Here is a 107,207-nt window from a genome sequence, read left to right on the forward strand (position 1 = left end):
AGCGTCGTTCCTTCCTGGATGAGGATCAGAGCTCCGGCATGTTCATTGTAGGTGTCATATTCGCCCGACCGAGCCGGGACGGCTCCCACGACATAGATGCCGTTCTCAGCTGGTGCCGTCTGATTCTTGACCAGGACCAGGTCGCCGGTTGCGAGCGCTACGCCATCCAGCACGTCAGCATTGTTGAGCGCTGTGGCGATCGCAATGTTTGCCGTTGTCGCCGCCCGAACCGTGCCGCGCTTTCTCACAGCATCAAGGTCCGTGGCGATGCCTAGCGTCGTGCGCATATCAGCGAAAGTGGCATCGCCGAGGAGCGCACGGCCTGCCGCTGTCAGGGAGAACAGCGCCAGCACACCAGGAGCGGTGAAATACATGCCATTGTCGGCGAGGCCAGCGAGCTCCGCAAGCGCGGCTATGCTGCCTGATCCCAGCAAGTTGAAGGCGTTCCTTGCGCCCTCCATTAGGTATTGGGCGTCGAAGGTGCGCCAGATCTTGTAAGGAGCCGCTGTCTGCGTTGTGCCGACGAAGTTCTTGTCGAGGGTGAGCGTTGTCGGGCCGTCAATGGACGCGATCGTCGCCCTTAGGCCGCTGTCGGTCTCGATCTGGTCGCCTGGCGCAAGGTTGTTCGTCGTCCAGGCTGTGCCTATGCCGACGACTGCCGTCGACCCGTTGGTGAGCGTCGCAGTGCCGGCGCTGTAATAGGCGGTCAGGGTCATCTCAGTCGTCCTCGCCCATAGCGTGGCGTCTTATCGCTTGGAGCTGCTCCGCTTCCGTTTTCTGGGGTGGGGAGGTGGTGGAAGTCTCCTCGGCCGACGAGGCCGTAGGGTCTTCCGGTGGCTGACCAAGCGCTTCGCTCAGCGCCTTTCTGAGCCGAGCGATCTCCTCCGCCTGCCGCATGTTCAGAACGGCGAGTTCGTATTCCCGCTGCGCCAGCAGCATGATGTGATTGCGCCATGCCTCGCGGTCGATGTCCGCCAAGCGCGCCGTCTGGTTCAAGACAACCAGCGGGTCCAGTTGCACTTGCTTGGGTTCGCTCATTGCATGATCTCCAGTTTTGCGAGGACAGCCTTGATCTCGGCCGCCGTGTTCGCGGCCCGAACAGCGGCCTTCATCCGACGACGCTCGACATCGAGGGCGGCAACGGCCGCGTCTTGTTTGGTGGCGGCAGCGATGATGGCCAGCCGATCGGCCTCGTCGACAATGAGCGGCCCGGCCAGATCGCGCCCGAGGATCGCCCGTTCTGCCTTGCGCTGATGCAGCCTTCCGAGCGGCCCGATGAGATCGTTGATCTTCTTGGCGTAGACCCGGTCGATACGGTCCTCGGCCTCGGGTCGAAGCGTGTCGGCCCTACTCAATTTCAAGGTCATAGACTGCCTCCATGATCGGCCAGGGCGGGGAAATGCGGATGGTGACGGGGCCGGCCTCGTCCATCTCGATCGAGGCGTCCTCGATCTGAACTATGGTGCCGTCGATCGAGGCCGTGACGGTCGAGCCGGCCGGCACGTCGGCCAGCGAAATGACGCGGCCAGCGACGCTCACCTCGGCTTCGCATGCCGGCCGAGGCACCAGTTGGCCGTCGACCACACGCCAGGCCGAATAGGCATCCGGCGGGATAGCCAGGACGACGACGAAACCGACACCGGTTTCTTGCAGGTGCTTGCCGTGGCCCTTTGGATACATGCTCAAGGTCTGCTGCACCCGCCCGGCTTCGTCATGGATGATGATCATTGATCCGGCTCCTCAGTCCGTTGAGTTTTCAAAGACGCAATATGCGAAGGTCGAAAGCGTCGCTGTCAGCGCATAGCGCGTGTAAAGCTCCAGCCTGTCCGTGAAGGTGATCGCGCAAATCACTGGCTCGTAGAATTCCCAGAAAGTGCTGGAAACCGTCTGGCCGCCGACAATGGCTTGGGTGGGGATCAGGTGAAGATTGAGGTTGTTATCCTTGACGGCGACCAGCGCCTGGGGCGCCTTCGCGAAGGGTGTTGGGAAGGTCACCGTGCTCTTTTGATAGTGGTTGTTGAACGGGCCGATGCTGACCGCGCCGCCGAAAGCGATCGTCCCCTGCAGATAGATCCTGCGCGTCGAAGAGTTCGAATTGAAGAGGATGTTGGACTGGGACGCAGTATCGATGTCAAAGCCCTCGCGGGCGATGGCAATGCCTGTTTTGTCCCACCGCGCGCGAGGCATCTACGGCGTCTCCTGCCTGATGATCGCGTAACTGGCGGATGGTGTGATCGACGAAAAGACTATGGACAAAACACCGGCCGAGACGCTCCAGAAGACGTTCGTGTGGATCGTCGTCATGATGCCGCTGAGATAGGCCATCGGTGCCGGGAAGGCGACATTTCCCCCGTAGATCGGGTAGACGATCGGTATCGGGTTCACCAGCGACGGGTCGATGGCGATGGTCGCCGTGTACGAGGGGCCGCCCGGATTTGCGACGGTGCCGGACTGGATGATCTGCGACAGGAAGATGCTCTCGTGGATCAACAGATCCGCCTGCGCGGCGGTGTCCACATCGAAGGTGGGCTTCGAGATCCGGAAGACCAAAGGTGAGCCGAGGCTGATCTTTCCGCGCTTCATGTCGGGAAGATCCTGTAGATGACGTAGGCAACCACGACGGGATAGTTCAGGTTCTTGCAGTCGCCGGTGATGCCAGTCGGTCCCACGATGAGCGTGACGCTGGTGGTGGTGCCGAAATCCCCATCGGCAATGTTCGTGTAGAAGCCGGATTTCAGGAATGCGATCTCGGCAAGCGGCTTGGCGCCAAGGGTCGCCCAGGTGACGAAGCTGGTGTTCGGCGAGGCGTTGGCCGATATCGTGAACGTCCCTGTGAGAGCGATGCCGGCGGCGCCGAGCCAGTCGCTGTCGAAGGCGACGTGATTGGTCGGCAACGACATGTCGCGCGCATTCTTGCCCGCGATGGCCATCCGCAGGCGCTTCGATCCAGCGATGTCGTCCAGGAAGCCGCGCGACATCAGTCAAACCACTCATGTTGGCCGAGGGCGACGGTGAAGACGTAACGGTTGTCTGGGCTCTTGATCAGGCCGGCTATGATCGTGCCGATGTTGGCGAAGTTCGCCCGGAGCTGGCCGGCCGTGAAGGCGAACGGGTATTCCGCGTTGCCGGCGGCGTCTCGGAAATAGACCAGGTCGGCGAGGAACCCGATCGTGCTTTGGCCGCCGGCCGTCGCCGACATCAGCATGGCGGCGGTTGCGGTCGCGCCGCCGTCAGTCGCCGAGGTGCTCAATGCAATGGTCGAAACAGCGCCGCTTTCCGTGGCGGTCGTGTTGACGCGGAAACGCCCCGACGCAGAGAAGTTGCCGACCGTGGCGTCAAGAATATCCAGCAGGTCATTGGTGGCGGTGACCCGTCCGTCAACCAGGCTGATGGCCGATGCTTGCGCGCTGAAGGCGGTGGCGATCGCGTTGATGCCGGTATAGCCCGTCAGCGCCGCCTCGGTGGTTTCAACCCGCTGCGAAACCGCGTCCACATCGCTGGCCAGCACCGTGGTGATGTTCTCGTACTTCGCGTCGAACCCGGCCACATGCGCCACCAGCAGGGTGCGCAGCTCCTGCTTGTCGAGCACGTTGCGGCCATCTTGCTCGACCGTCGCAAGGGTGTTGCGAATGAGCTGGTTTTGCAGATCGCGCGCGGCCTGGCCGACCCCGTAGAGGCCTTCGTCGATAGTCTGGTTGATCTGGTCGATGAGGCCGGGTGGGTAGATCTGGACAGGTCCGGTCGCGTGTTCCGTAGTCAGCCACGGCGTGAACGTCTTGAAGCGATCGGGAACCGTCGTGATGGTGGCGCGCCCGGTGTAGAACACGCCCGGCTGCACGTCCTTTGACGTTTCATAGATGCCATCCTCAGCGGTCGAGCACTTATCCTGGTAGATGACCTGGCCGGTCGGATCGAGGCCGATAAAGTAGAAGAACCGCACCTCGGTGATGGTGGGATCGGCCGGCGGCGTCCAGGCAAACCGCAGCGACGGTACTTCCTGTCCATCAGACCCGGCAATGGTGCCGACCTCGATGGCGAAATCCTGCACCGTGCTCAGGATGGCCGGGTTGATCGGAGGGCTTGGGGCAACGATGATCGGGCCGGGCTCGATCGCGCCGTCGTCGTAGATGTCGGCACCGGTTTCAGTCAGCGCCAGCGTGTAGCGGAACTGCTCGTCGACCTGAGACTTGGTGATGAGCCAGTCAACGCCCTCAAAGGTGACCCACTCGCCCTCCATCGCCGCCAGGCCGACGCGCCGACTGACCGGCAGGGTTTGCGACCCGCCCTTGCGGTTCTGGCGATAGCGGATCGTAAGAAGGTATTGAGCGATGTCGGGGTCGGTCACCTGCAGGAAGTCGTTCGACGTGCCGCGTGGCGCGCCATCGGCGGCGATGTCATCATTGACGATGATCGGCTTGAGGCTCGCGGCCTCCCACTGGCTCTCGATCGAGGTGAACTGACCGGAAAGCTGGTTGTAAAGGTCGGAAGCGGACTTGTCGTATTGGGTGTCCGGTCGCGGCCGATCGAGCGGGATATCGTCGGCGGTGATCTCCATCACCGGGATCTGCGGTGCTCCCGCGATGACGCCGGACAGACCACGCCGGTTGACGGCATAGCCGGCCAGAGCGTCCTCGAATTCGGCGAGGATCTGGGTGTGGTCATCGTCGGAGTTGACGAACAGGCTGCACTGATAGGTCGGCTTGCCGCCCCGAAGAGCGTCAGCGACGTTCATCGATGCGAAATAGCTGGCGAGATCCAGCTGGCCGAGGGTCTTGCCCATGCCGACCAGTGTGCGGCCCGATATCATGCCCTTCAGGCCCAGCTCGTAATTGAGCCGGTGAACGGCCGGGTTTAGTGTGTGCAGCCATGTCGTCGGATCGTCGAGGCGCTGTGTGCCCGAGCCGCCAACCACGGTGCTGTCCTTGCGCGGGTCGTACTCGCGCAGGCCACGGAGCACCCACTCGATCGACGGCCGACCGGATGGGAACTTGTCCTGGTCGTATTTCATTTCGCACACGACATAGGTCATGCCGGCGCACACGCTGGTCGATTTCCATGTCTGGCCGAGATCCGCGGTCTTGGCGACCAGCCTCACATCGGGGCCTTGGCCGGGGCGACCGTCATAAAAGCGGATCGAGATCAGGTCTCCATAATTCTCGACGTGGTAGTGCTTGACCTCATTGCCGCCGACGATCGGGTCGGCCTCGACCAAATTGTGCTTCGCGCCGCCGAAGAAAACGTAGGGCTCAAGCCCGTCGCACCGGCCGTGGGCCAGGCGCCAGACCTCGGCGTTGAACTTATTGCCCTCGCCATATTTCGCGTAGAAGAGCCGGTGCGCCTGGCTGATCTTGCCGATGCCGTAGAGGGTGGACACCGGCGCCGAGCCACCAATCTGGCTTTCGCCCTGGACCGCCGAATATTTCCGAGCCTTCGGCCGCAGCAGGTAGCTGATGCCCAACCGCGTCGCAAAGGCCAGCGCGCCGGAGATCAGGGTCGACGCGAGGGTGAACGCGACCGTTCCAGCTGTGAATAGGGCACCGGCAATCAGGCCGCCGATAAGTGTAAAGATCATGCGGCGTCACCCGTTCGAAACGCGGCGACACAGTCGGCGACGAAGTGATAGGAGCGCCCGGCGCTGGTCTTGGTGACGAAGCGTATGCCCAGGCAAATGCCGACATGCTGGCCATCGACGAGCTGCAGGATAACGATGTCGCCAAGCTGGGCTTCAGCGGGCGCACAGGCCGTCAGGTGCGTGCTGAACAGATCGGCCAGGGTCTTGTGGCCACGCTTGCGCAAGGCCTTCTGTGCGCCCAGGATCGTCGTGTAGGCGCGCCAGTACTTCTTCACCAGGCCAAGCGCCGGATCGAGCGCATCGGCCATCCGACAGCCGAGAAAAAAGCAGTCGCTCTCGCCTTCGACATAGGGCTTGGCCAGTTCGGCCCGAAGGGTCGCATCGACGGTCTGGAAACGGTTAGCCACTGCGCTGCCCCCATTCTTCCTGGATCTTGGCGTTGGTGGCGACGTACTCCAGCGACGTGTCGGCGGGGTCGTTGTCGAAGTTCTGATCAGCCGGGCTGATCTTGACCAGCGTCGAGCCCCGCACCGAACGGCCGGGCGGCACCAGGTCGATCTCGACGGTCAGCGACCGCTGTCCGTTCTTGTCGGCGGCTCCTCGGGGAAACCGCACCGCGTCTATGCGGTAGATGATCGAGGTGAGAACACCGGCCACCTGGTCGGTCGCAGGATCTCCGGCCAGCACTGTGATGATGACCGGCGCATTCAGATAGTTGTAGCTACGGATCGTGGCGATCGCGTCGTCCGGGTTGACCGTCGGCGCGTAGGAAAACACGATCGTGCGCTTGGTCGGCGACGGTCCTACGGCCGAGGTGAACGCGCCAGGCGCCAACCAGCGGTTAGGAAGGTAGGTCAGGCCATTGAACGTGAACGGCCGGCCGCCACGGTGATAGCCGACCGTCTTAGGCGGCACGGCTCCTTTGCCCGCAAGATCGAAGCGGACGAGATCCAGGCGGACGAACTGGCCATCGTCGACCAGGGCCTGGACGGCCGGATCGAGGCTCGTGCTCACGGAAACATCTCCGTGGCCGTGAAGGTCGGACGTCGGTTCGTCTTCGATTTGGTTCCCTTGTAGGAGCCGGGATCGATCTGCATCAGGCAGGACGGCTTCTCGAAACGCGCTATCGCCGCCGTCGTGAAGTTCTCAGTATCAAGACCGTATTTGATCGAGAGCGTGACATGGCCAGCGCCGTCAGCTGTGGCCGGCAGCCTGATACGATGCAACGAGGACGACTGGCTGCTTTGGCGAAATTCCACATAGTCGCCCTCGGACAACTGGAAGCCTGCTGGCAGGCCGTAGATGACGACGGTGCGGCTATCGGTAATCGTGTGAAGCTCGGCCGTACCGTCGAACGCGCCGCCGCCGGCCTTGACGCCGGAAAGCGGCACGCCTGCATCCATCAGGATCGGGCGCGGCCGGAACACGTCATAGCCTCGGAAGAACTCGCCGTCGTCTCCGGCGCACATCATGAAGGCGTCCATCTTGCCCATGTCGCGCGGGAACAGGTAGCCGGGTGTGTAAGAGGCCGTCCAATAGCCGGTCGGCATCCTCACGCCCTCGGTTCGCCGGCCTTCCATGCGGTCGGTGGTGCGAACGACGACGGGATCGAAGTCGCATTTCTCCCAGCCGACGATATCGGGAAGGTCAATGATTGTGGCCATCAGCGCGGGTTTCCTCCGGCGTCGTAGTAGTCGGCGCGCGCCTGGTCGTTGCCCCGGACGACCTGGACAGCCACGTCCTGGCTTTCCTGCCGGATGGTTGTCCGGAACATCGGCCCTTCTTCGTTGACTATGTGAAGCACGACCCGCTGCGGTTGAGGGCTGCCGCCAGACCAGGTGGCGCCGCCGCCATAGGTCCCCGTCGCCGGCATCGCCATGCCGCCCTCGACGACCCCGCCACTGGCGTAGCCGCGCCGGCCGAGCCGCATGGCCTCGACCACGCCGACGCCGCCGGCCCGTGCAATATCGTCCTGGCTGAAGACGACTTCGCCGGCATGGACGACGCCGGCCGGCCTGTTCTTCGGACCGGGGCCGGTGTAGCCGCCACTGTCGAAACTCCATGAACTGGAGAGGAGGTCGGAGACCGAACCAGGGTTCGATCCGGCCGACCCGCCGCCGCCAAGCCCGAAAAGAGACCCGAGCGCACCCAGGATGCCGCCGCCGCCGCCACCGGCACTGTTGATCTGAAAGAGGGCGTCCAGCACTTCGTTCAGCAGTTTGTCGGTGATCTTGTCGAGCACCGACAGCGCGGCGTCGCCCATCGCCTGCCAGCCGTTCTCGCCATTGCGAAGGCCGCCGATCAGGGTGCTGGCGAAGTCGCCGGCCAGGTCGCGGCTCTCCTTCAGCAGATCATTGTACCGGATCTGCTGAGCGATGGCCTCGCCGGTGGCCGAGGCCGGATCAATGTTCGCTGACCGCAACGTCGAATACACGTCCTGCTCAGTCGGCGACCGAAACATCTGCTGGCGATCGAACAGCAGATCTTGCTGCACTTTCGCGCCTGCCGTGGCCGCCGCCAGCTTCGCCATTTCCTCGGCGCGATCGTGCAGTTCCGCCTTCTGTGCTTCGCCGATCGAGCGTCCCTTGTCGGTGGCCTTGGAGAGGAGCTCTTGGTAGTTGCGGAGCGTGTCGGCCGCGACGCCGACCTGACCGGTCAGCTGCAGCTCGACCTTCATCTGATCGATGCGATCCTGCGCGCTCTTCAGAATGTCGCGGTAGGGATCTGCGGTGGAAGCTTTTGGGACCTTCTTCGGCTTGTTCGTGTCGATTTTGGAGTCATTGTCGTATCCGAACCGGCGCCACATCTCCAAGGCGTCGCCATACTGCGACTGAGCGTCGTCCATCCGGTTATAGCCGACACGGTCCTGGCGTGGCGTGGTGTTGGCCAAGCCAGCTGCGGCAGCGTGAGCACGCTCCAACTGATCAGCCAGACCGGAAACCTGATCAATCGCGCCAGAAAAGTCCGGCGTCACCCCAGACAGAGACTGGAGAGAGGCCTTGAATTGGTCGGCGGTGATCTGCCCCCTGTTCAGCTGGTCGATTAGCGTCTGGACGTACTTGCGCTGCTCGGTCGACAGCTGAGATAGAGCGGACAAGGCGTCGGCGCCGAGGGCACGCGACATGTCAGCAATGGCCTTTGCCACGGCGTCGACGTTACCGCTGATGCCCGAAAGAGACCGCTGTGCCTCATACGCGGCGTTAGAGGCAGTGATCAGATCCTGCGCGACCTTTTCAGTGATTTGGCCGGAGTCGCGGAGACTGGCGATCGTCTCCTGGAATTTCACCGCGTCGGGATTACCGGCCTTGATCGAAGCCATGAAATCATCGATCGCGCCCTTGGCGCCAGAGAACCTCGACGAGAATATTCCCTCTGATTTGACGATGTTCTCAATGGCCTTTGTGGCCTCGTCGGCCTGCGTTTTCAGGGCGTCGGCAGCGTCGGTCCTAAGGCGGAGATTTGCCAATCTCTCGCTTTCGTCGGCATATTTTGTAATGCCCTTGAGGGCCTCCTCATATGCAGGTCCGAGCCGGTGGATGTTGGCTTCGTGCTGCTTCAGGATTTCGTTGACCGACTTGATCTTGGCTTCAGCAAACATTTCATAAGTGATGAACGCCACGCCGGCAGCCGCAATTGCCGCTGTGGCAATTGGAAAGCGGGTGATGAGCCCAAGCAGGCTTTCGCCTATCCCCTTGAGCGACCCTTTGATGCCGCCGGGTCCTTGCTCCAGAGCATCGTAGATCTGCCCGGCCTGCGATGCGAAAATCTGCATCGGCGGCGCGCCCAGGGCAAACATCGTGATGACGTCGTTGCCCTGGCGGGACAGATTGAGCAGCTGATTGGCGGTCAGCTTGGAAGCGTTGCCTATGCTGACGACATTGGAGGCGGACTGCGTTGCAACGGCCCGCTGGGCAGCAGTCTGAGTGGTCAACGCGTCCGTGACGCGCCGCGCCGCAGCCTCGGCCTGACCTTCAGCCGAGACCATGGCTGCGGAAGCTTCCGTGGCCGCGACGCCTACGGTGCGGACAGCCGTCGCGGTTTGATCCGCCGCAGCTTTCGCGCCCGAAGCTTCGCCGGAAATGACCAGGGCAAGGTTGAGTGTCACCGGCCGGCTCCATTCAAGATCGGCAGTGCGGCGTGCTCCATTTCACGGAGATCCTCGAACATCCGCCAGGCGAGATGCTTCCGCTGCTCGCCGCGCGGACGCGCCTCGAGGAGCGCGGATGCGGCGGCATAGTCGATGCCGACATAGTGAAGGATGCCGTCCATGCCACGCGCAACGATGCGCCATTGCGTCTCGCAGCCGAGAAACAAACGAACCACCGGCATGTTGATGTCCCAAACCTTGAACACTTCGGTCTCTTCGCTCTCAGCCGTTTCGGGCAGGCTCTCGGCTGGAACGCCCAGCGCCTCCGCGTCCATGCGCGCCTGGTGATCAGGCCGCGTTGGGGTTGTCGGATCGGTCTGACCGGTTCTCGACAATGCCCAGGCGCGCGCGGCCTCCGTCAGTTTCCCGTTCGCGCCCCGTCGCTGACCAGCGATGCGCTGTACGACTGATAGATGCCCTGGCGGTACCATGGGCCGGCCTTCAGCATCGCACGCAGCATCTCACGGTCGAAGGCAATCGCCTTCTTGTCGCCATCGACGACGCCGCGCCAATCACGGCTCGCATTGAGCAGAAGATCGTGCGCGTGTTCGGTCTGGTCCTCGGGCTTCATGGCCTTGATCTCTTCCAAGATCCTGTCGACCTCGTCCGAGTTAACCGCTGCGAATTCCATTTCGAACGTTTCGGTGATCCACAAGCCCGACTTGTCCGAGCTCGGCATCTTGATCTTGATCGGCCACCAGTAGGTGTATTCAGCGGTCGGGGCGAACTTCATGGATTTTCCCAAGCTTTGAAGGGCGTTTGAAAGGCGGCACAAACCGCCTTCAGGTGATGGTGAGGTTCAGCTCGTTGGCGCCGAGGCTGGTGAGCATCAGCGGCAGCGAATAGTTGCGGATGTTGTCGGTCTGGCCCGAAGCAGGCCGGCCGATCTGGACGGCGTCGGCTGAGAGCGACACGACGTTGCCTTCAACGGTCCCATGCGTCAGCGCCAGGGCGCCCTTCGTGTGAGCCCCGGCGATCGAGAACCAGTCGATGGTGGCCAGCGACTTCGCTTCCACGACTGCAGTGCCGGTTGCCTGGCGGTCGGTGATCTCAATGCTTTCAGAGCCGATCAGATGGCGCGGTACAACCTGGTTGGCGAGATCGAGGTTCAAGCTCTCGGCGATCGCCGACCAGCCGTGCAGAGACATTGTCGTGTTGGCCTTCGAGACCGGCACCGCATCGATCCACTTGGACTTGTCGACTACCGGCAATGCCGTGTCGGCAATGGTCCCTTGTAGGAATTTCATCGTGAACTGCATGCGCGGAATGCGCTTCGGCGTGAAGCCGAAGGTCACGGTGCCGCGACCACCAAGCCCGATGTGTCTGACGCCGTCTTCGTTCCAATACAGGTCGCTGCTCTCGAAACTGTCGTGGACCAGGTCGTATTGCACGTCGGTGGCCGCAGTGATCGTCTCGGCGAAACCGACCGAGCGAAGCAAAGGACCGTAGGCAGGCGCAGTGCCAAGCACTCCGGAGCCCGCCAGCTCGACCGAGAACTGAGCCTGGATATAGTTGCCCGTCAGATAGATGCCCTGGTGACCAAGCTTCGGCTGCAAGAGATTGCGGGCCTCCTCATCGCCGGCCATTGGCGTGAAGGTCACGTCGCTGAGCTGGATGAAGTTGGCCGCGCCCGTCGGGACAGCATCGGTGCCGTAGACAGTTTCCATCTTGAGCAGGGCGGCGAGTTTCTTGAAGCGGCGGATGGCCATCAGCTATTTTCCCTTCCTGGGCGTGGTGGCCGGCACTGCCGTGCCGGTTTCGGACGTCTGCACCGGAGCAGCGGTCTTGTCAGGGTCCGCTAGCGGGACGGCAATGATCGCCTCGGTCCCGGCGACCTTTTTCAGGCTGCCGTCCTTGCCCCGGATGTAGCTGCCGCCCGCGAGCGGCTTCGTGATCTGCGCCATGTCAGGTTTTCTCCACGAGGTAGTAGCCGGCGCCGAACAGCTCGCGCTGCCAGACGTATCCGTTCTTGGCTTTGAGAAGGTTGGACGAGATGTGCTCGACCACATCGGCATTGTTGACCGTGGCTGGCTCGAAACCGATCAGCGCTTCGCGCACCTTGGCCTTCACTGCTTCGTTGTCTTCGGCGGCGGCGCCACCGGTTCCGTCCGAAACGTTCCGGGTGACGATGATGATGGCGACATCCGCTTCGCATCTTTGGGCCAGCCGGCCGGTCATGCGTTCGTTCGGACTGCTCTGCTCTTCCTCGACCAGCACGAAGGCCGCCGGCGTCGCCTTCGGTTCGCCGTTCAGCGCCGCAAAAGCCGCCGCACCTTCGACCATCCGGAAGATCGGCGGATTGATGTCGCGGAGGCGCTGCTGAAATTCGGACGAGAGTGTCATGGCCGGGCTCCGGAATGGGCATCGGCCTCCGCGCGGAAAGCATCCTCGGCGATCTGCAGGATCTCGGCCTGGTCGGCTTGATCGACATAGAGGTATGGCCGCGCCGGAATGCTGATGCTGTGCGCGCCGATCGAGACGCGGACGGTTTCCTTGCGCTTGCGGGATGCCTTGACGAAGCGCCGGCCGCGATTGGTCTTACCGAAATGGAGATCCTGCTCGCGCGCCGGGATATTTGCTTCGCCGCCGAGCTGCTGAATGGCAGCATAAAGCAGATTGGTGCCGACAGCGGCTTCTGTGTCGGTCGCTTCGCCTGTGATCGAGCTATAGAGCCGGTTGGTCACGCGCAGCATGTGTCCATAGCCGCGCGTGCCCCGGCCGCTGCGCTTGGCGGCCGTACGCGGGCTTAGCTTCTGCCATTTGCCATTCGGGCCGGTCTCACGTTCGAAATGTCGCTGGGTAGCCGTGACCAGGTAGGCGGCGATCGCCGACATGATCGCGCCGGGCTTGGCGGCCAGGTGCTCGATCCGGTCGAGTGTAGCGAGCACGGCCTGGTCGACGAGGCGTAGCTGGATGCCTTTGGTCGCCATCACAGTCCCTTGAGAGTGTCGCGGCGGAATACGCGGGTCGAGGGATTGGCGCGGATCGCACCGCCGCCGGCCTGCTCTGGCATCTGGCCTCCATCGTCGATCGAGACCAGGCCTTTGGCGACATCCTTCAGCCAGGCGAGCGCAAGGGAGTAGTTGCGGGTGACCAGGCTGTCCTTGTCGGCCGCCTCGCCATGCAGGAAGTAGCGCGCGAGATCGGCGGCAACCTTCACCAACACCGGAGGGGCAACCAACAACGGCAGCGAGTACTGCTTGCCGATGTAGCCGTCGATCACGCCGTCCGCGTCCGCAAGTGCCCGGCCAACAACCACATCATCCACCGTGCTCGGCGGAATGTTCGTGCGGTCGGTGAGCTGGGTCAGCTCGCTTGATCCGAACCGGTCGATCAGATCCTGTTTGACCGCATAGCTCATCGGGCGCCCGCCACGAAAAACCAGATGAAATATGCGACCCAGCAGAGGATCGTGCCGGCGGCGGCTACGACAAACCGCAGGAGCGCCGAAACGATCAGCCCAAACGGCGGATACGCGTTGGTGCCGTTTCCGGCAGTCGGCCAGAAGATCGCACCGGCCCAGATCAGGACCGTGAGCGAAAGCGGCACCAGCCAGATGGGCAGGAAGACGTGCACGGTCAGATCAGCTCCACGACCAGGTTCGGTTCGGCAAAGAGGGCCTCCAGCTGCTCGGGGCCTTTGAATGCCTCCATCCGGTGCTCGACCGGCGCCTTTGAGTGGGCGATGCCCGCGCGGCGGAACCCGTCGATCTTCGAACGGACACGAATGCCGCTCGGCACATCCCCATCGGCGCTAGCTGCCTGCCAGGCGTCGATCGCAGCGGCCATGCGCGGAAACTTGGAGCGAAACTCGCCCTCGGCCGTTCCCAGACGCTTCTCCAGATCATCCAACGTCAGCAAGCCTGCGGAGCCGGCCCCATCGCCAGCTCCGCCCTGGTCATCGCTCTGCGGGGGTTCATGGGTGGAGTTCGTCCCCGTCGCCGCCCCCGACGACGGGGCATCCTGGCCTTGTGCAGCTCCTGCCGCTTCCGGGCCGGATGTTTCCTTGGCGGCGTCAGCCACCATTTTGGGGGCTTTCGCCTTCGCTTCACGCAACGCTTTTGCCATCGTTCAATCCTCGTTTTCGGGTCTTTGAAAAACAGCCTCCCAGGGCTGCTTATCGAAGACCCGCCGGCCGGAGCCGGCGGGGGTACGAATTCGGAGTGGAGCCGATCAGGCCAGCCAGGGAACCACGAGCAGCTCGGCCGTGCCGGCCCACGGATTGCTCTCGCCACCGTTGACCAGCTGCGACTGCAGGATCTTGCGGCCGGCGCCTTCGAGGCTGGAGGGCACCACCAAGAGGTCCGGAACCAGGCCGAGCGGCTGACCGTAGTCGGCCTTGAAGCTACCGATGGCGGCGCGCGCCGCCTCATAGTGGGCCGCGTCAAGCGTCTGCTTGGAACCCCAACCGAGCTGCCAGAGGCCGAAGCCGACATTCGCGCGACCGTCGACCCCGTACAGGAATTTCTTCTGGTTGAAGACGTTGTCGTCGGTAGGTTTGTCCTTCGAGACGAAATCGAATGACCTCCGCTCCTGGTAGATGATCGGCTTGATCGGCTTTTTCGTGCAGAGCAGGAACCAGGGTGTGCCGGCGCCACCGTCAGTGTTGGCGACAGAGGCCGTCGAACCATCCGCCTGGATGACCGGGTGGTCGGTGTCGAAGAAATACTGCCCGTCGAAGCAGCTGGTCGTGAACCCGGCCTTCAGCAGCGGCCATACCAGCGTGTCGGGGAACAAGGCGACGTTGTCGCCCATCATCTGGAACAGTGGCCCATAGGTGCCGAGGCTGTCGTCCTCGATGTCGTCGCGATCGACGCCGATGGTCTGTTCGAACGGCCGGTTCTTGATCTCGTAGTCGTACTCGCCAAGGTTCTGGACCAGGCGGTCGCCGATCCATTCCCTGATGCCGGGAATGTTCTGCAGCCAGCCGTATCGTTCCGATTTGTTGGTGGAGTTTACCTTCATAGCGACCCGAGCCTGCTGAGAAGCAGCAGCACCCAGGCCGGCCTGGAAGGTGGTCTTAAAGCCGACGCGCAGGGCGTCGAGGGCAGCGGACGTGATCTTCATGGTGACCCCTAGTTGAATTTGACCCACACGCCATCAGCATCCACGTCGTGGATCTTGCCGGCAGGTGAGCGCGTGTTGGTTCCGTTGGTCTTGGCGACAGTCTGGTCATCGACGCCGTAGCACGTGGCGCCAATGTCGCTGCGGGTGATCAGGTCACCAGCGGAAGAGTTGGCGAACTTGTAAATGCCGCGTCCGACCCGGACATTCTTGTCACCATCGGCGCCGGCCGAGTTGTCAACGGTCTGTTCTGCGCGACCGAGACCGACGAGCGTGGTTACGGTCGCCATCGGGACCGCGAGGCCGGACGCGTTGATGGCCACCAGGCCGCCGGCAAAGATCTTGGTGGCACCCTTCACCGGCGGCTCGGTGATATCGCCCGAGCGTTCCAGCGTGTTGCGGCCCTTTGTGAGCGCGGCCATCAGCGTACCTCCTGTTCAGCGGCTATGGTTTTGCGATACTCGGCCGGAGCAATGCCCAAGGCCGAGCAGATGGCGAGCTGCGCCTCGTCGAGCGCCTCTACGGTCTCGCCCTTCCTCGGCGTCCTCAGCTGCGGGTCGGTCAGCACCGGCGCCGAGCCGACAAACGTCTCGAATTTGGCCGGATCGGACTTGAAGAGGGCCAGGCCCCAATCCTTCAGCGCCGGGATCAGCTTGCCAGCTTTCATCGCCGTGTTGACGGCTTCCTCGGCCTTGTCGTCGCCGACCGTGCTTTCCAGCTTGTTCAGCCTGGTCTGCAGCTCGGTCACGGCAGCGACCGGAACGAACTTGGAGGGGTCGACCTTGCCGGCGATCGCCGACTGGACTGCCGTCACGATCTCCTCGGACTTGGCGGTTGCCGCGAGGCCGGCGGCCTCGGCGAACTTGGTCCGATCGGCGACGATCGAGTTCACCGCCGCCACAATCTCGTCCGGCTTGGCGGTATCGGTGAGCCCGGCAGCCTTGGCGATCGCCGTGCTACTGGTCAGGTAGGAATTGATGGCGGCAACGACGTCGTCTTCGTTCGTGCCCTTGGCGAGGTTCAGGGCCGCAAGGATCTTGTCCATGCTATCTCCGGTCTGGTTGTTGAGGGGGAAGAGTGCACTCGCTGCAACCGCGATCAGGTCGAGATTGGGCGTGTTGGTGAGACCGGCCATGCGGATGGCGAGCACCCGGCCGGAGGTCTTTTCGTGGAAGAAGACGGGCGAGAGATAGCGGTACTCTTTCGCCTTGATCGCTGTCGCCGCCGCTGCGGTCCATTCGACGCGGCCATAGATGCCGTCGTCCTGGGCCTTCAACTCCTTGATCCAACCGGCGGCCGGAGCTTTGCCGCCGACGCCGGGCACGGCGCCGAATACCGCCTGGTGGTCATAGTCGATGGCGAGATCGGTCGAGCCGGCATACTGACGGGTGTTGGCGACGATCCGTTCCATCGACGCCTTGTCGCCCGTGGTCCAGGGACCTTGCCCGTTGCGTCCGGAGAATGTGCCTGCTGGCGTCAGCTGCACCCATTTGTCATCTTCCGCATCGGCTGCGGTCAGCGCAGTCGAGTGGGAGGCGACCAGGGAGGCCGAAAGGAGTGCGGCAAGTGCGTTGTGCATCGCCGGACATTGGCCCGGCTGTTGCCCTCAAATCATGCCCGCGAAGGCGGGCGGTGGTTGGCCGTTGGAGGTTCGAACCGGCGGGACGTGAGCGGACAGGTCGGCCGCCGAATTCGCAGGCGAACGGTAGCCGACAGCTGGGCAACCGGCAAGGCTGTCTGAAAATTCGTCTTCGTTACTGCCTCGCTCGCGGCCGGATAGGCCCTGAAATCGGTTTTGAACGGGTCTACAGCGCGAAACACTCCTTCGCGCGGCAAGTGGGGCGCCCCTAGGGTCAAAACTCAACCAGCTGGCTCCCGCCAATGGCCGAGATACGCTGAATATCGCGAGTCGCTACTTCAACAGGCTGTTGAGGTGCTTGAAGGCCGCTTCAAAGCGATCCTTTGTTACATTCGACACGCTCGGCCATAGCGCGGTCACGTTCTCAGAGAAATAGCGAGCGGGCCTGTAATGTCCGAATGCACCTGACTTGAGCGGATTTTCGGCAAGCCACGCTTCGATTGCCTTAAGGATCCGAGGCTCCTTCGCGTTGAGCTTCGAAGAAGCGATCTTCGCCTTAAGCTGTTTGGCGAATTCCGCGTTGACGAGTTGCACATAGAAATCGCGATCGAACATGTCTTCCACGTCTCCCTCGTCCGTTCCGCTGAAATCTGCATAGGTAGAGACCTGCTTCTTGTTGAGCAGCTTCTTCTTGTACAGGTCCTCGATCAATGGGCGGTCGCTCCTCTGTATGTCGAGCAACGTGGCGACATTCATGCCCTTCTGCGGTGCGAGCAGCGCCACGAACGTCGGGACTTTTCCGCTTCCGCCCACCGGGGTGAGGACCCACCTCTCAGACAAACCGATGCGCCCCTCGCGCTCAAGCTCGGCTGACACAGCCCGCAAGAAGAGCATGTCGGCGGGACCTTCAACGATGAGAGAGTTAGGGCCGATAAAGAGAGTTTGCTGAATTTCGTACCCGAGCGCTCCTTGCAGCGGGAATAGACTGTCTTCGGTCGCATCGAAAACGTTGCTCAGAACCTTCGTGCCGTCCTCCCCTCTCGGAAGCGCCTGGCTGGCATCGATACCAAGGTCCTGAACAATTCGGACCCGCTCGAATTTCGTCGAATCGATCATAAATGGTGAGTGCGTCGTGTAGAGAAGCTGGTGACCGGATAGTTCAGCTTCGAAATAGCGGAGCAAGTCACCCTGAGCGCGCCCATGCAGCGATAGCCCCGGCTCATCGAGTAAGAGGATCACATTCTGCTTCTGGCGTTTGATGTCCTCGTACCAGGCTAAGAAGGAGAAGAACCAGACAAAGCCACGCGAGCGGTTCCGCATGGGTGTGGTGGCCCAATGAACGGTGTCGTAAACCTCACCCCACACGTTGACGCCAGCGCGCATACCTTCTGGGTCCTCAGGTCTCGCATCGCGAACGTCGAACCTCATCTGAATGTGCCGGTTCTGAGACCAATATTTGACGATACGCGTTGTCAAATGATTGCCAGCGCCTTCCAATTTATTTTTCAGTTCGGTGGTATTAGTCGTGGCGACGAGTTTACGAAGGTCGAGGCGAGCAAGATTGATAAGGCCGATCAGCGGGTAATCCGAATCCGCAAGAGTCTGCGCGTCCTCACGGGCGATCAGCGCATTCAGATTCGCCTGCCCCTCCATCTGATAATATTCGTCAAAATACAGATACTTCGGCGCGCGCGGCCAAACCAACGAATTGAAGACGTAATGGCTAAGGCCCTTTTCTTGGACCTTCTTTACAAGCGCCTTAAGCGAAGCGACTGCTTCCGTGGCTTCCGCTGTGTCGAGGGTAGTCGCGAATATGGCCCAATCTGGAGCGTGTGTCAGCTTCGCTTTGAGGTCTTCCGGCAAGGCTGGGTTATCGGCAAGGTGCTTTCGCGCTGCGGCATCATCGGCTATCAGCAAGAACTTGCTCTGGTCATTGCCGTAATATGTCTTTCGAGTAACTGCTTTGTCCTTGAGTACCTTGAGCCCGAAAATGGACGAGACCGCCCGGGCGTCATCGTCATCCAGTTCGTACCGGCATTCAACGACTACTGCCTCGTCTCGCTCACCATTTTCTACGGCGAACCGATAATCCTCAACCTCGCGCTTTGGATAATCGTATGTCACATCGAAGACCGCATCCGCCTTTCGGATGGGATTGGTACGATAGAGTGCGTCTAAGATTGTCGTTTTGCCTGCTTCGTTTTTTCCAACGAAGCAGGTCGTCTGGTTATCGACTTTGATTGGCCCCGAATCCCAGATACTCCGAAATTCGCGAACTCTAAACTCCGTAAGTTTCATGCCTTCGTCCCCGCCCTTATGCCGATCAATTTGACCAATGAAGAGATCGAACTCTAATGGCCTCACTATGACTGGGCGGCCTGTCTCTCGCAATGCGTGTGCCGATCAAAGAAGCGAACGTGGTAAGTGGCCGCCGCAAAACCTTCACTCCGGACGCGGTTCATAGTCATTGGATTTGACCCAGGGCAGGCGCGGTTGTTGGGCGACTTTTGGATGGGCGGTATTACGTGGTGGATCGCACCCACTCTGAGGCACCCGTCTTCCGTGCCAGATCGTGTTCGATCACGCCGATGTAGCCAGCCTTGCCAGGATTGTATGCCCACCCCGGATCGATGCCGTCGGGCACGGTGGTGATCTCCCCGTTGCGCTTGTTCTGATAGGAGCGCATGACACCGGCCACCGGCTCGAACTTTAGCTTCTCGCCCTCACGCAGCAGCCGGTCGATATCGCGCTGGGAGAGGCTCTGCAGGGTACAATGGCAGTTCCAGCCATTCGGGCAGGCATGGGTGTTCCACCAGGGATGATCGATCGGCAGCACCGTATTGTGCCAGATGTGGTGCAGCGGCCGGGGATGTTCCTGGCCTTCTAGATGGACATAGCGAAGGAACGGCCGCTCCGCCTTGCTCTGCTCGAAAGAGGTCCAGTGGCCGGCGGCGTAGCTCACCCGCATGTTCACGTCGAATATGGTGGTCAGGCGCCTGACGCTGCCGAGCTGCGACCAGCGCGTCTCTCCAGTCAGCGGGTCGAAGGCTGGTTGCTGGCCCCACCAGCCCTTCTCCTGGAGCAGCGGCGTCAGCTCGGCGGCGAACTGGCGGAAGGTCTTACCCTCGGAAAGCGCCTTCAATAGGCCCTTGTAGATGTCGTCCAGGATGTCGAAGCCGGCCGACTTCGCGACGGTGAAGCTGCGGGCATGCGCGGCCTGCCATGTGTCCAGCCAGGAGAACTCCGGATCGAGCCGCTGGCCTCTTGCAAACAGCGCGGCGATCGCGTCGCGCGGCGGTACCGGCGTCAGGTTGGCTTCCATTCGCCGGATCTCCGTCAGAGCTGATCGTCGACCACGCCGGCAAGCCGAGCCGCGAAGGCCGAGTTGGCGAGCAGCTCGGTCATCGCCGCCGCGTCGAGGCCGGCGAAGCGCTTCGCCAGCAACCCCTTCACATCATCGACGGAGGAGGCCGCGGCGATCTCCGTTTCGAGGCCGGCGACAATCGGCGAGACTAGCGGCATCCAATCGGCAAGCATGGCGTCGGCAGCGCGCTCGATCGCGTCACGCTTGACCCCGCCAACTGAGTTGACGGCCTGGCCGGGCTTGAGCGGCGGTTCGGGATTGGCGTTCGGGTGGATAGGCACGGCAGCCTTTGGAGCGACCAGCAGTTCCTCTCCAGCCTTTGGCTCGGGCAGGCCGATCTTGTCGAGCATGCTTTTCTTGCTGACCGGCAGGCCGAGCGGCACCAACATGGTGACGTTCTTGACCAGGGCTTCGACGTCCACTTCGTCCGGCCTGCCGATGCAGACCTTGGGGTACTTCTCCTGCGGACCATAGTTCAGGTCGACGAGGGGCCGCACCAGGTCGCGGTTGAGGGTTCCGCGCAACGACTTCGCATCCGCCTTCTCAATGTCGTCACGTACGCCGTCGTGCACCTTGCCGACCGCGTAGCTGCCTTTCTGGGCGTCGGTGGTCGATGTCTGGCCGAGGACGACCTTGGACGTCTGGCGGTCGAGCCAGTCGGCCCGCTTCTCGTAGAGATCGTGGCTGCCGGCGAGATCCGCCTTGATGAACTCGATCGCCATCGAGACCGGCACAATCGCCGAATAGTCGGTGCCGATGTTGGTCACTGCTTCCAGCAGCTTTTCCTTGTCGGCCTCGCTGGCGCCGGCATCATACTTGCCCAATCGCAAAGGCTGCCCATAGGCCTCGCAGAAGATCGCCCAGTCCTTGACCGTGAAGCTCTTGAAGAGGAACGTCCATGCGACGGCGCGCGCCAGGCCACCGCGAATGGGCAGGCCAGACTTGGCCTTGAAGGAGTGGAAGATCCAGCCGAACGGCTTCAGCGGGTCGTTGCTGCCGCCATTGCGCAACAGCGGCGTCTCGCCGCTGACCTGGTCGAAGACAAACCAGCGTGGATCCCGCCACGCAAGGCGCTTCGGCCGCCACTGGCCTTCGGAGGTGTCCCAGAGGATCTCGGTGCAAGAGAAACCCTTGCCGGTGGCGTCGAGGATGTCGCGCAGCTCGACTTCGAATTCGTCGCGGCCGACAAACTGGCGCACCATGTCGGCGATCTCGACGCTTTTGGCGTCGTCGCCTGCCGCCTCAACCGTGATGTCCAGCCCGGCCACCTGGGCCTTGCGGGTGAAGAGCACGGAACCATAGTGCGGATCTCGCTCTTCCATGTCCTCCGCTAGGGCGAGGTAGTCCTCGGGATCGCTGTCGATCGAAGAGCGCAGGATCTGGGCAAGGCGGCCGGGCGTGAGGCCAGCCGCCGGGTGGTGGGCGTTGTGGAGGCGAACGCTGCCGATGGTTGGTGCCGCCTGCTCCTCTTTCAGGGCGGCGGTGTCGACCTTGCGGCCGAAAGCATCATACCAGGTGAAGGCCATCAGTAGATCCCCGAGCTGCGACGAAGCGAGGCCAAACGGAACCCGCCGGATTTCTGGTCAGCCCGATCGCGCCAGCCGTCCCCGTCCTGGGCGCGTTCTTCGAACCGGCTCTTCGGTTGCATCGCCGGCACATAGTCGTATTCGTGCCATTGCATGCGGCTGGCGAAATAGGCGAGCACCAGCGCGACCGCGAAGTCTCCATGCCGCTTCGCCCCGGCCGCACCGACCCGCTCCGGCGGGATCGACGGTATGCCCCGGATGATCTTGACCAGGCGAAGATCCACGGCGTGTTCGGCGTCCCTGGTCAGCGCGATGTTGGCGTCTTCAAAGGCCGTTTTAAGCGGCGGGAAATTCTCGTTGTACCAGTTCTGACTAAGCGTGATCTGCCAGACGAGGCCACCCGGTGTCTTCTCGGTATGCAGGCCGAACGCGCGGCCGAGATCCTCAGCCAGGTTCATGCCGAGGCCGGTGGCATCAATCGCGGCACCGCACAACCTCGGCGACGTCTTCAGCATCAGGGTGGCAATTTCCTTCTGCTCCTGGAACGGCACGTTGCGCAGCTCGACGGTGAGCGCTGACGTGCGGCGCAGCACCTTGTCGATCGACAGCAGCGACATGATTGCCGGGTCAGCCTTGCGCGCCGGGTCATAGCCGAAGGCGTGCTGGCGGTTTTCGTCCAGGCCGTCGAGCGCCTTCTTGATGGCGTCGAGATGCTGCGCCATCAGGTGACGGCGCTCCAGCTCGGGCCGGTGCAGGAAGTCCAGCGGCAGGTCGATGCGGATGACCGGAGCCTCTTCCGGCGTCAGCGTCATGCGCGCTTCGATAAGCGGGCTCGTCAGCCATGCGCCGGAGCCCATGGATGGAACGCAGAACAGCTCTTCGTCGGCGCCGTCGCCATAGAAGTCGATGATGTCCTGTCGCCATTGCGCCTCGGCCTCGGGCGACCACTCGCGGCTGGTCACCAGGCAGATGCGCTCATAAAGCCCTTCCAGCAACGCCTGGTCGAAATCAATCTTCAGGTGGCTGTATTTCGATCGGCCGCCGAGGATGTCTTGGACCTGGACGTTGAATTCGTTGTCGGCGCCGTTGTGGGTCGAGCAGACCACGACCTGGCCGCCCCACATCAAGTTGGCCAGCGCCGCCTTCATTAGCTCTTTCAGGCTGTCGACAAATGCCGCCTCGTCTATGATGACCAGGCCCTGCTTACCGCGAAGGGTGCGCGGTGCCGACGACAGAGCTAGGATCTCGAAGCCGGATGCGAACTGGATGCGAAACGCCTTGATCTGCCGGGTCTCTTCGGGGTGAGCCGGATCGGTGTCATCGAACAGGAACTCTTCCTGGGTAATGGCCGCTTGGGCAAACGCCCGAGCCCACATGGCGCAGGCGTCGATAAATTCCCGTGTCATCTCCTGCGAGTATGAGATGTACATGGCGTCCATGCCGCCGGCATCCTTGGCACGTCCGGCGCGCAAAACGGCATAGGAGGCGAGCGCCCAGGTTTCCCCGATACGCCGGCTCTTCTCGATGAACAGCACGCGGACGGCGCTGGTTTCGAGAAGTGAGACGGTGCGGCTCTGATATCGCAACAGAGCGCTGGGCAAACCCACTTCTGCGATAACGGAATCGATTGCAGAATGATTTCCGTATCGGATTTCGCTCCATTGTCGTTCAGAAAGATATGGACTTTTCTCGCTCATGATCCCACCTCTGGCTCCGGTGAAACATCAGGGTGGCAAACGTGACAAAAGCATTGGATGAACAGGTTTTGAACGACATTCGCGACGCAGCTTTGAAGAGCTTTGCTATTGCAGGGATGGCACATATTCGCGATGTCGAATTTGCTGTTGCGCAGGACTGGTCGCCCGAGGAACAAGCGCGTCATGTGATACAGGCAATTTCTGCCGAGCAGCCAGATTTCGATTTTGCGGATACGATAGACAAGGCGGTGGATAGCAACAAAATTCACGTGGGCGCCGAGTACTTCATGCGAGCTGAATTGGCTGGCATTGTCCTTAAAGCGAGGCCGAAACGCGCGCCTACACCTCAGGATTATGATCCGGCATCGGTTTTCGAAACACCGTTCGTCAAATCGCCAGGCATCGACACCAAAGGCTGACGTCATCGGTCGCTCCTGACGCCGAGAATTTGGGATTTGATCGCCTCGGCCGTGTCGGCCGACATGCCCTTGGCCTTGGCGACGGTGTCGACGGCCTTCTCGACATCGGCCTTGAATTCCTTCGCCACCTTGACGCGCCGATCGTTGGAAACGCTCTGCGCTTGGGTCGCCATCTTCAGCGCCGTGGCCAGCTGCATGGCGCCCACCGGCGCCAGGCCGCTTTCGCCGGCATCGGTCAGCAGCTCGAACACCAGTGTCTTGATCGCCTCGGCGGCGATCAACGTGAGATCGTCGGAACTCTGGGCGTCGAACCGCTTGGAGATGGTGGCCGCGATCTCGCGGGTTTCTTCGAGCCGGCGCGTCATCATTGCCAGCTTGATCGAATACCGGTTGAACGCCGAAAAGGACGGGATGACGAATTCCAGCTCGCCCTTATGCTCGGCCTGCAGGGCCTGCATCTTCAGGAAAAATTCTTCGTAGATATCGGTTTGCGTTCGGTCGCGATCCTGCAGCGCGGTCGCGGCCCAGGTGATGATGGGGCCGCACTCCTCTGGCAGGCGCTCGATCGCCGAAAGCTGACCACGACCTTTGCGCGCCATCTCAGGCCTCCGGCGAGGGACGCGCCACGCCTTCGATGATTGCCCGCCGTTCAACATGGTCGACGCCGCTACGCGTGATGGCGGCAACCATGACGGTGCCGATCTCTGTGACCTTGACCGCGCCCAGCTCGACGAGCTTGCGCAGCTGGGTGCGGACCCATTCACGCGAGCGATTGTGGCCGAAGGCATCGAGCGCCTTCGTCAGCAGCACCTCGTTGAGGCGGCCGTCCGTCTGCTTGTGCAACTCGCGAAGGATGATCAGCCGGGCATCGTAAGTGAGGTAGGCGTCAAAGTCGGTCATTCGCTCTTCGATCCTGATAGCAAGAAGTTCTCCATGCGGTGGACCGTGCGGGCGATGCCGTTGACCACCTCGGCCTGTGCGCCGGCGTTGCCCTTGATGTCGGAGACGGCGAGACGAAGATCCATGAAGGCTGCCGCATCGGGCAGATGCTTCATTTCGCTTTCGATCGACTGGATGCGCGTGCCGTGGTTATCGAGCGTCTTCTCCACCTCGGCCTGCCGTTCGTCCGCCTTCTTCTTGTGGGCGTCGAGGTCGGTGGCTGTCTTCTTGGCGCCGGAAGTCAGCAAGGTGTAGACCACCGTTCCGATCGACAGGATCGTCGAGATGGCGACCAGCCAGGGCATCATCGGGGTAATGTCCATCAGGCACGTCTCCGGCTTTGTCGTTCGATGAAGGTTTCGCAGTCGATGCACCTGGTGGTGGTCGGCACGGCCTGGCGGCGGGCGTCGGGGATGCGCTCACCGCAGTCGCAGAATGATGACGCGGTGACATCGATGGCGGCCCGGATCGCCTGCTGGACACGCCGGATGCCGGCCGCGCGCTCTTCCTCGGCGCGGCGGTCAGCCAGTTCGAAGGCGCGATTGGAGACGCTCATTTGGGCTCCCTCGCGGCCTTCGTCCCGTCGTACCAGGCGGCGCAGGCGTCGGTCTGCTTGTTGGCGTCACCAAGGGCGAGGTCGGCCTTCTTGTTGGCGACGCCGAGCTTGTCGCCAAGCTTCACGCCGCTGAAGTGATGGCGTCTGCAATCGCCCGGAAAGTCCGGCATGCGGCGCGCCTCGGCGACCGCGCGATCGGCTTCGGTCAAGGCTTCGCCGACGACGCCGGCCTTGGCCTTGTCGGCATATGCCTTGTCCAACGCGGCCTTATCGGTTGTGCAGGCTGTCAAGCAGCTGCTGATCAACCAGGCCGTCATCGCGAGCTTGAAGCGCTGCGAGATCATCCTCGGCTTTCCTTTTTTCGGCGTCTGTCAGTGTGAGTGTGGTTTCGAGGGTGACGCGGGCAGAGCGCTCGTCGGCGGCGATCTTGCCGGCCTCGTCGGCCTTGCCATCGCTCCAGGCACGCAGCCGGCGCTGTTCGGTCACCTCGGCCTGGAGTGCGTCGAGCTGGGCGCCAGCGACAAGCTCGGTCACCGCCTTGTCGACGGCCTGGCGCACGGCCGAGACCTTGTCGATCCAGAGCCATGCGCCACCGGCCAGAAAAGCCCACACCGGAAGCGTGACGCCGAATGTCAGGACAGGCAGCACCCACGTCTTGAAGAGCAACCAGGCCGTCGCGCCCATCTAGGCAGCGCCCAGCATGCAAAGCGCCTTCTCACGCTTGCGCCGCTCGAACAGACCGCGCAGCACTCTGCCACCGCCTTTGTCGAACCAGGTCAGTGCCTGGCACCCGCCGACGATGTCGCCCTCGTTGAGGCGGCGGGTCGCGGTGCTCTTGCCGATCCCGGCAAAGCCGACGTTGAAAGCTGTCGAGGTGTAGGCAGCGTCACGCGTCGGCGGCAGGCGGGTGGCGATCGTCGTCGGTGTGAAATAGCGGTGCAATCCGGTCCGGTGCTCGGCCACCTCTAACCAGAGCAGGGCAAGGCATTCTTGATGGCTCTTGACCATGCCGAGATGCACGCCACGCGTCGAGCCGAAGCAGATCGTTGGCACCCCCACGGCGTCAAGGTAGGCGCGGTTTCGCTCACCTTCTTCCTTGGCGATGAATGGCACCGCGATCTGCAGCGTCTGGGCCTCGGTCGCGACGGCTGCGTTGCCTCGGCCGAGGTCAAGGCTTTCGGCCTTGGACGGCGTCGCCAGGATCAGCGCCAGCGCCACGATGACGGCGCCTATGGCGATGATGCGCAGCCATTCCACCAGGGGCGAAACGCCTTGCTGCCATACGCGACCGATGATGCCGGCCAGCAAAAGCAGCACACCTATCCACCAGAAGAAATAGGGGTCGTAGTCATTGCCGGTCAGGCGGTAGTACAGTTCGGGCAGAATGAGAGCTGCGACGCCCAACACCTGCATCCAGAAACTGAGCGAAAGAAGCACCACCCGGCGCCAGTTGTCTACGAGTTTGGCCTCGATACGGGCGCCGAACGCTTTGATCGCATCCATCATGATCCGCCTTGTGAAAATCGGCCGGAGCAAATCTCCGGCCGTTTCACAGCACCATGCCTCCGGCAGCGGGCGGCAATCATGCCCGCCGTGGCGGGCGGTCGGTCAACGGTTGGAAAAGAGATCGATCTGGCGCGGGTCGCGGCTGCCCTTGGCGGGCTTTCCCGGCATGCGGCGGAACAGCTTGTCCACACCGGTTTCCGTCATTCCGAGGCGACGGGCGATATCGGCGTTCGAATGTCCGATGCCGCGATAGTGCCGCGCGCGCTGCTCTCGTGCAAGAGGGACGCGCAGATAGGTTCCGGAGTAGCGATTGCCGAGCTTGGTGGCAACAGCCGTGCCGAGATGCTTGGCGATCTCCGTCGTGTCGCCCGATCGCGGCACGTAAAGGCGCGTTCCGCCGAACGCTTCGACCAGGCGCAGGAAATCATCCGCGCCAAGGAGGCCGAGCAGTTCAGCGGATCGCAGTTCTTCGCTCACGCCACCTCCAGCCGAAGATTGCGCATCGTGGTGGTCAGCGTCTCGCGGTTCGGCCCGTGCCAGATCAGGCAGAGCGTGTAGAGGCCGCTCCGGCAGCGGTAGAGGGCAGAATGCTTGGTGAGCGTCCAGTCGCATCCCATGGCCGCCGCAAGGGCATTGCTGGCCAGCTCCGAGGCGGCGTAGGCCTCGATCTTGGCGAAGTCGATCTTGACCCGGCCTGTGTGACGACGACGCGCGCTCATGCTGGCTCCCATTCAATAAGGACGCCCTGGAAGCGCCCGATGCCGTGATGTTGCAGCCAGAACTGGCCCATGTTTTCGCGGGCGGCGTCGCCGCGAAGCCCGAGGTCGAAGACGAACCAGGGCGCAAAGCCGTCAGCGCGGCAGAACAGTTCGATCTCCTCGCGATGGAGCGGAATGCCTTCAATGGCGATGCTGACGATCGCCACCGCCATCAGGTCGCTGACGGCGATCTCGATCGAGCGGACGCGGGTGCAGATCGGGTCGTGATCGACCAGCTTGCGGCAGTGGATCGTCCGCATGCCCTGGTAGAGCTGGACCGGTTCGCCTGGCCGGGCATGCCTCTTGCGATCGGCGCGCACGGTCTGCCGTTTGGTCAGCCCCGATACCTGCGGAGCGAACATCGCCTTGAAGCTATAGGCGACCATCAGCGCGTTCCTTCGAATGCGATCTGGGTCGCCAGATAGCGCTCCCGAAGTGTGGTCGGTGCGGGAGGCCCTTCCGGGCCGAGATCCGGCCACCAGTCGTCCGCGCCGAGTATCCAGAGATGCCGCATCGGAAGATTGTTCACGACGCGATCGGCCGGCGGATAGACTTCGATCGCTGTCGCCGTCTCGCCGGCCACGCGGTCCTTGATGGCCTGCAGCTCTTCCCAGCCGATCGCGCCGTCATGCTCGACCGAGATCAAGCCCAACTCTCGATCGAGATAGACGCGGAACGCGGCGCGCCATTCCGTCGGCCACGTGGCGGCGCCGCGCGCCAGAACAGGCCTTGCGTTCCTCATGCTTGCTTCGCCTTCCTGACCATGTCGCCGAGGGTGTTCATCACGGCCGGCCAGTCGCGGTCCGTCATCTGGTCGAGCGGCTTGGCGTTGTCCCAGGTGAACTGCCGGAAGCCCTTCGGGTCGACGGCCTTGAAAACCGACAGAACCTGCCACTGTGCGAGTGCAATTTTTGCACCGTTCGGATGCTGCCAGCCGGGCAGATGCACGCCTTGCGTCCAGTCGACGCCAGCCTCCCGCGTCATCCATGCCTTGAGCGCGTCGATCGCCTTGGCGGCGTCTTCCGCGTCGAGCAGGAAACGGGTGTGTTCGATGCCGGTCTGCCGCTTGACGAAGGACAGCATGGCGGCATCCGTCCGGTCGCGGACGATGGCGAGGTTCCAGGCGGCGATCCACAGCGCCTGGAGCTTCTTGGCGAATGGCCCTTGAAGGCCCTTTTCAGCAGCCTTGAAACCCCGTTGGCGCTGCTCGTTGATGATCAGCCGCAGCTCGCGCCCGTTCATCTCGCGAAGGCTGCGCTTGCCGGTGACACGCTCGTAGAGATCCCGCGCGGTATCATCGTCTAGTCCGAGCTGCTTATTGGCGACGTGGATCGACGAGAAAGCGCTCACAGAACACCCCCACATGTGTATGTTTGCTGCCGAACAAAGGGGGGCGATCTATGGCTACAGACAGACTTGACCGAATTGCTCTTGTGCTCAGCGCCGGGGCCATTGGATTCTGCTTCGGCGAATGGCTCGCACCGGCCATGAAGGATCAGCGTATACAATGGGAGACGTTGATCACCGGGATGTTGGCCATAGCTGCTGCCGCTTGGTCGGTTCGCGCAGCCATGCGCGTCGACAATGAGCAAGAGCGACGTCACAGGGAGATTTACCGTCTGACCTTGCGCGCCGACAGGCTGCGAGTTCAGCGGGCGCAGCATCCGGCCAGCGTCTGGCTTAGAAAAGTCCACGCCGAGGGAAATCACTGGCTCGAACGATATGAGAGCGAGCGCGTTAAAGGCGTCGCGCCTTCCGAAGAGGTCATGGATGGCTTGCTGATCGAGGCCGATAAATTCGTAAATTCGGTACGCGATGTTTCGCTTGCAGATGCTGCGGACCTTTTTGACCCCTTGATGACGCAGCGCTACAGACTGTTGATGGCAAGGGCCGGAAAGATCGAGCAAGCCGCATCGTACTTGCGGGCCCATCGCTTGGTGGTCACTCTTCCCGGCAACCAGAACGAACTGCCAAAGTTTACGGCGGGCTTGGTCGTAGTATTTAATGCGATCCTCGGCGAGGCGGATGTCTTCGCTGATGACCTCACCAAATTGGCATTTGAATATACTACGGACTCGCCACGAGCCCGGGTACGCCACTGATGCTGATATCGCTGGTCCCATGGCCTTACGCCTTCGCCAGATCGATGGTTACCGCCCGCCACTCCGCGTCCTGGCTGTCGCGCTCGTAGCAGCGGACATAGGTCTTGGAGCCGATGACGCGCATGGCGGCACGGATGGCCTCCATGGCGCGCTGCCAGCGCCCGTCCTCGATGTCGAGCCGCAGCAGCATGAAGATCTCGGTACGGTTGATCTGGCCCTGTTTTTCGACGTTGAAGGCGCGCGAGATGATCGAGCGGATTTCTGTGCGGCTGTCCGCCGACCACTCCGTCAGGCATTCGTCGATCAGGCCCTTGGCGATCTGCAGCTGCGAGCCGAAGTCGATCAGGTCGGCCACCTGGACGGAAACCTTCTTCAGCCCGTCGAACGTCATGAAGGTCTTGTTGCCCTTCGCGCCGCCCTTGGTCGCGCCGTACTCCTGGGCGAGCAGCGCCTCGAAGGCGGAGAGATCGTCGAAGGTGTGTTCCTTGAACCGGCCGATCTGCGCCGATAGCTCGACGGCATGGCCGATGATCTTGCGCACGGTCTCGTCTTCAAGCTTATCGGCGGCCTTGATTGCCTCGACCGGCACGAGGTTGCCCTTGGCATCGGGCATGTAGGACTTGCCGCCGACGACGATGGCGCCGGTGGCGGCGATGGAGGCTTCAGTTGCTGCTTGCATGGTCATTTTCCTGTCGGGTGGGGATTGGGCTGAGTGGGGTGAGAAGGGCGCGCAGGGTGGCCATCTGTTGGGCCACCTCGTCGGCGCGGACGCTGATGACCGTCGATCGTTCTAGCGCGCTGACCAGCAGCCTCGCCTCAAGGGCGATGGCCCAGAGGCCTTCCGTGGCCTTGGCCAAAGCGAACACCTCGGCAACTGTCGCCCTCGGAGCATTGCGTTCCGGGTTCATGATGATGCGGCTGCAAAGCTCGATCATGTCGAGCCGGGAGACCGCGGCTAAAAGAGCCTCACTTGCGGGCATCGCGGTACCTCTCCATAGCCCGAGCGAGAGCCCGCGCTTTACGTTCGAGGGACTTCCGTGCCGGCAGTTCGCCGGGCCCGAACTTCATCTGGTCAAGCCGGTCGACGGCAGCACCAACATCGCGGCAGGCGCGCATGACGGCTTCTTCACCGGCCCTCTGCCGCTTCATCGCTTCAATGTCGGCGGCTACGATCGGGAGGATCTTGTCAACTAGTCGCGACGCTAGCGCTTGGGCGTTGTGGCTTCGAAAAGGTGCCGTCATGCTCGGCCTCCCGGTCGACCGTCAGAGAACGGGCGCGGGATCACCGGAAACAGACACACGTTCGATCCCGGCCGGACCACGGCCTCGGCGATGCGGTCGGCTTCCGCCTGGCGCTCGGCCCGCGCCTGGTCATTCCAGACCTTCTGGCTCAGACGGGTTTCGATGACGCGCGCCTTGTCGCGAAGCTCTTTGATGCATTCGCACAGGACGCGGGCGTCTTGCGGATCGAGGATGCGGGGTTCGTGCTGATAGTCGGAAATCAGGCCGCGCAGTTCGGACAGGCCGTCCGAAAGCGCCAGAGACATTCTTTCGCCCATGGCTATTTTCTCCTTTGGGGGCAGGTTTTGCAGGCGTGGAAAAGCTGGGCGCGATGCCGCGACGTGGCGCGGAACGGCTCCTTCTGTTCGGTGAGGCACTGGTCCCGGCCGATCTCGCCCAGGACGGGACATTCGACGGTCAGCGCCATCAGCGCGCCGCGCACCATCTGCTCGACGCGGCCGAGGTCGCCTGGATATTTCCCGCTGATGATCTGTGAGACGGCAGACCGGCTGTAGCCGATACGCGCTCCGGCAACCCCAAGGTCGTTGGAGTCGGCGAGCTGGGCCAGCTCGCCCAGCCAGTCCGGCAGCGGCGAGCCGTGCGCGTCGATCGCCTTTTCGACGAATGACTTGCCGTCAGGGCGGCTGTGCTTGACAGGCCCCCGGTTCACGAGCTGGCCTCGCGCGCGGTGACGACGGAGCTGCCGAGCACCACATTCTTGTTCGGGTCGAAAACAACCTTGGCGGTCAGTATCTTGGGAGCTGCGCTGCCGATATTGCGGACAAGGCGATAGTTCGGCCATTTCCCGACGATGACCCCGACAGCTACGAGGGCGTAGATGTAGCTGCTGACGGTGGCCGGCTTCACGTCGCTGACGCACAGCTGCGGCAGGTCGAGGGCGTTGAACTGCTTGGCCATCCTGATGGCGCGCCAGAGCTGCTCTTTGGCGGTCTCGGGTATGGCCGAACCGTCACGATGCAAGCGCGGAGCGCGCTGCGGCCACTTCGCCAGGACATAGACGATCTCGGGGCGCACGTTTCTCCCCATGCGACCCTTCAATTGCTGCTCAACGATTGAGGTAAAGCCGCCGAGGTTGAGCCGCCGGAGGTAGTCATTCACGATGTTTCTGGACACGTTCGTCCGGTCGGCAACCTGCTTGCCGGTCCAAGGACCTTTCTTGTCCAGGTCGAGAATGATCTGCCAGAAGCCGGCTTCGCCGCGCGGCACCGCCAAGCTCAACTTAACCATGTCGACCAGCGGCCTCATGCGAACTTCCTCGGGGTGAATTTTGGCGCCCCCTTGATCGCGCCCAGCCCGCCGAAGGTGGCCAGGTCGAAGCGTTTCAGGCCGTGCACATGACTGGCCTCGGATATGGCAATCAGGTTGATGACGATGCGGCGTGTGTTGCCTTTTGTCTTCTCCAGGATCGCGCTCGCCAGGTCTGGCGCGATCTCAATGCCGGGGCAGCGGAAGGCGGTGAGCAGCTGGAAGTCCTCAGCATCGCAGGGAACCGCCTGGAGCCATTCGAGAACGCGGTTGTGCACCCGCTCGAACTCTTCGAGATGCGCCGGCAGAAGCTCTTCGCCGATCAACACAACAGGGGCGCCGGATTTGTCGGAGAGTTCGCGCAAAAGATCGACGAAGCGCTTCCTGGAGATGAAGTGTGCTTCGTCGATGATGAGGGGGCGCCGTGGATCGCCGGCCATCGTCATAATGGCCTGGGATTTCATGTCCTCGATCGACCCGCGCGGGCGCTGCTCACCCAACTCGATCAGGATCTCGGTCAGCATCGACCTTGCCGTCGTGAATTGACCGCACTCGATATAGGAGGCGCGATACTTGTTCGCGCCATAGACGGCGGACTTGCTTTTGCCCCAACCGGAGGGGCCAGAGAAAACCGCTAGACCCGGAGCGTCGGGGTCGCGGTCGACCATCTTGGCAAGCAGGGTCGAGAACGCCGCCACGTTCTTCAACGGCGCCGGTCTGTTGACTTTGCTGAGTTCTGTCATCATTTTCCTCGTTGTGCTGTGCCGCTTCGGCGGCTGTTCATTCGGAGAGCCCGGTTTGCAGACTGGGCTTTTCCGTTACTCAGGACAGGTACGCGTCCCCGAAATCCTCATGCATGGCCTGGTGAGACCGAAACTCGGCTGACTGCTCGTAGCCGCCGAGCCAGACCGCGTCGGCCGCTGGCAGCGTGTTGGTGTCGAGCAGCTTGCGGAAGGCGACGGCGCGCCGGTAGCGCTCCTTTGGCGTCTCGGGCAGCGCAACGACGTTGAAGTCCTTTGGCAGATGCGCGGTGCGCGCCGCCTCGATCTCGGCCTGCCGACGCCGCATCATGGCGTCGGTACCGGCAAACAACCGCTGTTCGTCCTCGGCGCGCATATCGTCGATCAGCCGGCGATGTGCGGCAGCAGCGGCAGGATCGAGCGGCTGGCTCGGGTTGAGCCGCTCGCCGAGCGCTTCGATCGCGGCGCTGATCTGTGGGGTGCTGTGGGCCTGTTCGCGCTTCGGCAGCGCTATAATGTTGGGCGCGTCGCGGCGAGCGACTTCCAGGGCGCGTTCTATCAACGGCGCGCCCTTGGCGATCTTCTTCACGTCGGCCTTCAGCTCGCGGGTGCGCTCATCGATCAGCTCGCCTCGCATTTCCTTGGCGGCGCGCACGATCGTCTCGGGATGGATGCCCGACAACTCTGGGCAGATGGCGTCTCCGAGGAACTCCGCGCCGTCCTGGGCGAAGGCGTAGGCCCGGCCGGCATCGTTCGGGTCTTGCCGCACGAACACGGCAGTGCCCGGCAGGATGGTCGGCGTCATGTAGTGGTAGCCGTCGATGCGGATGCCGAGCTTGCCGACGATGCGCTGGCCGTCATTGCCGCCGGCTATTGGCATCAGCAGCAGATCGAGGGCGCGTTCTTCGACCGTGCGCACCGGCTTGGCCGAAGCGAGCGCTGCGGCGAAGGGCGTGACGTTCTTCAGCCCCGCATGCGGCTTGTGCTGGTAGACCAGGTTCGCCCAATCGTCGACGTGCTTCTGGAGCTGCGGGCCGGTCAGCGAGACGCCGAAAACCGAGGCGTCATCCTCGCCCAGGCGCTGGGCAAAGCTCTTGCGGCTTTCGATCGCTTTCCGATCGGCGACCGAGTGACCGACGAAGCCTGGCAGCAGCGATGCCATATCATGCTGGAACGTCTTGATGACGCGCTCGACGTGTCCCTTCTGCTCCGGCGAATAGGCGTCGGACGTTTCGGCCTCGATGCCGAGCGAAGCGAACAGCCGCTGGGTGTCCCTGGCAACGAAGTCAGAGCCGTTGTCGGTCTTGACGACATCGGGCACGCCCCATTCGAGGATGGCTTTGCGGATCAGCAGCGCGACGGCCGAGGCGCGAGGTGTGCGCGACAACAACCAGACGGCACGGCGCGTGGCGATGTCAATGCAGGCATAGACGGCATGCCGGCCATCGGTGCAGAGCGCATCGACCGGTGAGGCGTCGATCTGCCAGAGCTGGTTGGGCTCAGTGATGTGGCGGAGCATGCCGACGCCGGCCGGCGCCATATGCGACCGATATCGGTCCGGATTGGTGAGCTTCAGCAGCTCGACCTTGTGCTTTTCCTTCAGGCCCTTCAGCGCATGCTGGAAGGTGCGCACCGGCGGCATCGGAATGGTCGCTTCAACGCCCTTTGAAACGACCTTCAAGGTGTCGCCGAACTCGGAGCGGCACATGGTGCGGACGTGATGGCCCGACAGGTGCGGTTGATGCGTGATCAAGGCCAGCATGAAGGCGCTGACGGCGCCGCCATTGGCTGTGTCGAGGATGCCGGTTCCCTTGCGCGCCTGGGCGGGATCGTGCCCAAGCGAATTGGCCCTGCCGTCGCGCTTTTGCGACTGCCAGCGGGCCAATGTGCGCTTGGAGAGGCTCGGAATGATTTCGAGCACCCATGGATCGATGTTGAGCGAGCCGGCATTGAACTTGTCGGTGAAGACCTGGACCCGGGTGGCATAGCCAAGCTGCATGCCGCGACTGAATTTCTCGAAGGCGGCGACGATCGCGAGGCGCGCGTCGCGTTCCTTTTGTGCCCGTGCCGTCAGGCTGGTGTCGGGGGCAGGCTTGGCCGGCTTCACCGGCAACTGGATGACGATGTGCTTCTGCTGGTAGGCGACCTGGGCGAGCGTCGGAAGCAGCGACAGGTGATATTCGGTGGCGCCGCCTCGGCCGGCGCGGGCGCGCGCCTGGCTGGTCCGCTCGTCCCACCCTTCGCGCTGGGCCATGCGCCAAATGCCGCTCACGTCGCGCGGCATATCGGGCAACTGCTCGGCGGCGATCTCGCGGGCGGTCAGCCAGTCCTTCATGCTGACACCGCGCAAGTCTCTATTTTCCCTGGCACTTCTGTCGTGATAGGAGAACTGCCATTACGCCCGCTGAAGGCGTACAAAGTATTTGCGGGTGACAGAATTAAACAGAGGAGGAAACTAATGTCGGACGTCAAAAAAGGAACCGGCCCGAGGCAGCCGGCCCCGGCACGAGGTGGTGGACAAGGCTCAAACGGCCCAAGACAGCCGTCACCACCGCCGCCGCCACCTACAAGAAAATGAGGGAGGATTAGATCAATGGCAAAGGAAGTCGCAGCGCCTGGGGTCCGGCAGCCGCAGCCAGTCCCTCGTATAAACGAGGTGAAGCCTAAGACGCCACCGGCGCCTATGACACCCCCGAAGCCTCCTAGGGTGGGATGATGGCGTCTGTCGAACTCGTTCGGTTCAATGCTTTGCGGAATGCGATGTACCACACAGGCCGGCGAATGACGTTCGAGCGCTGGAACCGGATATTCAATTTCGCGGTCGTGGTTTTGGGAACCGCTGCAAGCGGTGGCCTGATTACCTACCTTGGCTTCAACCCTATTTGGCCGGCAGCAGCTGTCGCGGTAGTAGGAGCTGCCCAGTTGGTTTTCGACTTTGGTCGGTCTGCTCGCGACCACCAGGCCCTTCAGAAGGAATATTACAATCTGCTTGCGGACGTCGAAGCAGAGGTTGCCCCTACCGAAGTCCAGATTGCGAGCTGGAATAGCCGGATGATCCGAATCAACGGCGACGAACCTCCTACATTGCGCGCGCTGGATGCCAAGGCTTTCAACGATGCCTTGGACTCTCTGGAGTTCGATCGAGGAGATCGCCTGAAAGTCCCGTTCCTTCACTGGTTGTTTGGAGGTGTGTTCGCTTTCAACGGGTACACCTATCCAAAGGCATCCGAGCTCCCTGGTTACAGTCCGAAAGGTCAAATGGCCGCCCCTGACAGCCAAGCTTAGCCAGCTGACATCGCAACATTTTGAGGCTGTTGGGAGACGCCATTTTTTCATAATGCAGCCTGGGGTTGGTTGGCTCCCGCCGTCAGGCAACGGGCGCTGGCCGTGGCGGCTTGGGAGATCGCTTCGGACGATTGGATGGCGCGAACGGCTTCCTGAGTGTAACCGTGGAGCTGCTCGCGCATGTGTTGCTTGGTGTCGGCGTCCACGCAGCGCATCATCTTGATCTGCCAGCGCACCAACCACTTCGCCTGCGATGGCTGAAGCTTGACGTAGTGGTCGGGGCAGAAGATGCCGGTGGCCTCGTTCGGGCATTCGGGCATAGCGCAGCGGTGCGGTGTCATGACCAGATGCCTCCGCGCATGACATGCTTGTTGACACGACGGCGGAAGGCCGCGCCGGCAGCAGCGCGGCGCTGGAAATGAGCTGAGTAGAGACGGTGAACGCCGTAGAGCACGATGGCCCAGGCGATCGTGCCTCCGATGCCGAGGACGAGGAACGGGCTCATTGGCCGATCCTCGCAGCGATCGTCGCCGCCGACAGGGCGGCGGTGCCGCAATATGCGAAGGCCAGAAAGGCGGCCATTGCAAAGAAGCTTGCGACATCCTTCGCCAGGTCGAGAAATGCACGTCTCATGTGAAAGCCTTTCGTCGTTTTGCTTTCCACTGCGTCTGGCACTGCCCTGTTCTCGGCGAGGTTCATCGCTTGGCCTTCCAGCGCACCTGGAGTGCTGCCTTGCGCGCGGCGATGTCCCGCTCGTGTTCTTCAATCAGGTGGATTTCGATGAGATCGGCATACTTCTCAGGCACGACCGAGAAGCCGAATTTCGACGGTACGAAGCCAAGCAGATCGTTTGCCTTGGTGGCCTCGATCAGCGCGATGAAGGCGTCGAGCGGGATGCGATGTTCGTCGCTGCTTTCCGACGACCACTTGTTGAGGATGCCCTCGGAGACAGGTCGATTGAGATAGGCCGACATGCGCCTGGCGATGTCCGCTCGCGAGCCATTGCCTTCATCCCTGCAGTCGCGCAATGCCCTGCTGACTAGCCGCGAGATCTGGTTGTCCAGTTCGCCGCGACCGACGACATCGGGCGTATAGCCGACAGCGACCTGCGGCGGCTCCCACTCGAAGAGATCGTTTGTCAGGTGGTCGTTGCGCGAACGGGCCATCAGCGTTGCCGGTCTTTCAGCCACCGCTGGATGGCGGCTTCGTGCAGCTCGAAAAAGCGGTCCTGTTCGCCTTCCTTCATCTTGGAAAAGTCGCCGGCAAGCTTTTGCCAGCGAGGCTCGGCAGCCGGCTTCACCGTTCGGTCGATTACAGCGATCGCCTCGCTGACTGTCTTCGGCGCGTCGTCGGCAGCCATGGTCAACAGACGAGCGATAGCGGCCTGGCGCTGGGGCGGGTCGGATGCGAGCTGCAGAAGGTCTGTCTGGCTGTCGGCTATCGCGTGAAGCGAGATGTCCTGGCGGATCAGCTCCGGAATGGTGGCGATCTTCAACGCATGGAAAACGCTGCGGCGCGATATGCCGAGGACCGCCTGGGCGGCCTCCGAGAAATTGAGTGCAAACTTTGCACTCAATTCGTCATCCTCGACGACTTCTCGCCCCTTCTTGCGGCCGGTTTTGCCCGTGCCGTGTTCCGCGTCATAGATGTCGCGCCAGTCGGCGATATCCTTTGCACGGTCCAGAACTGATAGCTGACGCCGTATCAGGTTCTCGGCGATCTCGCGCTTGCGGATCTGTGTTTCGGTGGCGACTTCCTTGGGGTCTTTGACGAACGCGTCGATCTCGGCGTCTCCAAGGCCCGAGATCGCGGCGAGCCGATGCCCGCCAAAAATCAACCGATACTCAAACCCCTCTGTCTGATCGGGTACGACCTCGATCGGGATCATGTGCCCGTTGCCACCCTGAATGTCGGCCATGATGGTCGCCACCCACGCGGGGTCGAGCCGGCGCCGGTTCGCGGGAACGCGGATTTCGGCAATCTTGATTTTGGTCGGTGTCGTCACGTTGGCGGTCCCCTGAATGGCGTTTGGCTGTCTGCGAATGGCTTCGCGCTAGACAGCGGCCTCAGGGCGCGCCGGGCGTGGCGTCTAAAATGAGTGCAACTTTTGCACTTCCGCTGCGACTGGCGGTGCTGGTAGTGTCGACCTCGTCATGACGGCCTCTCGTGTAGAGAGTCGGGAACAGGGTCCGGAACGGGATGCCTAGGGCAGCGGCGATGGCCTCGGCACCTGGGCGGCTCAAACCGATGATCCCTTGCCTGCAGGCGCTTGGGTAGAAACCAGCGTCCAGGGCAATCCCGGTGAGCGTCATGCCACGGCGCCGAATTTCGGCATTGATGGCATGGCGGTCCCAAACCTGAGGGGTGTTCATGGCGGCTCCACCGATCGTCCGGCCCTTTGCAGAGGACCGGATGGTTAAAGATTTAAACAACACTAGTCGCCGCTAATGTCGCATAATTACGTGAACACATCAACGGAAAAGCGTGAATTTGCACACGCAAAAGTTCGTGCGCTCACGTCTTTCCGTGAATGATCGCTAAAGCATTGTTTTATTTGGACAATTTACGAATTTCTCTCACAAGGGCGAAGTTTTGCCGCGAGCAAGAGTTCACGCAATGACGCAAACCACCTTCCATGAGAGGCTAAGCCTGGCGATGGCCGGCGAATCAGCTCACGCTTTTGCGAAAAGAGCCGGTTTGAGCGATTCATCGTTCCGCCAATACCTGCAGGGGTCGATGCCTGGGTTGGACAACCTGGTCCTGATCGCCAATGCGGCCGAGGTTTCGCTGGATTGGCTGGCGCTGGGTCGGGGCGAGATGAGGCCGGTGAACGGCAAGGCTCCGGCCCCTATGATGACAGCGGGCGAGGCGCCCCACGGTTTTGTCAATGTGCCGAAGATCGAGATCCGGCCAAGTGCCGGCGCCGGGAGCCTCGATCTCTACGAGGAGAGCGAGCCGGATATCTTCGCATTTCGGGAGGAATGGTTACGCCGGATCGGTGTCAGCCCGAAATTTGCTCGCCTTATGGTGGCCAAGGGCGATTCGATGCGCGAGACCATCAACGACGGCGACCTGATGATTGTCGACGTCTCAATCCGCGAGTTCATCGACGAAGCCATCTACGTGCTGGTCTATGGCGGCCTGGTGAGGCTCAAACGCCTGCAAATGCTGCGTTCCGGCCTCTTGCTGCTGAAAAGCGACAATCCGCACTATCAGACCGAGGAAGTCCCGTTGGCCGAGCAGCCGGAGCTGATCATTGGGGGCAGGGTTCGTTGGGCCGGCGGGGCGATATAAGGAGCATTGACTCCTCGTCTTCCGTGAACAGAATGAGAACATCCACAAAGGAGGGTTCTCATGCATTCCGCTATCGACCTGTCAGAGCGGCCCGGAGCCACGGAAGTCACCAGCTTCGTCATCTTGCCGCCATCGGGCGCGTTTCGAGCAGGCGAGGCGCTACGCGGGATCGAAGTGTTCCTGACCAGACGCTTTCCCGGCCTCAATTTTTATGCGAACGGCGACATTCCCCCGTTCGAGGGTGACTACAAGCTAGTCCCGATCGTCGGCGTGGCCGGCGACGAGCCCGATACCATACGGATGCTCAATTCCCCGGCGCCCGCGCTTCTGCTGGCAATAGATGCCGCGCTGAAGCTCTTTCGGCCTGCCGGCCTGGCGGTTAACTGACCGTGGCTGATCGCCCCTGGAAGGGCGTAGTCGACACAATCGCCGATCTACGCGATCACGGCATGGGTCTACGTGGTCATTGCCGCGCTCCCAATTGCTCGGGCAGCCGAGAGCTGAACCTGGATAAGTTGATCAAGCTGTTTGGTGAGGAATACGTCTTCATCAATGACAAGGAGATTGGCCGCCAGTTCATTTGCACCGAGTGCGGTCGTACCGGCGGCACGATCACCGTCATCGCCAACACTATGCCGGCCGGCTGGTCGTCCCCACATTAAATTGTGTGTTTGCGGCGATGCCAAATGATCTTGCGCGGTCGCTGCCGCCGGCCGTTTTGGTGCCAAGTGAAGTTGCGCGGCCGGTTTTTGGCGTCCCGCCTTTCCGGCCCCGCCATTTTCCGGCAAACCCCTTGTTTTCTTGGGCTTCTAGCGGCTGTTCCCGCCAATTATCACCTTTTCCCAGCATTGGCCGGCAGATGCCATCCGATCTTGCGCGTTACACCAATGGCGGCGTCCTCGCCCTGATCCGAGCCCCAGCCTCGTCCAGCCATCGGGTCTGCCCCTTGCGCCCTCGACACCCTATGCTACATGAACGCGCAACGCGCGAAAGTCCGCGCATCCACACCCGCTTCAGCCGTTTCCCGAGAGTTCCATGCCCGACAAGGTCGTCACCCGTTTTGCCCCCTCGCCCACTGGCTTCCTGCATATCGGCGGAGCCCGCACGGCGCTGTTCAACTGGCTGTATGCAAAGCACACCGGCGGCATCATGCTGCTGCGCATCGAGGATACTGACAGGGAGCGTTCCACCGACGCTGCGACCGCGGCCATTCTCGACGGGCTTTCCTGGCTCGGTCTGACCTGGGACGGCGAGCCGGTGTCGCAGTTCGAGCGCGCGCCGCGCCACCGCGAGGTGGCTGAAGAACTCGTGCGCATGGGCAAGGCCTACTACAGCTACGAGACACCCGCGGAACTCGAGGCGATGCGCGAGGCAGCACGCGCCAAGGGCCTGCCGCCGCGCTACAATGGCCAGTGGCGCGACCGCGCTCCGTCCGAGGCGCCCGCGGGCGTCAAGGGCGCCATCCGCATCAAGGCGCCAACCGAGGGCGAGACGGTGGTGCACGACCGCGTGCAGGGCGAGGTGCGCTTTCCCAACAAGGACCTCGACGATTTCATCATCCTGCGCTCGGACGGCAATCCGACCTACATGCACGCCGTCGTCGTCGACGACCACGACATGGGTGTCACGCACATCATCCGTGGCGACGATCACTTGACCAACGCCGCCCGGCAGACGGTCATCTATCGCGCGATGGGCTGGGACGTGCCGTCGATGTCGCACATCCCGCTGATCCATGGCGCCGATGGCGCCAAGCTGTCGAAGCGGCACGGCGCGCTCGGCGTCGAGGCCTATCGCGCCATGGGCTATCTGCCGGAGGCGCTGCTCAATTACCTGGCGCGCCTCGGCTGGAGCCATGGTGACGACGAAATCATGTCGATCAAGGATATGATTTCCTGGTTCGACATCGGCGACGTCAACAAGGGCGCGGCCCGCTTCGATTTCGCCAAGCTGGAGGCATTGAACGGCGTCCATATGCGGCGCATGAGCGATGCCGAGCTGTTCGACATCTTCATCGCCACCTTGCCCTATCTCGAGGGTGGCCCGGCAATGGCCACGCGCCTCGACGACAGGAACAAGGCCCAGTTGCTGGCAGCACTTCCGGGCCTGAAGGAGCGCGCCAAGACGCTTGTCGAGCTTGTCGATGGCGCCGCGTTCCTGTTTGCCACCCGACCACTGCCGATCGACGACAAGGCGGCACTTTTGCTCAATGACGATGCCCGCAAGATCCTGCGCGGCGCCCACGATGCCTTGAACGCTGTTTCAGGCGACTGGACGGCCGCGGCGGCAGAGGCGGCGATCCGCGACTATGCGCAGGCCGGCGGTCATAAACTCGGCGCCGTGGCCCAGCCTTTGCGTGCCGCGCTGACCGGCAAAAGCACCTCGCCGGGCGTGTTCGACGTGCTTGCCGTGCTGGGGCGCGAGGAAAGTCTGGCGCGCATAGCCGATCAAATCGATTAGCAGCAAACTGGCCCAAGAAGATTGGCATTGAAAGGGGCGTTTCGCAGTGCAACATTAGGCCTTGGCCCAATCTGGCACGCACCTCCTGAAATGCGGTGGCGAATACGCGCATTGTGGTGATTTCGACGTGTCGCCTTGCACAGTTTGCCTTTGCCGGCATGAGGAAACAAGAAGGAGTTTGCAATGACCGAAGCTGCGACAAAACTGGAATTTGGCGGCAAGACCCAGGAGGCCACGGCAAAGCTCGAATTCGCAGGCAAGACCCATGAGTTCAAGGTGAGAAGTGGCTCGGTCGGGCCCGACGTCATCGACATCGCCTCGCTCTACAGCACCACTGGCGCCTTCACCTACGATCCCGGCTTCACCTCGACCGCGAGCTGCGAGTCCGAGATCACCTTCATCGACGGCGACGCCGGCATCCTTTTGCACCGCGGCTATCCGATCGACCAGTTGGCCGAGCACGGCGATTTCCTCGAGGTCTGCTATCTCCTGCTCTACGGCGAATTGCCGACCAAGGCGCAGAAAGACGATTTCGATTACCGCGTAACGCGCCACACCATGGTGCACGAGCAGATGTCGCGCTTCTTCACCGGCTTCCGCCGCGACGCGCACCCGATGGCGGTGATGTGCGGCGTGGTCGGCGCGCTGTCGGCCTTCTACCACGACTCCACCGACATCTCCGACCCCTACCAGCGCATGGTGGCGTCGATGCGTTTGATCGCCAAGATGCCGACGATCGCCGCGATGGCTTACAAATACCACATCGGCCAGCCCTTCATTTACCCGAAGAACGAGCTGAATTTCGCCGCCAACTTCCTGCATATGTGCTTTGCCGTGCCGTGCGAGGAATACAAGATCAACCCGGTGCTGGCGCGTGCCATGGAGCGCATCTTCATCCTGCACGCCGATCACGAGCAGAACGCCTCGACCTCTACCGTCCGTCTCGCAGGTTCGTCGGGCGCCAACCCGTTCGCCTGCATCGCCGCCGGTATCGCTTGCCTATGGGGCCCCGCCCATGGCGGCGCCAATGAAGCGGCGCTGAACATGCTGGGCGAGATCGGCCATGTCGATCACATCCCGGAGTTCATCGCCCGCGCCAAGGACAAGAACGATCCGTTCCGGCTGATGGGCTTTGGTCACCGCGTCTACAAGAACTACGATCCGCGCGCCAAGATCATGCAGAAGACGGCGCATGAGGTTCTTGGCGAGCTCGGCATCAAGGACGATCCGCTGCTCGACATCGCCATGGAGCTGGAAAAGATCGCGCTGACCGATCCCTACTTCATCGAAAAGAAGCTCTATCCGAATGTCGACTTCTATTCCGGCATCACGTTGAAGGCGTTGGGCTTCCCCACCACCATGTTCACAGTGCTGTTCGCGGTCGCCCGCACCGTCGGCTGGATCGCCCAGTGGAAGGAGATGATCGAGGACCCGCGCCAGAAGATCGGCCGCCCGCGCCAGCTCTATACCGGTGCGCCAGAGCGTGACTACGTGCCGATCGCCAAGCGCTGATCGAGGCCGAAACTAAAAAAGGCGCCCGCGAGGGCGCTTTTTATTTGCTCCGACGAAGTTTGACGTGGCGAAGGACGACATCCGCCGCAATGTCTCCGGAGGGCTTGTCCGTCGCCATGCGCCTCGCAACCTCGTCGAAACCATCCTTTTGCCAGGCGCGATAGGCGGTATCGGAAAGCAACGCCTCAAGCTGCCTCGCCAGATAATGCGGCCGCACATACTGGTTGTAGCTTTCCGGCACCACCGGCCGGTCGGCAATGAGATTGGGCAAGGCGGCGCTCCATACCGTGATCAGGCTCTGGACCATCCGCATGATCGGATCGAACCGGTAGCAGGAGATCATCGGCACACCCGACAGCGCCAGTTCCAGCGACACCGTTCCCGACGCGATCAGCGCCGCATCGGCCTTGCCGAAGGCCTGCCATTTGCGTTCGGGATCAAGGATGATCTCCGGCCTTTCGTCCCAGCGCGCGACCGAGGTTCTGACCAGATCGGCGACATGCGGCACCGTCGGCAACAGCAGGCGCAAGTTGTGTCCGCGCGCACGCAGGATCGACACCGTCTCGCCAAACGAACCGATAAGCCGATGCACTTCGCCGCGACGCGAGCCGGGCAGCACAAGCAATGTCTTGACGCGATCGCCTGACAGGTCGCGCGGCAGGTCCTGCGCCCTGGCCGCACCAAGCACGCCTGGATCATGCGTGAGGCGATGCCCGACATAGGTGCCGGGCGGGCCGCCCAAGCGGCTGAGTTCCTTCACCTCGAAGGGCAGGATGCAAAGGATGTGGTCGACATAGGGCTTCATCGCCACCGCCCTGCCCGGCCGCCACGCCCAGACGCTCGGACAGACGTAGTGGATGATCGGGATTGCCGGATCGATGGCGCGGACCTTTTTGGCCACGCGCAAAGAAAAATCCGGGCTGTCGATGGTGATGAGACAGTCGGGCTCTTCACCGGCGACCGTCTTCGCCGTCTGGCTGATCCGCCGCATCAAGCGCGGCAGGTCGCGCAGGATGGCGCTGAGCCCCATCAGCGCGATCTCACTACCGTCGAACAGCGGCATCAGTCCGAGCGCCTGCAAATGCCGACCGCCAATGCCGACGAGATGAACCTCGCGACCGGTCTCGCGCTTGAGCGCCTCAACGATATCGGCGCCCAGCAGGTCGCCGGACTCCTCGCCGGCCACGATGGCGATCTTCAACGGTTTCTCAACTGCCATGCGCCGGCTCCGCAGCAGGCAGGCCGATCACGAACAGACCAAGTTCATTCGCCCGCGCGACAACCGTGGGACCTTCGAGGATCAGCGAACGGCCGGCTTCGACGGCGATCCCCGCCAATCCGGCGGCATGTACCGCCTCGACGGTCTGAGGACCGATGGACGGCAGGTCGGCTCGCAATTCCTGACCGGGCTTGGCGCATTTGACCAGGACACCGCGCGTCCTTCCGGCGAGCCGGCCGTGGCTACGCAGTTGCTTCGTCCGCTCGAGCAGCCCGTCGGTACCCTCGATGCCTTCCAGCGCAATGGTTCGGCCACCGATCGCAACCGCCGCTTGACCGATATCCAGCGCGCCGATGGCCTTCGCCGCCGCGTGCGCCGCCTCGATGTCGCGCCAGTCGGATCTTCGCGGCGCCACCTTGGTCAGCGAACCCTCGGTCGCGACCAGTTCGGGCACGATCTCATGGGCGCCGACAACCTTGATACCGCTGCGTTCGATCCTGCGCACGAACAGTTTAAGCACCGTGTCGTCGCCACGCGATAAACCGACGAGCATGGTGGGCACCCAGGCAAGCAGGCCGAAATTGAGGCGCATGGCGCTCAGCCGGGGGCGGCGTGTGATATGGCCGGCGGTTACCAGATGGGTGACATGATGACGCCTAAGCGTTGGCAGCAGCGAGCCAACATCTTCAAGCATCATTGTCGTTTGCTCGTAGGCGTCGAAGTCGGAAACACGGTCGACTTCGCCTGACGCCATGACGACGAACGGGGACCTGCCTTCTCGGGCGAGCGCCCGGGCTATTTCGACCGGCAGGCTGCCGCCGCCGGCGATGATACCGACCTTGGCGCCAGCCGGAAGATCAAGACCCGCTCGCGCCGTTTCAGTCTTCGTCATCGACATCGTCGCCATCGCCGCCCTTGAGCGACGGCACAGCGTAGTGTCGCTTGCCGCGACTGGTGATGAAATCGATGATTTTCATGGCGGTCGGTGACGACGCGAACTCTGCTTTGGCAAATTCGATGTTCTCGCCAACGGTGCGGGAACGGTCGAAGATCATTCTGTAGGCCTTGCGCAGCAGATGGATTTCGGACCTCGGCAGGCCGGAACGCTTCAGGCCAATGATGTTGAGGCCGCGCAGGCTGGCGCGATTTCCGACCGCGATGGCATAGGGGATGACATCGCCGACGACCGCCGAGCAGCCACCCAGAAAGGCGTTGTCGCCGATGCGGACAAACTGATGAACGGCGGTCAGGCCGCCAATATAGACATTGTTGCCGACCTCGCAGTGACCGCCCAGCGTCGCCCCATTGGCGAAGGTCGCGTTGTTGCCGACGACGCAGTCATGGGCGATATGGGCGTAGGCAAGGAAATTGCCATTGTCGCCGACCGTCGTCTCGCCACGGCTGGAATCGGTGCCGAGATGCATGGTGACGCCTTCGCGGATCGTGCAGTTCTTGCCGATGACCAGGGTGGTGCGGCCGCCCTTGTGCTTGGTGTTCTGTGGCGGCGCGCCCAATGTCGCCATCGGATAGACCTTGGTCGAAGCGCCAATGGTGGTCGCGCCCATCACAGACACATGACTGACCAGTTCGACCCCGTCGCCGATCACGGCATCGGCGCCAACGTGGCAAAACGGTCCTATGCGCACGCCTTGGCCGATTTGAGCGCCTTCCTCCACGACGGAGGAAGCATGGATTGATGTCTTGATTTTCATAAGCATTCGATCGTCAGTCGCTGGTGACCATCATGGCTGAAATCTCGGCCTCGGCCGCCTTGGCGCCGTCGACCATGGCTTCACAAGCGAATTTAAGCAGGTTGCCGCGTTTCTTGATTTTCTTGACATAAATCTTCAACTGGTCGCCAGGAACGACCGGTTTGCGGAATTTGGCGTTGTCGATGGTCAGGAAATAGACCAGTGACGGCTTTTCCGTACCCAGGCTGCGGATGCAGATGGCGCCGGCGGTCTGCGCCATCGCCTCGACGATGAGCACGCCCGGCATGACCGGCTGCTCTGGGAAATGTCCCTGGAAATGCGGCTCGTTTATGGTCACGTTCTTGATGCCGACGGCGGACTCGTCGCCATCGATGTCGACAATACGGTCGATCATCAGGAACGGATAGCGATGCGGCAGGAGCTTCATCAGCCCCATGATGTCGACCGCTTCCAGCGTCGTAGCCGCCACCAAATCAGCCATTTCCCTTGCCCTGTTTGCGTGCCCTTGCCATCGTTCGCAACATGGCTATCTCGCGCATGGCTTCCGCCATTGGCTGTGCCGGATAACCGCCCCAGATCTCACCTGCGGGGACATTGCTCATAAACCCACTTCTGGCGGCGAGCTTGGCTCCAGACCCGATGGTCAGGTGATCCGCAAGCCCAACCCCGCCGCCCATGGTGACATTGTCACCCACGACAACGGAACCCGAAATACCCGAAAGCCCGGCCACTATGCAATTGCGGCCGATGCGGACGTTATGAGCGATCTGCACGAGATTGTCGATCTTGGTGCCCTGGCCGATGATCGTGTCGGACATGGCGCCGCGATCGACAGTGGAGTTGGAGCCGATCTCGACATCGTCCTGGATAACGACGCGACCGATCTGAGGCACACGTTCGGGCCCCTTGGCGCCGCCGACGAAGCCAAAACCATCCTGGCCGATCCTGGCGCCGCCATGGATGATGACGCGGTTACCGATCAAGGCATATTGAATACTGGCGCCCGGACCGACATAGCCGTCGCGACCGATCTGGCAGAATTGTCCAATGACAGCGTTGGGTGCGATGACGGTACCGCTGCCGATCGACGCCCCCGGCCCAATGACCACGCCGGCCTCGATGACCGCGCCGGGTTCGACATGTGCGGTCGGGTCGACATGAGCATGCGGCGAGACACCGGTTTCACTGGTCATTGGCCCCGGTGTCGCAGCCGTTGGAAACAGCAGGCGCCCGACCAGCGCGAACGCCTGTTGCGGACGCGGATGAACCAGAACGGCAATGCCGGCCGGAGCCTTGCCGGCGAATTCCGCCGGGCACAGCACCGCCGCTGCCCGCAGCGACGGCATCAACGCGGAATTGCGTTTGCCGTCGACGAAAACGAGCGCATTCTCGCCGCCTTCGTTAGCTGGCGCCAGAGCATCGATCGCAATTTGGGAGTGGCCGGAATCGACAAGCACCGAGCCGGTCAGATTCGCGACTTCGCCCGCCGTATACCGGCGTGATGGCGCGAAGAACACCGGATCGGTCATTCCAGAAGCTATATCCAGCTAGGTCGGAACATTTCTCCCGGACCTGTGGAATCCGGGAGCATCGTTGGCCGCCGATCAGAAGCGGGTCGATATGCCGAAGTTGAATTCCTGCACGTCGTCTGACGCTTCCTTCTTGACCGGGATCGCATAGTCGATACGGATCGGACCGAATGGCGAAGCCCACATCAGGCCGAGGCCGACCGAGGCACGCAATTTCATGCCAACTGACGACTGATCAACCAGACCCGCAGCGACCTTGCTGCCGTAGAGCGTTGCCGCATCAGCGAAAACCGCGCCACGCAGGCCGAAACTTTCCGGAATGACCGGCAGCGGGAACTGGGCTTCTGCGGAGGCATTGAAATAGGTGGTGCCGCCGAGATGGTCGCCAGCGCCGTCACTGTCGACCGGGCCGATGCCGCCATAGGCGAAACCGCGGATCATGCGGTCCGAGCTCTGGAAGTGATCAAAGACGCGCAGATCGCCGCCGCCATAGCCTTGGACAGTGCCGGCGCCACCCGATATCAGGCCCACCAAATCCAACTGTTCCGACAGCGTCTGATAGACGCTGCCGCGACCCGTGATCTTGACGAATTTCGCATCGCCGCCGACACCAGCCACTTCCACGGTCGTGGTGGCGTAAATGCCTTCGTGCGGGTTCTTCATGTCGTCGATGGTGTTGTAAACCAGCCCGAGGCTGACCGACGACTTGATCCACGGACTCTGATCTATGCCATCCAAAATAGCGTTGGAAACAGTGCACTTGAGCGGATCGTAAACGCCACCGGTCACGCAACCATCGTCGAGTTTGTACTTCTCTTGCGAGATATTGTACGCGAGCTGGGTCGAGATGCTGTTGGTGATCGGCAAGCCGAAGCGCACCGTGGCCCCAACGGTATCGCTGTCGTAGTGATCATAGTTCCTCGTCTGCTTGAAGACGTCGAAGCCGGCGGCGATACGCCGTCCGAGGAAATACGGCTCTGTGAACGAAATGCTGTAGTCGCGCGAATTCTTGCCGCCACCCGCCGACAACTTGATGAACTGGCCTCGGCCGAGGAAGTTGCGCTCGGTGATCGATCCTTCGACGGACGGGCCAGCCGTGTCGCCACCGGTCGAATAGCCAGCGCCGACAGAAAACTCGCCGGTCGACTTTTCGACCACATCGACTACCAGCACGACCTGATCGGGCTGCGAACCCGGCACCGTCGAAATCTCGACTTTGTCAAAGTAATTGAGGTCTTCCAGACGCTTCTTCGCGCGCTGGATGAGCACCTGGTTGAAGGCGTCACCCTCACTGACGTCGAATTCGCGGCGAATGACATAGTCACGCGTGCGATCGTTGCCGCGGATTTCGATGCGCTCAATGTAGGCCTTGGTGCCCTGATCGACGGTATAAACCACCGAAATGGTGTGATTCTCGAAGTTGCGGTCGCCACGCGGCGTCACCTGCGCGAAGGCATAGCCGGAACCGGCCACCTTCTCGGTCAGCGCGATGATGGTGTTCTCGACATCCTTGGCGTTGTAGACATCGCCCTTGTGGGTCTCGACCACCGATTCCAGCGACTTCGAGTCGACTTCCGGGATCGTGCTTTCGACGCTGATATCGCCGAATGTGTAACGGTCGCCTTCCTGAACGGTGATGGTGACCGTGTATTTGTTCGTCGTGTTGTCGAGCTCGCCGACAGCGGACACGACCTGGAAGTCGGCATAGCCGTGATTGTAGTAGAAACGGCGCAGCAGTTCTTGGTCGGCGCGCAGCTTGTCGTCGTCATAGACGTCGTCGCGCAGCACGAACGAAATCCACGACGAACGCTTGGTCGTGATCACATCCGACAAGCGACGGCTGGAATAGGCGCTGTTGCCAACGAAGTTGATCGCCGCGATCTGCGTGCGGCCACCTTCGTTGATGTTGAAGACCACGTTCACGCGGTTGTCGCCGAGCTCCATGATCTGGGTGGTCACGGCGGCGTCGTCTCGGCCGATACGCTTGTAGGCAGCCTTGACCGATTCGACGTCGGCATCGAGCGTCGCTTGCGAGAACGTTCCGCGCGGCTTCAACTGCACCGCTGCCGCAAGGGCATTGTCCTTGAGCTTCTTGTTGCCCTGGAACAGCACCTGGTTGACGACCTTGTATTCGGAAACCTTGACCACCAGCGTCGAGCCGACCTGGTTGATCTGCACATCCGAGAACAGGCCCGTGCCGAACAGCGCCTTGATGGCGTTGTCGATATCGGAACTGGAGAAGGCCTTGCCCGGCTTGATGGTGATGTAGTTGCGGATGGTTTCGGCGTCGATACGCTGATTACCGCTCACTTCGACTCTGCTGACGACAGCGGCCTCGGCCGCCGATGTGGCAACGAACTGCACTGCGAGCGCGCCTGGCACGACCAGAGCCGCAGACAGGGTCACCGCGGAAGCGGCGCTCAAAAACTTGGATGCTGCCTTCATCGGGCTTAATAACCTTTTCTCGTAGTCCCCACGGCGAGAAAACCGGACGTGCGGTAATTTCCCCTACCGTATTAACCGGATTTTCCCTACACGCAAGGCTTCTGGTTAATTTGTATTTACTTAACCCTGCGGCGTGGCTTTCGCGTCACTCATATCCCCGTGCATGGTAAACGGCGTCTCAACATCGACCATGTTCAAGGCAAATTTCTTCATGATTTCAGCACCCAAACAGATCGTTCCAGAAAACGAACCCCATGAAGCACAGCACCAGAAGCAACCCGGCCCGATAGGCCATTTCCATCATCCGGTCAGACACCGGACGACGGATGATGGCCTCCACCCCGTAGAACAACAGATGGCCGCCGTCGAGGGGGGGAATCGGCAAAAGGTTTAGAATACCTATCCCGACAGACAGCAGCGCAACGAGTTGCACAAGCCATTCGAAACCCAGTTTTGCCGCCTTGCCGGCCATGTCGGCGATCTTCACCGGGCCGCCCAGTTGGCATTTGTCCTCGCGCCCGACGACGAAGCGCTGCAGGAACTGGCCGGTGCGCTGGATGATGTGTCCGGTTTCCTCGACCGCCGCGGTCAGCGCGCCGGCGGGGCTGTAGGTGACGAGGCGCGGCTGGCCGAGTTCCTTGTTGTTGACGACGCCGATCACGGCCACCTTGACCTTGTTGCCGAGCGCGTCCTCCTGCTCCATCAGCCGCGGCGTCGCGGTCACGGTGACTTCGTTGCCGTCGCGCAGCATGACGAAGGTGATGGTGTCGCCCGCCCGGCCCGAAACCAGGCGCTGGACGTCGCCAAAGGTTTCAACCTTGCCGCCGTCGACGCTGACGAATCGGTCACCTGGCAGGATACCTGCCTTCGCCGCCGGGCTGTCGACGGTCACCTCTGCCACCATCGGTTCCGAGACATAGCGCCCATAGGCGGCAAACAGCACGGCAAAGACGGTGATCGTCAGCAGGAAATTGAACAGCGGACCGGCCACCACCGTCGCCGCGCGCTTCCAGATCGGTTGCGTATGGAAGGCGACCTTGCGCTCTTCCTCGGTCAGCGTTTCGAGCTCTTCCGAAGAAGGCTGGCTCGAGGTGGCGTTCATGTCGCCAACGAATTTGACATAGCCGCCAAGCGGTATCGCGCATAGTTTCCAGCGCGTGCCGTGGCTGTCGTTGAAGCCGAAGAGTTCCGGGCCGAAGCCGATCGAGAAGGCCCTGACCCCAATGCCGCACCAGCGGCCGACGAGGTAGTGGCCCATTTCATGGACGAACACCACCACCGTCAGCACGAACAGGAAAGGCACGAGCGTGCCGAGAAAGAAGCCTTCCGTGCTGAAGATCGCGTGAAGAATCTCGTTCAAGTCATGCCCTCAAATTCTTCCGCGGCGCAGGTAGCGCCGTGACTGTGACATCAATCCGGGCGAATCCAAGGCGTTGCGCGCATCGGATCGCGAAATGACACTGCTCAAATGGGAAACAGCCCCTGCGCCGGATGATCGGCGGTCGCCGAAATCCAGCCGATGACGTATAGGGCGAAAGCCGCCGCGACAAGCCCGTCGACACGATCCATGACGCCGCCATGGCCCGGGATGAGCGTACCCGAATCCTTGCGGCCATGACGGCGCTTGACCCAGGATTCAAACAGGTCGCCGGCCTGGGCGACAATCGAAAGCGCGAGCGCCACCAGGCCGAGCAGCGCCAGATTGCCGATACCGGCGGCGGCGGCCAGGATGAGCCCCGCGACGATGCCCCCGACAGCGCCGCCAAGCGCCCCGCTGCGTGTCTTGCCCGGCGAGATCGACGGCGCCAGTTTCGGACCGCCAACGGCGCGACCGACAAAATAGGCAAAGATATCGGTGGCCCAGACGACCGCGAACAGAAACAGGATGGCAACGAGGCCTGAACGGTCGCCGTCGCGCAGCAAAGCGAGCGACAGTCCGGAAACGGTGGCATAGGCAAGGCCGGCCGCGTCCCATTGTCCGGCCTTGCGAATCGAGGCGGCCATCGCCGTTGCGGCAACCACGATCACGACGAGAGGCAGCAGCCAGGACGCGGCAAGGCCGGCAATCAAGGCGCCAATGAACACAACAAGCAGTGCTTCGGGCAGGAAACCCAGGCCCGTTCCCTCGGTTGGACGCGACATGCGCGTCCATTCATAAAAGATCACCGCAGACATCACGGCGCAGAGCAATCGGAAGGGCAGCCCCCCGAGCCACGTCAAGCCAAGGGTGATGATGGCAAGCACGATTGCCGAAATGACGCGAAGCTGAAGATTGCTCATCTCGCGGCCGGTCGCGAAGCGACGCCCTGCGGGCCGAGTCCGCCAAAACGGCGTTCGCGGCCGGCAAACTCGCGCAAGGCCTCGGCAAGGTGCTCGCGGCTGAAGTCAGGCCAGTAGCAAGGCAGGAAGACGAGTTCACTATAGGCAGCCTGCCACAGAAGGAAGTTCGACAGCCGGAGTTCGCCGCTGGTGCGTATGACCAGTTCCGGGTCGGGAATGCCTTGTGTATCGAGACAGCCAGCAAAGCTTTCGGCGGTGATCGCCTCGCTGTCGAGTTCGCCACGCGCCACGGCTGAAGCCAGCTTGCGCGCCGTGCGAACGATCTCGTCGCGTCCACCGTAGTTGAAGGCGATTACCAGCGTCAGCGCTTCATTTCCGGCGGTCAGCGATTCGGCTTCATCAAGCAGCCCCCTGATGTCGGGCTGCAGCCCTGCCCTGTCGCCGATGATCCTGACCCGCACACCGCTCTGGTGCAACTCGGCGAGATCGCGGCGAATGAAAAGCTTCAGGAGGCCCATCAGGTCGCTGACTTCGGACTTTGGTCGCGACCAGTTCTCCGACGAGAAGGCATAGACGGTCAGGTAGGAGATGCCGAGACCAGGTGCCGCACGCACCGTCTTGCGCAGCGCCTCGACACCGGCACGATGACCAGCAAGCCGCGGCATGCCGCGCGCCTTGGCCCAGCGTCCGTTTCCGTCCATGATGATCGCGACATGCGCGGGCGTTGCCATATTCTCGCTTTCGAGCCAGCCGCTGCCGACCGACCCTAAACCTGCATGATTTCAGCTTCCTTATCGGAAAGCAGGTGATCGATGGTGCTGATTGTCTCGTCAGTCAGTTTCTGGACCTGGTCGGAGCGCTTGCGCTGGTCGTCCTCGCTGATGTCGCCGTCCTTCTCCGCCTTCTTCAGGAAGTCCATGCCGTCGCGACGCACATGGCGTGCGGCGACACGGGCATTCTCGGCGTAGGTGTGCGAGATCTTGACCAGTTCCTTTCGGCGCTGTTCGTTGAGTTCGGGCAGCGGTATTCTGAGATTGGTGCCGTCGACGATCGGGTTGAAGCCCAGATTGGATTCGCGGATGGCACGGTCGACCGCACCGACCATCGACTTGTCCCAGACCGACACCGAAATCATGCGCGGCTCCGGCACCGAAACGTTGGCCACCTGGTTGATCGGCATGGTGGTGCCGTAGGCCTGTACCTGGATCGCGTCGAGCAGGTTGCTGGAGGCGCGACCGGTCCGCAGCGAAGCTAGATCATGCTTGAACGCGGCGATTGCCCCATCCATGCGCCGCTTGAGATCTTCGTACTCACCACTCATCCTAGTCTCCTCGACCCGTCTGACGCGGGTTCACTGCTTCGGGGCAAGGCCCCGTGTTCGAGCCTGATTTTCGAAGCCGGTTTCCCTTTTTTCGGGATCCGGCCCCGGATCAATCGTCCGCCACAACCGTGCAGCGGCCGCCGCCCCTCAGAATATCGCCAAAACCACCCTTTTCGTGGATCGAATAGACGATTATCGGAATGTTGTTTTCCCGCGCAAGTGCAATCGCTGCCGTATCCATGATGGAGAGGCCGCGTTTTATGACTTCGCCATGGCTGATGCGCTCGAAACGCGTCGCATTCGGGTCCTTCTTCGGGTCGGCCGAGTAGACACCGTCGACCTGGGTGCCCTTGAACAGCGCGTCGGCGCCGATTTCGGCCGCGCGAAGTGCCGCCGCCGAATCAGTGGTGAAGAACGGATTGCCGGTGCCGCCGGCAAAGATCACCACCTTGCCCTGGTTCATGTAGGCGGTCGCCTGGCGTTGCGAAAAGCTCTCGCAGAGCTCGGGCATGGCGATCGCGGAAAGCACCACGGCGTCGACGCCGATCTTGTTCAGCGACGTGCGCAGCGCCAGCGAATTGATGACCGTGGCAAGCATGCCCATGTGGTCGCCGGTGACGCGATCGCCGCCCTTGGAGGCCACGGCCACGCCGCGAAAGATGTTGCCGCCGCCGATGACGACGCCGACCTCGATGCCCAAGGCGCGAGCCTCGGCGATATCGCCGGCAATGCGATCGACGACGGATACGTCGATGCCGAAATGCTGTTCGCCCATCAATGCTTCGCCCGACGCTTTCAGCAAGACACGTCGGTAGAGGGGCTTCACCGTCATCTGGGCCTCGTCATTTTTGCGTATGGCGCGTTCAGGGTGGCTACCCTCGCGCAGGCGCCGCCCCGACAATGGCGCGATGCCGTTTTCCGATACACGAAGGGCGCCGTGATGTCACGCGGCGCCCGAGCCGGAAACTGGAGATCTGGACGCTAAAGCAATCGTCAGCTGACGCCGGCAAAAGTGCCTTTCATGAGCCCGGGGAGTAGCCTGTTGGCTTGTCGAGCTCCCGCGCGAAGTCGCAATCGATGAGCCGAAACATTCCTCTATTTCCCGCCGGGCGGCGATGGCGCCGAAGCTCAGGACCTTCATCGATACCGCGCAAGAAATCGGCCGGGCACCCTTGCGGACGCCCGGCCGAAAAATTTCGTCAGAAGGATAGATTGCCCGAAGGCAACCTTACTTCTTCACCGCCGCCGCGACTTCCGCCGCGAAATCGGTCTCTTCCTTCTCGATGCCCTCGCCGAGCGCAAAGCGCAGGTATGCGGTAATTTTAGCCGGCGCGCCGATGTCCTTCTCGGCATCCTTCAGCGCCTTCTCGACGGTGATGTCGGGATTGAGCACGAAAGCCTGCTTCAGGAGTACGACTTCCTCGTAGAACTTGCGCAGACGGCCTTCGACCATCTTCTCGATGATCGCTTCCGGCTTGCCGGACTGACGCGCCTGATCGGAAAAGATAGCCTTCTCGCGCTCGATAGCCGCAGGGTCGAGTTCTTCCGTGGTCAACGCCATCGGGCTGGTGGCGGCGACATGCATGGCGACTTGGCGCGCAAAGGCGTTGGCCGCATGCGCGTCGCCAGTCGTCTCGATCGCGACCAGCACGCCGAGCTTGCCGAGGCCGTCGGCAACCGCGTTATGAACGTAGGTCGCGACTACGCCATGCGGAACGGTGAGCTTGGCCGAACGGCGGAAGCCCATGTTTTCGCCGATGGTGCCGACAGCGTCCTTGATGGTGTCGGCGACCGACTTGTCCGAACCTGGATATTTGGCTGCCGCGACCGCTTCGGTCTTGCCGCCATAGGCGAGCGCGACCTTGGCCACATTGGCAACGATCTCCTGGAACGCGGCATTGCGCGCAACGAAGTCGGTCTCGGAATTGACTTCGACGATGGCAGCCTCGCGCACACCTGAATCGACGCCGATCAGGCCCTCGGCCGCGGTGCGACCAGCCTTCTTGTCGGCCTTCGAAATGCCCTTCTTGCGCAGCCAGTCGACGGCCTCTTCCATATTGCCGTTGGTCTCGTTCAGTGCCGCCTTGCAATCCATCATGCCCGCGCCGGTCAAGTCGCGGAGTTCTTTGACCTGTGCAGCCGAAATGCTCATTGTCGCCTCTTTGTTTTAAATGCACCGACGCACCATCGGTACTCGATGATGCGTCTGTTTAGCGTGCCAAAATATGAGAAAGATGAAGGCCGCAACCGGCCTTCGATTATCAAGCTTCGGGGACTTCCGGCGCCGGGGCCGGATCGAGCGCCGGCTCGACCGGAGCTTCGACCGAGGCGCCGATATCGATACCGAGTGCGCCCTGCTGACGGGCGATGCCGTCGATCGCAGCCTTGGCGATCAGGTCGCAGTAGAGCTGGATGGCGCGGGCCGCGTCGTCATTGCCGGGGATCGGGAAATCGATCTTGTCCGGATCGCAGTTCGAGTCGATGATGGCGACGACCGGAATGCCGAGACGCTTGGCCTCGAGGATCGCGATCGCTTCCTTGTTGGTGTCGATCACGAACATCAGGTCGGGCGTCGAGCCCATGTCCTTGATGCCGCCGAGCGCCTTGTCGAGCTTCTCGCGCTCGCGATCGAGGTTCAGGCGCTCCTTCTTGGTCAGGCCCTGTGCCTCACCGGCCAGCATCTCGTCGAGCTTGCGCAGGCGCTGGATCGAGTTCGAGATCGTCTTCCAGTTGGTCAGCATGCCGCCAAGCCAGCGGGAGTTGACATAGTACTGGGCCGAACGCTGCGCGGCATCGGCGACAATGTCGGATGCCTGGCGCTTGGTGCCGACGAACAGCACGCGGCCGCCCTTGGCGACAGTGTCGGAAACCTGCTTCAGCGCCTGGTGCAGCAAAGGCACCGTCTGCGAGAGGTCGATGATGTGGATGTTGTTGCGAGCGCCATAGATGTAGGGCGCCATCTTCGGGTTCCAGCGGTGGGTCTGGTGGCCGAAGTGAATGCCAGCTTCCAAAAGCTGGCGCATGCTGAAATCAGGCAGAGCCATTCTTATTTCCTTTCCGGTTAGCCTCCACGGACACAGGCATTCTTGGACAAAGCCCTCGAACGCCACCGGAGGTTTCAGCCGGATTTCTCCCGGGCAGACACCAAAGTCCGTGTGTGGAATGAGCGCGCATATAGAGGGGATGCGCGACAAACGCAAGTCGGGTGGCTTCTGTGATCCAGCGTGCGACGATGCGCGCCCTGCCGTCAGCGCTTTACCTTGCCGTTCGGCACCCTCACCCGCCTGAAGATCGCGACGATCTCCTCGCGGCTGCATTCGATGGCGCCGAGCCGCACCGCACGGTCGCGCTCGAAGCCGGTTATGTCATAATGCGGCGCCGATGTCTTGGGTGGTCCCTGGTAGGATGAGCGCTTGATGCCAAGCTCTGCGGCGAAGCGATGCAACTCGTCAGTATCGTCGGCCAGCAGATGGCACCAGCGATGACCAACCCATTTCCAGATCGCCGCGTCGACATAGACCGCCATGAGGCTCGCCGCATTCCTTCATTTCGCCGGTCGAAAACCCGTCTAGCGATGATAGAAGGGATTCGGATAGAAAATGAAGCCGCGGCCGGCCTCGGCTTCGACCGCCGTGCTGGTCACTGTTTCCTGCATACGCCGGTGCAACTCGGCAACCGCGTCCTCGACCGAGCCGACATAGGCATGCAGGCCGAGTGGATCGGGCACCCGGATATGGGCGCAGCGCGGCCCGACCGGCTGCGGAATGAACCGATTCATCGTGTCGCGCAGTCCGCCCCGGCAATAGTCGTTGCGAATCCGCTTCAGATGCTCGGCGATCTCCTCCTGGGTGATGCGCGGATTGGCCGAGGCCCAAGACCCGACGCGTTGCAGTCTCAGGATCGTGTCGGCGAGCGCCCGGACCTGCTTCTGCCTTTCGACATCGCCGGCGTTTTCGCGCTGCCAGCGGCGCGACCGCCGCAGAAGCTCGGTGATGGCGGTGTTGGCAGCGTCGAATGAGATGGTTTCTCCAAGCCGGCGGCCCAGTTCGATCAAAAACACCCGCTGGCGCTCGGCATAGGGTGAGTTTTCGTCGGATGGCATGGCCCAGGCGGCCTCATCGCGGGCGAGCAGTATCGAATAGATATGATGGATGCGCTGCGGCAGGGTGTCGGCGGGGTTGCGCTCGATTTTCAGATTTCGCTCGACATAGGCGCACTCCTTGGCCAGCGCCCGCTCCACATTCCCGGTGAAGGCGAGTTTCCAGACGACCGGTGCGATCCAGACCTTGAAATTCGGATCAGCCGCCCGCCCCTGCTTGAGGGCTTCGAGCCCCATCTCCACGGCACCCGGCAGCAACGGCGCAACGACATTGCCGTGCCAGCCGACGCCGCCTTCGGGATGCAGGAGCACGCCATGTCCTTTCACGGCCCAAGCCACCGAGTGTTCCCTGGCGGCGGCGCTGTTACCCGGTATCTGGGCGATCAGATTGTTGGCCAGCCAGAATTTCTGCATCATCCGGCCGAGACCGTTGACGACACCGTTCGTCGCCCAGGACGCCGCGAGCGGGCTGACCTGCGACACGATCTCCTTGTCGATCATCCAGTCGGTGAAGAACTCGGGATGAATGGGCGTGATGAAGGTGGCCTTGCCTGTACCGCAACTGGCCCGCAGCCGCTGAAGGTCGGCATCGGGAAAATCGATGTGACGGACGTTGGCGACGCCTCGCAACCCGGCCAGGCGGTTGAACGGCAAGATATCGCGAAAGCCCGGTATGCCCCGCAGCATGACGATCCGGTTGACCAACGTCATGATGTTGATCAGCGCCGGATTGGGCCTCGGCGCCACGAAAACATCGATCCTTCTCAAGCTGCTCCCCCGCAAAATCCGAAAGAGAAGGTGAGAAGCAATTGCGGCGCGTTCAAGTCCTTGACCGCGCGGGCGCCGTGTCGAGGTTAATCAAAAGCGGCAGCCACGGCACTATTTCGTCGGGCAGGCTTTCGACTGGTCGAACAATGAAAGATTGACCAGCTTTCCCGTCATCGAGAAGTCGCCATAGTCCATGACGAGGTCGCGGGTGATGCCATTCTCATGCAGTTTGAAGCTGATCCGGTATTCGGGCACCTCTTCGCCTGACTTGTCGGTACCGTCGAAATAGGCGATGTCGACCGGCCAGTATTTGTCGGTGGCGAGCTTCGCCAGCGCCGGGGCCTCCGGGTCGGCCTTGTCGGCATCGGTTTTCTTGCCGACCACGACAGTGGTGGTCATCACCTTGTTGGCGTCTTCGGAGCCGTCGAACAGGTTGGTTTCATAGAAGCTTTCCCCCTTCTCGGCCTTGCCGATCAGTTCGACCAGATGCTGCGTCGGAAACTGGGTCGCGGCCAGCTCAAGGCTGTTCTTTTCGGGCTTGTCGATATCGACCTTGAGCCCCTTTGTCTCTTTCGTGGCGATGCCCTTGACCTCCTTGTCGAGGTTCTGGTCGACGAAGGATTTCGTCACGAACGAGAATGTCTTGCCTTCCGCATCTTCGAAAGTGGTCGTCTGCTGGTCCGTCAGCCTCGTGTTGTCGGCGGTGACGATCTGGGTGACGAAGCGGAATTTCACCGTATAGCCTTCGCAAGCCGAGCCGTTGAACTCATAGACCATGCGGCCGGATATGCCTGTTATCCCAGAGCGATCGGAAGCCTTGTTGAGCGTGAGGTCGTAGACAGCGCGATGTGCCTGCAGCGCCGGCACGGCAAAAGCAGGCCCCATCGAGAAGACCGCCGACAACAGAACGGCAGGGAATACAAGGCGCGTTGCGCGCATGAGGTGCTCCGATCGTCGCGGCTGATGGCAGGCCGCAGGGAAAGATGGTCCAGCTTAAAAAAAGTCGTGGCGGAAGCGAGGCAAAAATAGCAATTTCGGCCCGGCCAGCGCGGCGCCTTCCAGCAATAGGGAAAACCAATGAGTGAAACAATCGAAAAGCGGCTAAGCGATCTGGGCGTGACACTTCCTGTCGCCGCCGCGCCCGCCGCCAACTACGTGCCCTATTGCACAACCGGCAACCTGCTGTTCACCGCCGGGCAGTTGCCGCTCAAGGACGGCAAGCTGCAGGCGAGCGGCCTGCTTGGCCGTGATGTCGACACCGCGGCCGGCAAGGACGCGGCAAAGTACTGCGCGATCAACATCCTGGCGCAGGCCAAGGCCGCACTCGGCGACCTCGAGAAAATTCGCCGCCTTGTGAAGATCACCGTCTTCGTCGCCTCCACGCCGGATTTTGTCGAGCAGCATCTGGTTGCCAATGGCGCCTCCGATTTCCTGGTCGCGGCACTTGGCGAGCGCGGCAAGCATGCCCGCTCCGCCGTCGGCACCGCCTCCCTGCCGCTTAATGCCGCAGTGGAAATCGAGGCGATCTTCGAAGTCGAATGAGCCAGGGGACAACCATGACCGACCTATCCTGGCTGACCGCCCGGCCCGTCGCCCATCGCGGCTTCCACGACATGAACAAGACGCGATGGGAAAACACGCTTTCCGCTTTCGCCGCGGCGGCCGAGCGCGGCTATGCCATCGAATGCGACGTGCATCTGTCGTCTGACGGCGTTCCCGTCATCATCCATGATGGCGACTTGCAAAGGCTGACCGGACAGGACGGCTTCGTCTGGCAGCGCACCGCGGCGGAGATGGCCGCGCTGAAGGTCGGCGGCACGGCTGACCATGTGCCGACGCTGCAGGAAGCGCTCGACCTGGTTGATGGCCGCGTACCGATGGTGGTGGAGCTGAAAGGGGTTCCCGGCCGCGACGAGGGCCTCGTGGCGCGTGTCGGCAAGATACTGAAGCGCTACAAGGGTAAAGCGGCGATCATGTCGTTCGATCATTGGCTGATCCGCGATTTTTCCAAACATGCGCCGGGCATTCCGGCCGGATTGACCGCCTACGGCAAGGAAAACCAGCTGATCGAGGCGCATTTCGCCATGCTGGCGCACGAGATCGCCTTCACTTCCTATGCCGCCGGTGATCTGCCGAACCGGTTCGTCAGCTTTGTGCGTGAAAAGCTCGGCATGCCAGTCATCACCTGGACCGTGCACGACCAGCCGGCTGTGGACCTGACCTTCAAATACGCCGACCAGATGACGTTCGAGGGATTCGAGCCCGATCTTGTCAATGCTGCCTGAGGTCGGGTTGCCTGAAACGTGACTTGTACCAAGCCGGGCGGAGCTTAAATAAGTCTCATGGATCAGGGCGACGACGGCGACGGGCAGACATCCAATGCGGACTATTCGATCCGCGTCGCCGCGGGCATCGGCGCGTTCACCTGCGAGGAATGGAACAGCTTCGGCGGCACCACGCGCGGCGACACGGAAAACGGTTACAACCCGCTTGTTTCATTCGCTTTTCTGAGCGCACTCGAAGAGTCGGGTTGCGCCGTGCGGCGCACCGGCTGGCAAGGTCATCACCTGAGGCTGGAGAACGCGCAAGGCAGGTTGCTCGGTGCGGTCCCGTGCTATCTCAAGTCGCACAGCCAGGGCGAATATGTGTTCGATCATGGCTGGTCGGATGCCTTCGAGCGCGCCGGCGGTCGCTACTACCCCAAACTGCAATGCTCGGTGCCGTTCACGCCGGTCACCGGCCCTCGCCTGCTGGTCACCAGGGGCGAGGATATCGGCACCGTCAAGGCCGGGCTGGCTGCCGGGTTGAAGGCGGTCACGGACAAGCTTGGCGTCTCGTCCGCGCATGTCACCTTCGCGCAGGAGAGCGACGTGGAGGTGCTGGAAGCGGCAGGTTTCCTGCATCGCACCGACCAGCAGTTCCACTTCTTCAACGAAGGCTTTTCAACCTATGACGATTTCCTCGCCACCCTTGCCTCGCGCAAGCGCAAGGCGATGAAGAAGGAAAGGCGCGAGGCGCTTGCAGACGGGATCTCGATCGACTGGCTGACGGGCAAGGGCCTCACCGAAAAGGCCTGGGACGACTTCTTCGCCTTCTACATGGACACCGGCAGCCGCAAATGGGGCCGGCCCTATCTCAACCGCCAGTTCTTCTCGCTGATCGGCGAACGCATGGCCGACGACATTCTGCTGGTCATGGCCAGGCGCAACGGGCGCTATGTTGCCGGCGCCATCAATTTCATCGGCTCCGACGCCCTCTATGGCCGCAACTGGGGCTGCATCGAGGACCACCCCTTCCTGCATTTTGAGGTCTGCTACCATCAGGCGATCGACTTCGCCATCGCGCGCAAGCTGAAGGTGGTCGAGGCGGGCGCGCAGGGCGAACACAAGCTGGCGCGCGGCTACCGGCCGGTGACCATGCATTCCGCGCACTACATCGCCCATCCCGGCTTGCGCAACGCCGTTGCCGACTATCTCAAGCGCGAACGGCGCGAGGTGGAACGGATGGGCGAATATCTGGGAGAGCACACCCCGTTTCGCAAAGATCTGGAGGAATAACAGGCCTTTCGGCGTGACCACCGCCGCTGTTTACCGTCCAGCCGGAATCCGCTAAGCCAAGCTCGGGCATGGGTGCTCAGGCACCCACGGGGGAAGCATGCAGGGTTTGGCATCTCTGGGTGTCGGGCAATGGCTCGGTGCGGCGGGACTCGTGGCCGCGTCGTTGCTGGTTGCCTGGCTGGAAGGCAAGCGCTCGGCATGGCCTCTGGGCTTTGCAACCTTCTTTCTTCTCTTTGGCCTCGCGCATCTCGTTTTTCCAGGCAACATCGTCGCCTTGTGGGCTGCGTTGATGCTGACCGCGGCGATCGGCATCGTTTCCAAACTGAAATATCATCACCTCGGTTTCAATTTCCTGGCCGGCGATATCTGTCATCTCGCGGCAAGCAGTTTTCGAACTGTTCTGACCGACCACGCGCGCATGGCAATTCCCGCCCTCGCCGGCATGATCGCTATCCTCGCACTGATCATTATTCTGGCGTTGACGTTTGCAGAGCCGGCAATGCCGTTGCCACAGCGACTTGCGTTGTTCGGAGCGACGGCAATTGTATATCTGTGCGTTTTCTGGGTGAGTGGAGGGCTGAAGCGGTTTCGCTTCCACCACCTGACCGACGACCGGGTTCATCTCTCCGCCTTTGTCGCCTCATGGTTCGGTGCGGGTCCGTCGCGGCGGCCAGGCTTTGTCGACATCGATCCGGACCCGCTGCCGCTCTTGCCGCCAGTGCCGGCAAGACGGTCGGCGTATGAGAAACCGCCGCATATCGTCATGATCATGCATGAATCGACATTTGACCCGCGGCGGCTCGGCATACCGGTCAGTCAGGCATTCGAGCCGTTCTTCACACCGCCGGACAGCCTCTGTGGAACGCTGCATGTCGACGTCTTTGGCGGCAGCACCCTGCAGACGGAGTTTTCGGTGCTGACGGGCCTCTCCTCGCTGTCGTTCGGCAACGACAGCCGTTTCGTCTTCCATCTTCTAAGCGGGCGCGTGCGGCATGCGCTTCCCTCCGTCCTCACCGGCATCGGCTACGGTGTGTCGCATATCAGCTGCGACCGGCCTTCCTTCGTCAGCTGCGGCCGGTTCTACAAGTCGATCGGCTTCAATGATGTCAGCTATGCCGAAACCTTGCCGCCCCCGTTCGATGCCGAACGCTGGAAGCGGGAAAATCATGACGAGCAACTCTATGACCATGGGCTCGACCAGCTTTCGCGTCGCTTGGCGGACGGCAGGCCCTGCTTTCTTTCGATAACGACACTGATGAACCACGGCGACCACCGCCGCCGCATCTTCCCGGTCGACCGCCATGCTGAACTGCGCCGCGAAGCCGTCGCCGCGACCGGCGTCGCATCTTATGGCGAATATGTCGTGCGGTTGGCCGAGAGCGTCGCGGCTTATGCGTCCTTTCGCAAACGGCTCGAAGCCCTGCTGGACGGCCAACCAGCCATCATCATTCGCTACGGCGACCACCAGCCGTCGTTCACCACATCGCTTACTGGCTTGCCGCCTTCCGACCTGGCCTTGCGCGAGACATTTTACGCGCTCGAGCCCATCAACGGCGAACTGCCGGACGATCTCCCTGCTCCGCCGGTTCTCGATTCCGCCTTCCTGTCGACGCTGACCTTGCTGGCCGCCGGCCTGCCGCTCGATCCGGTGTTCGCCACGCGAGCCGCCTTGTTGAACGACTGTGCCGCCCCTTACTTCGAAAGCACATCGCCGCGCAAAAGGCGTTTCCACCGCACGCTTGTCGATGCCGGCATGGTCGACCTCTCCTGATTGCCTTGCCGCCCACGGGAGGCTTCGGCTACACCGGGCGAACCACAATCCGGAGCATTCGCCATGGCCGAAACCGCCTATGACACCGACAACATCTTCGCCAAGATCCTGCGTGGCGAAATCCCTTCGCACCGCGTCTACGAGGACGAGGCGGTGGTGGCGTTCATGGACGTGATGCCGCAAGGGCCGGGCCATACGCTCGTGGTGCCGAAGGCGCCGTCGCGCAATCTGCTCGACGCCGACCCGTCAACATTCGGTCCGCTTTTCACGGTGGTCCAGAAAGTGGCGTTGGCGGTGAAGGGAGCCTTCGGCGCCGACGGCGTGACCATCCTGCAGTTCAATGAGCCGGCCTCGGGGCAGACCGTCTATCATCTGCACGTGCATGTCATCCCGCGCTTCGACGGTATCCCGCTGAAGCCGCACACAGGCGGGATGGAGAAGCCCGAAGTGCTGGCGCAGAATGCGGAAAAGATACGGGCAGCGCTGTAAAACTGAAACAATTTCAACCGATTGCAGTTCCAGCCAATTGCTCGATAGCGCTTGGCCGAGCGATGCCTTGCTCCAACCGCAGGCGTATAAAATCCGCGCACTGCTCGGAATTCACGAGCGAGGTGTCGACTTCAAGATCATAGACGCCCGGTCGGTGTACCTCTTCCTGCCACAGGCGCACAGGCAATGGCACGGGGTCGCGGGGCGTGCCGGTGACATATCCCTTGCCTGTCGCGCTGGCGGCTCGCCTTTCCATGATGATCTCAATCGGGCAGCGAACGCCGACAAACAGCACCGGCAGGCCAATGAGCCGGCGCGCGCAATCGGCAAGGCAGCCGAGGGGCCTCGAATAGGCATCGTGGTGGCCGACATCCACCACGACATTCAGCCCCAGCCGGCTGTGGGCGGCGATCGATTCGTACAGAGCTGCGTAGAACCCAGGCACAAGGCTTTCGAGGTCCGGACGCTCGCCACCCGGCCGCAGCCCGATTCCAGGTCGGGACCGCAGTGGCATGACTTGCTCGTAGACGTCGACGCCGAGATTCATCCAGACGCCTTCGAAATTCTCCTGGATGGCTTGAACAATGCTCGATTTTCCTGATCGCGGCGCACCGTTCAGAATGATGATCTGGCCGCCCATCCGTCACCTCGTCGTTCCCAACAAAAAAGCCCCGTTTCCGGGGCTTTTTCGACTTTCGTCAGGGTCAGTTCTTTCGTGGCAGTTGCGGCACGAGGCTACGCTTGCCGCCGTCCTTGCCCTTGGGCTCCGGCTTCTGCGCCACCAACTTCTTCGCCGCGGGCTTTTTCGCCACGGCCTTGCGCGGCTTGGGAGCATCCTCCGGCTCTTCCTTCTTCGGCTTGACCGGTGCCTCGTCGGCGAGCGAGTCGAGCTTCAGGCCGGTCTCGCCGGTTTCTTTCTTCTCGACGGTGACGCGCACCGTGCCGCCCTTCTTGAGTTTGCCGAACAGCACCTCGTCAGCCAGCGGCTTCTTGATGTGCTCCTGGATGACCCGGCCGAGCGGCCGCGCCCCCATGCGCTCGTCATAGCCCTTGTCGGCCAACCAGGCGATCGCCTCCGGCGACAGGTCGAAGGTGACGCCACGCTCCGACAGCTGCGCCTCGAGCTGCATGACGAACTTCTGCACCACCTGATGGATGACCGGCACCGGCAGCGAGCCGAACGGGATGATCGCATCGAGCCGGTTGCGGAACTCCGGCGTGAACAGCCGGTTGATCGCCTCGACATCGTCGCCTTCGCGCTTGGTCGAACCGAAGCCGATCGCCGCGCGCTGCGCATCGGACGCGCCCGCATTGGTGGTCATGATCAGGATCACATTGCGGAAGTCGATCTGCTTGCCGTTGTGGTCGGTCAGTTTGCCGTGGTCCATCACCTGCAACAGAATGTTGAACAGGTCCGGATGAGCCTTCTCGACTTCGTCCAGCAACAGCACGCAGTGCGGATGCTGGTCGACGCCATCGGTCAAAAGACCGCCCTGATCGAAGCCAACATAGCCGGGAGGCGCGCCGATCAGCCGCGATACGGTGTGGCGTTCCATGTATTCCGACATGTCGAAGCGGATCAGTTCGACGCCGAGCGATGCGGCCAATTGCTTGGCCACTTCGGTCTTGCCGACGCCGGTTGGCCCCGAGAACAGGTAGGAGCCGATCGGCTTTTCCGGCTCGCGCAGGCCGGCACGCGCCAGCTTGATGGCCGACGTCAGCGCGGTGATCGCGGTGTCCTGACCATAGACGACGCGCTTCAGCTCGATGTCGAGGCCTTGCAGCACCTTCTCGTCGTCGGCCGAAACCGTCTTCGGCGGGATACGGGCCATGGTGGCGATCGTCGCTTCGATCTCCTTGATGCCGATGGTCTTCTTGCGCTTGGCCTCGGGCACCAGCATCTGCGAGGCGCCGGTCTCGTCGATTACGTCGATCGCCTTGTCCGGCAGCTTGCGGTCGTTGATATAGCGAGCCGACAGTTCCACCGAGGCCTTGATCGCCTCGTTGGTGAACTTCACCTTGTGGAACTCCTCATAGTAGGGCTTCAGACCCTTCATGATCTCGATGGCGTCCTCGATGGTCGGCTCGTTGACATCGATCTTCTGGAAGCGCCGCACCAGGGCGCGGTCCTTCTCGAAGAATTGGCGGAACTCCTTGTAGGTGGTCGAGCCGATGCAGCGGATCGCACCCGATGACAGCGCCGGCTTCAGCAGGTTGGATGCGTCCATGGCACCGCCCGATGTCGCCCCGGCCCCGATCACCGTATGGATCTCGTCGATGAACAGCACGGCACCTGGATAGTCCTCAAGTTCCTTGACGACCTGCTTCAGCCGTTCCTCGAAATCGCCGCGATAGCGCGTACCGGCCAACAGCGTGCCCATGTCGAGCGCGAAGATGGTGGCGTTGTGCAGCACTTCGGGGACGTCGCCCTCGACGATGCGCTTGGCAAGGCCCTCGGCGATCGCCGTCTTGCCGACGCCGGGATCACCGACATAGAGCGGGTTGTTCTTGGAACGGCGGCACAGCACCTGGATCGTGCGGTTGATCTCGGACTCGCGGCCGATCAGCGGATCGATCTTGCCGGCCTTGGCCTTGTTGTTGAGATTGACGCAATATGCGGTCAGCGCGTCCTGCTGCTGCTTTTTCTTGCCGCCTTCCTCTTGCGGCTCGGCGCCGTTCTGGCCACCCTGTTCGTCATCGGCGCCACGTGGCGAGCGTGTCTCGGATGCACCGGGACGCTTGGCGATGCCGTGCGAGATGTAGTTGACCGCGTCATAGCGGGTCATCTGCTGTTCCTGCAGGAAATAGGCGGCATGGCTCTCGCGCTCGGCGAAGATGGCGACGAGCACGTTGGCGCCCGACACTTCCTCGCGGCCCGACGACTGCACGTGGATCACCGCGCGCTGGATGACGCGCTGGAAACCGGCTGTCGGCTTGGAATCCTCATCGTAGCCGGTGACGAGATTGTCGAGCTCGGTGTCGATATAGGTGAGAACCGTGTGCTTCAGTTCGTCGAGATCGACATTGCAGGCGCGCATGACGGCGGCCGCCTCCGTGTCGTCGATGAGCGCGAGCAGCAGATGTTCAAGGGTTGCGTATTCATGGTGCCGCTCATTGGCGAGCGTCAGCGCCTGGTGAAGCGCCTTTTCCAGGCCTTGGGAGAAAGCCGGCATGTTACCTCACTTCTTCTCCATCACGCATTGCAGCGGATGCTGATTCTGTCGGGCGAAATCCATGACCTGGGACACTTTGGTCTCGGCCACCTCGAATGTATAGACCCCGCACTCGCCCACTCCATGATTGTGAACATGAAGCATGATGCGTGTGGCGGCTTCGCGATCCTTCTGGAAAAAACGTTCCAGCACGTGAACCACGAACTCCATGGGCGTGTAGTCGTCGTTGAGGATGAGGACCCGATAAAGGCTGGGCTTCTTGGTTTTGGTTTTGGTGCGCGTAATGACGGCCGTCCCACGGCCGGCCTCATTGCCGTCGCCGTCGCCGTTTTGCATTCGCACCACTCGTCTCGTGGCAGTCAAACCGATAGTCACGTATTCCTGCCTCTTTCGAATCCTCATGCGAGTTCGACATGTAGGTGTTCGATGGACGATTTTAAGCCCTTCTGTTTAGCTGACAATATGGCTAGGTGGCCAACTTGGACGATTTTCGCAATCGTGAAGGGGCGCGAGGCCCCGGAGCTGAAATTGACATGAAAAAACCCGGCCACGTTTCCGCGGCCGGGCTTTTTCCCAGGCCCAAAGGGCCGGATCTGGGTCACGTCAGGCGAAATCACTTCGCCCGGGCGAATTACTTCGCCTTGGCGACGATCGATTCGAACGGCTTGTAGGCTTCCTTGGCGAGTTCGGCATAAAGGTCGCCAATCTTGGTGGCCTCGGCGACGAACGCCTCGTAGGACTGCTTGGCATAGTCGGACTGGATCTCGATCGCCTTTTCCAGCGACTTGGCCGAAAGGATCTTCTCGACCACGGCGCTGCCGGCTTCGAAGCTCTTCTTGGTGTATTCGCCAGCCTCGGTGGCGATCGCTTGGGCGCCCTTGGAGAGCGACGCGAAGCTCTTCAATCCGGTGTCGGCAAACTCTTTACCGTATTTGCTGAAGTCCTCATAGGTCTGGGTCATTTCACGCATTCCCTTGACGGTTGAAGCGTCCTTCTTCGGGGCGCCCTTTGTGCAATGCACGCCAATATATTGTGCGCCGCACAAAAGTCAATATTCCGCCAGTCTTGCGGGCCTGCCTGCGCAGGCAATGGCTAAAAATCGAATAAAGAGAGCTTCAAGCCCGAAGAAAATGGTGAACGCGGCGGTTACCATAAACGGATTGGTAACGCTGCCCCGGTAGCTTGGCCGGAAGTGAGGCAGGATCCCTTTGCCGCCTCCGAAGCAACGAGAATTCAAAGGAAGTATCAGTGCGTCAGGCGTTGTCGGGCATCGTTTCCAAATCCACCTCTTCTCTTAAAACGATCATGATCGTCGCCATGGCGATGACGTTCGTCGTTGCCGATGCCGCCTCGTCACTGGCGGCAAGGTCCGCCGCCATTGTCGTCGACGCCAAGACCGGCAAGGTGCTCTACTCGGCGGATGCCGATGGCAGGCGCTATCCGGCCTCGCTCACCAAGATGATGACGCTCTACCTGACCTTCGAGGCGCTGGCGAAGGGCAAGATCAGCCGGAATTCACCGGTCGTGTTTTCGGCCCATGCTGCCGCCGAGGCGCCGACCAAACTCGGCGTGAAGGCTGGCGGCTCGGTCACCGTCGACACCGCGATCCTGTCGATAGTCACCAAGTCGGCGAACGACTCGGCGACGGCGCTCGGCGAAATGCTCGGCGGCAACGAAACCAATTTCGCCCGCATGATGACCGCCAAGGCGCGGCAACTGGGCATGAACGGCACCGTGTTCCGCAATGCCAACGGCTTGCCTGACCCCGGCCAGTTCACGACGGCACGCGACATGGCGACGCTCGGCATCGCGCTCAGGGAGCATTTCCCGCAGTATTACGCGTACTTCTCGCAGCGGTCCTTTCTCTATGGCCGTCAGCGCATCAATGGTCACAACCGGCTGCTTGGGCGCATCAAGGGCGTCGACGGCATCAAGACCGGTTATACCCGCGCCTCCGGCTTCAATCTGGTCTCGTCGGTTTCCGACGGCAATCGCCGCCTTGTCGCCGTGGTCATGGGTGGCACCTCCGGCGGCAGTCGCGACAACCAGATGGCGTCCCTGATCAACACCTATTTGCCGAGAGCCTCGACGCGTGGCGGCGGTGCCCTGGTCGCCCAGGCTGACAGCGGCAACCCGATCAAGGCACTTGCCAAGGTGCTGCTGCCCAAGCACGACGCGCCGACGCCGGACGACAAGCCGGTGGCTGTAGCCAGCGCCGATGCAGCCGTCACCGACGACTCGACCGTTGCCGAGGACAATTCCGACGACAATGCCGCGGTTGAAGAAACCAAACCGATTGTTCCGGCAAAGAAGGTGAAGACAGTCATCGTCTCCGCCCCTCAGGTCGCCACGGCCCAGGTCGTGGCCGCCTATGCCGAGCCGGCGCCGGCTGTCGACCCGGTCAATACGGCTTCGGTGCCGTCGGGATGGGCCATCCAGGTCGCCTCGTCGCCAAAACAGTCCGAAGCCCAGGCCTTCCTCGACAAGACCTCCAAGCAGGCACCCAAGGTGCTGGCCGATGCTTCCGGCTTCACCGTCGCCTTCGACAAGGACGGCGTCACCTATTACCGCGCCCGCTTCGGTGGCTTTGGCTCGAAGACCGCCGCCTGGAAGGCCTGTACCGCTTTGAAGAAGAAGAACATCGAGTGCTACGCCGTCCAGCAGTAGGGCGGCGTCGAACAATCTCCCGGAAAAGAGTTCTGCGTCGAAGGAGACTAGTTGTGATTAGAGAGCAAGACGTCCTTGGCTTCGTTGATCCGCGCCGCCAGGAAAGACGTGCCGCCGATATCGGGGTGCAGGCGCTGCATCAGGCGGCGGTGCGCCTTGCGGACATCCGCCGCGGCGGCCCCCGCTTCAAGACCAAGGACCTTGTAGGCCTCCTCCTTAGTCATGGCGCCCGAACCTGGCGCAACACCCAGCCCTTCGCCACCGTTCGTCTCAGCGTTTTTGCGCCAGACGGGAAATCTGCCGTCAAGATACGTCTCTAGAAGTTGCCGGCTCTCCGGATCGCCGGAGATCTCGCGGTAGAGATTCTGCAACTCCGCCAGCCCCATCGAGCCAAGCATCTTGCCTTCATGGCGTCCGGCCAGCACAAGACCCTCCAGGCCACCGGTACCGTGATCAAGCTCCATTTCGAGTGCCGCGGTGCGCACCGTCGAACGTTTGCCCGGCGCGAGCTTTGCCGTTGGCTGCTTCATCCGCATGGAGCCATACCAGGCGATTGCCGCTGACAGGATGATGCCGCCGATGCCTTCGCGCCCGACCACAACCACAGCGACACCGACCAGCCCCAGTAGGACGGGCCCGAGCGTCTTCATGCTGCTGGCCAATCTTGCCGGGTCCGCGCGGAGAAAGATCGTGGCCGCGCCCAAAAGCACCAAAAGCAGTGCTACCAGTGCGATGATTGCGCCCATCAATTCCCGCCGCCCCGCAGATGCTCGATCATCAGCCGATCTTCCGGCCTGCCCCTGGCTTCGAGCGCCTTCAGCCCACCGGCCGCGAACACAGCAACAGCCGAAAGCAGCCCAGCCAAAGTCGCGGCGGCCCGCCGATCAAATCGAAACCATGCCCCTTTGGACAGCCGTGTTATTTCCTTGAACGCTCTTTCCGCACCGGAATCATGACCTTCCTGGAAGATAAAGACGGGAACGCCGTGCAGGCCGAGTCTGCCGGCTTTCTCGGCGAGATCGTCGATGTTCTCTTCCATCGCGTCGCCGATATAGACGAGCGCATTGACCTTGGCCGCCGCCGTTTCCTTCAGCGCATGGACGAGCACCTTGCCGATCTGGGTATGGCCGGCGCGGCATTCGATCCCCGTCATCAGTTGCTTCAAGGCATTGGTGTCTACTACGAAACCGGATGACCGGCACTCGCCAAGGCCACGGAAATAGACCAGCTGAACGCTCAGGCTTCCGACCTTGCCGACAGCGTCGAACATCTCACCTTGCAGCGTGGTGGCGAGATCCCAGGTCGGCTGGCGGCTCATCGTCGCGTCAAGAGAAAGGATCAGCCTGCCCGAACCAGACGCGGCGAAGGTCCGCGCCTGACGGATGAAGGCGTCAATCTCGCCCGTGCTCGATCGAGGTTTGACCGGCGCGGGATTGGTCTTTGCAGGCACAGGCTGCTTCTTGTCGCTCATGGAATTCAAGATGTGGCGTTGCCGCACCGCTTGCAAGTCCCACATCAAAACGACAGGAAGGGCCAGGATCGCATATGATCGCCGAAAAGCAGCTCCGTTTTGCTCCGCCTACAGCAAGCCGAGGTCGGCAAGCTCGCGCCTGAGTTTCGGCGGCATCTCGATCAGCCCAGCCTTGCCCTTGCCAAGATCGAGCGGTGCGTCCGATGCTTTCAGATAGCGCCAGCCCTGAAAGGCCCGGCGCGGCTGCCAGTCCGTGCGCACGACTTGCGGATCCAGCATCAGATGACAGCGGCCGATACCTTCGTCGTCGATGAACGGCCGGATCTCGGTGATCAACTGGCGGCATTGCACATTGCCCTTGATCACCCAGTAGAGCGAACCGCCATCGGTAATCTCGGCGCCACGCGTCGGCACCATGCGCGTGGTGTGCCAGTGTTCCGCCGGCTCCCCGGCGCGTCGCCGCTCGTCGAGGCGAAAGGCGATCCACTCTTCGAGATCCTCGACGCTGTCGCAGCCGACACAGAGTTTTAGAATGTTGAGAGCCATTCGCTAAGGTTTAGTCCGGGACGCCGACGCGTCAACGGCCTGACGGACTTCTCCACAGTGCCAATCCACGGATACCAAGCCCGTCAGAGGACTCTCAGCATTCCACAACGTTGACGGCGAGCCCGCCAAGGCTGGTTTCCTTGTACTTCTCGTTCATGTCGAGGCCGGTCTGGCGCATCGTTTCGATTGCCGCGTCGAGCGGCACGAAATGGACGCCGTCACCCTTGATGGCCAGTGACGCGGCCGTCACCGCCTTGACCGCGCCCAGCGCATTGCGCTCGATGCACGGCACCTGGACAAGCCCGCCGACCGGATCGCATGTCATGCCGAGATGATGTTCCAGCGCGATCTCGGCGGCGTTCTCCACCTGTTCGGGCGTGCCGCCCATGACGGCGCACAGGCCGGCCGCGGCCATCGCCGACGCGGACCCGACCTCGCCCTGGCAGCCGACCTCGGCGCCCGAGATCGAGGCATTGGTCTTGATGATGCCGCCGACGGCCGCCGCCGTCAGCAGGAAGTCGCGGATACTCGGCTGGTCGGCCTCGGGATGGAAATGCAGCCAGTAGCGCAGAACCGCCGGCAGCGTGCCGGCGGCACCGTTGGTCGGCGCGGTGACGACGCGTCCGCCGGCTGCGTTCTCCTCATTCACGGCCATCGCGTAAATCGACAGCCAGTCATTGGCGAGCAAGGGATTGGGTTTGTTTTGCTGCCACTGCTCCTGCAGCTTGTCGTGCAGCATTCTTGCGCGCCGACGCACCTTCAGCCCGCCCGGCATGATGCCGTCCTGCGAAAGGCCGCGTTCGATGCAGCCCTTCATGGCGCTCCAGATGCCGTCGAGGCCGGCATCGAGCTCCTCGCGCGACATCTGTGTCTCCTCGTTGAAGCGCTTCATGTCGGCGATGGAGAGACCGCTTTTGCCGGCCATCGCCAGCATCTCGACGGCATTCTTGAAGGGATAAGGCACTTTCTTGCCTTCGGTCGTCACCGACCCCTTGGCCTTCATCCGCTGCAATTCTTCTTCAGAAACCACGAAGCCACCGCCGATCGAATAGTAGATGCGCTTGAGCAACAGGCGGTCGCCGGCGTCATAGGCATAGAACGCCATGCCGTTGGCATGGCCGGTGAGCGGCGTCTTGCGGTCCAGCACCAGATCGGTGGCCGGGTCGAAACGGTAGGAAGGGTGGCCGGGTGGGGAAATGCGCTTCTCGGCGGTGATGCGGCCGGCAATGCCGTCGGCCTGATCGGGATCGACAGTCTGCGGCGTCAGGCCGGCAAGACCGAGAATGACGGCGCGGTCACTGCCGTGGCCGATACCGGTGTAGGCGAGCGAGCCATGCAAACTGGCGGCGAGACGGTCGACCTTCACGCCGGCCGGACGCGGCCAGTCATTTCCAGCGACTTCGTCGAGAAACCGCGCCGCGGCCGTCATCGGCCCCATCGTGTGCGAGCTCGATGGACCGATGCCGATCTTGAACAGGTCGAAAACCGAAAGGAACACGTTGTCTCCTGGAGTCACGTCGAGGACTACATATAGGAATTCCCACGATGTTTCCGCTCTTTTGGAAATCGCGGCGCAGCACCTGCCGACCTTGTTTGCTCCGGCAGCGACATTGGCTGTCGATCTCTATGTGCCGGTCATCGAAGCGATTGCGCTGAATGTGATAAATTCAGCCCATGGGCGATTCCCTCAACCTTTCGACTGCCGATCTCGCGGCGCTGGCTTTCTTCCTCGTTGTGTGGGTGCTGCACACGCTTGCCTCCGACGGCAAGCTGGTTAGCCGCGTATCGCTGACAACGGCGATGAATGCGCAGCGCGAAGCCTGGATGCGCACCATGGCCGAGCGTGAGATCCGCATCGTCGACACCGCCATCATGAGCGGCCTGCAGCAAGGGACCGCGTTCTTCGCCTCCAGCTCGCTGATCGCGCTCGGCGGTTGCTTTGCCTTGCTCGGTGCGTCCGACCGGGTTCTCGAGGTGCTCAGCACCCTCCCCCTGGGCGGCGCGCCATCGCGCGCGGCCTTTCAGATAAAGGTGTTCGGACTGGTGCTGATCCTTGCGTTTTCCTTCTTCAAATTCGGCTGGGCCTACCGGCTGTTCAACTATTGCACGATCCTGATCGGTGCCGTGCCGATCCCGCACGGCGAAGCCTCGCGCAACCCGGTCACCGAGACGGCGGTGTGGCGTGCGGCGCAGATGAACATGCTCGCCGGCAAGCATTTCAACTCCGGCCTGCGTGGTGTGTTCTTCTCGATCGGCTATCTCGGCTGGTTCGTCGACCCGGCGGTGTTCGTGCTGTCGACGCTCCTGCTGCTGGCCGTCCTGGTGCGGCGCCAGTTCTTCTCGGCGGCGCGGCGCGCCGTGATCGGTCAGCCGCCCGGACCAGGGAAAGGCTGATCTATCCTGCCCGACAGCCAGTAGGCGAAGAGCCCGATCCATTCGCGGATCGCCGTAGTGGTTGCCTGCAGCGAATCGGCCGGGTTGTCGCGGAACAGGCCGATGCCTTCCCGTCCCGAAGTGCGATAATCGACCGGCCAGGGAAGTGTCGCAAAACCGGCCTTGTCGAACAGCGCCTTGGCGCGCGGCATATGGAAGGCCGAGGTCACCAGCAGCCAGGTCTCCCCGGCCTTCGGCGTTATCAACGCCTTGGTGAAGATGGCGTTCTCGTAGGTGTTGCGGGATTTGTTCTCCAGGATCAGCCGCTCCGAAGCCACGCCAAGAGCGCCGAGCAATCGGGGCGCCGTGTCGGCGTCGCCCTCGCCTTCCAGGAACAGTTCGCCGGTGCCGCCGGAAACGACCACCTTGGCCGTGGGAAAGCGCCGGGCGAGGATTGCCGCCTCGACCATGCGGTCGCCGCCGGCATTCAGCTCATAGCCGCCACGCGCCAGGTTGATGACGCCTTCCAGGCCACCGCCGAGCACGACGATGCCGTCAACCTTTTGCGGCAGCGGCGGGCGCGCAAAGCGCTGCTCGAGCGGACTGAGCATCATGGCGCCGAGTGACGTCCATGCCGACAGCGCGAGAACCAGAAAAGCGAGCACGCTGCCGGTGGCGGCAAGCCGCCGCCGGCCGATCATGGCGGCGATCAGCCCCGCCAGCAGCAGGAAGATCGTCAGGTTGAGCGGTTGGATGAAGAACCAGAAGATCTTGGATAGATAGAAGAACATCCCTCACCTCGTCAGATGAGAAACGACCCTACCACCACTTCTGCGGCTGGAATGTGCCGGCCGCCTGCTCGATGACGGCAGCGGTCTGGAACAGCGTTTCCTCATCGAACGGCCGGCCAATCAACTGCAGGCCGAGCGGCAGCCCCTTGGCGTCGAGCCCGGCGGGTACGGCGATGCCCGGCAGGCCCGCCATGTTGACGGTGACAGTGAAGATGTCGTTCAGATACATCTTGACCGGATCGGCGGCCATATCCTCGTCGGCGATACCGAAGGCGGCCGACGGTGTTGCCGCGGTCAGGATGACATCGACGCCGGCGGCGAAGACATTCTCGAAGTCCCGCTTGATCAGGTTGCGCACCTTCTGCGCCTGCAGATAGTAGGCGTCGTAATAGCCGGCCGACAGCACGTAGGTACCGATCATGATGCGGCGCTTGACCTCGCGGCCGAAACCGGCGGCGCGGGTCTTCTCGTACATGTCGACGATGTCCTTGCCCGGCACGCGCAACCCGTAGCGGACGCCATCATAGCGGGCGAGGTTGGACGAAGCCTCGGCGGGCGCCACGATGTAATAGGCCGGCAGCGCGTATTTGGTATGCGGCAGGGAGATGTCGACGATCTCGGCGCCGGCATCCTTCAGCCAGGCAATACCCTTCTGCCAGAGTGCCTCGATCTCTTCGGGCATGCCGTCGACGCGGTATTCCTTGGGAATGCCGACCTTCATACCCTTGATCGGCTTGCCGATCGCTGCCTCGTAGTCCGGCACCGGCCTGTCGACCGATGTCGTGTCCTTCGCATCGACGGATGCCATCGACTTGAGCAGGATCGCGGCATCGCGCACGTCGCGGGCGATCGGTCCGGCCTGGTCGAGCGACGAGGCGAAGGCGACGATGCCCCAGCGCGAGCAGCGGCCATAGGTCGGCTTGATGCCGACCGTACCGGTGAAGGCGGCAGGCTGGCGGATCGAGCCGCCGGTATCAGTCGCCGTGGCGCCGGCGCATAGAAAGGCCGAGACAGCGGTCGCCGAACCGCCGGAAGAACCACCCGGCACCAGCTGCGCATTGTCCAGGGTTCGTGCGGTCTTGGTGCCGCCGGCGGAGACGAAGCCGCCATCGCCCTGATGCGTTGTCGGCATCACCACCGTGTCGAGGCGCGATCGCCGCCACGGGTTGATGACCGGCCCATAATAGGACGTCTCGTTGGACGAGCCCATGGCGAATTCGTCCATGTTGAGCTTGCCAAGCATGATCGCGCCGTCGGCCCACAGATTGGCGGTAACGGTGGATTCGTAGCGCGGCTTGAAGCCGTCGAGCACATGGCTGCAGGCCTGGGTGTGGACGCCTTCTGTGCCGAACAGGTCCTTGATGCCGAGCGGAATGCCCTCCAGCGACCCGCCCTCGCCCTTGACCAGCCTGGCGTCGGAGGCCTTGGCCATGTCGCGCGCCTTGTCGCCTGTCACCGCGACATAGGCATTGAGCACCGGATTGGCACGATCGATGGCCGCGAGATAGGCCTCGGTGATCTCGGTCGCGGTAATTTCCTTGCCGCGCAACCTGGCACGGGCCTGGGAGATCGTCAGCTGGGTCAGGTCGCTCATCAAAGGCTCTTTTCGTAAAAAACCGACCACTCGGAATCGGGATAATCCAGTACCGGGCCGCAGCGCGAAAATCCGGCACGTTCGTAGACGGTCCAGGCCGCGGGATGACGATCGCCGGTCTCCAGCACCAGGCGCTTCAGGCCCTCGTCGCGCGCCAGCGCCTCGACCCGCTCGACGATCCTGGCGCCGACCTTGCGACCGCGATGCGAAGGCCGCGTGTACATCCGCTTGACCTCGCCTACGGCGCCATCGTGGCGCTTCAGTGCACCGCAGCCGATGGCCAGGCCATTGTCGCGGGCTATGAAAACGGTCGTATCAGCGCCAGCCATCTGCTCGACCGTCATATGGTAGCAGTGCTCCGGCGGCGTCAGTTCGAGCAACGTTTCGTTGAGTTCCTCGACCAGGCCACGCACGTCGTCCTGCAGCGGCGTTTCAATCGCGATCTCGATTGCCATCGGCCTGCTACTCCACGACCTTCGGCACGAGGAAGAAATTCTCTTCGGTCGCCGGTGCGTTGGCGACGATATCCGCCGCCTTGTTGCCATCGGTGACGACGTCCTGGCGCTTCTTCATCTCCATCGGCGTCACAGAGGTCATCGGCTCGACGCCGGAAACATCGACCTCGTTCAACTGCTCGACGAAGCCCAGTATGGCGTTCAGCTCGCCGGTCATGCGTTCGGCATCTTCTTCGCTCACCGCGATACGGGCGAGACGCGCAACGCGCTTCACAGTCTGAAGGTCAACGGACATGTTTTTGCCTCGGGGAAAACCAGTTCGGGCTATAGCGGCGCGGCGCGCGGTGCGCAACATGCATCGTGCCGGGCGCTCGGCGACGTTGCACGGTCGACATCGTCACGGCAGGGCGATGCCCTCGCACAGATAGTAGCTGCCGCTGTTGCCGCTTGCCTCGCTTTCGTCGTCGATGGGCCGGACCGACACGAGATCGAGCTGCGTCGGGCTCATCCTCGTCACCGAGAGGACATCCGGAAAGACATATCCCGGTTCCTGGCAGATCGCCGTCACCGCCCAGCTTGGCGAACGTGTCGCCTTGCTAGTCTGCACGAACTCGCAATTGTATTCGACGCCTTGCAGGCCGTGTGCCGAAAGCACAATGTTGCCGGCGTCGATCAGCGTCTGCAGCGTATCCTTTTTGGCCTGTGCGCAAAGCTCCTCGGACTGAAGGTAGACACCTCGATGAAATCATCCGCGGCGAGCGCGGGCGACGCCGCGACAAACATGGAAACGCAAAGAGATTGCCTCAAGGCCATGGTTTCATTCCGCTTTCGCTGTTCCTAAAGCGAGATCGTCTCGCCGATGTCAGGCAATGCCACTTTCACGCCGGATCCTTCCAGGCCCGCCTCGAATTTCTCGGCGGTCGGATCGATCATCGGAAACGTGCCGAAGTGACAAGGGACGACCGTCTCGAAATTGAAGAAGCGGCGGCAGGCAAGTGCTGCCACCGCGCCACCCATGGTGAAGCGGTCGCCGATCGGCACGATGCCGATCTTCGGTTCGTGCAACTCGTTGATCAGCGCCATGTCGGAAAAGATGTCGGTGTCGCCCATGTGGTAGAGCGTCCGGTCTTCCGGGAAATGCAGGACAAGACCACCCGGATTGCCGAGATAGGTGTTCTGGCCGCCCTCGCCCGGAAACGAGGATGAATGCAGCGCCTGAACGAATGTGGTGGTGAAACCGCCGCAATCGACGGTGCCGCCAATGTTGCCGGGGTTGATCTTCTTGTCGCTGACGCCCTTGCCGACCAGATACATGCAGATCTCGAAATTGGCGACCAGCTGGGCGCCGCTCTTGCCGAGCACTTCCACCGCGCCGCTGATATGGTCGCTGTGTCCATGCGTCAGCAGCACATGCGTCACTCCCTCAGCCGGGCCTTCCCAGCCGCCCGTCCAGGACGGATTGCCGATCAGGTAGGGATCGACGAGGATCTTTGCATCAGCGGTTTCGATGCGGAAGGCCGAGTGGCCGTACCAGGTCAGTTTCATGAATGCATTCCTCGATTTTTGCCTTGCCAAAGGATAGAACGCCGATAGCCCCGAGATCAAAGGGTTACTGTGTCCGTTGCGCGTTTGAGAGGACGCGCGGCGTTGAGAGGCAAAGGACAGCCGTTGGGCGTTATCAGCATCGAGGAATTGCCGGCGCGGCTTGCCGGCGGCAAAACGCTGGCGGGACTTGATCTCGGCGACAAGACGATCGGCGTCGCGGTCTCGGACCAGAGGTTTTCCTTTGCTCATCCGCGCCCGGTCATCATGCGAAAGAAATTCTCGCTCGACGCCGCCGTGCTGCTGGCCTTGCTGCGGAAGGAGAATGTCGGCGCCGTGGCGATCGGACTGCCGATCAACATGGACGGGTCGGAAGGGCCGCGCGCGCAGAAATCGCGCGCCTTCGTCCGCAACATGGCGCAGATGAGCGACCTCCCCTTCGTGCTCTGGGATGAAAGACTATCGACGGTCGCGGCCGAAAGAACGCTGATCGAGATGGATTTCTCGCGCCGCAAACGCGCCGGAAAGATCGATTCGGCGGCGGCGGCCTTTATTCTGCAGGGAGTTCTGGACCGGCTTCAGTCGCTCGGTGCGTCCGCTCGAACGGAACCCGAGCCGCCCAGCGCTGCTTGATCCAGCCGGCGATTTCGCGGCGACGGCGGAACGCCCACAACGCTATCAGCAGAAACCCGTCGAAGATGCACGTCTTCGCCACCATGCCGGGGATGATCGCTGGATCGATGCCGAGCATCTGACCATAGAGCTGGAAGAAGAAGTCATGCATCTGCCGGGTGAACATGACGTAGCCGAAATTGATGTCGTTGGCCGAAAGATAGAACCAGCCCCAGAAGATCGCCATCGGCGCCGCCCACAATGCGAAGACGTAACGCATCAGTGGCCTCCCTTCGGATTCGACCCTGTCCGGCCGGAGATGAGCGAAAGCAACGAGTTGTGCGCCGCGGCCTTTGCCATGCCGTGGGCGAAGGCGCGAATCTCGCCCTCGCCCGAAGCGGCTGCCGCAACCGCGGACCGTCGTTCGGTGAGCATGGCGACATAGGATGCCAGAAGTGCGGCCAACTGCACCGCGACTGCCATGAGCAGCCCATTGATGCCTTGCGCGGCGCCACCGATGACGATCAGCGACAACACGCCCGAGGCTGAGATGAAGGCGATGCGGGCAACGCTGTCGGCACCCGCGCTGGTCGCGTCGTTGATTAGGGTTTCGACGAAGGCCCAGAAAAAAAGCACCGCGACGACAAGCAATGCGGTGGCGAGTGGGGCCACCACGACGACGTTGTCGAGATCGACGAAGCGAGTGCCCTCGACGGTGGCACCCAGCACGCCGAGCGCCGCCGCCACACCGCGATTTCCGTCGATGCAGATGAGCGCGAGCAGGGCGAAAACGATCGCCCAGTGCAAGGCCAGAAAAGAGGTCAATACGTGTCGCATCGGCGTTCCTGCTTCGCAAAGCAAAGGATGGCCAATGAACCATTCCGTGCTCTCGCCAGACAGTGGGCTTTGCCGCTCGTCGCCGCAACGGAAACCATTTGTTAAGGTTAACGGCCATCCACAGGGTGTTGCGACGGTGAGCACCTTGAACAGGATGGGTACCGGTTTGGCGCGACGTTGGTGGCTCAGTTCACCTGCGGATAGAGCGTGTCGATGATCATGCGCGCATCATGGCGCGAATCGAGCATGCCATAAGTGTTGCGCCACTGACCGGCCAATCGCGTCTCGACGAAGGCATCCGCGATTCGCCCTGCTCCAAGCCGGCGCAATTCCGCCGCCGCCGCCGACAGCGCCAGTTGTTCGGTGAGCAGCCGGGCCGAACCCTCGTCGGTCGCGGCGACCTGCATCGCCGCCTTCAGCACGCCGATCGTGCCGCGTCCGCCAGCGCCGAGATCGCGGTCGATGCCGGCCAGCACATCCTCGAACAAACCAGGCGCGCGGCCGAGCACGCGCAGCACGTCGAGCGCCATGACATTGCCCGACCCTTCCCAGATCGCGTTGACCGGAGCTTCGCGATAGTAGCGGGCAAGTGGCGCCTCCTCGACATAACCATTGCCGCCGAGACACTCCATCGCCTCATAGAGCAGCGGCGGCGAGATCTTGCAGACCCAGTATTTGACGACCGGCGTCATGGCGCGGGCAAACGCTGCCTCGCCGCGATCGCTTGCCGCCTCGTCGAAGGAACGCGCCAGCCGGAACGACAACGCCGTGGCGGCGGCGACGTCAAGCGCCATGTCGGCCAGCACGCGCTGCATCAGCGGCTGCTCGATCAGCGTCGAGCCGAACACCTGGCGATGGCGGGCGTGATGAACGGCCTCGGCCAGGCCGGCGCGCATGATCGCCGAAGACGCCACCGCACAGTCGAGCCGTGTCAGCGTCACCATGTCCATGATCGTCTTCACGCCGGCGCCTGGTTCGCCGACCATCTCGCCGATGGCGTTGACGAATTCCACCTCGGAGGAAGCGTTGGAACGATTGCCGAGCTTGTCCTTCAGACGCTGGAAGCGAAAGCCGTTGCCCGACCCGTCGCCAAGAATGCGCGGCACGAGGAAGCACGACAGCCCCTCCGGCGCCTGTCCCAGCACCAGGAACGCATCCGACATCGGCGCCGACATGAACCACTTGTGCCCGGTCAGGCGATAGAACCCGCTGCCGGCTCGTTCCGCCCTTGTCACATTGGCGCGCACATCCGTGCCGCCCTGTTTCTCGGTCATGCCCATGCCGAGAGTCAGCCCCGCCTTCTCGACCGGCGGCTTCTGGCTCTGGTCATATTTGCGCGTCGTCACGCGCGGCGCCCATTCGCGAAACAGTTTCGGGCTGGCCATCAATGCCGCCAGCGAAGCGCTGGTCATGGTGATCGGGCAAAGATGCCCGGTCTCGAGCTCGGCGGTCAGATAGAACCGGGCGGCGCGCACCTGATGGCGGCGACCAATCTCGGCGTCGCCGTTTTCCCAGACCGAGGAATGCAGCCCGTTGGCCACCGAGCGGCGCATCAAGGCGTGATAGGCGGGATGGAACTCGACCAGGTCGATGCGCCGTCCCTGGCGGTCATGCGTCCTCAGCTTAGGCGTCTCGACATTGGCGAGACGTGCCAGCTCCTGCGCCTCCTGCGTCAGCACGAAACGGCCGAGCCCGTCGAGATCCTTGCGCACCGGATCGGAAAAGCGTTCGGCAAGCTGGATCAGCAACGGATCGCCCCGCCAAGCGTTGCCGCCCGTCAGCGGCGGCGGCTGGTTCGTCACGTCGTCGGTCACGCCCAATCCTTCTATCCGTAGAAAGGCCTTATCGTCGGAAAGCCACGAATCCGAGGCCATCGGCTAGATATAGCCCAAGCGTTGCTGCGCGCGCGACGAAAATACCGGGGAGAAAGGCGTCAATCCAAAGCTGGCGCTTGCGGGCGCAAAATCCGCGCCCTATAGCAGCGCCTTGAGATGACCGACGCTTCGTCCTTGCCACTCTACCCTCACCGCCATCTTCTGGGCATCCGCGACCTTTCCCCCGCCGATATCGAGCTTCTGCTCGACAGGGCGGATCGAGCGGTCGCGATCTCGCGGCAGTCCGAGAAGAAAACCTCGACGCTGCGCGGCCGCACCCAGATCAACCTCTTCTATGAGGCTTCGACGCGTACGCAGTCGTCGTTCGAACTCGCCGGAAAGCGGCTCGGCGCCGATGTCATGAACATGTCGGTGGCAAGCTCTTCGGTGAAGAAGGGCGAGACGCTCATCGACACGGCGATGACGCTGAACGCCATGCGGCCAGATATCCTGATCATCCGCCACCAGTCGGCGGGCGCCGCGGCCCTTCTAGCGCAGAAGGTCGGCTGCTCCGTGGTCAATGCCGGCGACGGCGCGCATGAACACCCGACACAGGCGCTGCTCGACGCGCTGACCATCCGCCGCGCCAAGGGCCCGCTGTCGAAGCTGATCGTGGCGATCTGCGGCGACATCCTGCACTCGCGCGTCGCGCGTTCGAACATCATGCTGCTCAATGCGCTTGGCGCACAGGTGCGTGTCGTTGCGCCTTCGACGCTCCTGCCCTCCGGCATCGACAAGATGGGCGTCATCGTCACACACTCGATGGCGGAAGGCCTCAAGGGCGCCGACGTGGTGATGATGCTGCGCTTGCAGCGCGAGCGGATGGAAGGCGCTTTCGTGCCTTCGGTGCGCGAATATTTCCGTTATTTCGGCCTCGATGCCGAAAAGCTGAAGGCGGCCAAGGACGACGCAATGGTGATGCATCCCGGGCCGATGAACCGTGGCGTAGAGATCGCCTCGGAAATCGCCGACGGCCCGCAAAGCGTGATCCAGGAACAGGTGGAGATGGGCGTCGCCGTGCGCATGGCGGTGATGGAAGCGCTGCTCGACCCGCGCCGCAACCACGAGGGCCGCGGCGCATGAGCATAACGGTCTTTGAGCGCGCTCGCATTGTCGACCCCTCTCGCGGCATCGACGAAGTCGGCTCGCTTATTGTCGACGGCAGAAAAATCGCTGCCGCCGGCAAGGCGGCACTGAACCAAGGCGCCCCGGAAGGCGCCACTGTCATCGACTGTGCCGGCAAGGCGATCATTCCAGGCCTGATCGACGGCCGCGCCTTCATTGGCGAACCCGGTGGCGAGCATCGCGAAACCATCGCTTCGGCGAGTGTCGCGGCGGCGGCCGGCGGCGTCACCTCCATCGTCATGATGCCCGACACCGATCCGGTGATCGACAATGTGGCTTTGGTCGAGTTCGTGCTGCGCACCGCCAAGGACACCGCGATCGTCAACATCTTTCCGGCGGCGGCGATCACCAAGGGCCTCGACGGCCGCGAGATGACCGAGTTCGGCCTGCTGCGCGAGGCCGGCGCCGTCGCCTTCACGGATGGCCGCCACACCATTGGCAGCGCGCTGGTGATGCGCCGCGCGCTGACCTATGCGCGCGACTTCGGCGCCACCATCGTGCATGAAACGCAGGATGCCGACCTCGCTTCATCAGGTGTCATGAATGAAGGCCTCTATGCCAGCTGGCTCGGCCTTTCCGGCATTCCGCGTGAAGCCGAATCCATCCCGCTGGAGCGCGATCTGGCTTTGGCGCGGCTGACGCGCGGCTCCTATCACGCGGCGAAGATCTCGACGGCGATGGCGGCGGACGCCGTGAAGAGAGCGAAAGCCGACGGCGCAACCGTGACATCAGGCGTATCGATCCACAATCTGTCGCTCAACGAAAACGACGTCGGCGAATACCGCACCTTCTTCCGCCTGACGCCGCCGCTGCGCGCCGAGGAAGACCGGCTGTCGATGATCGAGGCGGTCAGGGACGGCACGATCGACATCATCGTCTCCTCGCATGATCCGCAGGACGTCGACACCAAGCGCCTGCCCTTCGCCGACGCGGCAGCCGGCGCCATCGGGCTCGAAACACTGCTGGGCGCGGCTTTGCGGCTCTACCACAATGGCGATGTGCCATTGCTCAGACTGATCGAGACCTTGTCCACCGCGCCGGCAAGACTGTTTGGACTGCCCGGCGGAACGCTGAAACCGGGGGCAATGGCGGATCTTGCGCTGGTCGATCTGGACGAACCCTGGATCGTCAGCGAAAGCGGCATCCGCTCACGCTCGAAAAACACCTGTTTCGAAGGTGCGCGGCTGCAGGGCAAGGTCTTGCAAACGCTGGTTGCGGGCCGCACAGTATTCTCGGCCTGACCTGAATCACGGCATATCCTGGGGTCCAAGGTCAGCATCAGGCGCCACAAGCCGATCTAGGGAATACAGGGGGAACAATGACTTACGGCCTGATCTTGGCGCTGGTGTTCGGCTATCTCCTCGGCTCGATCCCCTTCGGGCTGGTGCTCACCCGCGCGGCCGGCCTTGGCGATGTGCGCAAGATCGGCTCCGGCAATATCGGCGCCACCAATGTGCTGCGCACCGGCAACAAGGGCCTCGCCGCCGCGACGCTGCTTCTCGACGCGCTGAAGGGCACCGCCGCCGTGCTGATCGCAGGCCATTTCGCACCTGACCTGGCGATCTGGGCCGGCCTTGGCGCCTTTCTCGGCCATCTTTTCCCGGCATGGCTGGGCTTCAAAGGCGGCAAAGGGGTCGCCACCTATCTTGGCGTGTTGGTCGGCCTTGCCTGGCAAGTGGCGCTGATTTTCGCTATTGTCTGGCTGGTGATGGCTTTCCTGTTCCGGTTCTCATCGCTTGCAGCGCTGACGGCAGCCGTCGTGGTGCCCATCGCCCTGTATTTCCTGAGTGCGCCGCAGATTGCCGCCTTGTTCGTGGTGATGAGCGTGATCGTCTTCATCAAGCACCGGGAAAACATTTCGCGCCTGCTTGCCGGCACCGAGGGCAAAATCGGAGCCAAGGGGTGAGCGAGCCGTCCGCCGGGCCGCGCCTCAGCGACCGGCAGCGGCTGAGCTGGTTGCGGCTGATCCGCACCCAGAATGTCGGCCCCGCCTCCTTTCGCGACCTGATCAACCGCTTCGGTTCGGCCGAGGTGGCGCTGGAAATACTGCCGGAACTGATGATTTCGGGCGGCGCCAGCCGGATTGCCCGCATCCCCTCGATTGCGGAAGCCGAGGCCGAGCTGGAGGCAGCGCGGCGGGCGGGCGCACGCTTTGTCGGCATCGGCGAGCCAGACTATCCGCCGCTGTTGCGGAGCATGGACAATCCGCCACCGCTGTTGGCGGTCAAGGGCAACGCAGCCGTGTTCCGGCTGCCGGGGGTCGCTATCGTCGGTGCGCGCAACGCATCGCTCGCCGGCATCAAGACGGCGCGCATGCTGGCGGCGGATCTCGGCCGCGACGGCTACGCAATCGTCTCCGGCCTGGCGCGCGGCATCGACACGGCCGCGCATCAGGGCAGTCTTGCGACCGGCACGATCGGAGTGCTGGCGGGAGGTCTCGACCTGCCCTACCCGCCCGAGAATGCCGGCCTGTGCGATGACATTGCCGAGCGCGGCGCTATCATCTCGGAAATGCCGTTCGGCTGGCAGCCGCGCGCCCAGGATTTTCCGCGTCGCAACCGCCTGGTCGCGGGGGCGGCCCTCGGGCTGGTGGTGGTCGAGGCCGCACAACGTTCGGGGTCGCTGATCAGCGCTAGGCTTGCCGGCGAGATGGGCCGGCTGGTCTTCGCCGTGCCCGGCTCACCGCTCGATCCGCGCGCCGCCGGCACCAACGGTCTGCTCAAGGACGGCGCCACGCTGGTTACCGAAGCCGCCGACATTTCCAGGGCGATCGCCCCACTGACCGGCATGCGGGCGCCGGAAGTACCGCCATTTGAAGAGCCGCCCGACTTCTCGGCCGCTACGCCACCCGGTGAGAGCGACCGCGCCAAGGTGATCGAGGCGCTCGGCCCGACGCCGGTCCCGGTCGACGAGATCATCCGCCACACTGGCCTGCACCCGGCCCAGGTCTTCATGATTCTGCTCGAACTCGACCTCGCCGGCCGGCTGGAGCGCCATGCCGGTGGCAATGTCTCGCTGGTTTTCGGAAGTTCTTCCGTCTGACTGAGGCGTCGGTGACGCCTCGCTCGCCTCGAAGCGACATTTTTCGCGTTTCGGAAGCGGCGGATGCCGTTGTCGCGGAACGAGAGCAGGCCGTCGCCATGCGGGGACTCTGAAAAAAAGCACGAGCCCGGTTTACAACTAACATGTTAGTGAGCTATCACTACCTGCAAGCTTCTTTCGGAGACTTCCTGGTGACATCACGCTTTGGCCTTTCAGCCGCCCTCGCCACGCCTTTTGACGCCTCCGGGCAGATCGCCATCGCCCCCATGGTCGCGCAGGCCAGGCGTTGCCTGGCCGAGGGTTGTGGCAGCGTGACGCTTTTCGGCACCACTGGTGAGGGCGCGTCGGTAGGCGCCCAGGAACGACGGTCGGTGACCGAAGCCATGTTGGCAGCCGGGATTCTGCCACGGCAGATCGTTGCCGGCGTGCTGGTCGACGCCGCCGAAGACGCCGCCGAACAGGCCCGACATGCCTTGCAGCGCGGCGCCCGCAACATTCTCCTTGCGCCGCCGAGCTACTTCAAGAATGTCGGAGAAGACGGTCTTTTCGGCTGGTTTTCCGCCGTCTTTGCCGCGCTTGGTCCCCTCGCCCGTGGCGTGCTGCTCTACAACATCCCCTCGGTCACGATGGTGCAGCTTTCGCTTGGCCTGATCGGCCGGCTGCGCACCGCGTTCCCGGATGTTGTCGCCGGTGTCAAGGATTCAGGCGGGGATTGGAGCTACAGCGAGGCCCTGCTCGGCGCGCATGGCGATCTGGTGATCCTGATCGGTGACGAACGCCATCTGGCACGCGCGGTGCGATTGGGTGCTCAAGGCGCGATCTCCGGCATGGCCAATTTCGTTACCGGCGAAATCCGCGCCATGGCCGAGGACGGACGCGACGATGCGCGCGTCGAGAGCTTCGTGCTCGAATTGCTCAAATATCCGGTCACGCCGGCGGTGAAAGTCATGGTGGCGCGCAAGACCGGCGACGACCGCTGGCTGGCGGTCCGCCCACCGCTCGAGCCGATCGCTTTGCAGGGGCGGCAACAGCTTGCCGCCGCCTATGACAGGTTGTTTGCAACGGAGCCGGCCTGACCGGCAAAGGGATACGCCCTGAAATGGAAGACGGCAGCGAACCGACCACCCTTAGGGAAAAAGCCTATGCCAGCTTCACGCGGCATTTGCTGGCTCGCGATCTGCTGCCGGGCCAGTTCGTATCGCAGCGCGAACTGGTTGCCTTCACCGGACTGCCGCTCGGCGCCATTCGCGAAATCGTGCCGCGTCTCGAGGCCGAAGGACTTCTGACGACGATCCCGCAGCGTGGCATGCAGATTGCCCATATCGACATCAGTCTCATCCGCGAGGCCTTTCAGTTCCGACTGTTCATGGAGCGTGAAGCAGTGGCGCTGTTCACCGCCAGCGCTTCCGATGACGAACTTGCTCGCCTGCGGCGCGAACACGAGGAGATGCTGGCGCAAGCCCTTTCGCAGACGCCGACGCCGGAAATGGAAGCCAAGGCCCAGAACATCGACTGGGCGATGCACGACACCTTCATCAATGCACTGGGCAACGAGATCATCGCCAAGGCCTATCTGGTCAACTCGGTCAAGATCCGGCTGATCCATCAGGAGCGCTTTCGCATCGACGGACGCGTCGTGCCGGTCATGCGCGAGCACCTGGCGGTCATCGAAGCCATGGAGAGCCGCGACCCGCAGAAGGCGGTGGAGGCGATCAGCCTGCATATCGACAAGGCGCGCCGGCTGGCGCTGCAAATCTGAGGAAGCATGAGCCGCGCCGCGGTCGCGGCGCAATCCACAACGACAGCAACCGGGAGGAAGAAATGTCGTCCAATCTGTTCAACCCAACCAGGAGGCAACTCCTCCAGGGAACCGCGGCACTTGCCGCCGCCGGCATTGCGGGTGTCCGCCCGAGTTTTGCCGTGGGCGTCGACTGGAAGCGGTTTGCCGGCACGACGCTTGACGTCAATCTGGTCAAGAGCCCGCGCAGCGACACCCTGATAAAATATCTCGCCGAGTTCGAGGAACTGACCGGCATCAAGGTCAATGCCGAGGCGACGCCCGAACAGCAGCAGCGCCAGAAGACGGTGATCGAACTGAGCTCCGGCAAGCCGAGCTTCGACGTCGTGCATCTGAGCTACCATGTGCAGAAACGGCAGTTCGAAAAGGGCGGCTGGCTGGCCGACATCGCCGGCTATCTGGCCGATCCCACCCTCACCGATCCCGGGCTGGTCGAAAGCGATTTCGCCGCCGCTGGCATGCTGTTCGCCAAGGATGGCCAGGGCGTCCTGCGTTCGCTGCCTTTCTCGGTAGACTACTGGATCGTCTACTGGAACAAGGAGCTGTTCGAGGCCAAGGGGCTCAAATACCCTGAAACGTTCGAGCAATTGGTGGCCGCCGCCGAAGCGCTGACCGACCCGTCGACCAACACCTACGGCTTCGTCGCCCGCGGCCTGAAGAACGCCAACACCCCGGTGTGGACGTCGATCATGCTCGGCTACGACATGACGCCGCTCGACGACAAGGGAAAGCTGCGCACGACGTCACCTGAAGCGATCGAGGCCGCCGCCCTCTACCAACGGCTGATGACCAAGTCCGCTCCTCCAGGCGTCACCGGCTTCAACTGGGCCGAAGCGCAGTCCGCGTTCCTTCAAGGCAAGATCGGCATGTGGTTCGACGGCGTGGGTTTTGCCCCGCCGATGGAAAATCCGGAAAAGTCGCGAGTGGTCGGCAAGGTCGGCTATGGCGTCATGCCCAAGGGGCCCAAGGCGCACGCGGCGGGCACGTTCGGTGACGGCATCGGCGTAACGGCCGCCAGCGAGAAGAAGGAGGCCGCCTATCTCTTCTGTCAGTGGGCGGTGTCGCCGGTCATGGGCGCGCGGCTGCTGCAGGCTGGCGCGGGCGTGCCGTTCCGCAAATCGGTGCTTGAAGATCCCAAGGTGCGCGAAGGCGTCACCATGCCGGCGAGTTGGCTCGATGCGGTGGTTGGCTCCGGCAATGTCAGCCGGCTGTCGCTGCCGGTCATCATCCCGGTCACCGAGTTCCGCGACATCTATGGCGTGGCGCTGACCAACCTGATCGCCGGTGCGGATCCGGCCGAAGAGCTTAAGAAGGCCACCGAACAATTCCAGCCAGTCCTCGACAGGAGCGAGCAAGGCTGATGTCCGCCACCACCCCAGAACGCACCGGGGTGACGACGCAAGCCATCGAAGAGAGCCAGGCGGTTCGCCTGGCTCCCAACTACTGGCCTTTCGTCGTCCCGGCGCTTGTCGTCGTCGGCGCCGTGATCGTCTTTCCCTGGGCCTTCACGCTGTGGATGAGCGTCAACCGCTGGACGCTCGGCCAGTCGCGAAGCTTTGCCGGGATGGAAAACTACCTGCGGCTGGCTGTCGACCAACGCTTCTGGGAATCGCTTATCCACACGCTGACCTACACGGCCCTCTCGGTTGCCGCGCCGATGTTCCTCGGCACAGTCGCGGCGCTGATCTTCGACGCCAAATTTCCGCTGCGCGGTCTGTTGCGTGGCGTCTTCGTGATGCCGATGATGGCAACGCCGGTCGCGGTGGCGCTGGTCTGGACGATGATGTTCCATCCCCAGCTCGGCGTGCTCAACTACCTTCTGTCGCTGGTCGGCATCCCGGCGCAGGAATGGATCTTCAACACCAACACCGTCATCCCCTCGCTGGTCGCGGTCGAGACCTGGCAGTGGACGCCGCTGGTGATGCTGATCGTGTTGGGCGGGCTGGCGTCGGTGCCGCGCGAGCCGTTCGAGAGCGCCGAAATCGATGGCGCCAATGCCTGGCAGCAGTTCCGCTACCTCACTCTGCCGATGATCGCGCCGTTCCTGATGATCGCGATGATCATCCGCACCATCGATGCGCTGAAGAGCTTCGACATCATCTACGCGATGACCCAAGGGGGGCCAGGGACGGCCTCGGAAACCATCAACATCTATCTCTACAATACCGCCTTCTCCTATTACGATGTCGGCTATGGCTCGGCCATGGCCGTGGTGTTCTTCATCGTCATCGTCGCTCTGTCCTTCATCCTCCTGATGCTGCGCCAGCGCTCCGAGTGGATCGGCGTGGAGGGCAAATAGATGAGTTCACTACTCAACCGGATCGGGCTGTTTTTCGCGGCTCTCGTCTTCGTCTCGCCGGCGATCCTGTTCTTCCTCTGGATGATCTCACTGTCGTTGAAATTCGAGATCGACAACGGTGCCTATCCGCCGATCCTGATCCCCGAACATCTCGCCTGGTCGAACTATGCAAAGGTGTTCGAGGAAAACAATTTCCTGCTCTATTTCTGGAACTCGGTTCTGGTGACCGGCACCGCGACACTGCTGGCGCTGCTGATCGGCGTGCCGGCTGGCTATGGCATCGCCCGGCTCAAGGCCGAACGGTCGGCGGTCGTCATCATGATCGCCCGCATGACGCCGGGGCTTTCCTATCTCATCCCGTTGTTCCTGCTGTTCCAATGGGTCGGCATTCTCGGCACGCTGTGGCCGCAGATCATCATCCATCTCGTGGTGACGGTGCCGATCGTGGTTTGGGTGATGATCGGCTATTTCGAGACCACGCCGATGGAGCTGGAAGAGGCAGCCAACATCGACGGCGCCAGCGCCTGGCAGGTGTTCCGGCTGGTCGCCTTGCCCATCGCCAAGCCGGGCATCGTCGTCGCCTTCATCCTGTCGGTCATCTTCTCGTGGAACAATTTCGTCTTCGGCGTAGTGCTCGCCAGCCGCGAGACGCGCACGTTGCCGGTGGCCGTCTACAACATGCTCTCCTACGAACAGGTGAGCTGGGGACCGCTCGCCGCCGCCGCACTGGTGGTGACGCTGCCGGTGCTGGTTCTGACCCTGTTTGCACAAAGGCAGATCGTCGCGGGGCTGACCGCTGGCGCCGTCAAGGGCGGCTGAAGGCACGGTCCGGCATCACACTCTTTTCGAGGAAAAACCAATGGCATCGGTGACAATCAACAATGTGCAGAAGGCTTTCGGGTCCGCCAAGATCATTCACGATGTCAGCGTCGATATCGCCGATGGCGAGTTCGTCATCCTGGTCGGGCCGTCGGGCTGCGGAAAATCGACGCTGCTGCGCATGATTGCCGGGCTCGAAACCATCTCGGGCGGCAGGATCGCCATCGGCGATCGCGTCGTCAACAATCTGCGGGCGCGGGACCGCAACATCGCCATGGTGTTCCAGAACTACGCGCTCTACCCGCATATGACGGTGGCGGACAATATGGGCTTTGCCCTGAAGATCAAGAAAGCCGATCCGGCCGACACCGCCAGTCGCGTCGGCAGGGCCGCCAACATTCTCGGCCTGGACAAGCTGCTCGACCGCTACCCGCGCCAGCTTTCCGGCGGCCAGCGCCAGCGCGTCGCCATGGGCCGCGCCATCGTGCGCGATCCGCAGGTTTTCCTGTTCGACGAGCCGCTCTCAAATCTCGACGCCAAATTGCGCGTCCAGATGCGCGGCGAGATCAAGGCGCTGCACCAGCGGCTGGGCACCACCACCATCTATGTCACGCATGACCAGATCGAGGCGATGACCATGGCCGACAAGATCGTCGTGCTGCATGACGGCCTTGTCGAGCAGATCGGCGCGCCGCTCGATCTTTACGATCGCCCGGCCAATCTTTTCGTTGCCGGCTTCATCGGCTCGCCAGCCATGAACTTCATTGCCGGCCGCGTCGAGGAAGGGATTTTCCGCAGCACCAGTGGACTGACCCTGCCGTTGCCGGAAGGCGTCCATCCGGCGCATGCATCGGGGGGCGAACTCGTCTACGGAATACGCCCCGAACATATCCGTGCGACTGCCCAGGGCATCCTCGGCAAGGTCACGCTTCTGGAAGCGACAGGATCGGAAATCTTCGCCAGGGTGGATTGTGGTGGCGAGGAAATCTCCTGCCTTTTCCGCGAGCGGCTAGCCCTGAAGCAGGGCGAGCAGGTGCGCATCGAGATCGACCGCGCCTGTGCTCATCTGTTCGACGCCAAAACCGGCCGGCGACTGTAGGATTCGATGTGAAATCCCCAGCAGGAACATTCTTCACACGTCGAAGTTCTGATCTTGCCTTGGTTTAACTCCCCGTGGCCAAGGCTCGGAAGTTGCCTCTACAGCTTCTATGGCCCGTCTCGGGTGGGGCAAGCGACCCGAGGCGGGCTTCCTATGGCACATCTGCAACACCGTCTAGATGAGTCCCAATCTACTCGAGGCGCAGTGGTTGACATGCTTTTCCGACCTAAGGCAAATTTACGGCTTGAAGGAGAAACTGGGGGTTGCCATGAAGAAGACGTATGAAAAGCCAGTCCTGACCAAGCGCGAGCGCCTGGCAACGGTAGCAGCCGGGCTGCTCTCGCCTGTCACCTGACCGACTGAAGCGCCCGTACGGTTTACGAGCTCGAACTTCCGTCCTTGACGGCGACCTTGACGAGGATGACCGAGCAGGCACTTGTCTTTCCCTGTATGAAAGGACCGGAAGGTTGGGAGAACGCCGCCGCCGGCGCCCTCGTGGACATTCGCCCGCACCATTGATGCGACTGGGTGTCGGAATCCGACCTCACTGATCGGCAGCAGAGTCGTTACCCATAGCCCGCTGCCTCACGATGGCGGGCTTTTTTGCGGTCAATGTGCGGACCCGATTTGCGGACATGGGATTTAGCACCAACGTTCCACAAACTATTGATTTTACTGATATTTTGGTGAGCGCGATGGGATTCGAACCCATGACCTACTGATTAAAAGGGCTGTCTGGCGTTACATCATGAACGCAATGGACAGAATGAACGCTCGCAAAGCCGGGCATCTGTGGGAAAGTCGCGTTATTCCCGTTCATCGCTGTTTCATATTGTCCAGTCGTGGTAAACCCCGGACAGAACCCCGAGCATTTTTCGGGCCGAAATTATCAGTAGGTTTGCAGTGGCCCGGCAGCGGACGAATCTCACCGACAAATTCGTAAGCTCGATCACGGCTGAAAAGCGCACCGACTTCTGGGATGACAAGGTGCGCGGGCTGGTGCTTCGCGTCAATCCCACCGGCGTCAAAACCTGGACCGTCATATACAGCCGGGAGAGCGACGGCGCCCGCCAGCGCGTCACGCTCGGCCGTTACCCCGCGATCACGCTGGAACGAGCCAGGGCGAAGGCGCTGAAGGCCATGAGCGCGGTCGCCGAGGGCGAAGACCCTGCCGAACGGAAACGCGTTGCACGGGCTTCCCTGACGGTCGAGGAGCTTGGCGGGATCTACATCGACAAGTACGCCAAGCGCCAGAAAAAGACCTGGGCAGAAGATGAGCGGATCTTGAAACGTGAGGTCTACCCGACCGTCGGCAAAATGAAGGCATCGGCCGTCAAACGCCGGGACGTGCTCGACATCATCGACGCCAAGGCGGATGCAGGCAAAGGCGCGGCATCGACCAACATTCTGGCCGTGGTGCGCAAGCTGTTCAATTGGGCCGTCGACAGCGACTACCTCGTCTCGTCGCCAGTCGTGGGCGTAAAGCCGCGCAGCAAGCCCGTCAGGCGCGAGCGCGTGCTTTCCGATGTCGAGATCAAGGGACTATGGCGGGCGCTGTACGTGGCCGGCCTAAGCCCGGCCGTGGCCGACATCCTCCGCTTGCTGATGCTGACCGGGCAGCGCAGCGGAGAGGTTGCCGGCATGATGCGCTCCGAGGTCGACATCGCCGCGGCGACCTGGGTCATTCCCCGAGAGCGGACCAAGAACGGCATAGAGAACGCCGTGCCGCTATCCGCCCCTGCCCTTGCCATCGTCGAGGCGGCAATTCTCCGCACCGACAAGGACGAGCCGGACGCGCCGCTGTTCAGCCGGACTGGCCAGCCGATCGAGAGCAACGCGGTTGCCCAGGCGACCAGATTAAAGCTGCAGTTTTCCAATCAACAATGGTCGCCGCACGATATCCGCAGGACGGTCGCAACCGGCATGGCCGAGATTGGCGTCGCGCCGCATATCGTGGAAGCGCTCCTCAACCATGTCAGCGGATTCCGCGCGGGCGTTGCCGGGGTTTACAACCGGGCGAAATACGAGGCGGAAAAGCGAGCGGCAATGACATTATGGGCCGAACACCTCAGTAGGTTGACCAAATAAACCTCTCGGAACAAAATAGCACCGTGGAAACCCTTAAAAACAGGGTATCCACAGCCTTCGCTAGTTGTTTTCGAAAAATCTTCCTATAGTAATAGCTGTTACTTCAATTTTGAGGTAACGCCCCTTGCCCCAGACTCAGCCCGCAAAACGCCTGATCAATCAGCGCGAAGCCTGCGCGCGCACCAGCCTATCGCGCACCGCGATCTGGCTTCGCGTGAAGGCCAAGACATTCCCCCAGCCTGTCCGACTCGGCGATGGAAGCCGCATTGCCTACGTCGAGCATGAGATTGAAACTTGGATCGATCAGCAGATCGCTCATCGTGACGAGGTGGCCGCATGAGTGCCGCCCTGAACCTCAGCCCGCCGGAGCATCAGCATTCGGCATCGATCGACCAGGCCGCGCAATGGCTCGCCACAACGCCACCCCGGCAGCGGCCGGCGCCGCTTGTCCCTGCCATGCGGGAAATGTTCAATCTGACAGCGATCGAATGCTGTGAGGCTATCAGGCAAAGCCATCTCATTCGGGCGCGCGCCGCATGAAGTCCAAGCTTTCCGAGTTGACCAGGGCAGAGCGCTATGCGCTTGGGCAGATTGGTCGCGTCAAGCGCAACCGATCATCGTGGAAAGCATCTCCGGCACTTATGCGGCTCCGTGAGATCGAGAAAGTCATCAAGGCGCGGCACGGGTCAGTATTGCCCGAGACAGACGATGCCGATCTCTACATCCGGGCGGCCGCATTCTCCTGCACTGGCCAGGACATGCGGCAATGGTGCGCGCGGTGGGCGCCATGGGCCTCGCCGGACCTGATCAAGCTGATCGCGACTGCGGCGGCCAAGCGACGGCACATGATGAGCGCCAATGGTGTGGCCGGCATGCTGATGGTCAGCATGGAGGAACGCACACGGCTCGGGCTCAATACGATCGGGGCCTGCGACATGTCTCTGCAGGATCGACAGGAATTGACCAAGCAGCGAAAACGCGAGCGCGACCGTTCCCTTGTCGAGCAGAAACGACGAGCCGCCGGCAAGGTTGATCGCGCCTCCTATCTGGCTGCGCATGCCGTATCTCGGGACAAACCATGGGAGGTTGAAGGCATCAGCCGGCGGACTTGGTATCGCCGTGGCACAGGTCAGTCGCGAGTAGAAGTACTTCATACTGGTGGCGACACACTTGTGCCAACGATCCCACCCGTCCCTGTGATCTCGAAGCAATCGTCCGGCAAAGCCGGGCGTCGGGGTTCGGGGGATCATCCCCCGGCGGGGTACCAAGGGGCGGCGCCCCATGGGAGTGGCGACAAGATCAACGAGGAAGCAGCATGAAAGGCGAACAGATGGAGTTCGTTCTAGCATCCCCGACAACGGCGGAGATCATCCCCTTTCCAGGAGACCCGCTTGCCGCCCTTGTTCGTAGGACGGCGCGAGAGCTGGAGCACATCCAAGGGCCAGCCGCCGATCGCCTATGGCGCGAGCGATGCCGAGGCATTCAGCAGGATCTCGCCGCGATAGGAATCGCCGGCGCCGAAGTGCAGGCCAAAGTCGATAAGTTCGCGCTCGACGTCCATGGCGAAATGCAGCGGCTGGCTTGGAGCGATTGGCACGAGGCGCACCAGCCTGGAGGCGATGCCGCGTGACACCAGCCTACCGAAGCGCCGCCGTAATTTTTGGCCGGCTGGACGGTGACGCCATGGGCGCGGCCGATCGGATGTGCCAGCGTTGCGGCAACAGCCTCGCCGGCAAGCGCGCCGATGCCAGGTTTTGCTGCGCGGGTTGCCGCGTCAACTCCCATCGCGACGAGGTCGGCCGCGTCGACGCGATCACTGCTCTCGCCGTTATCGATCGGCCGATGAGGACCGCCTTGATTGAGGCCGGCGCTTTGAACCCGCAGCACGAGCACGACGCGGAAAAACTCCGCGAGGCCTTCGCCTTGATGTGCCACCAGTTTGCGAAGAAGCACGCGTAACGCCTACCGGTTACGGCTAGCGGGCCTGGGTTAGATTCGGCTGGTGATTTGGTTTCCGGGAGATCTGAATGTTGGCCCGCCTGAAGTCTTCGCCTACACCTGATTTCGAATCGTTGCTCCAAATCCCCGAGCGGCCGGCGGCGATCGCCGAGGCCGAGAAGGCGCTGCAGGCGGCCATTGCAGACCGAGAGGCAGGACAACGGCGCCACGTCGAGGCAGGCCATCTCCTGCACAATCAGCCTCTCGGGCAACCTCCGAAAATCAGGCACGCCGAAGTTGAAGAACTCGGCCTGGCGCTGGCGCCGCTGTTCGAAGCCGAGGCCGCGGCGAAAGCTCGACGCGACGAGACGGTACGCGCTTATGAGGCGAGCATCGGGCCTGCGCTCGAGGGCCCGATCAAGCAGCTTCGCGACGCCATCGACGAGGCGGTGGACAACCTGGAAGCGCTGCTCGACCATGGAGCGAAATTCAAGGCTCGATCCGGCACCTTCGACCTGGCCAAGATCAGCCGTCTTCCGGGCGTCTGCGCCCCTGCGATCGAACGTCTCCGCCTCGTCCGGGCGGCGCTCGATCATGCGAACCGCTGACGGCGAGCGATTATGAGCACCGACCTAATCCTTGGCCGACTGGCTGCTCTTGAGGAACAGTTCGCGGAATTTCTCCCGGCTGCATTGGAGCGCCGCCGCGGCAGTCTGGAGCCTTGCAACTGGCTGATGGCCGACGTTCGAGCCAAGGCTGAAATTGATCGTGACGGAGCACGGATGTCCCTCGTCGAGATGGCTGAAATTCGCATCATCGGCGAGATCGACGACGCCATGGCCTTGAATGCGCACGACCAGTTGGAGGCGGCTCGCCTGTGCCCTGCTATCAACTTGCTGATCGACAGTGAGGGCGGTGACTATGCCGCTGCCGTCCGGATCTATCGTGCCATCCGCTGGCACCCTGGCACGAAGCGGGCGAAGCTCGGCAAGCGGTGCATGTCGGCCGGCGTGCTTGTCGCAATGGCCTGCGACCATCGCGTGGCACCAGCAGATTGCCAATTTCTGATGCATCTGACTGCCGACCGTCCCGATCATCGTGAGAGGTGGACGATTTATCGGCACCTTGAGGCGATGCGCCATCTGCGCAACCACGACTGCGAATATCTGAATGTGATCGCCGATCGGTCCGGCGCCGATCTCGCCGAATTGGCGATCGAGGCCGCAAAGGACGAACCGCAGTCGCTTGAATGGTGCCTGCAGCATGGGCTCATCCACGAGATCGAGGCAGCGACATGACGAAGCGCCCCGTCATTGTCGACCAGCGTCAAGCCGATCTGAGGAAGATCGACGTCGAGATCGAGCGCCTTGAGAAGCAGATCGCTGACAAGCGCGCCGCCTCCAATGCGGACCAGGAAAAGCACCCGCTCGACCAAAACGCGGAATTGCAGAAGCGGCTCGAAACCCAGATCCGGGCGCTGCGCGGTCACGTCGACAAGCTGCAAAAGGATCGCTTCGACGTCGAGCTTGGCGACTTGGCAGAGCCTAAACGTCAACAGGCACCAGCGACGCCTGCCAAGGTGTATCGCGAGTGGGAGCTCAAGCCGGTGCATGCGCCGGAATATCCCGCCATCGCCAGAACCGAGGAAAACCACAAGACCTTCTCCGACACTTTCGAGCGCATGGTCGAATGGGCGATTTACCGCAAGAATCTCGGCCTCAAGGAAGCCGGATGCCGCCCTGACCAAAAGGTAGAACTGGACTTGGTCGCCATGATCGCGGCCCAAGGTGACGCTCATCACCTCTGGCTCAGCCAGCGGTGCGCGGCCATCGAGAAGCGCCTGGCTGAAGTCGAGGCTCGGCCGACCATGTCCTATAGAGGCGTGTGGAGCCAAGGCACTGATTACCGCCGCGGCGATGTCTGCACACACCAGGGATCATCTTGGCATTGCGAGTTGGAATCGGCGACCGGACTGCAACCCGGTGACGGGCTCGGCTGGAAGCTGATGGTGAAAAAGGGTCGGGACGCCAGGCCATGAGAACCTTTGCCAACGACAACACCCCCAGCGATATCGATCGCATCGATGAGGTGCTCTGCGAGGACGATCAACACGTCATGTTCACCGGCCACACCCCGGATGAAAGCGTCGTCTACATCGCTTCGGTCGATCTGCCGGCGCCAATCGACCCAGCCACCTTCTCAGGCCGCGAATGGCTGAACCATCGCAACCTTCACTGGACTCGCCATGAAGGAGTGCAGTGATGCCGGCCATCGTCTCCGTTGAAGCCGTCCTCGCTCATGACGATCGCCGCTCGGTCATCGTCATCGGCCACTGTGCCAACGTCGACGACGACGTCTGCCAGTGGTTTGATCTGCCGATCGAGATCGACCCGGCACAATTCCTTGCCGACGAATGGGTCCAGGCAGTACGGCCAGGCCAATGGCAGGCGCTTTATGGCTAAGCTCGCGAACCTTAAGCCGGCGCTCTCCAGCATGCCGCCACGGCTCAACGTGGCTGGTCCGGCCGACGAGCGCGAACGATCGGCGTTCCGTTCCCGCACCGAGGTATCGCAGCGCTGGTACAACAGCGCCAAGTGGAAGAAGCTCCGTCTCGGCGTGCTGCTCCGCGACCGCTTCACCTGCCGCATATGTGGCAAGATCGAACCCCGCACCAGTAAGCTCATCTGCGATCACATCGTTCCTCACCGCGGCAATGAGGAACTGTTCTGGTCCGGTCCGTTTCAGTGCCTTTGCACGAGCTGTCACAGTTCGAAGAAGCAAGCCGAGGAGAGGCGTGACCCGACGCCGCGTGGGGTCTGGTACTGATGGACCAGGCTCTTGAAAGCCCTCCGGGGGGGCGGTTTTTTTGTCAAACCGCCTTTGGCCAAAGAGCCGCTGCACCGGCATTCGCAGGTTTTTTTTCCTGTTCGCACGATTTTGGGCGAAACCGGCAAAATGGGGGAAATACTCAGCGGGCTCTAACCCTTGCGCCACATGGCTTTGAGCCGTCTGCCATCCATTCGCCAACGGCTATTTTTCCGAGGTTTTTTTACTCCGTGGATGTCGAAACCGGAGTTTTTCCAGTCCGTGGATGCAAAAACCGGAGCGCGGCAGCATGAGCAAGCCCGCAACGTACTGGAGCGATCGCGCGGAAGCGGCCGACGAGGCGCGCAAAGAGCAGCAGATTGCCGCGGCGCGCAACCTGATCGTGGCCGGCATCGAGATGGCTTTCCAAATCAGCGGCTCGGGCCTTCAGGCGATTGAGGAAGTGGAAACCGCCCTAAGTGGCTGGCTTGCCGCACATAACGCGGTGCTGGCAACGGAGGCTGCAGCCATTGAAACCCAAGGGAGTGCATAAGCCATGGTTGCAACTGTCGGCTCAATTTCAATCGACTTGTCGACCAACGCCGCCAAGTTTGCGACCGGCTTCAAGTCGGCCGCGACCACGGTTGAGACGCAGAGCAGTAGGATGGCGAAAGCCGTCGCAGCCGTCGAGCGCAATACCGCTGCGATGGGCGCGACGTTGAAGAACTTCGGATCGGGCCTCCTGGCCGGCGCCGGCATCGCCGCGTTGGGCTCGCTGAGCGGGATCCTCGACAGGGCCAAGCAGGCAATTTCCGAGTTCGACGAGATCGCCAGCAACTCACGTTCGGCCGGGCTGCGCACCGATACTTTCCAAGCCCTGAGCTTCTCTGCCAAGCAGGCAAACATCGATCAGGAATCCCTGAATTCCTCGCTGAATATCTTCGCCAAAAACGCTGGCCTGGCCGAGAAAGGCACCGGGGCGCTGTTCTCAGGCCTTCAAAAGCTCAACCCGGCATTGTTGCAGAACATCCTCAACGCGAAGGACCAGGAAGAGCGCTTGAAGGCAGTGGCGGACGCCATGATGAACACGAAGGACGCGGCCGAGCAAGCGGCTCTGGCGTCTGTCGTGTTCGGCAAGGGTGGCGTGGAAATGGCGCGGCTTTTGGACCAGGGGAGCGCCTCCATCGAGCGAATGAAAAAAACGGCCCTGGATATGGGCATCATCATCCCCGACAACCTCCTCCAGAAGGCGGGCGAGTTGGATGACAAGCTCGACGTTCTGGCGAAAGTTCTCGACGTCAATCTTTCCGAAGCGGCGGTCAAGGCCGGGCCTCTTGTCGTGAAGCTGGCGGAAAGCTTCGCCGAGTTTGCGAAGGAACTTTCGACCTTCGCCGGCAACGTCGAGCAGTTCATGGCCAATGAAAGCGTTGCGAATTTCTTCAGGCTGATCGGTGGTGACACATCGAACTCTGATCTGCTCGCCAACAAGGTCGCCAACGCCTTCGACGGCATGAGCGCGGCCTCGCATCGCAGTGCCGCCGAGATCAGCGCGGACATTGCGTCAGTCGAGCAGCAGATCATTGACCTTCAGAAGCTGTCGCAGCGCGGGATCGGCGTCGGAATTCAGATCGATGATGCCGAAGCCAACCTCAAGCGGCTTCAGGACGAGTTGCGCCGCACGCAGGTCGTTGCCGAGGCGGCGGCCAACAATGCCTCCGGCGCGTTCGATGATCTGCTGAAGTCGATGGGTTCTGTGAATGCCGCAGCCGCCGCATCCAATCCGCTGCCGACGGTCCATCGTTTCGGTGGCGATCCGAATGCAATCACGCTGCCATCGCAGAGCTTCGACTACCAGTCGAACGTGAACGGATCAGGCGTCGGCGTGCTCAAGCCGGCCGTCGACAAGACGTCGGACAACACCCAGCAAACCGCCGATAACGTGTCGAAGCTGGACACCAACACCAAGAACTATATCGACGGGTTGAGCAAAGACCTAGGCGGCTATGCGCAGCAGCAGATTTCGCAGCAGAGCATCATCATCAACAGCCTGGCCGACGTCGCGCGCACGAACGTCGTGCTGTCATCGGACATCCTGAACGCCCTGGTGCAGAAAAACGACACCGCTGATGGCACAACGGCCGGCAATGGCTTCCTGACGCACGATCAGGTGTTCATTCCTGGGATGACCTCCTACGCCGGGAACGTTGGCCAGCTCACGCTTCCATCCACGGCCAGCGATGGCACCTCGAACACATCGGTCAACGTCCAGCAGCCGGGCAACCCCGTAACCTTGAACTATTACGCCGCGCCTGGCGTGAGCACCGAAACGGCGAAGCAGCAAGCCCGTGAAATGTTCAACACACTCACGACCGAAGCATCGAGGGCATAGGAAAGGAGAAATTCCATGCTGTGTTCAACAGGGATGATGTACGGCACGGGCAGCGGCGGTGGCGGCGGTGGTGGCGGAGATCCTTATTTCGCCAACGTGGTTCTGCTTCTCGGGTTTGAGGGTGCGGATGGTACGACCTCAACAGCCGACGAGAGCTCGTCAGCCAAAACAGTGACCTTCAACGGCAACGCCCAAATCGATACCGCTCAGTTCAAATTCGGGACCAGTTCGCTGCTTCTCGACGGTAGCGGCGATTTCCTCTCCCTGGCTGACAGCGCCGATTGGGACTTTGGCTCCGGCCAGTTCACCGTTGAGGCTTTCGTCCGGCTCAGCAGCGTCGACAACACGTACTGTATCGCTTCCCAGTGGAGTAGCAGCACAGCCAATGATGCCTGGGCCTTCTATGCTGACAATGCTGTAATCAACCAGATACGTTTCCGGTTCATGGACAGCGGCGGCACGTTGAGAGATGCTAACAGCGGTTTGATCACCAATGTCGCCAATCAGTGGTTCCACTTTGCGGCCGATCGGGACGCCACAGGTAAGGTGCGCGTCTACATCGATGGCGTGATGGTAGGCAGCGCAACGAACAGCCAGACATTCCGCAACTCGCCAAACAATCTGCGGATCGGATCGGTTGAGGGTTTCCCGGTCTACGATACGCCGGGGTGGATCGACGAACTTCGCATCACAAAGGGCGTGGCGCGCTATGCCTCGGATAGCGGCTTCACCGTTCCCGTCACTGCTTACCCGCGCAGCTGAAATCGGAGACAATTGCCATGGTCGATTCCGTTGCCATCAACAACAAATTTGCTCTCGATATGCGGATGGGACCGGTCTTTCAAACGACCGTCACCCCGCTTGCTGGCGGATATGAGGATCGCAATCAGGACTGGCCTGTCGCGTTTTGGCGGTATGAAGCCTCACTGACCAACCGGCCCATTGCCGAAATCCAGGCGTTTATCGCGCATGTGCTCGGCCGCCGCGGTGCGATGCACACTTTCCCGTTGCGCGATCCCCTGGACAACACCTTGACCGACGAGAACATCGGAACGGGCGACGGGATCACGACAGAATTTCGGATCACGAAAACCTATGCCGACGACAACCGGCCTTATCGGCGCCCGCTTGCGATTGTCTCGAACCTGGTCGTCAAGCTCGACGGCGTGACACAAGTTGAAACCGTCGACTTCAACCAAGAAGACGGCTGGATAATTTTCAGGGATGATCGTCCTCCGGCGGCCGGCAAGGCAATCACAGTCAGTTGCGATTTTCTAATTCCGGTTGGGTACGAGGCAGACCTGAATCCGGTCACGCTTCCGATTGGGCCGGGTACATCGAACGCCTTTGCATCTGCTGGACCCTTCACCTTGCAGGAACGGCGCGTTCCGAAGCCCGATCTTGTCGCACCTCCAAGTGCTTTAGCCATTTCCGGAACACCTGTTCTGATTGCCGGCAAGGATGTCGCATATGCCGGCTTCACGGTCTCGGCGGTCGGTGGCGCGCTTCCCTACGTTTTTTCAGTCTTTAGCGGATCTTTGCCGGCGGGACTGTCGCTGGACGCTTCAACAGGCGTGGTCTCTGGTACGGCAACGACCCTTGGCACGTCCTCCGGGATCGTGATCCGTGTGACTGACAACCTTGGCGCTACGGCCGACCTTGCGTCTTTCAGCATCGTTGTGGTGGTCAGTGACCCGGATTTTGCGAGCGTTGTCTTCCTTTCTGGCTTCGAGGGCGTAGACACCTCTACAGCGTTTGATGATGAATCGAATTCCAACCATGTCCTGACGGCGGTGGGCAACGCCCAGGTCGATACTGCGCAATTCAAATTTGGCGCCAGTTCGGTGTTGTTCGATGGGACAGGCGATGCAATCACTTCACCCAATAGTGCCGACTTCAACTTTGGTGCCGGACGGTTCACGGTCGAGCTGTTTGTCCGCTTTGCGACGGGCTTCGGCACCACAGAGGCATTCTGCGGCCAGTGGGGATCAGCAACGGCAGAACCATCATGGTTTTTCTGGCTGAATGCCGGATCGCTTTCCTTCAGGATGATGGACACAACTTCGGTAACTCGCGACACCTCGGTCGCTTGGACGCCAACGGTGGACACCTGGTATCACCTCGCGGTTGACCGTGATGCCACCAATAAATTCCGGGTCTATCGCGATGGAACCATGGTGGCGAGTGCCACATATGCGCAATCGATGAACGTCGGCACAGGCCTGTTTGGCATCGGCTCAGTACCGGGATTTCCGACGCTGGCTCCGCTCAATGGCTGGATCGATGAACTGAGGGTCACCTATGGTGTTGCTCGCTACGCATCCGACAGCGGCTTCACCGTGCCGACGGCAGCATATCCTCGGGCCTAGCCGGCGATCGCCATCCCAATGCCAATGCCTAGGCCGAGAGCAAGGCCTAGGAACAGCTTGGTGGCAAGGTCGAGGGCGAAGAGGCGGACAGGGCGCCAACCGTCTGTGCGGGGCGCTGTGAGGGCTTCGGCAAGATCGTCAAAGACCGTGTCCATGGCGGCAACATAGATCCGCCAGCGCCAAATGTGAATCCCCCCTCGGTCGCCTTGCCTATAAGCCGCGACTTATGCAATATCCGCCACGTTCACAGCGAGGCGCGGCATGCTGGCAAGGACAGACCCTCTTCCTCGCGATATCCCCTCCGGCATGGTCGTCGATCCTCGCGTGAAAGCGCTGTGCCAGGAATTCGACGTCAGGATTGTCAGCAAATCGGCCTACCCGCTTCCGGGAGAGACCCGAGCCGTCGCCACGATCAGGCGGATCATCGATCGCCACGGCGTCGAGCATGCGCGCCTCGTCATGTGCATCCTGGCTGAAGGGCGGGGCAACAACGCCCTGATCGACGAAACTTCGCTGGTGGCCATCTCTGACCTGCTGCGGGCCTGTCCCGACTTGGTCGAGCAACACACCGCAGCGCTGCTCGAGATGTTCGACATCATCCCGCTCGGGCCAATGATGGCGCTTGCCTCTGAGCTCCGCGGCATAGTTCACCAGGGCCACGCGCTCGCGGGCATGATTTACATGCTGGCGCGGCAGCGGCAGGGCGGCGCCCCACGCGTCGATAATCGCATCCGAGCCAGCGAGGCCGCAAAAGGTCGATCAACTGGAACTCGGCTCTCCGAAGATCGCAAGCTGGCGATCGGGCGCCAGTTGCTGGAGGCCAAGGCGTCACTGCCGCACGGCCATTTCGGGCCATGGCTCGACAAGCAGGAAGGCCTGTCGCGGTCGATGGCGCATCAGTGCATGGCGCTGGCCACAGGGAAGCGCCAGAGCGGGCCGGGCGCATCGGCGGTGTAGGACAGCGGCCGGCGGAACGCTCCCTGGCGGGGTTTGTTTAGGGCTTCGGCTTCGTGCTTTCCGCCAAATGGTTCAGGACGGCATCCACCTTTGTGATGAAATCGTCGACCTTCTTGGCAGTTTCGTCTGATTTTTGCTTGGCGTCCTGAGCCTGCTGGACGCTGATAGAACTAACCTGGACGCCGCCATCGAAACGATCACCTCCGAAGGCCAAGACCGCAAGAATGGTGCCAATGATCGTTACCGCTGAGGCCACGCCTACCGAAACCAGTTGGAGTAACCCCGGCTTGGCTCCTACTTCAGCACGAAGCGAGTGGATCTCACCCGAGAGCCTATCCAAAGATGCGTTGATGCGTGTCTCAACCGTCTCGATCCGCGCCTCGGAACGATCAAGTTTTGCATCCAACTCTTCACGCGTGACAGCAGTCATATCAGCACTCTGACTCGCTCCGTTGTCGTTTGTAAGGCCGTATCCGGTTACGGGTTCGCCTTCCGTCGTATCCGAAAATTGGACGTTCTCATAGAAGTCGTTACTGGCGAGTTTTCGCTCCGCGGCCGGTTCAGTCGAACTCGGGAAGGCAATTACACGCCCCCTAGGAGTTGCCGCTGTCATCGACCGCCCCTGCCTCAAATTCGACGCCCTGAGCCTTCAGCTGCTCAAGAATTGTCGTCATCCACTTATGCAAGTTGTAAAATGATGGGAGCGGCATCGCTATTCGAGTAGCCGCAACATTGATCGGGCCGGAATCTGGGTCGTAAATCTCTTGCGTGAGCAAAAATCTAGCCACGCCGCCAGATATAGCGAAACCTCTAGCACCATCTACAAATATGTATTGATCGCCGGGTTCGCCAGCCACAAACTGCTTAGACGCAGGCGAATGCTCTCGCCAATTTTCTGGAGCATCCGCAGCTCGGCCTTTCGTTGGTCTTTTGGCCATTTTATCCCCCCTTGCCCTTTTTCTGCATTATTTATGGTTTTGCAGAGATTGGGAAGATAGGTCGTCGCGGAACCTAATATTCGCGCGCAGCTTATCGCCGCATGAGCACACGCGGTATCAACTTCCTCCATCAATGGCTTGCCAACAACGTCCCTGAGACGACGAAGGCGGACGTCATCTCCGTCGACGAGCTCACGCACAAACTGATCGCCGACGCCAAGGCGCTCGGTATCAAGCGGGAAGAGATCGACGAAGAGGTCGACAGCCTCTATCAAACGATCCTCGACGCGATTGTGCATTTCGAGCCTGGCTTGACCGAATAGCCGTTGCCACCGAGCCCCAGACAAGGAATATAATCCTCCCGTTGCGGCGACCCCTTCAATGGAGATCGCCATGTCAAAGACCCTCGCCGACACATCGGGTGCCCGCAATTGACGAACATGGTTTCACGGGCGGCCAAGGTGCTGCAAGTCGATAAAGCTCGACATCCAGGCGCTGATCGACCGGCTCGGCGCCAATCATGGCTCAATGCATCAGGATCTGGTTGGGATCTTCGGCTGCTCGAAATGCAAGGCCGCGGGCCGCGATCGCCGGCCGGTGTTCTTCACGGTAGTTCCTGACTATGAAGGCCAGCAGCGGGAGCGCCAAAATCGCGACTGGAAGCCGACTTTCGAACCAAGGTAAGCTCACCCCTGCCAACGAATTGACGGAACATTAGCCGACTCTAATTATTGATGCTTGCGGCAGGTGACTTTCACCCCGTCACCTTCCGAAGATCAGGCACCATCTGGTCGGCCCGCGCTCTCCGCTAGAGGCGCGGGCTTCGGGCTTCAAGTGGAAGGGACGCGATGACCGACAAGCAGGCCACAACCTACGTCGTGAGCGTTTTCGAGAAGCCGCACTGGCGCACAGTGCTGACCACCAAGGACAAGCAGGCGGCCCTGGAGATGGCGAAGGAGATCGGCGATAAGGTGCGAGTTGAAGAGATCACGCCGAAGGCCAAAAAGCGGTAGGGTTGCGTCATGAAGCACAGACCCTCGAAAACCGGTTTCACCAAACTGCTCGCCGCTGATACGACGCTGTTGTCAGCGGATCCGCTAATTGGACTGCTCAACCTGGAAACCGACAGCGGCACGATTGATCTGGCCATGAACAGGGTTGTGGCCGAGCGCCTCATGGCTGCTGTCGTTGAATTTCTCCAGGCCGGTGAGGGGTATGACGCGCCAACATTTGCGGTCGAGCGTTCGCAGTAGACAGCGCAACCGCGACTGGAGGCCGACATTTGAATGTAGAGAAAAGGCCGGCGCCAGTTGGCGGGGGTGGGCTTTGGGCAAGCGCCGGCCAGACGAA

The 107,207-nt window shown here is 62.0% G+C and carries 134 protein-coding genes and 1 pseudogene (1 of these 135 cut by a window edge); 46 read left to right on the forward strand and 89 right to left on the reverse strand.

The window, feature by feature from the left end; genetic code table 11:
• The 28 genes from BLS48_RS00525 to BLS48_RS00660 all read right to left on the reverse strand — a co-directional run.
• Positions 1-716 carry the beginning of a hypothetical protein gene (locus BLS48_RS00525; RefSeq protein ID WP_091574648.1) on the reverse strand. The gene continues 994 nt to the left of window position 1, outside the view, so the window shows 716 of its 1,710 coding nt (coding positions 1-716); its start codon is at positions 714-716; its stop codon lies off the left edge, out of view.
• 1 nt (position 717) lies between these two features.
• Positions 718-1,038, reverse strand: a complete 321-nt coding sequence (locus BLS48_RS00530) for a hypothetical protein (RefSeq protein WP_091574650.1) — start codon at positions 1,036-1,038, stop codon at positions 718-720.
• A complete protein-coding gene (locus BLS48_RS00535; protein WP_091574653.1) occupies positions 1,035-1,367 on the reverse strand; it encodes a hypothetical protein in 333 nt (110 codons plus the stop codon). The genes BLS48_RS00530 and BLS48_RS00535 overlap by 4 nt, the downstream gene beginning before the upstream one ends.
• Entirely contained in the window at positions 1,348-1,728 is a 381-nt protein-coding gene (locus BLS48_RS00540; protein WP_091574655.1) for a hypothetical protein, read from the reverse strand. The genes BLS48_RS00535 and BLS48_RS00540 overlap by 20 nt, the downstream gene beginning before the upstream one ends.
• A 12-nt stretch (positions 1,729-1,740) precedes the next feature.
• Positions 1,741-2,187, reverse strand: a complete 447-nt coding sequence (locus BLS48_RS00545) for a hypothetical protein (RefSeq protein WP_091574658.1) — start codon at positions 2,185-2,187, stop codon at positions 1,741-1,743.
• On the reverse strand, positions 2,188-2,583 hold the full coding sequence (locus BLS48_RS00550) for a hypothetical protein (RefSeq protein ID WP_091574660.1): 396 nt from the start codon (positions 2,581-2,583) through the stop codon (positions 2,188-2,190).
• Positions 2,580-2,978, reverse strand: a complete 399-nt coding sequence (locus BLS48_RS00555; protein ID WP_091574663.1) for a hypothetical protein — start codon at positions 2,976-2,978, stop codon at positions 2,580-2,582. Before BLS48_RS00555 ends, BLS48_RS00550 begins: the two co-directional genes overlap by 4 nt.
• Positions 2,978-5,572: a phage tail protein gene (locus BLS48_RS00560; protein WP_091574665.1), complete on the reverse strand. Its 2,595-nt coding sequence runs from the start codon at positions 5,570-5,572 to the stop codon at positions 2,978-2,980. The genes BLS48_RS00555 and BLS48_RS00560 overlap by 1 nt, the downstream gene beginning before the upstream one ends.
• Positions 5,569-5,979, reverse strand: coding sequence for a DUF6950 family protein (locus BLS48_RS00565; RefSeq protein WP_091574668.1), 411 nt, complete (start codon positions 5,977-5,979; stop codon positions 5,569-5,571). The genes BLS48_RS00560 and BLS48_RS00565 overlap by 4 nt, the downstream gene beginning before the upstream one ends.
• Positions 5,972-6,586: a DUF2163 domain-containing protein gene (locus BLS48_RS00570; protein WP_091574671.1), complete on the reverse strand. Its 615-nt coding sequence runs from the start codon at positions 6,584-6,586 to the stop codon at positions 5,972-5,974. Before BLS48_RS00570 ends, BLS48_RS00565 begins: the two co-directional genes overlap by 8 nt.
• On the reverse strand, positions 6,583-7,236 hold the full coding sequence (locus tag BLS48_RS00575) for a hypothetical protein (RefSeq protein WP_091574673.1): 654 nt from the start codon (positions 7,234-7,236) through the stop codon (positions 6,583-6,585). The genes BLS48_RS00570 and BLS48_RS00575 overlap by 4 nt, the downstream gene beginning before the upstream one ends.
• Positions 7,236-9,677: a phage tail length tape measure family protein gene (locus BLS48_RS00580; RefSeq protein ID WP_091574675.1), complete on the reverse strand. Its 2,442-nt coding sequence runs from the start codon at positions 9,675-9,677 to the stop codon at positions 7,236-7,238. Before BLS48_RS00580 ends, BLS48_RS00575 begins: the two co-directional genes overlap by 1 nt.
• On the reverse strand, positions 9,674-9,994 hold the full coding sequence (locus tag BLS48_RS00585; RefSeq protein ID WP_167364894.1) for a DUF1799 domain-containing protein: 321 nt from the start codon (positions 9,992-9,994) through the stop codon (positions 9,674-9,676). The genes BLS48_RS00580 and BLS48_RS00585 overlap by 4 nt, the downstream gene beginning before the upstream one ends.
• An 83-nt stretch (positions 9,995-10,077) precedes the next feature.
• Complete coding sequence (locus BLS48_RS00590; protein WP_091574679.1) at positions 10,078-10,452, reverse strand: hypothetical protein; 375 nt, start codon at positions 10,450-10,452, stop codon at positions 10,078-10,080.
• A gap of 49 nt (positions 10,453-10,501) precedes the next feature.
• Positions 10,502-11,428 (reverse strand): phage tail tube protein, encoded by a 927-nt coding sequence (locus BLS48_RS00595; protein WP_091574680.1) that lies wholly within the window; start codon positions 11,426-11,428, stop codon positions 10,502-10,504.
• 3 nt (positions 11,429-11,431) lie between these two features.
• Positions 11,432-11,623 carry a hypothetical protein gene (locus BLS48_RS00600; RefSeq protein ID WP_091574682.1) on the reverse strand — a complete coding sequence of 64 codons (192 nt, stop codon included), beginning with the start codon at positions 11,621-11,623 and terminating at the stop codon, positions 11,432-11,434.
• Position 11,624: 1 nt separating this feature from the next.
• Complete coding sequence (locus tag BLS48_RS00605) at positions 11,625-12,062, reverse strand: phage tail terminator protein (protein WP_091574685.1); 438 nt, start codon at positions 12,060-12,062, stop codon at positions 11,625-11,627.
• Positions 12,059-12,649 carry a phage virion morphogenesis protein gene (locus BLS48_RS00610; protein ID WP_091574686.1) on the reverse strand — a complete coding sequence of 197 codons (591 nt, stop codon included), beginning with the start codon at positions 12,647-12,649 and terminating at the stop codon, positions 12,059-12,061. The genes BLS48_RS00605 and BLS48_RS00610 overlap by 4 nt, the downstream gene beginning before the upstream one ends.
• Positions 12,649-13,080, reverse strand: coding sequence for a gp436 family protein (locus BLS48_RS00615; RefSeq protein WP_091574689.1), 432 nt, complete (start codon positions 13,078-13,080; stop codon positions 12,649-12,651). The genes BLS48_RS00610 and BLS48_RS00615 overlap by 1 nt, the downstream gene beginning before the upstream one ends.
• Positions 13,077-13,295 carry a hypothetical protein gene (locus tag BLS48_RS00620; RefSeq protein WP_091574690.1) on the reverse strand — a complete coding sequence of 73 codons (219 nt, stop codon included), beginning with the start codon at positions 13,293-13,295 and terminating at the stop codon, positions 13,077-13,079. The genes BLS48_RS00615 and BLS48_RS00620 overlap by 4 nt, the downstream gene beginning before the upstream one ends.
• Before the next feature lie 2 nt (positions 13,296-13,297).
• Positions 13,298-13,786 (reverse strand): HI1506-related protein, encoded by a 489-nt coding sequence (locus tag BLS48_RS00625; protein ID WP_091574693.1) that lies wholly within the window; start codon positions 13,784-13,786, stop codon positions 13,298-13,300.
• A 105-nt stretch (positions 13,787-13,891) separates the two neighbouring features.
• Positions 13,892-14,785, reverse strand: coding sequence for a Mu-like prophage major head subunit gpT family protein (locus BLS48_RS00630; protein ID WP_091574695.1), 894 nt, complete (start codon positions 14,783-14,785; stop codon positions 13,892-13,894).
• A gap of 8 nt (positions 14,786-14,793) precedes the next feature.
• Positions 14,794-15,204, reverse strand: a complete 411-nt coding sequence (locus BLS48_RS00635; RefSeq protein ID WP_091574697.1) for a hypothetical protein — start codon at positions 15,202-15,204, stop codon at positions 14,794-14,796.
• Positions 15,204-16,361 (reverse strand): phage protease, encoded by a 1,158-nt coding sequence (locus BLS48_RS00640; RefSeq protein ID WP_091574699.1) that lies wholly within the window; start codon positions 16,359-16,361, stop codon positions 15,204-15,206. The genes BLS48_RS00635 and BLS48_RS00640 overlap by 1 nt, the downstream gene beginning before the upstream one ends.
• 333 nt (positions 16,362-16,694) lie before the next feature.
• Positions 16,695-18,659, reverse strand: a complete 1,965-nt coding sequence (locus BLS48_RS00645; RefSeq protein WP_091575604.1) for an ATP-dependent nuclease — start codon at positions 18,657-18,659, stop codon at positions 16,695-16,697.
• A 223-nt stretch (positions 18,660-18,882) separates the two neighbouring features.
• Entirely contained in the window at positions 18,883-19,683 is an 801-nt protein-coding gene (locus tag BLS48_RS00650; protein ID WP_091574702.1) for a phage head morphogenesis protein, read from the reverse strand.
• Between the two features lie 14 nt (positions 19,684-19,697).
• Positions 19,698-21,251 (reverse strand): DUF935 domain-containing protein, encoded by a 1,554-nt coding sequence (locus BLS48_RS00655; RefSeq protein ID WP_091574703.1) that lies wholly within the window; start codon positions 21,249-21,251, stop codon positions 19,698-19,700.
• Complete coding sequence (locus BLS48_RS00660) at positions 21,251-22,837, reverse strand: terminase large subunit domain-containing protein (protein WP_244529480.1); 1,587 nt, start codon at positions 22,835-22,837, stop codon at positions 21,251-21,253. Before BLS48_RS00660 ends, BLS48_RS00655 begins: the two co-directional genes overlap by 1 nt.
• Positions 22,838-22,989: 152 nt before the next feature.
• Here BLS48_RS00660 and BLS48_RS00665 point away from each other — a divergent pair, with 152 nt between their 5' ends.
• Entirely contained in the window at positions 22,990-23,367 is a 378-nt protein-coding gene (locus BLS48_RS00665; protein ID WP_143019363.1) for a hypothetical protein, read from the forward strand.
• A 2-nt stretch (positions 23,368-23,369) separates the two neighbouring features.
• On the opposite strand, the gene BLS48_RS00670 is transcribed toward BLS48_RS00665, so the two are convergent.
• The 12 genes from BLS48_RS00670 to BLS48_RS00725 form a co-directional block, all read right to left on the reverse strand.
• Positions 23,370-23,966 carry a DUF3486 family protein gene (locus BLS48_RS00670; RefSeq protein WP_091574710.1) on the reverse strand — a complete coding sequence of 199 codons (597 nt, stop codon included), beginning with the start codon at positions 23,964-23,966 and terminating at the stop codon, positions 23,370-23,372.
• 1 nt (position 23,967) lies between these two features.
• On the reverse strand, positions 23,968-24,267 hold the full coding sequence (locus BLS48_RS00675) for a VpaChn25_0724 family phage protein (protein ID WP_091574713.1): 300 nt from the start codon (positions 24,265-24,267) through the stop codon (positions 23,968-23,970).
• Positions 24,264-24,629: a DUF2730 family protein gene (locus BLS48_RS00680; protein WP_143019364.1), complete on the reverse strand. Its 366-nt coding sequence runs from the start codon at positions 24,627-24,629 to the stop codon at positions 24,264-24,266. Before BLS48_RS00680 ends, BLS48_RS00675 begins: the two co-directional genes overlap by 4 nt.
• The gene (locus tag BLS48_RS00685) at positions 24,629-24,862 is read right to left on the reverse strand and encodes a TraR/DksA C4-type zinc finger protein (protein WP_091574717.1); all 234 of its coding nucleotides are present in this window, start codon (positions 24,860-24,862) and stop codon (positions 24,629-24,631) included. Before BLS48_RS00685 ends, BLS48_RS00680 begins: the two co-directional genes overlap by 1 nt.
• On the reverse strand, positions 24,859-25,122 hold the full coding sequence (locus BLS48_RS00690; protein ID WP_091574718.1) for a hypothetical protein: 264 nt from the start codon (positions 25,120-25,122) through the stop codon (positions 24,859-24,861). Before BLS48_RS00690 ends, BLS48_RS00685 begins: the two co-directional genes overlap by 4 nt.
• Before the next feature lie 7 nt (positions 25,123-25,129).
• Positions 25,130-25,546 carry a hypothetical protein gene (locus BLS48_RS00695; protein ID WP_091574721.1) on the reverse strand — a complete coding sequence of 139 codons (417 nt, stop codon included), beginning with the start codon at positions 25,544-25,546 and terminating at the stop codon, positions 25,130-25,132.
• Positions 25,547-26,365: a lysozyme gene (locus BLS48_RS00700; protein ID WP_167364895.1), complete on the reverse strand. Its 819-nt coding sequence runs from the start codon at positions 26,363-26,365 to the stop codon at positions 25,547-25,549.
• Between the two features lie 105 nt (positions 26,366-26,470).
• On the reverse strand, positions 26,471-26,845 hold the full coding sequence (locus BLS48_RS00705) for a hypothetical protein (protein WP_091574727.1): 375 nt from the start codon (positions 26,843-26,845) through the stop codon (positions 26,471-26,473).
• Positions 26,842-27,087: a hypothetical protein gene (locus BLS48_RS00710; RefSeq protein WP_143019365.1), complete on the reverse strand. Its 246-nt coding sequence runs from the start codon at positions 27,085-27,087 to the stop codon at positions 26,842-26,844. Before BLS48_RS00710 ends, BLS48_RS00705 begins: the two co-directional genes overlap by 4 nt.
• Positions 27,084-27,512: a hypothetical protein gene (locus BLS48_RS00715; RefSeq protein WP_091574730.1), complete on the reverse strand. Its 429-nt coding sequence runs from the start codon at positions 27,510-27,512 to the stop codon at positions 27,084-27,086. Before BLS48_RS00715 ends, BLS48_RS00710 begins: the two co-directional genes overlap by 4 nt.
• Positions 27,512-27,868 (reverse strand): DUF7694 domain-containing protein, encoded by a 357-nt coding sequence (locus BLS48_RS00720; RefSeq protein WP_091574732.1) that lies wholly within the window; start codon positions 27,866-27,868, stop codon positions 27,512-27,514. Before BLS48_RS00720 ends, BLS48_RS00715 begins: the two co-directional genes overlap by 1 nt.
• A complete protein-coding gene (locus BLS48_RS00725; protein WP_244529481.1) occupies positions 27,865-28,476 on the reverse strand; it encodes a regulatory protein GemA in 612 nt (203 codons plus the stop codon). Before BLS48_RS00725 ends, BLS48_RS00720 begins: the two co-directional genes overlap by 4 nt.
• A gap of 50 nt (positions 28,477-28,526) precedes the next feature.
• Here BLS48_RS00725 and BLS48_RS00730 point away from each other — a divergent pair, with 50 nt between their 5' ends.
• A complete protein-coding gene (locus BLS48_RS00730) occupies positions 28,527-29,228 on the forward strand; it encodes a hypothetical protein (RefSeq protein ID WP_091574735.1) in 702 nt (233 codons plus the stop codon).
• Between the two features lie 25 nt (positions 29,229-29,253).
• Here BLS48_RS00730 and BLS48_RS00735 read toward each other — a convergent pair whose 3' ends face one another.
• The 8 genes from BLS48_RS00735 to BLS48_RS00770 form a co-directional block, all read right to left on the reverse strand.
• On the reverse strand, positions 29,254-29,907 hold the full coding sequence (locus BLS48_RS00735; RefSeq protein WP_208604565.1) for a DUF3164 family protein: 654 nt from the start codon (positions 29,905-29,907) through the stop codon (positions 29,254-29,256).
• Positions 29,891-30,208 carry a hypothetical protein gene (locus BLS48_RS35910; protein ID WP_208604566.1) on the reverse strand — a complete coding sequence of 106 codons (318 nt, stop codon included), beginning with the start codon at positions 30,206-30,208 and terminating at the stop codon, positions 29,891-29,893. The genes BLS48_RS00735 and BLS48_RS35910 overlap by 17 nt, the downstream gene beginning before the upstream one ends.
• The gene (locus tag BLS48_RS35915) at positions 30,195-30,470 is read right to left on the reverse strand and encodes a hypothetical protein (RefSeq protein WP_208604567.1); all 276 of its coding nucleotides are present in this window, start codon (positions 30,468-30,470) and stop codon (positions 30,195-30,197) included. The genes BLS48_RS35910 and BLS48_RS35915 overlap by 14 nt, the downstream gene beginning before the upstream one ends.
• A complete protein-coding gene (locus BLS48_RS00750) occupies positions 30,467-30,787 on the reverse strand; it encodes a hypothetical protein (protein ID WP_091574743.1) in 321 nt (106 codons plus the stop codon). The genes BLS48_RS35915 and BLS48_RS00750 overlap by 4 nt, the downstream gene beginning before the upstream one ends.
• A gap of 2 nt (positions 30,788-30,789) precedes the next feature.
• A complete protein-coding gene (locus BLS48_RS00755; RefSeq protein ID WP_091574744.1) occupies positions 30,790-31,179 on the reverse strand; it encodes a hypothetical protein in 390 nt (129 codons plus the stop codon).
• Entirely contained in the window at positions 31,176-31,775 is a 600-nt protein-coding gene (locus BLS48_RS00760; protein ID WP_091574747.1) for a hypothetical protein, read from the reverse strand. Before BLS48_RS00760 ends, BLS48_RS00755 begins: the two co-directional genes overlap by 4 nt.
• Entirely contained in the window at positions 31,772-32,518 is a 747-nt protein-coding gene (locus BLS48_RS00765) for an AAA family ATPase (RefSeq protein ID WP_244529482.1), read from the reverse strand. Before BLS48_RS00765 ends, BLS48_RS00760 begins: the two co-directional genes overlap by 4 nt.
• Before the next feature lie 79 nt (positions 32,519-32,597).
• Positions 32,598-34,865 (reverse strand): DDE-type integrase/transposase/recombinase, encoded by a 2,268-nt coding sequence (locus tag BLS48_RS00770; RefSeq protein ID WP_244529483.1) that lies wholly within the window; start codon positions 34,863-34,865, stop codon positions 32,598-32,600.
• A 365-nt stretch (positions 34,866-35,230) separates the two neighbouring features.
• On the opposite strand from BLS48_RS00770, the gene BLS48_RS00775 reads away from it, so the two are divergent.
• On the forward strand, positions 35,231-35,800 hold the full coding sequence (locus tag BLS48_RS00775) for a hypothetical protein (protein WP_143019367.1): 570 nt from the start codon (positions 35,231-35,233) through the stop codon (positions 35,798-35,800).
• Between the two features lie 47 nt (positions 35,801-35,847).
• Here BLS48_RS00775 and BLS48_RS00780 read toward each other — a convergent pair whose 3' ends face one another.
• The 6 genes from BLS48_RS00780 to BLS48_RS00795 all read right to left on the reverse strand — a co-directional run bounded on the left by BLS48_RS00780 (position 35,848) and on the right by BLS48_RS00795 (position 38,172).
• On the reverse strand, positions 35,848-36,141 hold the full coding sequence (locus BLS48_RS00780) for a hypothetical protein (RefSeq protein ID WP_143019368.1): 294 nt from the start codon (positions 36,139-36,141) through the stop codon (positions 35,848-35,850).
• The gene (locus tag BLS48_RS35520; protein ID WP_167364896.1) at positions 36,138-36,305 is read right to left on the reverse strand and encodes a hypothetical protein; all 168 of its coding nucleotides are present in this window, start codon (positions 36,303-36,305) and stop codon (positions 36,138-36,140) included. The genes BLS48_RS00780 and BLS48_RS35520 overlap by 4 nt, the downstream gene beginning before the upstream one ends.
• Entirely contained in the window at positions 36,302-36,499 is a 198-nt protein-coding gene (locus tag BLS48_RS34750) for a hypothetical protein (RefSeq protein WP_143019369.1), read from the reverse strand. Before BLS48_RS34750 ends, BLS48_RS35520 begins: the two co-directional genes overlap by 4 nt.
• The gene (locus tag BLS48_RS00785; RefSeq protein WP_091574760.1) at positions 36,496-36,966 is read right to left on the reverse strand and encodes a hypothetical protein; all 471 of its coding nucleotides are present in this window, start codon (positions 36,964-36,966) and stop codon (positions 36,496-36,498) included. Before BLS48_RS00785 ends, BLS48_RS34750 begins: the two co-directional genes overlap by 4 nt.
• A complete protein-coding gene (locus BLS48_RS00790; RefSeq protein ID WP_167364897.1) occupies positions 36,966-37,805 on the reverse strand; it encodes a ParB/RepB/Spo0J family partition protein in 840 nt (279 codons plus the stop codon). Before BLS48_RS00790 ends, BLS48_RS00785 begins: the two co-directional genes overlap by 1 nt.
• Before the next feature lie 61 nt (positions 37,806-37,866).
• The gene (locus BLS48_RS00795; protein WP_091574765.1) at positions 37,867-38,172 is read right to left on the reverse strand and encodes a helix-turn-helix domain-containing protein; all 306 of its coding nucleotides are present in this window, start codon (positions 38,170-38,172) and stop codon (positions 37,867-37,869) included.
• A 283-nt stretch (positions 38,173-38,455) separates the two neighbouring features.
• Between BLS48_RS00795 and BLS48_RS00800 the strand changes: the two genes are divergently transcribed.
• From BLS48_RS00800 to gltA, 5 genes are all read left to right on the forward strand, one after another.
• Entirely contained in the window at positions 38,456-39,094 is a 639-nt protein-coding gene (locus BLS48_RS00800) for a LexA family transcriptional regulator (protein WP_244529502.1), read from the forward strand.
• Between the two features lie 60 nt (positions 39,095-39,154).
• Positions 39,155-39,481, forward strand: coding sequence for a hypothetical protein (locus tag BLS48_RS00805; RefSeq protein WP_091574770.1), 327 nt, complete (start codon positions 39,155-39,157; stop codon positions 39,479-39,481).
• 2 nt (positions 39,482-39,483) lie between these two features.
• Complete coding sequence (locus BLS48_RS34755) at positions 39,484-39,756, forward strand: hypothetical protein (RefSeq protein ID WP_143019370.1); 273 nt, start codon at positions 39,484-39,486, stop codon at positions 39,754-39,756.
• 373 nt (positions 39,757-40,129) lie between these two features.
• Positions 40,130-41,554, forward strand: coding sequence for a glutamate--tRNA ligase (gene gltX, locus BLS48_RS00810; protein ID WP_091574772.1), 1,425 nt, complete (start codon positions 40,130-40,132; stop codon positions 41,552-41,554).
• A gap of 183 nt (positions 41,555-41,737) precedes the next feature.
• A complete protein-coding gene (gltA, locus tag BLS48_RS00815) occupies positions 41,738-43,066 on the forward strand; it encodes a citrate synthase (protein ID WP_091574775.1) in 1,329 nt (442 codons plus the stop codon).
• A 40-nt stretch (positions 43,067-43,106) separates the two neighbouring features.
• Here the strand turns inward: gltA and lpxB are convergent, their stop codons facing one another.
• The 16 genes from lpxB to BLS48_RS00895 all read right to left on the reverse strand — a co-directional run bounded on the left by lpxB (position 43,107) and on the right by BLS48_RS00895 (position 59,378).
• Positions 43,107-44,285: a lipid-A-disaccharide synthase gene (lpxB, locus tag BLS48_RS00820; RefSeq protein ID WP_091574778.1), complete on the reverse strand. Its 1,179-nt coding sequence runs from the start codon at positions 44,283-44,285 to the stop codon at positions 43,107-43,109.
• A complete protein-coding gene (locus tag BLS48_RS00825; protein ID WP_244529484.1) occupies positions 44,275-45,177 on the reverse strand; it encodes an LpxI family protein in 903 nt (300 codons plus the stop codon). The genes lpxB and BLS48_RS00825 overlap by 11 nt, the downstream gene beginning before the upstream one ends.
• Complete coding sequence (gene lpxA, locus BLS48_RS00830; protein ID WP_091575605.1) at positions 45,164-45,997, reverse strand: acyl-ACP--UDP-N-acetylglucosamine O-acyltransferase; 834 nt, start codon at positions 45,995-45,997, stop codon at positions 45,164-45,166. The genes BLS48_RS00825 and lpxA overlap by 14 nt, the downstream gene beginning before the upstream one ends.
• A 13-nt stretch (positions 45,998-46,010) precedes the next feature.
• On the reverse strand, positions 46,011-46,478 hold the full coding sequence (fabZ, locus tag BLS48_RS00835; protein WP_091574784.1) for a 3-hydroxyacyl-ACP dehydratase FabZ: 468 nt from the start codon (positions 46,476-46,478) through the stop codon (positions 46,011-46,013).
• A complete protein-coding gene (gene lpxD / locus BLS48_RS00840; RefSeq protein ID WP_091574785.1) occupies positions 46,471-47,526 on the reverse strand; it encodes a UDP-3-O-(3-hydroxymyristoyl)glucosamine N-acyltransferase in 1,056 nt (351 codons plus the stop codon). Before lpxD ends, fabZ begins: the two co-directional genes overlap by 8 nt.
• Positions 47,527-47,601: 75 nt before the next feature.
• The gene (gene bamA / locus BLS48_RS00845; RefSeq protein WP_091574788.1) at positions 47,602-49,971 is read right to left on the reverse strand and encodes an outer membrane protein assembly factor BamA; all 2,370 of its coding nucleotides are present in this window, start codon (positions 49,969-49,971) and stop codon (positions 47,602-47,604) included.
• 217 nt (positions 49,972-50,188) lie between these two features.
• On the reverse strand, positions 50,189-51,331 hold the full coding sequence (gene rseP / locus BLS48_RS00850) for an RIP metalloprotease RseP (protein WP_091574791.1): 1,143 nt from the start codon (positions 51,329-51,331) through the stop codon (positions 50,189-50,191).
• Positions 51,332-51,435: 104 nt separating this feature from the next.
• Positions 51,436-52,251 (reverse strand): phosphatidate cytidylyltransferase, encoded by an 816-nt coding sequence (locus tag BLS48_RS00855; RefSeq protein WP_091574793.1) that lies wholly within the window; start codon positions 52,249-52,251, stop codon positions 51,436-51,438.
• Positions 52,248-52,982 (reverse strand): isoprenyl transferase, encoded by a 735-nt coding sequence (locus tag BLS48_RS00860; RefSeq protein WP_091574796.1) that lies wholly within the window; start codon positions 52,980-52,982, stop codon positions 52,248-52,250. The genes BLS48_RS00855 and BLS48_RS00860 overlap by 4 nt, the downstream gene beginning before the upstream one ends.
• A gap of 35 nt (positions 52,983-53,017) precedes the next feature.
• Positions 53,018-53,572, reverse strand: coding sequence for a ribosome recycling factor (gene frr, locus BLS48_RS00865; protein ID WP_091574798.1), 555 nt, complete (start codon positions 53,570-53,572; stop codon positions 53,018-53,020).
• Between the two features lie 109 nt (positions 53,573-53,681).
• Positions 53,682-54,404, reverse strand: a complete 723-nt coding sequence (gene pyrH, locus BLS48_RS00870) for a UMP kinase (RefSeq protein ID WP_091574801.1) — start codon at positions 54,402-54,404, stop codon at positions 53,682-53,684.
• 396 nt (positions 54,405-54,800) lie between these two features.
• Positions 54,801-55,724 carry a translation elongation factor Ts gene (gene tsf / locus BLS48_RS00875; protein ID WP_091574803.1) on the reverse strand — a complete coding sequence of 308 codons (924 nt, stop codon included), beginning with the start codon at positions 55,722-55,724 and terminating at the stop codon, positions 54,801-54,803.
• Positions 55,725-55,833: 109 nt separating this feature from the next.
• Complete coding sequence (gene rpsB / locus BLS48_RS00880) at positions 55,834-56,616, reverse strand: 30S ribosomal protein S2 (protein ID WP_091574806.1); 783 nt, start codon at positions 56,614-56,616, stop codon at positions 55,834-55,836.
• Between the two features lie 203 nt (positions 56,617-56,819).
• Positions 56,820-57,098: a DUF4031 domain-containing protein gene (locus tag BLS48_RS00885; RefSeq protein ID WP_091574809.1), complete on the reverse strand. Its 279-nt coding sequence runs from the start codon at positions 57,096-57,098 to the stop codon at positions 56,820-56,822.
• A 42-nt stretch (positions 57,099-57,140) separates the two neighbouring features.
• Positions 57,141-58,439, reverse strand: coding sequence for a hypothetical protein (locus BLS48_RS00890; protein ID WP_091574812.1), 1,299 nt, complete (start codon positions 58,437-58,439; stop codon positions 57,141-57,143).
• 111 nt (positions 58,440-58,550) lie between these two features.
• Positions 58,551-59,378 (reverse strand): cell envelope integrity EipB family protein, encoded by an 828-nt coding sequence (locus BLS48_RS00895; RefSeq protein WP_091574814.1) that lies wholly within the window; start codon positions 59,376-59,378, stop codon positions 58,551-58,553.
• 138 nt (positions 59,379-59,516) lie between these two features.
• On the opposite strand from BLS48_RS00895, the gene BLS48_RS00900 reads away from it, so the two are divergent.
• The 5 genes from BLS48_RS00900 (at position 59,517) to BLS48_RS00920 (ending at position 64,256) form a co-directional block, all read left to right on the forward strand.
• Positions 59,517-59,981, forward strand: a complete 465-nt coding sequence (locus tag BLS48_RS00900) for a RidA family protein (protein ID WP_091574816.1) — start codon at positions 59,517-59,519, stop codon at positions 59,979-59,981.
• Between the two features lie 14 nt (positions 59,982-59,995).
• Positions 59,996-60,724: a glycerophosphodiester phosphodiesterase gene (locus BLS48_RS00905; protein WP_091575606.1), complete on the forward strand. Its 729-nt coding sequence runs from the start codon at positions 59,996-59,998 to the stop codon at positions 60,722-60,724.
• A gap of 57 nt (positions 60,725-60,781) precedes the next feature.
• On the forward strand, positions 60,782-61,996 hold the full coding sequence (locus BLS48_RS00910; protein ID WP_091574817.1) for a GNAT family N-acetyltransferase: 1,215 nt from the start codon (positions 60,782-60,784) through the stop codon (positions 61,994-61,996).
• 97 nt (positions 61,997-62,093) lie between these two features.
• On the forward strand, positions 62,094-63,767 hold the full coding sequence (locus BLS48_RS00915) for a sulfatase-like hydrolase/transferase (RefSeq protein ID WP_143019371.1): 1,674 nt from the start codon (positions 62,094-62,096) through the stop codon (positions 63,765-63,767).
• A gap of 63 nt (positions 63,768-63,830) precedes the next feature.
• Positions 63,831-64,256: an HIT family protein gene (locus tag BLS48_RS00920; RefSeq protein WP_091574820.1), complete on the forward strand. Its 426-nt coding sequence runs from the start codon at positions 63,831-63,833 to the stop codon at positions 64,254-64,256.
• A gap of 13 nt (positions 64,257-64,269) precedes the next feature.
• Here the strand turns inward: BLS48_RS00920 and BLS48_RS00925 are convergent, their stop codons facing one another.
• The 4 genes from BLS48_RS00925 to BLS48_RS00940 form a co-directional block, all read right to left on the reverse strand.
• Positions 64,270-64,896 carry a chloramphenicol phosphotransferase CPT family protein gene (locus tag BLS48_RS00925; protein ID WP_091574822.1) on the reverse strand — a complete coding sequence of 209 codons (627 nt, stop codon included), beginning with the start codon at positions 64,894-64,896 and terminating at the stop codon, positions 64,270-64,272.
• Positions 64,897-64,960: 64 nt separating this feature from the next.
• The gene (gene clpA / locus BLS48_RS00930) at positions 64,961-67,429 is read right to left on the reverse strand and encodes an ATP-dependent Clp protease ATP-binding subunit ClpA (protein WP_091574824.1); all 2,469 of its coding nucleotides are present in this window, start codon (positions 67,427-67,429) and stop codon (positions 64,961-64,963) included.
• Positions 67,430-67,435: 6 nt separating this feature from the next.
• On the reverse strand, positions 67,436-67,765 hold the full coding sequence (clpS, locus tag BLS48_RS00935; RefSeq protein WP_167364898.1) for an ATP-dependent Clp protease adapter ClpS: 330 nt from the start codon (positions 67,763-67,765) through the stop codon (positions 67,436-67,438).
• Positions 67,766-68,060: 295 nt separating this feature from the next.
• Positions 68,061-68,390, reverse strand: a complete 330-nt coding sequence (locus BLS48_RS00940; RefSeq protein WP_091574827.1) for a phasin family protein — start codon at positions 68,388-68,390, stop codon at positions 68,061-68,063.
• A 287-nt stretch (positions 68,391-68,677) separates the two neighbouring features.
• Here BLS48_RS00940 and BLS48_RS00945 point away from each other — a divergent pair, with 287 nt between their 5' ends.
• Positions 68,678-70,096, forward strand: coding sequence for a D-alanyl-D-alanine carboxypeptidase (locus BLS48_RS00945; protein ID WP_091574829.1), 1,419 nt, complete (start codon positions 68,678-68,680; stop codon positions 70,094-70,096).
• Positions 70,097-70,143: 47 nt separating this feature from the next.
• Here BLS48_RS00945 and BLS48_RS00950 read toward each other — a convergent pair whose 3' ends face one another.
• From BLS48_RS00950 to BLS48_RS00965, 4 genes are all read right to left on the reverse strand, one after another.
• Positions 70,144-70,842, reverse strand: a complete 699-nt coding sequence (locus tag BLS48_RS00950) for a DnaJ domain-containing protein (RefSeq protein ID WP_091574831.1) — start codon at positions 70,840-70,842, stop codon at positions 70,144-70,146.
• Positions 70,842-71,567 (reverse strand): VWA domain-containing protein, encoded by a 726-nt coding sequence (locus tag BLS48_RS00955; RefSeq protein WP_167364899.1) that lies wholly within the window; start codon positions 71,565-71,567, stop codon positions 70,842-70,844. The genes BLS48_RS00950 and BLS48_RS00955 overlap by 1 nt, the downstream gene beginning before the upstream one ends.
• A 108-nt stretch (positions 71,568-71,675) precedes the next feature.
• Positions 71,676-72,113 (reverse strand): DUF1489 family protein, encoded by a 438-nt coding sequence (locus BLS48_RS00960; protein ID WP_091574835.1) that lies wholly within the window; start codon positions 72,111-72,113, stop codon positions 71,676-71,678.
• 94 nt (positions 72,114-72,207) lie between these two features.
• On the reverse strand, positions 72,208-73,611 hold the full coding sequence (locus BLS48_RS00965) for an L-serine ammonia-lyase (protein WP_091575608.1): 1,404 nt from the start codon (positions 73,609-73,611) through the stop codon (positions 72,208-72,210).
• A 176-nt stretch (positions 73,612-73,787) separates the two neighbouring features.
• On the opposite strand from BLS48_RS00965, the gene BLS48_RS00970 reads away from it, so the two are divergent.
• Positions 73,788-74,507, forward strand: coding sequence for a DUF599 domain-containing protein (locus BLS48_RS00970; protein WP_091574838.1), 720 nt, complete (start codon positions 73,788-73,790; stop codon positions 74,505-74,507).
• Here the strand turns inward: BLS48_RS00970 and BLS48_RS00975 are convergent.
• From BLS48_RS00975 to BLS48_RS01000, 6 genes and pseudogenes are all read right to left on the reverse strand, one after another.
• Entirely contained in the window at positions 74,480-75,277 is a 798-nt protein-coding gene (locus tag BLS48_RS00975) for a YdcF family protein (RefSeq protein WP_091574840.1), read from the reverse strand. The two genes, BLS48_RS00970 and BLS48_RS00975, sit on opposite strands and share 28 nt — an antisense overlap.
• A 28-nt stretch (positions 75,278-75,305) precedes the next feature.
• On the reverse strand, positions 75,306-76,871 hold the full coding sequence (locus BLS48_RS00980; protein ID WP_091574841.1) for an amidase: 1,566 nt from the start codon (positions 76,869-76,871) through the stop codon (positions 75,306-75,308).
• The gene (locus BLS48_RS00985; protein WP_091574843.1) at positions 76,871-77,326 is read right to left on the reverse strand and encodes a GNAT family N-acetyltransferase; all 456 of its coding nucleotides are present in this window, start codon (positions 77,324-77,326) and stop codon (positions 76,871-76,873) included. The genes BLS48_RS00980 and BLS48_RS00985 overlap by 1 nt, the downstream gene beginning before the upstream one ends.
• A gap of 7 nt (positions 77,327-77,333) precedes the next feature.
• Entirely contained in the window at positions 77,334-77,621 is a 288-nt protein-coding gene (gatC, locus tag BLS48_RS00990; RefSeq protein WP_010909575.1) for an Asp-tRNA(Asn)/Glu-tRNA(Gln) amidotransferase subunit GatC, read from the reverse strand.
• 102 nt (positions 77,622-77,723) lie between these two features.
• Positions 77,724-78,139, reverse strand: a pseudogene (locus BLS48_RS36670) (hypothetical protein).
• 24 nt (positions 78,140-78,163) lie between these two features.
• A complete protein-coding gene (locus BLS48_RS01000; protein ID WP_091574844.1) occupies positions 78,164-78,871 on the reverse strand; it encodes a metal-dependent hydrolase in 708 nt (235 codons plus the stop codon).
• A 123-nt stretch (positions 78,872-78,994) separates the two neighbouring features.
• On the opposite strand from BLS48_RS01000, the gene ruvX reads away from it, so the two are divergent.
• A complete protein-coding gene (gene ruvX / locus BLS48_RS01005; protein ID WP_091574846.1) occupies positions 78,995-79,501 on the forward strand; it encodes a Holliday junction resolvase RuvX in 507 nt (168 codons plus the stop codon).
• Here the strand turns inward: ruvX and BLS48_RS01010 are convergent.
• The 3 genes from BLS48_RS01010 to BLS48_RS01020 form a co-directional block, all read right to left on the reverse strand.
• Positions 79,419-79,760 (reverse strand): DUF6105 family protein, encoded by a 342-nt coding sequence (locus BLS48_RS01010; RefSeq protein ID WP_091574848.1) that lies wholly within the window; start codon positions 79,758-79,760, stop codon positions 79,419-79,421. The two genes, ruvX and BLS48_RS01010, sit on opposite strands and share 83 nt — an antisense overlap.
• A complete protein-coding gene (locus tag BLS48_RS01015) occupies positions 79,760-80,317 on the reverse strand; it encodes a hypothetical protein (protein ID WP_091574851.1) in 558 nt (185 codons plus the stop codon). Before BLS48_RS01015 ends, BLS48_RS01010 begins: the two co-directional genes overlap by 1 nt.
• A 185-nt stretch (positions 80,318-80,502) precedes the next feature.
• Positions 80,503-82,131 (reverse strand): DNA alkylation response protein, encoded by a 1,629-nt coding sequence (locus BLS48_RS01020; protein WP_091575609.1) that lies wholly within the window; start codon positions 82,129-82,131, stop codon positions 80,503-80,505.
• A 177-nt stretch (positions 82,132-82,308) separates the two neighbouring features.
• On the opposite strand from BLS48_RS01020, the gene BLS48_RS01025 reads away from it, so the two are divergent.
• The 27 genes from BLS48_RS01025 to BLS48_RS01155 all read left to right on the forward strand — a co-directional run bounded on the left by BLS48_RS01025 (position 82,309) and on the right by BLS48_RS01155 (position 104,919).
• Positions 82,309-83,274, forward strand: a complete 966-nt coding sequence (locus BLS48_RS01025) for an aspartate carbamoyltransferase catalytic subunit (protein WP_091574854.1) — start codon at positions 82,309-82,311, stop codon at positions 83,272-83,274.
• Positions 83,271-84,557, forward strand: a complete 1,287-nt coding sequence (locus tag BLS48_RS01030; protein ID WP_091574857.1) for a dihydroorotase — start codon at positions 83,271-83,273, stop codon at positions 84,555-84,557. The genes BLS48_RS01025 and BLS48_RS01030 overlap by 4 nt, the downstream gene beginning before the upstream one ends.
• Positions 84,558-84,634: 77 nt before the next feature.
• Positions 84,635-85,222: a glycerol-3-phosphate 1-O-acyltransferase PlsY gene (plsY, locus tag BLS48_RS01035; protein WP_091574860.1), complete on the forward strand. Its 588-nt coding sequence runs from the start codon at positions 84,635-84,637 to the stop codon at positions 85,220-85,222.
• Entirely contained in the window at positions 85,219-86,358 is a 1,140-nt protein-coding gene (gene dprA, locus BLS48_RS01040; RefSeq protein WP_091574862.1) for a DNA-processing protein DprA, read from the forward strand. Before plsY ends, dprA begins: the two co-directional genes overlap by 4 nt.
• A 191-nt stretch (positions 86,359-86,549) precedes the next feature.
• The gene (locus tag BLS48_RS01045) at positions 86,550-87,434 is read left to right on the forward strand and encodes a dihydrodipicolinate synthase family protein (protein WP_091574864.1); all 885 of its coding nucleotides are present in this window, start codon (positions 86,550-86,552) and stop codon (positions 87,432-87,434) included.
• A 23-nt stretch (positions 87,435-87,457) separates the two neighbouring features.
• Positions 87,458-88,117: a GntR family transcriptional regulator gene (locus BLS48_RS01050; RefSeq protein ID WP_091574867.1), complete on the forward strand. Its 660-nt coding sequence runs from the start codon at positions 87,458-87,460 to the stop codon at positions 88,115-88,117.
• Positions 88,118-88,179: 62 nt separating this feature from the next.
• Entirely contained in the window at positions 88,180-89,517 is a 1,338-nt protein-coding gene (locus tag BLS48_RS01055; RefSeq protein ID WP_091574869.1) for an ABC transporter substrate-binding protein, read from the forward strand.
• On the forward strand, positions 89,517-90,455 hold the full coding sequence (locus BLS48_RS01060; RefSeq protein ID WP_091574872.1) for a carbohydrate ABC transporter permease: 939 nt from the start codon (positions 89,517-89,519) through the stop codon (positions 90,453-90,455). Before BLS48_RS01055 ends, BLS48_RS01060 begins: the two co-directional genes overlap by 1 nt.
• Positions 90,456-91,274 carry a carbohydrate ABC transporter permease gene (locus tag BLS48_RS01065; RefSeq protein ID WP_091574874.1) on the forward strand — a complete coding sequence of 273 codons (819 nt, stop codon included), beginning with the start codon at positions 90,456-90,458 and terminating at the stop codon, positions 91,272-91,274.
• 40 nt (positions 91,275-91,314) lie between these two features.
• Positions 91,315-92,373, forward strand: a complete 1,059-nt coding sequence (locus BLS48_RS01070; RefSeq protein ID WP_091574876.1) for an ABC transporter ATP-binding protein — start codon at positions 91,315-91,317, stop codon at positions 92,371-92,373.
• 903 nt (positions 92,374-93,276) lie between these two features.
• Positions 93,277-94,461, forward strand: coding sequence for a tyrosine-type recombinase/integrase (locus BLS48_RS01080; protein ID WP_091574878.1), 1,185 nt, complete (start codon positions 93,277-93,279; stop codon positions 94,459-94,461).
• 124 nt (positions 94,462-94,585) lie between these two features.
• Positions 94,586-94,801 carry a helix-turn-helix transcriptional regulator gene (locus BLS48_RS01085; RefSeq protein ID WP_244529486.1) on the forward strand — a complete coding sequence of 72 codons (216 nt, stop codon included), beginning with the start codon at positions 94,586-94,588 and terminating at the stop codon, positions 94,799-94,801.
• Positions 94,798-95,001 (forward strand): hypothetical protein, encoded by a 204-nt coding sequence (locus tag BLS48_RS01090; RefSeq protein WP_091574879.1) that lies wholly within the window; start codon positions 94,798-94,800, stop codon positions 94,999-95,001. The genes BLS48_RS01085 and BLS48_RS01090 overlap by 4 nt, the downstream gene beginning before the upstream one ends.
• Positions 94,998-95,780, forward strand: a complete 783-nt coding sequence (locus BLS48_RS01095; RefSeq protein ID WP_091574881.1) for a hypothetical protein — start codon at positions 94,998-95,000, stop codon at positions 95,778-95,780. Before BLS48_RS01090 ends, BLS48_RS01095 begins: the two co-directional genes overlap by 4 nt.
• Positions 95,777-96,091 carry a DUF6074 family protein gene (locus BLS48_RS34760; RefSeq protein WP_143019372.1) on the forward strand — a complete coding sequence of 105 codons (315 nt, stop codon included), beginning with the start codon at positions 95,777-95,779 and terminating at the stop codon, positions 96,089-96,091. The genes BLS48_RS01095 and BLS48_RS34760 overlap by 4 nt, the downstream gene beginning before the upstream one ends.
• Positions 96,088-96,420 (forward strand): hypothetical protein, encoded by a 333-nt coding sequence (locus BLS48_RS01100; RefSeq protein WP_208604568.1) that lies wholly within the window; start codon positions 96,088-96,090, stop codon positions 96,418-96,420. The genes BLS48_RS34760 and BLS48_RS01100 overlap by 4 nt, the downstream gene beginning before the upstream one ends.
• A gap of 68 nt (positions 96,421-96,488) precedes the next feature.
• The gene (locus BLS48_RS01105) at positions 96,489-97,007 is read left to right on the forward strand and encodes a hypothetical protein (protein WP_091574885.1); all 519 of its coding nucleotides are present in this window, start codon (positions 96,489-96,491) and stop codon (positions 97,005-97,007) included.
• Between the two features lie 126 nt (positions 97,008-97,133).
• Positions 97,134-97,697, forward strand: a complete 564-nt coding sequence (locus BLS48_RS01110; protein WP_167364900.1) for an ATP-dependent Clp protease proteolytic subunit — start codon at positions 97,134-97,136, stop codon at positions 97,695-97,697.
• Positions 97,694-98,437: a Sec-independent protein translocase family protein gene (locus BLS48_RS01115; RefSeq protein WP_091574890.1), complete on the forward strand. Its 744-nt coding sequence runs from the start codon at positions 97,694-97,696 to the stop codon at positions 98,435-98,437. The genes BLS48_RS01110 and BLS48_RS01115 overlap by 4 nt, the downstream gene beginning before the upstream one ends.
• Complete coding sequence (locus tag BLS48_RS01120; protein WP_091574893.1) at positions 98,434-98,661, forward strand: hypothetical protein; 228 nt, start codon at positions 98,434-98,436, stop codon at positions 98,659-98,661. The genes BLS48_RS01115 and BLS48_RS01120 overlap by 4 nt, the downstream gene beginning before the upstream one ends.
• Complete coding sequence (locus BLS48_RS01125; protein ID WP_091574896.1) at positions 98,661-98,861, forward strand: hypothetical protein; 201 nt, start codon at positions 98,661-98,663, stop codon at positions 98,859-98,861. Before BLS48_RS01120 ends, BLS48_RS01125 begins: the two co-directional genes overlap by 1 nt.
• Positions 98,854-99,225, forward strand: coding sequence for an HNH endonuclease (locus BLS48_RS01130; protein ID WP_091574897.1), 372 nt, complete (start codon positions 98,854-98,856; stop codon positions 99,223-99,225). The genes BLS48_RS01125 and BLS48_RS01130 overlap by 8 nt, the downstream gene beginning before the upstream one ends.
• 289 nt (positions 99,226-99,514) lie before the next feature.
• Complete coding sequence (locus BLS48_RS01135; protein WP_143019373.1) at positions 99,515-99,757, forward strand: hypothetical protein; 243 nt, start codon at positions 99,515-99,517, stop codon at positions 99,755-99,757.
• A 111-nt stretch (positions 99,758-99,868) separates the two neighbouring features.
• The gene (locus BLS48_RS01140) at positions 99,869-101,593 is read left to right on the forward strand and encodes a hypothetical protein (RefSeq protein ID WP_244529487.1); all 1,725 of its coding nucleotides are present in this window, start codon (positions 99,869-99,871) and stop codon (positions 101,591-101,593) included.
• A gap of 15 nt (positions 101,594-101,608) precedes the next feature.
• A complete protein-coding gene (locus tag BLS48_RS01145; RefSeq protein WP_091574904.1) occupies positions 101,609-102,355 on the forward strand; it encodes a LamG domain-containing protein in 747 nt (248 codons plus the stop codon).
• 17 nt (positions 102,356-102,372) lie between these two features.
• Positions 102,373-103,962, forward strand: coding sequence for a DUF2460 domain-containing protein (locus BLS48_RS01150; RefSeq protein WP_091574907.1), 1,590 nt, complete (start codon positions 102,373-102,375; stop codon positions 103,960-103,962).
• A gap of 261 nt (positions 103,963-104,223) precedes the next feature.
• On the forward strand, positions 104,224-104,919 hold the full coding sequence (locus BLS48_RS01155; RefSeq protein ID WP_091574909.1) for a DUF3102 domain-containing protein: 696 nt from the start codon (positions 104,224-104,226) through the stop codon (positions 104,917-104,919).
• A gap of 37 nt (positions 104,920-104,956) precedes the next feature.
• On the opposite strand, the gene BLS48_RS01160 is transcribed toward BLS48_RS01155, so the two are convergent.
• On the reverse strand, positions 104,957-105,532 hold the full coding sequence (locus tag BLS48_RS01160) for a hypothetical protein (RefSeq protein WP_091574911.1): 576 nt from the start codon (positions 105,530-105,532) through the stop codon (positions 104,957-104,959).
• Positions 105,513-105,857: a hypothetical protein gene (locus tag BLS48_RS01165; protein WP_143019374.1), complete on the reverse strand. Its 345-nt coding sequence runs from the start codon at positions 105,855-105,857 to the stop codon at positions 105,513-105,515. The genes BLS48_RS01160 and BLS48_RS01165 overlap by 20 nt, the downstream gene beginning before the upstream one ends.
• 101 nt (positions 105,858-105,958) lie before the next feature.
• On the opposite strand from BLS48_RS01165, the gene BLS48_RS01170 reads away from it, so the two are divergent.
• From BLS48_RS01170 to BLS48_RS01175, 3 genes are all read left to right on the forward strand, one after another.
• Positions 105,959-106,180: a DUF768 domain-containing protein gene (locus BLS48_RS01170; protein ID WP_091574917.1), complete on the forward strand. Its 222-nt coding sequence runs from the start codon at positions 105,959-105,961 to the stop codon at positions 106,178-106,180.
• A 525-nt stretch (positions 106,181-106,705) separates the two neighbouring features.
• Entirely contained in the window at positions 106,706-106,870 is a 165-nt protein-coding gene (locus BLS48_RS35525) for a hypothetical protein (RefSeq protein WP_167364901.1), read from the forward strand.
• Positions 106,871-106,879: 9 nt separating this feature from the next.
• Complete coding sequence (locus BLS48_RS01175; RefSeq protein ID WP_091574918.1) at positions 106,880-107,110, forward strand: hypothetical protein; 231 nt, start codon at positions 106,880-106,882, stop codon at positions 107,108-107,110.
• Positions 107,111-107,207: the final 97 nt, after the last annotated feature.

Origin of the sequence: Mesorhizobium qingshengii, assembly GCF_900103325.1 — a bacterium.
GTDB lineage: Bacteria > Pseudomonadota > Alphaproteobacteria > Rhizobiales > Rhizobiaceae > Mesorhizobium > Mesorhizobium qingshengii.

What these genes read in the sequence shown, in the direction of transcription:
- BLS48_RS00530 (WP_091574650.1), bottom strand. Translation starts at nt 1,038, where the DNA reads ATGAGCGAACCCAAGCAAGTGCAACTGGACCCGCTGGTTGTCTTGAAC.
- BLS48_RS00535 (WP_091574653.1), bottom strand. Translation starts at nt 1,367, where the DNA reads ATGACCTTGAAATTGAGTAGGGCCGACACGCTTCGACCCGAGGCCGAG.
- BLS48_RS00540 (WP_091574655.1), bottom strand. Translation starts at nt 1,728, where the DNA reads ATGATCATCATCCATGACGAAGCCGGGCGGGTGCAGCAGACCTTGAGC.
- BLS48_RS00545 (WP_091574658.1), bottom strand. Translation starts at nt 2,187, where the DNA reads ATGCCTCGCGCGCGGTGGGACAAAACAGGCATTGCCATCGCCCGCGAG.
- BLS48_RS00550 (WP_091574660.1), bottom strand. Translation starts at nt 2,583, where the DNA reads ATGAAGCGCGGAAAGATCAGCCTCGGCTCACCTTTGGTCTTCCGGATC.
- BLS48_RS00555 (WP_091574663.1), bottom strand. Translation starts at nt 2,978, where the DNA reads ATGTCGCGCGGCTTCCTGGACGACATCGCTGGATCGAAGCGCCTGCGG.
- BLS48_RS00560 (WP_091574665.1), bottom strand. Translation starts at nt 5,572, where the DNA reads ATGATCTTTACACTTATCGGCGGCCTGATTGCCGGTGCCCTATTCACA.
- BLS48_RS00575 (WP_091574673.1), bottom strand. Translation starts at nt 7,236, where the DNA reads ATGGCCACAATCATTGACCTTCCCGATATCGTCGGCTGGGAGAAATGC.
- BLS48_RS00585 (WP_167364894.1), bottom strand. Translation starts at nt 9,994, where the DNA reads ATGGACGCGGAGGCGCTGGGCGTTCCAGCCGAGAGCCTGCCCGAAACG.
- BLS48_RS00590 (WP_091574679.1), bottom strand. Translation starts at nt 10,452, where the DNA reads ATGAAGTTCGCCCCGACCGCTGAATACACCTACTGGTGGCCGATCAAG.
- BLS48_RS00595 (WP_091574680.1), bottom strand. Translation starts at nt 11,428, where the DNA reads ATGGCCATCCGCCGCTTCAAGAAACTCGCCGCCCTGCTCAAGATGGAA.
- BLS48_RS00600 (WP_091574682.1), bottom strand. Translation starts at nt 11,623, where the DNA reads ATGGCGCAGATCACGAAGCCGCTCGCGGGCGGCAGCTACATCCGGGGC.
- BLS48_RS00605 (WP_091574685.1), bottom strand. Translation starts at nt 12,062, where the DNA reads ATGACACTCTCGTCCGAATTTCAGCAGCGCCTCCGCGACATCAATCCG.
- BLS48_RS00610 (WP_091574686.1), bottom strand. Translation starts at nt 12,649, where the DNA reads ATGGCGACCAAAGGCATCCAGCTACGCCTCGTCGACCAGGCCGTGCTC.
- BLS48_RS00615 (WP_091574689.1), bottom strand. Translation starts at nt 13,080, where the DNA reads ATGAGCTATGCGGTCAAACAGGATCTGATCGACCGGTTCGGATCAAGC.
- BLS48_RS00625 (WP_091574693.1), bottom strand. Translation starts at nt 13,786, where the DNA reads ATGGCAAAAGCGTTGCGTGAAGCGAAGGCGAAAGCCCCCAAAATGGTG.
- BLS48_RS00630 (WP_091574695.1), bottom strand. Translation starts at nt 14,785, where the DNA reads ATGAAGATCACGTCCGCTGCCCTCGACGCCCTGCGCGTCGGCTTTAAG.
- BLS48_RS00635 (WP_091574697.1), bottom strand. Translation starts at nt 15,204, where the DNA reads ATGGCCGCGCTCACAAAGGGCCGCAACACGCTGGAACGCTCGGGCGAT.
- BLS48_RS00640 (WP_091574699.1), bottom strand. Translation starts at nt 16,361, where the DNA reads ATGCACAACGCACTTGCCGCACTCCTTTCGGCCTCCCTGGTCGCCTCC.
- BLS48_RS00645 (WP_091575604.1), bottom strand. Translation starts at nt 18,659, where the DNA reads ATGAAACTTACGGAGTTTAGAGTTCGCGAATTTCGGAGTATCTGGGAT.
- BLS48_RS00650 (WP_091574702.1), bottom strand. Translation starts at nt 19,683, where the DNA reads ATGGAAGCCAACCTGACGCCGGTACCGCCGCGCGACGCGATCGCCGCG.
- BLS48_RS00655 (WP_091574703.1), bottom strand. Translation starts at nt 21,251, where the DNA reads ATGGCCTTCACCTGGTATGATGCTTTCGGCCGCAAGGTCGACACCGCC.
- BLS48_RS00670 (WP_091574710.1), bottom strand. Translation starts at nt 23,966, where the DNA reads ATGGCGCGCAAAGGTCGTGGTCAGCTTTCGGCGATCGAGCGCCTGCCA.
- BLS48_RS00675 (WP_091574713.1), bottom strand. Translation starts at nt 24,267, where the DNA reads ATGACCGACTTTGACGCCTACCTCACTTACGATGCCCGGCTGATCATC.
- BLS48_RS00680 (WP_143019364.1), bottom strand. Translation starts at nt 24,629, where the DNA reads ATGGACATTACCCCGATGATGCCCTGGCTGGTCGCCATCTCGACGATC.
- BLS48_RS00685 (WP_091574717.1), bottom strand. Translation starts at nt 24,862, where the DNA reads ATGAGCGTCTCCAATCGCGCCTTCGAACTGGCTGACCGCCGCGCCGAG.
- BLS48_RS00695 (WP_091574721.1), bottom strand. Translation starts at nt 25,546, where the DNA reads ATGGGCGCGACGGCCTGGTTGCTCTTCAAGACGTGGGTGCTGCCTGTC.
- BLS48_RS00700 (WP_167364895.1), bottom strand. Translation starts at nt 26,365, where the DNA reads ATGGATGCGATCAAAGCGTTCGGCGCCCGTATCGAGGCCAAACTCGTA.
- BLS48_RS00710 (WP_143019365.1), bottom strand. Translation starts at nt 27,087, where the DNA reads ATGAGCGCGCGTCGTCGTCACACAGGCCGGGTCAAGATCGACTTCGCC.
- BLS48_RS00715 (WP_091574730.1), bottom strand. Translation starts at nt 27,512, where the DNA reads ATGGTCGCCTATAGCTTCAAGGCGATGTTCGCTCCGCAGGTATCGGGG.
- BLS48_RS00720 (WP_091574732.1), bottom strand. Translation starts at nt 27,868, where the DNA reads ATGAGGAACGCAAGGCCTGTTCTGGCGCGCGGCGCCGCCACGTGGCCG.
- BLS48_RS00730 (WP_091574735.1), top strand. Translation starts at nt 28,527, where the DNA reads ATGGCTACAGACAGACTTGACCGAATTGCTCTTGTGCTCAGCGCCGGG.
- BLS48_RS00735 (WP_208604565.1), bottom strand. Translation starts at nt 29,907, where the DNA reads ATGCAAGCAGCAACTGAAGCCTCCATCGCCGCCACCGGCGCCATCGTC.
- BLS48_RS35910 (WP_208604566.1), bottom strand. Translation starts at nt 30,208, where the DNA reads ATGCCCGCAAGTGAGGCTCTTTTAGCCGCGGTCTCCCGGCTCGACATG.
- BLS48_RS35915 (WP_208604567.1), bottom strand. Translation starts at nt 30,470, where the DNA reads ATGACGGCACCTTTTCGAAGCCACAACGCCCAAGCGCTAGCGTCGCGA.
- BLS48_RS00750 (WP_091574743.1), bottom strand. Translation starts at nt 30,787, where the DNA reads ATGGGCGAAAGAATGTCTCTGGCGCTTTCGGACGGCCTGTCCGAACTG.
- BLS48_RS00760 (WP_091574747.1), bottom strand. Translation starts at nt 31,775, where the DNA reads ATGAGGCCGCTGGTCGACATGGTTAAGTTGAGCTTGGCGGTGCCGCGC.
- BLS48_RS00765 (WP_244529482.1), bottom strand. Translation starts at nt 32,518, where the DNA reads ATGACAGAACTCAGCAAAGTCAACAGACCGGCGCCGTTGAAGAACGTG.
- BLS48_RS00775 (WP_143019367.1), top strand. Translation starts at nt 35,231, where the DNA reads ATGGCGTCTGTCGAACTCGTTCGGTTCAATGCTTTGCGGAATGCGATG.
- BLS48_RS00780 (WP_143019368.1), bottom strand. Translation starts at nt 36,141, where the DNA reads ATGACACCGCACCGCTGCGCTATGCCCGAATGCCCGAACGAGGCCACC.
- BLS48_RS35520 (WP_167364896.1), bottom strand. Translation starts at nt 36,305, where the DNA reads ATGAGCCCGTTCCTCGTCCTCGGCATCGGAGGCACGATCGCCTGGGCC.
- BLS48_RS34750 (WP_143019369.1), bottom strand. Translation starts at nt 36,499, where the DNA reads ATGAACCTCGCCGAGAACAGGGCAGTGCCAGACGCAGTGGAAAGCAAA.
- BLS48_RS00785 (WP_091574760.1), bottom strand. Translation starts at nt 36,966, where the DNA reads ATGGCCCGTTCGCGCAACGACCACCTGACAAACGATCTCTTCGAGTGG.
- BLS48_RS00795 (WP_091574765.1), bottom strand. Translation starts at nt 38,172, where the DNA reads ATGAACACCCCTCAGGTTTGGGACCGCCATGCCATCAATGCCGAAATT.
- BLS48_RS00800 (WP_244529502.1), top strand. Translation starts at nt 38,456, where the DNA reads ATGGCCGGCGAATCAGCTCACGCTTTTGCGAAAAGAGCCGGTTTGAGC.
- BLS48_RS00805 (WP_091574770.1), top strand. Translation starts at nt 39,155, where the DNA reads ATGCATTCCGCTATCGACCTGTCAGAGCGGCCCGGAGCCACGGAAGTC.
- gltX (WP_091574772.1), top strand. Translation starts at nt 40,130, where the DNA reads ATGCCCGACAAGGTCGTCACCCGTTTTGCCCCCTCGCCCACTGGCTTC.
- gltA (WP_091574775.1), top strand. Translation starts at nt 41,738, where the DNA reads ATGACCGAAGCTGCGACAAAACTGGAATTTGGCGGCAAGACCCAGGAG.
- lpxB (WP_091574778.1), bottom strand. Translation starts at nt 44,285, where the DNA reads ATGGCAGTTGAGAAACCGTTGAAGATCGCCATCGTGGCCGGCGAGGAG.
- BLS48_RS00825 (WP_244529484.1), bottom strand. Translation starts at nt 45,177, where the DNA reads ATGACGAAGACTGAAACGGCGCGAGCGGGTCTTGATCTTCCGGCTGGC.
- lpxA (WP_091575605.1), bottom strand. Translation starts at nt 45,997, where the DNA reads ATGAAAATCAAGACATCAATCCATGCTTCCTCCGTCGTGGAGGAAGGC.
- fabZ (WP_091574784.1), bottom strand. Translation starts at nt 46,478, where the DNA reads ATGGCTGATTTGGTGGCGGCTACGACGCTGGAAGCGGTCGACATCATG.
- lpxD (WP_091574785.1), bottom strand. Translation starts at nt 47,526, where the DNA reads ATGACCGATCCGGTGTTCTTCGCGCCATCACGCCGGTATACGGCGGGC.
- bamA (WP_091574788.1), bottom strand. Translation starts at nt 49,971, where the DNA reads ATGAAGGCAGCATCCAAGTTTTTGAGCGCCGCTTCCGCGGTGACCCTG.
- BLS48_RS00855 (WP_091574793.1), bottom strand. Translation starts at nt 52,251, where the DNA reads ATGAGCAATCTTCAGCTTCGCGTCATTTCGGCAATCGTGCTTGCCATC.
- BLS48_RS00860 (WP_091574796.1), bottom strand. Translation starts at nt 52,982, where the DNA reads ATGGCAACGCCCGCGCATGTCGCGATCATCATGGACGGAAACGGACGC.
- frr (WP_091574798.1), bottom strand. Translation starts at nt 53,572, where the DNA reads ATGAGTGGTGAGTACGAAGATCTCAAGCGGCGCATGGATGGGGCAATC.
- pyrH (WP_091574801.1), bottom strand. Translation starts at nt 54,404, where the DNA reads ATGACGGTGAAGCCCCTCTACCGACGTGTCTTGCTGAAAGCGTCGGGC.
- tsf (WP_091574803.1), bottom strand. Translation starts at nt 55,724, where the DNA reads ATGAGCATTTCGGCTGCACAGGTCAAAGAACTCCGCGACTTGACCGGC.
- rpsB (WP_091574806.1), bottom strand. Translation starts at nt 56,616, where the DNA reads ATGGCTCTGCCTGATTTCAGCATGCGCCAGCTTTTGGAAGCTGGCATT.
- BLS48_RS00885 (WP_091574809.1), bottom strand. Translation starts at nt 57,098, where the DNA reads ATGGCGGTCTATGTCGACGCGGCGATCTGGAAATGGGTTGGTCATCGC.
- BLS48_RS00895 (WP_091574814.1), bottom strand. Translation starts at nt 59,378, where the DNA reads ATGCGCGCAACGCGCCTTGTATTCCCTGCCGTTCTGTTGTCGGCGGTC.
- BLS48_RS00900 (WP_091574816.1), top strand. Translation starts at nt 59,517, where the DNA reads ATGAGTGAAACAATCGAAAAGCGGCTAAGCGATCTGGGCGTGACACTT.
- BLS48_RS00905 (WP_091575606.1), top strand. Translation starts at nt 59,996, where the DNA reads ATGACCGACCTATCCTGGCTGACCGCCCGGCCCGTCGCCCATCGCGGC.
- BLS48_RS00910 (WP_091574817.1), top strand. Translation starts at nt 60,782, where the DNA reads ATGGATCAGGGCGACGACGGCGACGGGCAGACATCCAATGCGGACTAT.
- BLS48_RS00915 (WP_143019371.1), top strand. Translation starts at nt 62,094, where the DNA reads ATGCAGGGTTTGGCATCTCTGGGTGTCGGGCAATGGCTCGGTGCGGCG.
- BLS48_RS00920 (WP_091574820.1), top strand. Translation starts at nt 63,831, where the DNA reads ATGGCCGAAACCGCCTATGACACCGACAACATCTTCGCCAAGATCCTG.
- BLS48_RS00925 (WP_091574822.1), bottom strand. Translation starts at nt 64,896, where the DNA reads ATGGGCGGCCAGATCATCATTCTGAACGGTGCGCCGCGATCAGGAAAA.
- clpA (WP_091574824.1), bottom strand. Translation starts at nt 67,429, where the DNA reads ATGCCGGCTTTCTCCCAAGGCCTGGAAAAGGCGCTTCACCAGGCGCTG.
- clpS (WP_167364898.1), bottom strand. Translation starts at nt 67,765, where the DNA reads ATGCAAAACGGCGACGGCGACGGCAATGAGGCCGGCCGTGGGACGGCC.
- BLS48_RS00940 (WP_091574827.1), bottom strand. Translation starts at nt 68,390, where the DNA reads ATGACCCAGACCTATGAGGACTTCAGCAAATACGGTAAAGAGTTTGCC.
- BLS48_RS00950 (WP_091574831.1), bottom strand. Translation starts at nt 70,842, where the DNA reads ATGGGCGCAATCATCGCACTGGTAGCACTGCTTTTGGTGCTTTTGGGC.
- BLS48_RS00955 (WP_167364899.1), bottom strand. Translation starts at nt 71,567, where the DNA reads ATGAGCGACAAGAAGCAGCCTGTGCCTGCAAAGACCAATCCCGCGCCG.
- BLS48_RS00960 (WP_091574835.1), bottom strand. Translation starts at nt 72,113, where the DNA reads ATGGCTCTCAACATTCTAAAACTCTGTGTCGGCTGCGACAGCGTCGAG.
- BLS48_RS00970 (WP_091574838.1), top strand. Translation starts at nt 73,788, where the DNA reads ATGGGCGATTCCCTCAACCTTTCGACTGCCGATCTCGCGGCGCTGGCT.
- BLS48_RS00975 (WP_091574840.1), bottom strand. Translation starts at nt 75,277, where the DNA reads ATGTTCTTCTATCTATCCAAGATCTTCTGGTTCTTCATCCAACCGCTC.
- BLS48_RS00980 (WP_091574841.1), bottom strand. Translation starts at nt 76,871, where the DNA reads ATGAGCGACCTGACCCAGCTGACGATCTCCCAGGCCCGTGCCAGGTTG.
- BLS48_RS00985 (WP_091574843.1), bottom strand. Translation starts at nt 77,326, where the DNA reads ATGGCAATCGAGATCGCGATTGAAACGCCGCTGCAGGACGACGTGCGT.
- gatC (WP_010909575.1), bottom strand. Translation starts at nt 77,621, where the DNA reads ATGTCCGTTGACCTTCAGACTGTGAAGCGCGTTGCGCGTCTCGCCCGT.
- BLS48_RS01000 (WP_091574844.1), bottom strand. Translation starts at nt 78,871, where the DNA reads ATGAAACTGACCTGGTACGGCCACTCGGCCTTCCGCATCGAAACCGCT.
- BLS48_RS01010 (WP_091574848.1), bottom strand. Translation starts at nt 79,760, where the DNA reads ATGCGTTACGTCTTCGCATTGTGGGCGGCGCCGATGGCGATCTTCTGG.
- BLS48_RS01015 (WP_091574851.1), bottom strand. Translation starts at nt 80,317, where the DNA reads ATGCGACACGTATTGACCTCTTTTCTGGCCTTGCACTGGGCGATCGTT.
- BLS48_RS01025 (WP_091574854.1), top strand. Translation starts at nt 82,309, where the DNA reads ATGACCGACGCTTCGTCCTTGCCACTCTACCCTCACCGCCATCTTCTG.
- BLS48_RS01030 (WP_091574857.1), top strand. Translation starts at nt 83,271, where the DNA reads ATGAGCATAACGGTCTTTGAGCGCGCTCGCATTGTCGACCCCTCTCGC.
- plsY (WP_091574860.1), top strand. Translation starts at nt 84,635, where the DNA reads ATGACTTACGGCCTGATCTTGGCGCTGGTGTTCGGCTATCTCCTCGGC.
- BLS48_RS01050 (WP_091574867.1), top strand. Translation starts at nt 87,458, where the DNA reads ATGGAAGACGGCAGCGAACCGACCACCCTTAGGGAAAAAGCCTATGCC.
- BLS48_RS01055 (WP_091574869.1), top strand. Translation starts at nt 88,180, where the DNA reads ATGTCGTCCAATCTGTTCAACCCAACCAGGAGGCAACTCCTCCAGGGA.
- BLS48_RS01060 (WP_091574872.1), top strand. Translation starts at nt 89,517, where the DNA reads ATGTCCGCCACCACCCCAGAACGCACCGGGGTGACGACGCAAGCCATC.
- BLS48_RS01065 (WP_091574874.1), top strand. Translation starts at nt 90,456, where the DNA reads ATGAGTTCACTACTCAACCGGATCGGGCTGTTTTTCGCGGCTCTCGTC.
- BLS48_RS01070 (WP_091574876.1), top strand. Translation starts at nt 91,315, where the DNA reads ATGGCATCGGTGACAATCAACAATGTGCAGAAGGCTTTCGGGTCCGCC.
- BLS48_RS01090 (WP_091574879.1), top strand. Translation starts at nt 94,798, where the DNA reads ATGAGTGCCGCCCTGAACCTCAGCCCGCCGGAGCATCAGCATTCGGCA.
- BLS48_RS01095 (WP_091574881.1), top strand. Translation starts at nt 94,998, where the DNA reads ATGAAGTCCAAGCTTTCCGAGTTGACCAGGGCAGAGCGCTATGCGCTT.
- BLS48_RS34760 (WP_143019372.1), top strand. Translation starts at nt 95,777, where the DNA reads ATGAAAGGCGAACAGATGGAGTTCGTTCTAGCATCCCCGACAACGGCG.
- BLS48_RS01105 (WP_091574885.1), top strand. Translation starts at nt 96,489, where the DNA reads ATGTTGGCCCGCCTGAAGTCTTCGCCTACACCTGATTTCGAATCGTTG.
- BLS48_RS01110 (WP_167364900.1), top strand. Translation starts at nt 97,134, where the DNA reads ATGGCCGACGTTCGAGCCAAGGCTGAAATTGATCGTGACGGAGCACGG.
- BLS48_RS01115 (WP_091574890.1), top strand. Translation starts at nt 97,694, where the DNA reads ATGACGAAGCGCCCCGTCATTGTCGACCAGCGTCAAGCCGATCTGAGG.
- BLS48_RS01120 (WP_091574893.1), top strand. Translation starts at nt 98,434, where the DNA reads ATGAGAACCTTTGCCAACGACAACACCCCCAGCGATATCGATCGCATC.
- BLS48_RS01125 (WP_091574896.1), top strand. Translation starts at nt 98,661, where the DNA reads ATGCCGGCCATCGTCTCCGTTGAAGCCGTCCTCGCTCATGACGATCGC.
- BLS48_RS01130 (WP_091574897.1), top strand. Translation starts at nt 98,854, where the DNA reads ATGGCTAAGCTCGCGAACCTTAAGCCGGCGCTCTCCAGCATGCCGCCA.
- BLS48_RS01135 (WP_143019373.1), top strand. Translation starts at nt 99,515, where the DNA reads ATGAGCAAGCCCGCAACGTACTGGAGCGATCGCGCGGAAGCGGCCGAC.
- BLS48_RS01140 (WP_244529487.1), top strand. Translation starts at nt 99,869, where the DNA reads ATGGCGAAAGCCGTCGCAGCCGTCGAGCGCAATACCGCTGCGATGGGC.
- BLS48_RS01145 (WP_091574904.1), top strand. Translation starts at nt 101,609, where the DNA reads ATGCTGTGTTCAACAGGGATGATGTACGGCACGGGCAGCGGCGGTGGC.
- BLS48_RS01150 (WP_091574907.1), top strand. Translation starts at nt 102,373, where the DNA reads ATGGTCGATTCCGTTGCCATCAACAACAAATTTGCTCTCGATATGCGG.
- BLS48_RS01155 (WP_091574909.1), top strand. Translation starts at nt 104,224, where the DNA reads ATGCTGGCAAGGACAGACCCTCTTCCTCGCGATATCCCCTCCGGCATG.
- BLS48_RS01160 (WP_091574911.1), bottom strand. Translation starts at nt 105,532, where the DNA reads ATGACAGCGGCAACTCCTAGGGGGCGTGTAATTGCCTTCCCGAGTTCG.
- BLS48_RS01165 (WP_143019374.1), bottom strand. Translation starts at nt 105,857, where the DNA reads ATGGCCAAAAGACCAACGAAAGGCCGAGCTGCGGATGCTCCAGAAAAT.
- BLS48_RS01170 (WP_091574917.1), top strand. Translation starts at nt 105,959, where the DNA reads ATGAGCACACGCGGTATCAACTTCCTCCATCAATGGCTTGCCAACAAC.
- BLS48_RS35525 (WP_167364901.1), top strand. Translation starts at nt 106,706, where the DNA reads ATGACCGACAAGCAGGCCACAACCTACGTCGTGAGCGTTTTCGAGAAG.
- BLS48_RS01175 (WP_091574918.1), top strand. Translation starts at nt 106,880, where the DNA reads ATGAAGCACAGACCCTCGAAAACCGGTTTCACCAAACTGCTCGCCGCT.